Annotated in this window: 92 protein-coding genes (1 of these 92 only partly in view); 18 read left to right on the top strand and 74 right to left on the bottom strand. The window is 70.8% G+C overall.

Annotated elements, in window-relative coordinates; all coding sequences use genetic code 11:
- Window positions 1–1,660 (top strand): HNH endonuclease (locus tag AC3DEV_RS02875; RefSeq protein ID WP_488371226.1); only part of this gene is annotated, 1,660 nt, incomplete at its 5' end.
- Window positions 1,661–1,729: 69 nt separating this feature from the next.
- On the opposite strand, the gene AC3DEV_RS02870 is transcribed toward AC3DEV_RS02875, so the two are convergent.
- The 4 genes from AC3DEV_RS02870 to AC3DEV_RS02855 all read right to left on the bottom strand — a co-directional run bounded on the left by AC3DEV_RS02870 (window position 1,730) and on the right by AC3DEV_RS02855 (window position 9,130).
- Window positions 1,730–2,485 (bottom strand): SDR family oxidoreductase, encoded by a 756-nt coding sequence (locus tag AC3DEV_RS02870; RefSeq protein WP_132061553.1) that lies wholly within the window; start codon window positions 2,483–2,485, stop codon window positions 1,730–1,732.
- Window positions 2,482–3,357: a DNA-formamidopyrimidine glycosylase family protein gene (locus tag AC3DEV_RS02865; RefSeq protein ID WP_488371225.1), complete on the bottom strand. Its 876-nt coding sequence runs from the start codon at window positions 3,355–3,357 to the stop codon at window positions 2,482–2,484. The genes AC3DEV_RS02870 and AC3DEV_RS02865 overlap by 4 nt, the downstream gene beginning before the upstream one ends.
- Window positions 3,358–3,360: 3 nt before the next feature.
- The gene (locus tag AC3DEV_RS02860; RefSeq protein ID WP_325767438.1) at window positions 3,361–4,272 is read right to left on the bottom strand and encodes a cation diffusion facilitator family transporter; all 912 of its coding nucleotides are present in this window, start codon (window positions 4,270–4,272) and stop codon (window positions 3,361–3,363) included.
- A gap of 94 nt (window positions 4,273–4,366) precedes the next feature.
- A complete protein-coding gene (locus tag AC3DEV_RS02855) occupies window positions 4,367–9,130 on the bottom strand; it encodes an ATP-dependent helicase (protein WP_488371224.1) in 4,764 nt (1,587 codons plus the stop codon).
- A 66-nt stretch (window positions 9,131–9,196) separates the two neighbouring features.
- On the opposite strand from AC3DEV_RS02855, the gene AC3DEV_RS02850 reads away from it, so the two are divergent.
- Genes AC3DEV_RS02850 through AC3DEV_RS02840 form a run of 3 tightly spaced genes read left to right on the top strand, consistent with a single transcriptional unit; the run spans window position 9,197 to window position 11,305 of the window.
- Complete coding sequence (locus AC3DEV_RS02850) at window positions 9,197–9,946, top strand: 3'(2'),5'-bisphosphate nucleotidase CysQ (RefSeq protein WP_488371223.1); 750 nt, start codon at window positions 9,197–9,199, stop codon at window positions 9,944–9,946.
- Between the two features lie 28 nt (window positions 9,947–9,974).
- Entirely contained in the window at window positions 9,975–10,775 is an 801-nt protein-coding gene (locus AC3DEV_RS02845; protein ID WP_488371222.1) for a thymidylate synthase, read from the top strand.
- A gap of 17 nt (window positions 10,776–10,792) precedes the next feature.
- Window positions 10,793–11,305 carry a dihydrofolate reductase gene (locus AC3DEV_RS02840; protein ID WP_488371221.1) on the top strand — a complete coding sequence of 171 codons (513 nt, stop codon included), beginning with the start codon at window positions 10,793–10,795 and terminating at the stop codon, window positions 11,303–11,305.
- 20 nt (window positions 11,306–11,325) lie between these two features.
- On the opposite strand, the gene AC3DEV_RS02835 is transcribed toward AC3DEV_RS02840, so the two are convergent.
- The 14 genes from AC3DEV_RS02835 to mftA all read right to left on the bottom strand — a co-directional run bounded on the left by AC3DEV_RS02835 (window position 11,326) and on the right by mftA (window position 23,003).
- Window positions 11,326–11,964 carry a DUF1707 SHOCT-like domain-containing protein gene (locus AC3DEV_RS02835; protein ID WP_268092399.1) on the bottom strand — a complete coding sequence of 213 codons (639 nt, stop codon included), beginning with the start codon at window positions 11,962–11,964 and terminating at the stop codon, window positions 11,326–11,328.
- 13 nt (window positions 11,965–11,977) lie between these two features.
- A complete protein-coding gene (locus AC3DEV_RS02830; protein WP_007631133.1) occupies window positions 11,978–12,364 on the bottom strand; it encodes a DUF302 domain-containing protein in 387 nt (128 codons plus the stop codon).
- Between the two features lie 88 nt (window positions 12,365–12,452).
- Window positions 12,453–12,779, bottom strand: coding sequence for a metal-sensitive transcriptional regulator (locus AC3DEV_RS02825; protein WP_488371220.1), 327 nt, complete (start codon window positions 12,777–12,779; stop codon window positions 12,453–12,455).
- 143 nt (window positions 12,780–12,922) lie between these two features.
- On the bottom strand, window positions 12,923–14,044 hold the full coding sequence (locus AC3DEV_RS02820) for an NDMA-dependent alcohol dehydrogenase (protein WP_119193304.1): 1,122 nt from the start codon (window positions 14,042–14,044) through the stop codon (window positions 12,923–12,925).
- 159 nt (window positions 14,045–14,203) lie between these two features.
- A complete protein-coding gene (gene trxA / locus AC3DEV_RS02815) occupies window positions 14,204–14,587 on the bottom strand; it encodes a thioredoxin (protein WP_069388609.1) in 384 nt (127 codons plus the stop codon).
- A 181-nt stretch (window positions 14,588–14,768) separates the two neighbouring features.
- Window positions 14,769–15,686, bottom strand: coding sequence for an alpha/beta fold hydrolase (locus AC3DEV_RS02810; RefSeq protein ID WP_488371219.1), 918 nt, complete (start codon window positions 15,684–15,686; stop codon window positions 14,769–14,771).
- Window positions 15,687–15,743: 57 nt separating this feature from the next.
- Window positions 15,744–17,015, bottom strand: coding sequence for a mycofactocin system GMC family oxidoreductase MftG (gene mftG / locus AC3DEV_RS02805; RefSeq protein WP_488371218.1), 1,272 nt, complete (start codon window positions 17,013–17,015; stop codon window positions 15,744–15,746).
- Window positions 17,016–17,028: 13 nt separating this feature from the next.
- Entirely contained in the window at window positions 17,029–18,477 is a 1,449-nt protein-coding gene (mftF, locus tag AC3DEV_RS02800; protein ID WP_488371217.1) for a mycofactocin biosynthesis glycosyltransferase MftF, read from the bottom strand.
- Window positions 18,474–19,163 (bottom strand): mycofactocin biosynthesis peptidyl-dipeptidase MftE, encoded by a 690-nt coding sequence (mftE, locus tag AC3DEV_RS02795; protein WP_488371216.1) that lies wholly within the window; start codon window positions 19,161–19,163, stop codon window positions 18,474–18,476. Before mftE ends, mftF begins: the two co-directional genes overlap by 4 nt.
- Before the next feature lie 6 nt (window positions 19,164–19,169).
- Window positions 19,170–19,985 (bottom strand): mycofactocin-coupled SDR family oxidoreductase, encoded by an 816-nt coding sequence (locus tag AC3DEV_RS02790; RefSeq protein WP_488371215.1) that lies wholly within the window; start codon window positions 19,983–19,985, stop codon window positions 19,170–19,172.
- A gap of 34 nt (window positions 19,986–20,019) precedes the next feature.
- Window positions 20,020–21,243 carry a pre-mycofactocin synthase MftD gene (gene mftD, locus AC3DEV_RS02785; protein WP_472984778.1) on the bottom strand — a complete coding sequence of 408 codons (1,224 nt, stop codon included), beginning with the start codon at window positions 21,241–21,243 and terminating at the stop codon, window positions 20,020–20,022.
- Between the two features lie 82 nt (window positions 21,244–21,325).
- Window positions 21,326–22,591: a mycofactocin radical SAM maturase gene (gene mftC, locus AC3DEV_RS02780; protein WP_259821558.1), complete on the bottom strand. Its 1,266-nt coding sequence runs from the start codon at window positions 22,589–22,591 to the stop codon at window positions 21,326–21,328.
- Entirely contained in the window at window positions 22,588–22,914 is a 327-nt protein-coding gene (gene mftB / locus AC3DEV_RS02775) for a mycofactocin biosynthesis chaperone MftB (RefSeq protein WP_185950637.1), read from the bottom strand. Before mftB ends, mftC begins: the two co-directional genes overlap by 4 nt.
- Window positions 22,915–22,916: 2 nt before the next feature.
- On the bottom strand, window positions 22,917–23,003 hold the full coding sequence (gene mftA / locus AC3DEV_RS02770; RefSeq protein ID WP_067716580.1) for a mycofactocin precursor MftA: 87 nt from the start codon (window positions 23,001–23,003) through the stop codon (window positions 22,917–22,919).
- Between the two features lie 111 nt (window positions 23,004–23,114).
- On the opposite strand from mftA, the gene mftR reads away from it, so the two are divergent.
- The 4 genes from mftR to AC3DEV_RS02750 all read left to right on the top strand — a co-directional run bounded on the left by mftR (window position 23,115) and on the right by AC3DEV_RS02750 (window position 25,282).
- The gene (mftR, locus tag AC3DEV_RS02765; protein ID WP_488371214.1) at window positions 23,115–23,717 is read left to right on the top strand and encodes a mycofactocin system transcriptional regulator MftR; all 603 of its coding nucleotides are present in this window, start codon (window positions 23,115–23,117) and stop codon (window positions 23,715–23,717) included.
- A gap of 62 nt (window positions 23,718–23,779) precedes the next feature.
- Window positions 23,780–24,292 (top strand): hotdog fold domain-containing protein, encoded by a 513-nt coding sequence (locus tag AC3DEV_RS02760; protein ID WP_488371213.1) that lies wholly within the window; start codon window positions 23,780–23,782, stop codon window positions 24,290–24,292.
- Window positions 24,293–24,353: 61 nt separating this feature from the next.
- On the top strand, window positions 24,354–24,875 hold the full coding sequence (locus AC3DEV_RS02755) for a hypothetical protein (RefSeq protein WP_413956514.1): 522 nt from the start codon (window positions 24,354–24,356) through the stop codon (window positions 24,873–24,875).
- The gene (locus tag AC3DEV_RS02750) at window positions 24,872–25,282 is read left to right on the top strand and encodes a transcriptional regulator (RefSeq protein ID WP_154828424.1); all 411 of its coding nucleotides are present in this window, start codon (window positions 24,872–24,874) and stop codon (window positions 25,280–25,282) included. The genes AC3DEV_RS02755 and AC3DEV_RS02750 overlap by 4 nt, the downstream gene beginning before the upstream one ends.
- On the opposite strand, the gene AC3DEV_RS02745 is transcribed toward AC3DEV_RS02750, so the two are convergent.
- The gene (locus AC3DEV_RS02745) at window positions 25,202–26,068 is read right to left on the bottom strand and encodes an ABC transporter permease (RefSeq protein WP_206474900.1); all 867 of its coding nucleotides are present in this window, start codon (window positions 26,066–26,068) and stop codon (window positions 25,202–25,204) included. The genes AC3DEV_RS02750 and AC3DEV_RS02745 overlap by 81 nt on opposite strands.
- Window positions 26,065–27,057 (bottom strand): ATP-binding cassette domain-containing protein, encoded by a 993-nt coding sequence (locus tag AC3DEV_RS02740; protein ID WP_488371212.1) that lies wholly within the window; start codon window positions 27,055–27,057, stop codon window positions 26,065–26,067. The genes AC3DEV_RS02745 and AC3DEV_RS02740 overlap by 4 nt, the downstream gene beginning before the upstream one ends.
- 133 nt (window positions 27,058–27,190) lie before the next feature.
- On the opposite strand from AC3DEV_RS02740, the gene AC3DEV_RS02735 reads away from it, so the two are divergent.
- Window positions 27,191–27,586 carry a VOC family protein gene (locus tag AC3DEV_RS02735; protein WP_120284022.1) on the top strand — a complete coding sequence of 132 codons (396 nt, stop codon included), beginning with the start codon at window positions 27,191–27,193 and terminating at the stop codon, window positions 27,584–27,586.
- A 109-nt stretch (window positions 27,587–27,695) separates the two neighbouring features.
- Window positions 27,696–28,517 carry an HpcH/HpaI aldolase/citrate lyase family protein gene (locus tag AC3DEV_RS02730; protein WP_154828773.1) on the top strand — a complete coding sequence of 274 codons (822 nt, stop codon included), beginning with the start codon at window positions 27,696–27,698 and terminating at the stop codon, window positions 28,515–28,517.
- 71 nt (window positions 28,518–28,588) lie between these two features.
- On the opposite strand, the gene AC3DEV_RS02725 is transcribed toward AC3DEV_RS02730, so the two are convergent.
- The 6 genes from AC3DEV_RS02725 to eccCa form a co-directional block, all read right to left on the bottom strand.
- Window positions 28,589–29,461 carry a sulfurtransferase gene (locus AC3DEV_RS02725; RefSeq protein WP_488371211.1) on the bottom strand — a complete coding sequence of 291 codons (873 nt, stop codon included), beginning with the start codon at window positions 29,459–29,461 and terminating at the stop codon, window positions 28,589–28,591.
- A 46-nt stretch (window positions 29,462–29,507) separates the two neighbouring features.
- Entirely contained in the window at window positions 29,508–30,866 is a 1,359-nt protein-coding gene (locus AC3DEV_RS02720) for an NAD-dependent succinate-semialdehyde dehydrogenase (RefSeq protein ID WP_067716599.1), read from the bottom strand.
- A gap of 165 nt (window positions 30,867–31,031) precedes the next feature.
- On the bottom strand, window positions 31,032–31,325 hold the full coding sequence (locus AC3DEV_RS02715) for a WXG100 family type VII secretion target (protein ID WP_256820799.1): 294 nt from the start codon (window positions 31,323–31,325) through the stop codon (window positions 31,032–31,034).
- Window positions 31,326–31,359: 34 nt separating this feature from the next.
- Window positions 31,360–31,680, bottom strand: a complete 321-nt coding sequence (locus tag AC3DEV_RS02710; RefSeq protein ID WP_256820798.1) for a WXG100 family type VII secretion target — start codon at window positions 31,678–31,680, stop codon at window positions 31,360–31,362.
- Between the two features lie 166 nt (window positions 31,681–31,846).
- Complete coding sequence (locus tag AC3DEV_RS02705; protein WP_067716604.1) at window positions 31,847–32,668, bottom strand: hypothetical protein; 822 nt, start codon at window positions 32,666–32,668, stop codon at window positions 31,847–31,849.
- Window positions 32,665–36,744, bottom strand: a complete 4,080-nt coding sequence (eccCa, locus tag AC3DEV_RS02700) for a type VII secretion protein EccCa (protein ID WP_488371210.1) — start codon at window positions 36,742–36,744, stop codon at window positions 32,665–32,667. The genes AC3DEV_RS02705 and eccCa overlap by 4 nt, the downstream gene beginning before the upstream one ends.
- A 187-nt stretch (window positions 36,745–36,931) precedes the next feature.
- Between eccCa and eccD the strand changes: the two genes are divergently transcribed.
- Window positions 36,932–38,449 carry a type VII secretion integral membrane protein EccD gene (gene eccD / locus AC3DEV_RS02695; protein WP_488371209.1) on the top strand — a complete coding sequence of 506 codons (1,518 nt, stop codon included), beginning with the start codon at window positions 36,932–36,934 and terminating at the stop codon, window positions 38,447–38,449.
- Window positions 38,446–39,879 (top strand): type VII secretion-associated serine protease mycosin, encoded by a 1,434-nt coding sequence (gene mycP / locus AC3DEV_RS02690; protein WP_488371208.1) that lies wholly within the window; start codon window positions 38,446–38,448, stop codon window positions 39,877–39,879. The genes eccD and mycP overlap by 4 nt, the downstream gene beginning before the upstream one ends.
- A 10-nt stretch (window positions 39,880–39,889) precedes the next feature.
- Here the strand turns inward: mycP and eccB are convergent, their stop codons facing one another.
- Window positions 39,890–41,332 (bottom strand): type VII secretion protein EccB, encoded by a 1,443-nt coding sequence (gene eccB, locus AC3DEV_RS02685; RefSeq protein WP_488371207.1) that lies wholly within the window; start codon window positions 41,330–41,332, stop codon window positions 39,890–39,892.
- Between the two features lie 148 nt (window positions 41,333–41,480).
- Here eccB and AC3DEV_RS02680 point away from each other — a divergent pair, with 148 nt between their 5' ends.
- Window positions 41,481–43,136: a type VII secretion protein EccE gene (locus AC3DEV_RS02680; protein ID WP_488371206.1), complete on the top strand. Its 1,656-nt coding sequence runs from the start codon at window positions 41,481–41,483 to the stop codon at window positions 43,134–43,136.
- Here the strand turns inward: AC3DEV_RS02680 and AC3DEV_RS02675 are convergent.
- Window positions 43,090–44,211, bottom strand: coding sequence for a DUF695 domain-containing protein (locus AC3DEV_RS02675; protein WP_244200756.1), 1,122 nt, complete (start codon window positions 44,209–44,211; stop codon window positions 43,090–43,092). The genes AC3DEV_RS02680 and AC3DEV_RS02675 overlap by 47 nt on opposite strands.
- 128 nt (window positions 44,212–44,339) lie before the next feature.
- Here AC3DEV_RS02675 and AC3DEV_RS02670 point away from each other — a divergent pair, with 128 nt between their 5' ends.
- The gene (locus AC3DEV_RS02670; RefSeq protein ID WP_488371205.1) at window positions 44,340–45,500 is read left to right on the top strand and encodes an NAD(P)H-binding protein; all 1,161 of its coding nucleotides are present in this window, start codon (window positions 44,340–44,342) and stop codon (window positions 45,498–45,500) included.
- Window positions 45,497–46,216 carry a CPBP family intramembrane glutamic endopeptidase gene (locus tag AC3DEV_RS02665; protein WP_244200757.1) on the top strand — a complete coding sequence of 240 codons (720 nt, stop codon included), beginning with the start codon at window positions 45,497–45,499 and terminating at the stop codon, window positions 46,214–46,216. Before AC3DEV_RS02670 ends, AC3DEV_RS02665 begins: the two co-directional genes overlap by 4 nt.
- Here AC3DEV_RS02665 and truA read toward each other — a convergent pair.
- Window positions 46,213–47,151 (bottom strand): tRNA pseudouridine(38-40) synthase TruA, encoded by a 939-nt coding sequence (gene truA, locus AC3DEV_RS02660; RefSeq protein WP_488371204.1) that lies wholly within the window; start codon window positions 47,149–47,151, stop codon window positions 46,213–46,215. The two genes, AC3DEV_RS02665 and truA, sit on opposite strands and share 4 nt — an antisense overlap.
- Window positions 47,152–47,227: 76 nt before the next feature.
- On the opposite strand from truA, the gene AC3DEV_RS02655 reads away from it, so the two are divergent.
- Window positions 47,228–48,154 carry an SGNH/GDSL hydrolase family protein gene (locus tag AC3DEV_RS02655; protein WP_488371203.1) on the top strand — a complete coding sequence of 309 codons (927 nt, stop codon included), beginning with the start codon at window positions 47,228–47,230 and terminating at the stop codon, window positions 48,152–48,154.
- A gap of 169 nt (window positions 48,155–48,323) precedes the next feature.
- Here the strand turns inward: AC3DEV_RS02655 and rplQ are convergent, their stop codons facing one another.
- The 31 genes from rplQ to rpsJ form a co-directional block, all read right to left on the bottom strand.
- A complete protein-coding gene (rplQ, locus tag AC3DEV_RS02650; protein WP_067716624.1) occupies window positions 48,324–48,920 on the bottom strand; it encodes a 50S ribosomal protein L17 in 597 nt (198 codons plus the stop codon).
- Window positions 48,921–48,954: 34 nt separating this feature from the next.
- Entirely contained in the window at window positions 48,955–49,989 is a 1,035-nt protein-coding gene (locus tag AC3DEV_RS02645) for a DNA-directed RNA polymerase subunit alpha (protein WP_067716627.1), read from the bottom strand.
- A gap of 106 nt (window positions 49,990–50,095) precedes the next feature.
- Complete coding sequence (gene rpsD, locus AC3DEV_RS02640) at window positions 50,096–50,701, bottom strand: 30S ribosomal protein S4 (protein ID WP_067716630.1); 606 nt, start codon at window positions 50,699–50,701, stop codon at window positions 50,096–50,098.
- 22 nt (window positions 50,702–50,723) lie between these two features.
- Window positions 50,724–51,131, bottom strand: coding sequence for a 30S ribosomal protein S11 (rpsK, locus tag AC3DEV_RS02635; RefSeq protein WP_067716633.1), 408 nt, complete (start codon window positions 51,129–51,131; stop codon window positions 50,724–50,726).
- The gene (gene rpsM / locus AC3DEV_RS02630; RefSeq protein WP_067716635.1) at window positions 51,131–51,499 is read right to left on the bottom strand and encodes a 30S ribosomal protein S13; all 369 of its coding nucleotides are present in this window, start codon (window positions 51,497–51,499) and stop codon (window positions 51,131–51,133) included. Before rpsM ends, rpsK begins: the two co-directional genes overlap by 1 nt.
- A 166-nt stretch (window positions 51,500–51,665) precedes the next feature.
- Window positions 51,666–51,887, bottom strand: a complete 222-nt coding sequence (gene infA, locus AC3DEV_RS02625; protein WP_005140011.1) for a translation initiation factor IF-1 — start codon at window positions 51,885–51,887, stop codon at window positions 51,666–51,668.
- 171 nt (window positions 51,888–52,058) lie between these two features.
- Window positions 52,059–53,339 (bottom strand): lipase family protein, encoded by a 1,281-nt coding sequence (locus tag AC3DEV_RS02620; RefSeq protein WP_163375607.1) that lies wholly within the window; start codon window positions 53,337–53,339, stop codon window positions 52,059–52,061.
- A 119-nt stretch (window positions 53,340–53,458) separates the two neighbouring features.
- Entirely contained in the window at window positions 53,459–54,262 is an 804-nt protein-coding gene (gene map / locus AC3DEV_RS02615) for a type I methionyl aminopeptidase (RefSeq protein ID WP_488371202.1), read from the bottom strand.
- A gap of 8 nt (window positions 54,263–54,270) precedes the next feature.
- Entirely contained in the window at window positions 54,271–54,816 is a 546-nt protein-coding gene (locus AC3DEV_RS02610) for an adenylate kinase (protein WP_488371201.1), read from the bottom strand.
- A 48-nt stretch (window positions 54,817–54,864) separates the two neighbouring features.
- Window positions 54,865–56,187, bottom strand: coding sequence for a preprotein translocase subunit SecY (secY, locus tag AC3DEV_RS02605; RefSeq protein WP_067716644.1), 1,323 nt, complete (start codon window positions 56,185–56,187; stop codon window positions 54,865–54,867).
- A 206-nt stretch (window positions 56,188–56,393) separates the two neighbouring features.
- A complete protein-coding gene (gene rplO / locus AC3DEV_RS02600) occupies window positions 56,394–56,843 on the bottom strand; it encodes a 50S ribosomal protein L15 (protein WP_067716646.1) in 450 nt (149 codons plus the stop codon).
- Window positions 56,844–56,845: 2 nt separating this feature from the next.
- A complete protein-coding gene (gene rpmD / locus AC3DEV_RS02595) occupies window positions 56,846–57,028 on the bottom strand; it encodes a 50S ribosomal protein L30 (protein ID WP_067716649.1) in 183 nt (60 codons plus the stop codon).
- A 2-nt stretch (window positions 57,029–57,030) separates the two neighbouring features.
- Window positions 57,031–57,687 carry a 30S ribosomal protein S5 gene (rpsE, locus tag AC3DEV_RS02590; protein WP_067716652.1) on the bottom strand — a complete coding sequence of 219 codons (657 nt, stop codon included), beginning with the start codon at window positions 57,685–57,687 and terminating at the stop codon, window positions 57,031–57,033.
- 43 nt (window positions 57,688–57,730) lie between these two features.
- Window positions 57,731–58,126 carry a 50S ribosomal protein L18 gene (gene rplR, locus AC3DEV_RS02585; protein ID WP_067716997.1) on the bottom strand — a complete coding sequence of 132 codons (396 nt, stop codon included), beginning with the start codon at window positions 58,124–58,126 and terminating at the stop codon, window positions 57,731–57,733.
- A 2-nt stretch (window positions 58,127–58,128) separates the two neighbouring features.
- Window positions 58,129–58,665, bottom strand: a complete 537-nt coding sequence (gene rplF / locus AC3DEV_RS02580; protein ID WP_067716654.1) for a 50S ribosomal protein L6 — start codon at window positions 58,663–58,665, stop codon at window positions 58,129–58,131.
- Window positions 58,666–58,677: 12 nt separating this feature from the next.
- The gene (gene rpsH, locus AC3DEV_RS02575) at window positions 58,678–59,076 is read right to left on the bottom strand and encodes a 30S ribosomal protein S8 (RefSeq protein WP_067716657.1); all 399 of its coding nucleotides are present in this window, start codon (window positions 59,074–59,076) and stop codon (window positions 58,678–58,680) included.
- 273 nt (window positions 59,077–59,349) lie between these two features.
- Entirely contained in the window at window positions 59,350–59,922 is a 573-nt protein-coding gene (gene rplE, locus AC3DEV_RS02570) for a 50S ribosomal protein L5 (protein WP_067716660.1), read from the bottom strand.
- Window positions 59,923–59,924: 2 nt separating this feature from the next.
- Complete coding sequence (rplX, locus tag AC3DEV_RS02565) at window positions 59,925–60,239, bottom strand: 50S ribosomal protein L24 (RefSeq protein WP_488371200.1); 315 nt, start codon at window positions 60,237–60,239, stop codon at window positions 59,925–59,927.
- Between the two features lies 1 nt (window position 60,240).
- Window positions 60,241–60,609 carry a 50S ribosomal protein L14 gene (rplN, locus tag AC3DEV_RS02560; protein WP_007628112.1) on the bottom strand — a complete coding sequence of 123 codons (369 nt, stop codon included), beginning with the start codon at window positions 60,607–60,609 and terminating at the stop codon, window positions 60,241–60,243.
- A gap of 143 nt (window positions 60,610–60,752) precedes the next feature.
- The gene (locus AC3DEV_RS02555) at window positions 60,753–61,808 is read right to left on the bottom strand and encodes an alpha/beta hydrolase (RefSeq protein WP_240341252.1); all 1,056 of its coding nucleotides are present in this window, start codon (window positions 61,806–61,808) and stop codon (window positions 60,753–60,755) included.
- Between the two features lie 526 nt (window positions 61,809–62,334).
- Complete coding sequence (gene rpsQ, locus AC3DEV_RS02550; RefSeq protein ID WP_172812145.1) at window positions 62,335–62,631, bottom strand: 30S ribosomal protein S17; 297 nt, start codon at window positions 62,629–62,631, stop codon at window positions 62,335–62,337.
- Complete coding sequence (gene rpmC, locus AC3DEV_RS02545) at window positions 62,628–62,858, bottom strand: 50S ribosomal protein L29 (RefSeq protein ID WP_017838199.1); 231 nt, start codon at window positions 62,856–62,858, stop codon at window positions 62,628–62,630. The genes rpsQ and rpmC overlap by 4 nt, the downstream gene beginning before the upstream one ends.
- The gene (gene rplP, locus AC3DEV_RS02540) at window positions 62,858–63,274 is read right to left on the bottom strand and encodes a 50S ribosomal protein L16 (protein WP_010541175.1); all 417 of its coding nucleotides are present in this window, start codon (window positions 63,272–63,274) and stop codon (window positions 62,858–62,860) included. Before rplP ends, rpmC begins: the two co-directional genes overlap by 1 nt.
- Window positions 63,275–63,276: 2 nt before the next feature.
- Entirely contained in the window at window positions 63,277–64,110 is an 834-nt protein-coding gene (gene rpsC, locus AC3DEV_RS02535; protein ID WP_067716670.1) for a 30S ribosomal protein S3, read from the bottom strand.
- Complete coding sequence (gene rplV, locus AC3DEV_RS02530) at window positions 64,111–64,548, bottom strand: 50S ribosomal protein L22 (protein ID WP_120284053.1); 438 nt, start codon at window positions 64,546–64,548, stop codon at window positions 64,111–64,113.
- A complete protein-coding gene (gene rpsS / locus AC3DEV_RS02525; RefSeq protein WP_007628126.1) occupies window positions 64,545–64,826 on the bottom strand; it encodes a 30S ribosomal protein S19 in 282 nt (93 codons plus the stop codon). Before rpsS ends, rplV begins: the two co-directional genes overlap by 4 nt.
- A 14-nt stretch (window positions 64,827–64,840) precedes the next feature.
- Entirely contained in the window at window positions 64,841–65,677 is an 837-nt protein-coding gene (rplB, locus tag AC3DEV_RS02520) for a 50S ribosomal protein L2 (protein WP_067716676.1), read from the bottom strand.
- A gap of 31 nt (window positions 65,678–65,708) precedes the next feature.
- The gene (gene rplW, locus AC3DEV_RS02515; RefSeq protein ID WP_067716678.1) at window positions 65,709–66,011 is read right to left on the bottom strand and encodes a 50S ribosomal protein L23; all 303 of its coding nucleotides are present in this window, start codon (window positions 66,009–66,011) and stop codon (window positions 65,709–65,711) included.
- Window positions 66,008–66,697, bottom strand: coding sequence for a 50S ribosomal protein L4 (gene rplD, locus AC3DEV_RS02510; protein ID WP_067716681.1), 690 nt, complete (start codon window positions 66,695–66,697; stop codon window positions 66,008–66,010). The genes rplW and rplD overlap by 4 nt, the downstream gene beginning before the upstream one ends.
- Entirely contained in the window at window positions 66,694–67,359 is a 666-nt protein-coding gene (gene rplC, locus AC3DEV_RS02505; RefSeq protein ID WP_096907062.1) for a 50S ribosomal protein L3, read from the bottom strand. Before rplC ends, rplD begins: the two co-directional genes overlap by 4 nt.
- 52 nt (window positions 67,360–67,411) lie before the next feature.
- Window positions 67,412–67,717 carry a 30S ribosomal protein S10 gene (gene rpsJ / locus AC3DEV_RS02500; RefSeq protein ID WP_003938093.1) on the bottom strand — a complete coding sequence of 102 codons (306 nt, stop codon included), beginning with the start codon at window positions 67,715–67,717 and terminating at the stop codon, window positions 67,412–67,414.
- 552 nt (window positions 67,718–68,269) lie between these two features.
- Between rpsJ and AC3DEV_RS02495 the strand changes: the two genes are divergently transcribed.
- Window positions 68,270–68,542: a hypothetical protein gene (locus AC3DEV_RS02495; RefSeq protein ID WP_206474885.1), complete on the top strand. Its 273-nt coding sequence runs from the start codon at window positions 68,270–68,272 to the stop codon at window positions 68,540–68,542.
- 126 nt (window positions 68,543–68,668) lie between these two features.
- Here the strand turns inward: AC3DEV_RS02495 and tuf are convergent, their stop codons facing one another.
- The 13 genes from tuf to AC3DEV_RS02430 form a co-directional block, all read right to left on the bottom strand.
- Window positions 68,669–69,859, bottom strand: coding sequence for an elongation factor Tu (gene tuf / locus AC3DEV_RS02490; RefSeq protein WP_488371199.1), 1,191 nt, complete (start codon window positions 69,857–69,859; stop codon window positions 68,669–68,671).
- Window positions 69,860–70,034: 175 nt separating this feature from the next.
- The gene (gene fusA / locus AC3DEV_RS02485) at window positions 70,035–72,146 is read right to left on the bottom strand and encodes an elongation factor G (protein ID WP_488371198.1); all 2,112 of its coding nucleotides are present in this window, start codon (window positions 72,144–72,146) and stop codon (window positions 70,035–70,037) included.
- 195 nt (window positions 72,147–72,341) lie between these two features.
- On the bottom strand, window positions 72,342–72,812 hold the full coding sequence (rpsG, locus tag AC3DEV_RS02480; RefSeq protein WP_067716696.1) for a 30S ribosomal protein S7: 471 nt from the start codon (window positions 72,810–72,812) through the stop codon (window positions 72,342–72,344).
- On the bottom strand, window positions 72,812–73,183 hold the full coding sequence (rpsL, locus tag AC3DEV_RS02475; protein WP_010541164.1) for a 30S ribosomal protein S12: 372 nt from the start codon (window positions 73,181–73,183) through the stop codon (window positions 72,812–72,814). Before rpsL ends, rpsG begins: the two co-directional genes overlap by 1 nt.
- Before the next feature lie 200 nt (window positions 73,184–73,383).
- Window positions 73,384–74,034 carry a TetR family transcriptional regulator gene (locus AC3DEV_RS02470; protein ID WP_488371197.1) on the bottom strand — a complete coding sequence of 217 codons (651 nt, stop codon included), beginning with the start codon at window positions 74,032–74,034 and terminating at the stop codon, window positions 73,384–73,386.
- Window positions 74,035–74,045: 11 nt separating this feature from the next.
- The gene (locus tag AC3DEV_RS02465; RefSeq protein WP_488371196.1) at window positions 74,046–75,179 is read right to left on the bottom strand and encodes an NDMA-dependent alcohol dehydrogenase; all 1,134 of its coding nucleotides are present in this window, start codon (window positions 75,177–75,179) and stop codon (window positions 74,046–74,048) included.
- Window positions 75,180–75,244: 65 nt separating this feature from the next.
- Entirely contained in the window at window positions 75,245–76,048 is an 804-nt protein-coding gene (locus tag AC3DEV_RS02460) for an enoyl-CoA hydratase family protein (protein ID WP_488371195.1), read from the bottom strand.
- Window positions 76,049–76,058: 10 nt separating this feature from the next.
- Window positions 76,059–77,240 (bottom strand): acyl-CoA dehydrogenase family protein, encoded by a 1,182-nt coding sequence (locus AC3DEV_RS02455; RefSeq protein ID WP_206474881.1) that lies wholly within the window; start codon window positions 77,238–77,240, stop codon window positions 76,059–76,061.
- 5 nt (window positions 77,241–77,245) lie between these two features.
- Window positions 77,246–79,303: an ATP-binding protein gene (locus AC3DEV_RS02450; RefSeq protein ID WP_488371194.1), complete on the bottom strand. Its 2,058-nt coding sequence runs from the start codon at window positions 79,301–79,303 to the stop codon at window positions 77,246–77,248.
- A gap of 11 nt (window positions 79,304–79,314) precedes the next feature.
- A complete protein-coding gene (locus AC3DEV_RS02445; protein ID WP_488371193.1) occupies window positions 79,315–80,913 on the bottom strand; it encodes an acyl-CoA carboxylase subunit beta in 1,599 nt (532 codons plus the stop codon).
- Entirely contained in the window at window positions 80,910–82,088 is a 1,179-nt protein-coding gene (locus AC3DEV_RS02440; protein WP_488371192.1) for an acyl-CoA dehydrogenase family protein, read from the bottom strand. The genes AC3DEV_RS02445 and AC3DEV_RS02440 overlap by 4 nt, the downstream gene beginning before the upstream one ends.
- Entirely contained in the window at window positions 82,085–83,875 is a 1,791-nt protein-coding gene (locus tag AC3DEV_RS02435) for an acyclic terpene utilization AtuA family protein (RefSeq protein ID WP_488371191.1), read from the bottom strand. The genes AC3DEV_RS02440 and AC3DEV_RS02435 overlap by 4 nt, the downstream gene beginning before the upstream one ends.
- A complete protein-coding gene (locus AC3DEV_RS02430) occupies window positions 83,872–84,690 on the bottom strand; it encodes a TIGR03084 family metal-binding protein (protein ID WP_488371190.1) in 819 nt (272 codons plus the stop codon). The genes AC3DEV_RS02435 and AC3DEV_RS02430 overlap by 4 nt, the downstream gene beginning before the upstream one ends.
- A gap of 136 nt (window positions 84,691–84,826) precedes the next feature.
- Here AC3DEV_RS02430 and AC3DEV_RS02425 point away from each other — a divergent pair, with 136 nt between their 5' ends.
- The gene (locus AC3DEV_RS02425) at window positions 84,827–86,434 is read left to right on the top strand and encodes a class I adenylate-forming enzyme family protein (protein WP_488371189.1); all 1,608 of its coding nucleotides are present in this window, start codon (window positions 84,827–84,829) and stop codon (window positions 86,432–86,434) included.
- A 10-nt stretch (window positions 86,435–86,444) separates the two neighbouring features.
- On the opposite strand, the gene AC3DEV_RS02420 is transcribed toward AC3DEV_RS02425, so the two are convergent.
- A protein-coding gene (locus tag AC3DEV_RS02420) for an acyclic terpene utilization AtuA family protein (RefSeq protein ID WP_488371188.1) crosses the window boundary here: on the bottom strand, window positions 86,445–87,001 show its end. Its footprint extends 853 nt past the window's final position; the window shows 557 of its 1,410 coding nt (coding positions 854–1,410); its start codon lies off the right edge, out of view; the stop codon is at window positions 86,445–86,447.

Here is an 87,001-nt window from a genome sequence, read left to right as displayed (position 1 = left end):
GGAAGAGTCCGGGGCGGGCAGCGGTGAGTGTCGGCCCGGTCATGCGGTGCTCGATCCGATCGATGTCGCGGCCGGGTACGTGGTGTCGGCGATGGCGATCTCAGCCAGGCGGGCCGAGCGGATGATCACTTTCGCGTTCGATCTGCACACCCGGTATCCGGCGATCCTGTCCGCGATGACGCAGGGGCGGCTGGATCTGCAGGCCGCGAAGATCCTGGCCTCGCAGATGGCCACCGTCCACGTCGATGTGCTCGAGGCGGTGCAGCGGCAGGTCGTCGAGGAGTATCTCGCCGCGATCGAGGGCGGGGTGCGGTTGGGCGAGAAAGCCATCCGCGGCAACGTCGATGCGATCATCGCCCGCTACGACGCCAACGGGATCCGCCTGCGCCGTCAGGAAGCGGCCCGCACCCGCGGGGTGCGGTTCCATAAGGGCGTCGATGGCATGTCGAGTGTGTCGGCGATCCTGGCCACCGAGGAAGCGGCCGTCCTGGCCGAGGCCCTCGACCAACGCGTGAAAGACCACAAGTACGCCGACGCCCAAGCCGCCGCCAACGCCCAAGTCGACACCGCCGACCCCGGCGCCGGCGGCGCGGGCGATCGCGCGGCCGCTGGCGAGGTCGAGGATTACTCGATCGCCGAACGGCGCGCCGACGCCCTGATGTCCCTGGTGTGCGGCGATGCCGGCCTTGCTGGCACCTCTGCCCGCTCCGGCCGGTCGGGCGCGCCTGGTGCCGGGGTGGCGTTGCGGCCGAAGGTCACCGTCATCGCCACCGGCAACACCGCCCGCGACGCCGGCGGCGCCCGGGTGGAGTTCACCCGCACCGGCCAGGCCGCCCTGCAGGCCCTGCTGGACATGCTCGCCACCAGCGACGGGGCCACCTTCGAGCCCATCGACCCGCGCATCGGGGCCGCCGACGACTCCCGGGCCGCCCTGAAATACCGGCCCAGCGCCCAGTTGGCCCGCCGGATCCGGCTGCGGGACGGCACCTGCCGCCACCCCGGCTGCGCGATCCCCGCCGAGGCCTGTGATCTGGATCATGTGGTGCCGTTTGATCACGCCGACCCCCGTCGGGGCGGGCACACCATCGAGGCCAACCTGGCGGCGATGTGCCGCCGCCATCACCGGTTCAAGACCTTCTCCGACTGGATCTACGAACTGCAGCCCGACGGCACCCTGACCGTGCGCACCCCGGACGGTTCGACCATGCTCACCCGACCCTCCGGCCCGCTGGCCGAGTACCGGCGTGAACAGGCCCGCGCCGAAACCGAGGCGTGGACCCGGCAGCAACGCCGCAGCCCCGACCCCACCGGCGACGAGCAGGCCGACGCCGAGCCGACGTTCTGGTCCCGCCGCGCCTCCCGCCACCGCACCGAACGCCGCAACGCCGAACGCACCCGCGCCTACGACCCCACCCCGCCCGCTCCTGGGACCGGCACGGCCGCCGGGAACGGCACAGGCACGGACGCCACCAGCGCCAGCGCCACGACCGGCGCGGCCACCGACACCACGCCCGAGAAAGCCACCCCCGCCAGCGCCACCCCAGAGAGCGCCAGCCGCTGGTGGGCCCGCAACAAACCCCACCACAGCGACATCGAAAAAGGCATCCGCGCCCTACTCCACGAACGCCTCGACGAACTCATCGACCCGCCACCCTTCTGACACCACGAGGGCCGCGCCGGGCATGACCGGCGCGGCCCTCGTCGGGGCCCGGGTGGGGCCACCAGTGGGTCAGACGAAGCGGCGGCTGACCTTCTCGGGCAGGAGCGTCAGCAGCGGGCCGATCGCCTTCCACGGCTTGGCGGGAACCAGCGCGCGGGTGGGCTCGGCGTCGATCGTCTTGACCAGCGCGTCGACGCCCTCGTCGAACTCGGTCATCAACGCGGTCTTCACCGACCGGTTGATGTCCGTGCGGATATACCCCGGGAGAATGTCCGTCACCTTGATCCGGCTACCGGCACTGTCGAGCTCGGCGTACAGGCCCTGCGCCAGGGCCGAGACGAACGCCTTGGTCGCGCCGTAGGTGTTCTGCGCCTTCGGCATGCCGCGCAACGAGCTCACGGACGAGATGAACACCAGGTGCCCCTCACCTCGAGTGAAGAGCCGCTCCATCGCCGCCTCTGCCTGGTTCAGCGTGCCCACCACGTTCACCATCGCGGTCTCCCGGTTGGCGTGCGCCTTCCCCGTGCCGATCGAGGCGCCCTTGCCCAACCCGGCGTTGAGTACGAACCGGTCGATGCCGCCGAGCTCGGCGTCCAGCTCGCCGAACACCCGCTCCACGGCGTCGCCGTCAGCCACGTCGAGCTCGCGAACCGCCACCGTGATCGAGGGATTCGCCGCCAGCAGTTCGGCACGGAGCTCCTCCAGGCGGTCCAGGCGCCGCGCGCACAGCGCGAGATTCTTCCCCTGCGCGGCCCAGCGGCGGGCCATTCCCTCCCCGAGGCCAGAGCTGGCACCGGTGATCAGAATCGTCTTGCGGTCGGTCACGAGTTCTCCTCCGTTGGCGATGCGCCCAGTGTGGCACGACGCGGCTGGCAGGACGGGCAACGGTAGGCGATGCGATCCAGGGAGTCGCTCGGTTCGTCCGGGTCCGCGAGCCCTCCGAGACGGAACGTCTCCACCTCGGTCCCGCACCGGCGGCACGGCTTGCCGTCGCGGCCGTACACCCACAGCTCGCGCCCGCGCCGTGTGTCGCCGGTCGTCACCCGGACTGTGCGGTCGGCGTTGGCCACCAGCATCCGCCGCGCCAGTGTGACCATCGCACGGAGGTCCGGCACGACCTCGACGGGATCCCGCGGGTCCACCCCGCGTAGGAAACACAGTTCCGCCCGGTAGACGGTCCCTATCCCGGCCAGATTGCGCTGGTCGAGCAACGCCTCGCCGATCGTACGGGCGGGCCGCTCGCCGATCCGCCGCACGACCTCGTCAGTGCTCGTCACCGGGTCCCAGTCCGCGCCGAGGAGATCGGGCCCGAGGTGGCTGACGGCGCGGTCGGCCTCGGCGGGGGTCAGTGCGCGGAGCAGTCCGAGTTCCGTGCCCACCACCTCGACGTCGCCGGCACGCAGGAGCAGCCGGACGGTGTGCGCGGGGAACCGCCACCGGTCCCCCGCACGCAGGACGTGGATGCGGCCCTCCATCTTGAGGTGGATGTGGAGGGTGACGGGGTCACGGCCCTGAGCGTCGGGGCCGACGACGACGAAGAGGTGCTTCCCCCGGGACCGGGCCGTCACCACCGACCTGCCCGTGAGATCGACGGCAGCGAACCTCGGCACACGGAGCTCACTCCTGTCCAGGGTCCGCCCGACGAGGGCCTCGCGGACCCGCGCCGCAGCCCGGTGCACCGAATCACCCTCGGGCACGGTTCACCACCCCAGTTCGCGGCAACCGACGACCCCGGCGGTCTCGATCTGCACCGTCACGTGCTCGATCCCGTGCTCCTCCAGGAGGACGCGCCGAGCCTCGCCGAGCACCTCTGAGTGATCTGCGACCGGGTCGACCACCAGGTGCACGGTACCCACGTCCATTCCCGAGGTCAGTGTCCACAGGTGCAGGTCATGGACCTCCTCGACGTCACGCAGGGCTCCGAGCTGGGCCTCCACCTCCACCGGATCGACGCCGACGGGTGCGTGCTGGGCGAGGACCGCGACCACCTGCCGTCCGAGCACCACCGCGCGGACCACGATGAACACGGCGATCGCCACCGCGACCATCAGGTCCCACACCGTCGACCCGGTCGCCCGCATGAGCAGCGCCGCCACGATCACACCGACGGACCCTGCCGCATCGGCGAGCACCTCGAGGTACGCGCCACGCACTGCCAGACTCTCGTCGGACCCGCTGCGCAACAACAGCAGGGAGATGACGTTGATGACGAGTCCCAGCGCGCCGACGACGAGCATCGTCCCGGTGGCGACGGAGGCGTCGGAGCCGAGCCGACCGACGGCCTCGATCAGGACGTACACGCCCATGCCGAGCATGATGAGCACCGCCAGGCCGGAGGCGAAGATCTCCACGCGGTAGTGGCCGAACGTCCGGCGGCCTGATGCGTCGGGCCTGGTGGCGACCACCGTGGCCAGGAGGGCCGCGCCAAGTGCCACCACGTCCGCGCCCATGTGGCCGGCGTCGGAGAGGAGGGCGAGGGAGCCGGAGACCAGGCCGGCGACCAGTTCGACCCCGAAGAACGCCGCCGTCAGGGCGAACGCACCCCCGAGGCGCGCCCGGTATCGCCCACCGGCGTGGCCGGAGGGACGACCATGGGAATGGCCCGCACCCATTCGACAACACCCCTTCCAACACATGCACTAATGCGCATATTCTAACTATTCGCCGTGGCCGACTCAAGATGTGGCCGACTCAAGATGCGGACGTTCAGCGGCGGATCCGCAGCCCCTTGGGAGTGATGCCGAAGCCGGCGGCTTCGAACGCCGCGGCATGGGACGAGGTGTGGACGGGCTCGCCACCGAGGGTGGTGACGGTGAGCGCGCCGACCGCGCCGGACTTCACGGTTCCGGCGAGCGCCGTCGCAGCGGCCGGGACGGCACCGGCGCGGTCGTCGAGGACCAGCACGGTTCGCCCGCCGCGTTCGACGAACAGCACACACACGCCGTCGACCAGCACCACCAGAGCTCCCGCCTTGCGACCGGGGCGGTGTCCGGACCCGTTCCCCGTGCCCTCGCCACCCGCGGCCCCGTCACCGGTCGTGCGTGCGGAGGGCCAGGGCAGAGCCGCCCCGTAGGGGTTGGCGGGGTCGGTCGCGGCGAGGACCCGAACGGCGGGCTCGTCCGCACCGGATGGCCAGTGGGCGTCGTCCGCGGTGTCGTCGAACGTCCGCAGCCGATCGGTGGTGTTGCCGGCGGCGAACTGGGCGGCACCGAGGCCGTCGACGAAATACCCGCGCCGACAGCGGCCCGAGTCCTCCATCTGCGCCAGTACCTTGTACACGGCCGCGAACCCGCCGGGGATCTCCTCGGCCTCCACCGCGCCCCGCGTGACCACACCATGACGCAGTAGCAATGTCTCGGCCCAGGCGTGAGCACGCAGCGTCGCGTCGGTGACCGGCTCCGGCACCAGCGACCAGCGGCCGGCGAGCACGGGGGGCGTCCTCGTCCCCGCGGCGACGGCGCCGTTCAGTTGGGCCATGGTCGTCCTGCCCAGCCGGGCACGGCGGGGCCGGGCGGAGGTCCGGGACGAACGGTGCGCGGTCCCCGACCCCGACGAACCACCGCCGGCCAACACCGCGCGCAGCGGCGCGAGGGTGTCATTGGTGACCACCCCGTCCCACACGAGGTCCCACAGTGCGTCGCGGACCGCGGCCTCGGTGATGGGTGGCACGGGGTCGGTGGGCACGGGGTCTGTAGGCGCGGTGTCGGTGGGCACGGTGTCGGCCGCGTCTTTCACCTTGGCGACGATGTCGCGGAAGAACAGGGCGCCGCCGCGCAGGGAATCGACGACGGCGAGGTGGACCGGCCCCTCCGGCTGCGGTCGATCGAGGGGCAGGGTCGCACCGGCCGAATCGGCCGGGTGCAGGGAGACCCAGCCGTCGCGTGAGCCCGCCCGACCGCGCCCGCTCCAGATGACCTCTCCCCCGGCCAGGAGTTCGTCGAGCATCGTCGGTGAGTAGTCCCGCACCCGGGGTGCCAGGATCAGCGGTTCGAGAGCGGAGGCGGGCACCGCGAGTCCGTCGAGCTGCTCGACCACGGCGAGCACCCCGTCCACGCCGGACTCGGCGCCCGACTCGGCGCCGGCCGCTGTGCCCGCACCTGCTCCGCTGCCGAGGCTCTGCCAGCCGGGCAGGAAGCGGCCCAGCGCGGAGTGCGAGACCGGCTCGATCTGCGATCGCAATGCGGCGAGCGAGCGGCGACGGATGTGCCGCAGGACCTCGGCGTCGCACCACTCGGGGCCCGTCGCGCCCGGACGGAACTCACCGGCCAACAGCACCCCGGAGGAGGTGAGCCGATCGAGAACGCCGCGGGCGACGGCCACCCCGAGCCCGAAACGCTCGGCGACCGCGTCGACGGTGAACGGGCCGTGGGTACGCGCGTAGCGCCGGACGAGCTCGCCGAGGGGGTCGGTGACATCGCCGAGGAACGCCGACGGCACCCCGGGCGGCGGCGGGACACCCAGCCCGTCGCGGAGTCTGGACACGTCTTCGACGCCGGCCCACCACGTCCGGCCGGAGTGCTCGACGGTGACCACGCGCCACGCCTCGGCCAGGGAGGCGAGCCAGGCGGGGGCGGCGTCGGGGTCGGCGGACCGGGCCGCGACCTCCTCCACCGTGAGCGGGCCCAGCAGGCGCAGGAGATCGACCACGGCCTCGGCGTCGCGGGCGGCGCGATCGGGCTCGAGGTGCTGCAGCCGCCGTTCGATCGAGTCCAGGACCTCGATGTCGAGCAGCTCACGCAACTCGACGCGACCGAGGAGCTGACCGAGCAGCGACGGGTCGATCGCGAGCGCCGCCGCCCGCTTCTCCGCCAACGGGGAGTCGCCCTCGTAGAGGAACGCCCCGACGTAGTCGAACAGCAGCGACTGCGCGAACGGCGAGGCACCGGGTGTGTCCACCTCGACGATCCGCACGGTGCGCGACTCGATCTCGGTCAGGATCCGCTCGAGCGCGGGGACGTCGTAGACGTCCTGCAGACACTCGCGCACCGCCTCGAGGATCATCGGGAAGTCCGGGTAGCGGCGCGCGACGTCGAGCAGCTGCGCCGACTTCTGCCGCTGCTGCCACAACGGCGCCCGCCGGCCGGGGTCGAGCCGGGGGAACAGCAGGGCGCGCGCGGAACACTCACGGAAGCGGGAGGCGAACAGTGCGGACCCGCCCACGTGCCGGGTGACCAGGTCCACCGCCTCCTCGGCCCCGATGGCGAACGTCTCGGCTCCCGGGCGTGCGCTCACCTCGCCGTCGTCGCCCATGTCCGGTACCCGGAGGATGATGCCGTCGTCGGACACCACCGGCACCGCGTCGAATCCGTGCGCGGCGGCGAGCCGGGCGCGCACGGCCTCCGCCCACGGCCAGTGCACCCGCGCCCCGAACGGCGAGTGGAGCACCACCCGCCAGTCGCCGACCTCGTCGCGGAAACGCTCCACGACGAGCGTGGTGTCGCTGGGTACATGACCGGTGGCCTCGCGCTGTTCGGACAGGAAGCGCCGGAGATTGGTCGCGGCGTTGGCGTCCAGGCCGGCGGCGTCCAGCCGGGCGGTGGCCTCCGCGTCCGTGCCGCCCGCGACCTCCCGCAGGAAACCGCCCAGCGCGCGGCCGAGCTCGGCGGGCCGACCCTGGTCGTCACCGAGCCAGAACGGCAGCCGACCGGTGCCGCCGGGCGCGGGGGTGACCAGCACCCGGTCATGGGTGATCTCCTCGACGCGCCAGCTCGAGGCCCCGAGCGCGAACACGTCACCGACGCGGGACTCGTAGACCATCTCCTCGTCCAGCTCCCCGACGCGGGTGGCCTTCTCCCCCACCATGAACACGCCGAACAGTCCGCGGTCCGGGATCGTACCGCCCGAGGTGACGGCCAGCCGCTGGGCGCCGGGGCGGCCGGTGAGCGTCCCCGCGTCGCGGTCCCAGACCAGGCGCGGCCGCAATTCCGCGAAGTCCGCCGACGGGTACTTGCCGGCGAGCATGTCGAGCGTGGCCTCGAACGCCGACCGCGGCAGCCCCTGGTACGGGGCCGTGCGCCGGACGGCCGAGAACCACTCCTCCACGTCGATCGGCTCCAGCGCACACGCCGCCACCGTCTGCTGGGCCAGGACGTCGAGGGGGTTGGCGACGACCGACAACTCCTCGATCGCACCGGCGAGCATCCGCTCCACGGTCACCGCGCTGTGGACCAGGTCCGCACGGTGCTTGGGGAACACCACCGCCCGGGAGACCTCACCGACCTGGTGACCGGCACGGCCGACGCGCTGCAGCCCCGACGCCACCGACGGCGGTGACTCGACCTGCACCACCAGGTCCACCGACCCCATGTCGATCCCCAACTCGAGGGACGACGTGGCCACCACCGCCCGGAGCCGGCCCGACTTCAACGCGTCCTCGATGAGCGCCCGGCGCTCCTTGGACACCGACCCGTGGTGCGCCATCGCCAACTCCGGCGGTGCGCCCCGCGTGACCTCCGAGGGCACCATCACCTGCGCTGGCGGTCGGGCCGGGGGCTCGGGCAGGGACCCGGGGTCGGTGTCCTCGGCGTAGATCTCGTTGAGGCGGGCGGTGAGCCGTTCGGCCAGGCGACGGGAGTTGACGAAGACGATCGTCGAGCGGTGCGCGGTGACCAGGTCCACCACCTGCCGCTCGACGTGCGGCCAGATCGACCCCTGCCCCGGCGTGCCCGCTGGTGCGGACACATCCGGGGCGGCCGAGGACAGGTCGGTCATGTCCTCCACCGGGACCCGCACGGACAGCTCGAAGCTCTTGTCCGACCGCGGCGCCACCACGGTGACCGGGCGCTCACCCGCCAGGAAGCGGGCCACCTCGGAGTGCGGCCGGACCGTCGCCGACAACCCCACCCGCTGCGCGGGCGCGTCGAGCAGCTCGTCCAGACGCTCGAGGCTCAGCGCGAGGTGCGCCCCGCGTTTGCTGCCGGCGACCGCGTGGATCTCGTCGATGATGACCGTGTCCACGTCCGTCAGGGTCTCGCGGGCGGCCGAGGTCAGGAGCAGGAACAGCGACTCGGGCGTGGTGACCAGGATGTGCGGAGGCCTGGCCCGCTGGCGGCGTCGCTCGTCCGGCGGGGTGTCACCGGTCCGGATCCCCACGGTCACCTCCGGCGTCTCCGTGCCCAGCGCCGCGGCCTCCCGGGCGATCCCCGCCAGCGGCGCCCGGAGGTTGCGCTCGACGTCCACGGCCAGCGCCTTGAGGGGGGAGATGTAGAGGACACGGGTGCCGGGCCCGGACGCGCGGGCACTCCCGGCCGCACTGCCCGGGTCGGGTTCGGCCGGGCCCAGGAGCAGTCCGTCGAGCGCGGCGAGGAACGCCGACAGCGTCTTGCCCGAGCCCGTCGGTGCGACGACCAGGGTGTGGGCACCGCCCGCGAGGGCCGCCCACGCGCCGGACTGCGCGGCGGTGGGCGCGCCGAACGCACCACGGAACCAGGAGGCGGTGGCCGGGTGGAACCGGTCCAGGGCGACGGACATGAACACATGATGTCGTACGGCTACGACACACGCCGTGACACGGACGGGGCTCCGTAGAGTGTGCTCATGCGCGATCTCGACGACCACGACCTGGCTTCCCACCTCGCCACCGGCATCGGGGACATCGTCCGGGGCACCCGCGCGGGCGGCCTGCTGCACGGACGTTCGCTCGCGCGTGTGGCGAACGACGTCGCCGAGGACTGGACCGGCGAGGTACTCGCCGTGCACCGAGCGGACGACGGGATCCTCTCGGAGGGGGTCGCCGACGATCGCAGCCGCCTCGCCAAGTCACGGGTGTGGATCATCGACGTGATCGACGGCACCAAGGAGTTCTCCACCGGCCGGTCGGACTGGTCGGTCCACGTCGCGCTCGTCGTCGACGGCCGGCCCACCGTCGCCGCCGTCGGACTCCCCGACGCCGGCCGGGTGTTCCGGTCGGACCAGGTCGACCACGTCGACGGCCCGAGCTCGGGGACCATGGTCATCAGTCGCAACAACCCGCCCGCCGGGATCCACGAGGTCGCCGACGAGCTCGGGCTGCACGTGCGGCCGATGGGGTCGGCCGGCGCCAAGATGCTCTCCGTCCTGCTCGGCGACGCCGATGTCTATCTCCATGCCGGCGGCCAGAACGAGTGGGACCAGGCGGCGCCCGTCGGCGTGGCGCTCGCCGCCGGCCTGCACGCCTCCCGGATCGACGGGTCGCCCCTCGAGTTCAACAAGTCCGACACCTACTCCCCCGACATCCTGGTGTGCCGCCCCGATCTCACCGAGAAGGTGCTCGCCGTGACGGCGGGGCACCCGGTCTGGACGGCGTGAACAGAAAGCTTGAGTAGACTTGAGCGCCATGACCGTCCCCACCCCGTACGAGGACCTGCTCCGGTTGGTCCTGGAGCAGGGCACCCCCAAGGCGGACCGCACCGGCACGGGCACACGCAGCCTGTTCGGCCACCAGCTGCGCTACGACCTCGCGCAGGGGTTTCCGCTGATCACCACCAAGCGCGTCCACTTCAAGTCGGTGGCATACGAGCTGCTGTGGTTCCTGCGCGGCGACTCGAACGTCGGGTGGTTGCGCGAGAACGGCGTGACGATCTGGGACGAGTGGGCGGACGCCGACGGTGAACTGGGGCCCGTGTACGGGGTGCAGTGGCGCTCGTGGCCGACCCCCGACGGCGCCCACATCGACCAGATCGCCGCGGCCGTCGAGTTGCTGAGGGCCGACCCGGACTCGCGGCGCAACGTCGTGTCCGCGTGGAACGTCAGCGAGTTGTCGGAGATGGCCCTGCCGCCCTGCCACCTGCTGTTCCAGTTCTACGTGGCCGACGGCAAGCTCAGCTGTCAGCTGTACCAGCGCAGCGCCGACCTCTTCCTGGGCGTGCCGTTCAACATCGCCTCCTACTCCCTGCTCACCCACATGGTGGCGCAGCAGGTGGGACTCGAGGTGGGCGAGTTCATCTGGACCGGCGGCGACTGCCACATCTACGACAACCACGTCGAGCAGGTCCGCACACAGCTCTCGCGGGAGCCGTACCCCTACCCCGAGCTGCGGCTGAACCGCGCCCCGTCGATCTTCGACTACACCTTCGAGGACTTCGAGGTCATCGGCTACGAGCACCACCCGGGCATCAAGGCCCCGGTCGCGGTCTGATCCGGCGGACGGCTGCGGTGACCGTGCGGATGGTGTGGGCGCAGGCCCGCGGCGGGGTGATCGGTGACGGCCGCGACATGCCGTGGCACATCCCCGAGGACCTCGCGTTCTTCAAACAGGCCACCGTCGGGCGTCCCGTGGTGATGGGCCGTGCGACGTGGGAGTCGATCCCGGAGCGGTTCCGCCCCCTGCCCGGCCGTCGCAACGTCGTGTGCACGCGGGACGCCGACTGGTCGGCCGACGGCGCCGAGCGCGCCGGGTCCATGGAGCGCGCCCTGGAGCTCGCGGGCCCGGAGGCCGCGGTGATGGGCGGCGGCCAGATCTACGCCGCGGCGCTGTCCGCCGCGGACGAGTGTCTGGTCACCGAGATCGACGCCGACGCGCCGGGCACCGTGCTGGCGCCCGAACTGGACGACGCCTGGGAGCTGGTCGAGGTCGGTGAGTGGATCACCGATCCGCGGAGTCGGGTGGAGGGGTACGACGACGAGGTACGGCACCGGCACACGGTGTGGCGCCGCCGGCAGCGCTGAACCGGTCGGGACCGCGCCGACTAGAACCACTTCCAGGTCTTGGGGATCTTCTCCCCCGCGGCGAGGATCTTGATCTTCGTGCCCGCCATGAACCCGTTGATCTCGATGTCCAGGTGGGGACCGCCGTGGACGTCGTAGCGCCCCTCGTCGATCTTCAGCTCGCTCATGGTCCGGTTGCCGGTGATCGACACCGAGACCCCGGGCGGGAGCAGGATCTTGGCGTTGGCGCCCCACAGATCCAGCTGGAGGTGGGTGCGCGGGCGGTCGACGACGGCCTCTCGGGCGTCGAGGTAGATCTCACCCAGCCACGACGTCAGTCGGTAGTCGTCCGGCAGCATCCAGCGGCCCTCGCGCTTGAGGGTGTCGAAGACGGAGGTCCTCTTCTGGCTCTCGTCCACGGTGATCGCACTGCCGGGACGGGTGGCCGGCGGCGCGGAATGCACCGGGCCGACCGGCGCCGGTCGGGCGTGCTGTGCCGGGCCGGGCCGGTCGGCGGGGAGACCGCTCAGCGCCACCTCGAGTTCCGCGGGGCAGGTCGCGGCCCAGATCTTGGCCGCTCGGTCCGAGAACTCGGCGAGCGACAACTCACCTCGCCCCACCATCGCCTCGAGGCGCCGCTGGGCCAGGGTCCGTGGGTCGTTGTCCTGCTCCGGGTTCATGCCCCCAGGTTACTCAGCGCGTGAGGTCCTTCATCATCGAGCGCATGTCGGTGGTCAGTTCGTCGGCGAGGTCCTGCAGGCCACCGGAGATGACCTGCGAGAGGAGATCCGGGTTCTGGGCCTCGATCACGCAACCGCCGCCGGACTCGCGGATCACCACATTGCACGGGATCATCAGGGCGACGTCCTTGCTCACGTCGAACGCTTTACCCGCGAACCCGGGATTGCAGGCGCCGAGGATGAGGACACGCTCGATGTCCTTGTCGATCTTGTTCTTCAGGGTGGCCGTGAGGTCGATCTCGTGGAGGATCCCGAACCCGCGGTCGGCGAGCGCGGCCCGGGTCGCCTCCACCGCCTCGTCGAACTCCATCTCGGTGAACGTGCCGATTCCGATGTCCATGTCGACTACCTCCGGTGTTGTCGGTTCTGGTGTTGTCGGTTCTGGTCTCCGGTGTCGTCACCCAGCCTGCCACGGGGCCGGCCGGTGGTCAGGCGAGCGAGAGGAACAGCTTCTCGAGCTCGGGCAGGTCGACCCCGTCCGCGCCGGGTTCGCCGTCGCGGGTGATGCACTCCTGGATGTTCTCGCTGATGATCTTGAACCCCGCACGGTCCAGTGCCTTGGACACCGCCGCGAGTTGGGTGACGATCTCCTTGCACGAGCGTTCCTGCTCGACCATGTCGATCACCGCGTTGAGCTGGCCGCGCGCGCGGCGCAGCCTGTTGAGGACCTGCTGCCTGGGCTCGGACACGGCTTTTGCGGACACGGCTTTGTCGGACACTGCTTTGTCGGACAAAGCCCGCTCGGTTGCTGACATCGTCGTCCCTCTCGTGGGTCACTGATGGTCTCGGATGGTGAAGGCGGACTGACGCGAGACCCCCGTGGGTCCACCGGATGTCTCCAGCGTACCCGCGGGGGTATATTTTCGCGAGTGCCGGTTTCTGCCGGCCCAGCTGACGGTCAGTCGTCGTGGACGATAATGCCGCGGACCATGCCCTCGCCGCCGCGCTCCATGATCTCGTAGCCCTCGTTCACCTGGTCGAGGGTGAACCGGTGGGTGATGAGCTCGTCCAGCTTGAGCTGCTTCTCGTCCCACAGGCGCAGGATGTTGGGGATGTCGTGGAAGGCGTTGGCGGAGCCGAAGAGCGAGCCCTTGATGACCTTCTCGTACTGCGAGACGAACAGGCCGGGCAGGGAGATCGACTGGTTGTCGAGGCCGCCCATCGAGGTGAGCACGACGACGCCGCGCTTGCCGACCATGTCGGTCGCGTCGGCGGTGACCTTCGCGTCGGCCACGCCGATGGTGATGATGGCCTTCTCCGCCATCGTGCCCCAGGTCAGGCCCGGCAGCTCGGCCTTGGCCTCGTCGACATCCGTGTAGACGTGGGTGGCGCCGAACTCCTTGGCCTTGGCCAGCTTCGACTCGTCGGTGTCGATGGCGAGGATGAACCGGGCGCCCGCGTGCTTGGCGCCCTGGATGGCGTTGATGCCGATGCCACCGATGCCGAAGACGACGACGGTGTCGCCGGCCCGGACGTCGGCGGAGTAGACGGCGGAACCCCAGCCGGTGGTGACTCCGCAGCCCACCAGGGCCGCGACCTCGAAGGGGATCCAGTCCTGGACCTTGACCACCGAGTTCATGTTGGCCACGGTGTACTGCGAGAACGTACCCAGGGTGCACATGGCGCCGGCGGTCTCGCCGTTGTCCAGCTTGAACGGGTAGCGGCCGTCGGCCATCTCACCGATGGTGCCGTTGAGGCCGCCGTCGCAGAGGTTGGTCATCCCGCGCGCGCAGGCCGAACACTTGCCACAGGCGGGGATGAACGACCCCACCACGTGGTCGCCGGGCTGGACGTGGGTGACGCCGTCACCGACCGCCTCGACGACGCCCGCACCCTCGTGGCCACCGACGATCGGCAGGCGACCCGGCAGGTCACCGCTGGTGATGTGCAGGTCCGAGTGGCAGAGGCCGGCGACCTTCCACTTGACGAGCACCTCGCCGAAGTTGGGTCCGTCGAGCTCGGCCTCGACGATCTCGAACGGCTTGCCGAGCTCTCGGGCGATGGCGGCCTTGGTCTTCATTGAACTCCCTCCGGGCGCGACGGGGTGAAGCCCGCCACTGGAACGTGTTCTAGCAACGTTAGCCCCATGGGTGAACCCTGTGGGGTGGTTACCCGAACGTGTTCCGGTGGGACCTCGCCGCCGCCGTCGTCCCGTCAGTTCAGTGGGCCGGCCCGCCGATCAGGGCTGCGCGTCGCCCTGCTGCGCCTGCGCGTCCTCGACGGCCTTGCGGACCTCGTCCATGTCGAGCCCCTTGATCTGCTCGACCAGGTCGTCCAGCGCCTGCTCCGGGATGGCGCCCGAGTGGCGGAACACCGCGATTCCCTCGCGGAACGCCATGAGCGTCGGGATGGACTGGATCTGCAGCATCGCTCCGAGCTGCTGCTCTGCGTCGGTGTCCACCTTGGCGAAGGTCAGCTCGGGGTTCTTGCCCGAGACCTTCTCGTAGACCGGACCGAACGCCTTGCACGGGCCACACCACTCGGCCCAGAAGTCCACCAGGACGATGTCGTTCTCGGTGACGGTCTTCTCGAACTCGGCGGTCGTGATGTCGACGGTGCTCATACGAATGCCCTCCTAGCGCGGACGGGGCGACTCTCGTCCCGTCTCGTTACGCCGCCAGCCTACGGACAGCCCGCGCCGGCGACGACCTTCCGCGACAATCCATACCTATGGGGGTATGGATGCCGCGCGTAGTCAGTGACAACGTCGCCTGACTCGAGTTATTCCCCGCTCCCCCCGGACCTCACGCCTCCCGGCGGGGCGGCGAGTCGAGGACCTCGGCGAGGAACTTCTCGAGCTGGTCGAGGAAGACCGCGTTGTCGTCGCCCGCGACCATGTGCCCGGCGTCGGGCACCTCCATCGTGTACGCGTGCGGGAGCAGCCCCCGCAGGTGCCGCACCGACTCGTCACTGACGATGTCCGACGCCGAGCCCCGGATGAGCAGGGTCGGTTGCGCGATGTGCGGGACGAGCTCCTCGAAGAAGGCGTTGCCGAGTTCCGCGTTGTCGGCCGAGGCGCCACCGGCGAAGCGGGGGTCCCAGTGCCAGTGCCACCGTCCGTCCTCGCGCAGCCGGAGGTTCTTGCGCAGGCCCTCGGGATTAGGCGGTCGCTTGCGCTGCGGCTGGTAGGCGGCGATCGCGTCGGCGGCCTCCTCGAGACTGGCGAACCCTTCGAACCCGGAGCGCATGAACTCCCCGACCCGCTCGACCCCCTTGGCCTCGAGCTTCGGGGTGACGTCCACCAGGACGAGCGCACGGGCGACGTCCTTGCCGGTGCCCAGCGAGAGCATCGCGGTCATCCCGCCGAGGGACGCGCCGACAATCACCGGGCGCCGGGAGGGGAACCGCTCGGCGACGATCGCCTCGAGGTCCGCGGCCAGCCGGTGGATGTCGTAGTCACCCTCCGGATCCCAGTCGCTGTCCCCGTGACCGCGGGCGTCCATCGCGGTGACCCTGTACCCCTCCCCCGACAGCCGGCGGGCGGCGCGGCTCCACGCGTGGCGGGTCTGGGCACCCCCGTGCAGCATGAGGATCTCCTCGACCGGGTCGAGCGAGTCGCCCGCCGGATCCACCGGATCCCACACCTCGCCGACCAGCGTGACACCGCCGTCGCGTTCCACCGTGAACTGCCGCGGTTCGCAGATCGTCTCGGTACTCGACATGTACGGGCCTCCCGGGATGGCGCCCACCCCATCGGTGGAACGTGTTCTCGTGCCGTTCTACCACGCCCGCTCGGCGATCACCCGCGTAGCGAGGTCCTCGGCCACCGCCAGGACCGTGTAGTACGGGCCGCACCGCGGCAGCGAGGGCAGCGCCGACGCATCGGCCACCCGCAGCCCCTGCACCCCCAGGACTCCTCCGGAGTCGTCGAGCACCTCCCCGACCCGCGCGGTGCCGGACAGGTGCTGCGAGGTCGAGACCGTGACGTCCCCGTCCAGGCCCATCCGCTCCGCCACCATCGCGGCGGCCCCGGCGAGGACGGCCGCGTCGTGCGGGTCCTCGGACAGGTGCACGGTCCCGTCGTCGCCGATCCGTCCACGACCGACCGGGTTCATCAGTGCCACCCCGATCCGGTGCGGCGCCGGCTCGAGGCCCGGGATGACGTGGTGCAGGGGGACGGCGTAGGGACGGATCTCGACCTCGGCCTCCGCGGCAAGCTGCAGCCGGACGACGTGGGAGAGCAGGGGCGGCAGCCCCGCCGGTGCGGCCGGGCCGCCACCCGGGTACCGGTCCCGCTCCGACAGGACGTCCGCGGGCAGGTCCAGCAGCAGCTCCGGATGCTCCTGCACCCCGTGGCCGACCGGGTGTCCGGTGGACGGTCCGATCCCGGACCCCGTCAGCAGGGCGGCCGTCCCGATCGCCCCCGCACACAGCACCACCTGTCGGGCACCGATCTCCTCGTCGTCGTCGAGCACCACGCCGTCACACCGTCCGGCGACGCGCCCGCCCTCCCACCGGAGCCGGCGGACGGTCGCCCCGGTGCGCACCCGGGCCCCCGCGCCGGACGGGTCCCAGGCGTCGAACGCGGTGACGCGCCGCGGGCCCCGGCGCGCCTGACCGATCGCGGACACGCGGCCGGGGAACGCGGCGGCCACCCGCGCGGCGACCGACCCCATCGGCGCCAGGCCGGGTCGGAGGCGCTCGGCGGCGCGGGCCAGTCCCGCCGCGTACCGCCGCGGCCAGTCCGGACCCCACTCCGCGAGGTCCGCCGGTCGCGCCGGGGTGCAGTACCCGCCGTTGACCGCTCCGGACCCGCCGAGGGTGCGGCCGCGGGGCAGGTCGAGTCTCGCCTCGCCGAGTGTGGCGCGATAACGGGCGACGACCTGCGACCCCGGTCCCACGTCGAGCAGGCCCGCGCGCGGCGAGGCGCTCGCGGTGCCGGACTCCACCAGGAGGACGTCGGCACCGGCCTCGGCGAGGCGACGGGCCATCACGCAGCCGGCCGGGCCCGCACCGACCACCACCACGTCGGCCCGCGCGCCGCCGCTCACCGCGTGACGCCGTTCACCGCGTGACGTCCGGTCGCAGTGCGTCGAGCGAGCGCGCGGCCCACGCCGAGCGCCACACGCCGAGGCCGTAGGCCAGGTCGTCGAGACGATGGAGCAGGACGTGCCCGAGGGGCTCGTCGATCGGCAGCCGTCCGGGTTCCCGGGCGGTCCACCAGTGCCACAGGCCCTCGGCCACCGCCGCGGCGAGGAGACGGTGGCGCAGGCCGCGGGACGCGCGGGAACGGGACCCGGCGGTGGCCGCGAGCACCACCGCCGTGACCGGCCAATACGGGCGTAGTAGTGCCTGCGGGAGCTGACGGACCGACGCCCCGGCTCCCCGGGCGACCAACCCGGCGGCCGCGCGACCGTCCCCGGTGAGGCCGCGGGTCCGCCACCACGAACTCCCGATCGCACCGGCCGCGACCAGCGACCCCACCGGCGTGGCGCTCCACACCCCGATCGCCACGGCGAGGGACCACGGTGCGGCCACCGCGGGCGCCACGGCGGCCCCGTGGCGGTCGGCGAGCGGCGCCGCTCCACGCCCGTAGAAGGCGCGCCGGGCCACCACCGCGCCGAGCGAGGTGCGATGCCGGTGCGCCACCCGGGCGGCCGGCTCGTAGCGCAGTTGACCCCCCGCGGCATCCGTGCGCCAGCACAGGTCCACGTCCTCGGCGACGTGCATGCGTTCGTCGAACGGGCCGATTCCCCCGCCCTCGGGAGGGGGCGGCAACCGGTCGGGTCGTACCGCGAGCGCCGCGCTGGGGACGTACGCCACCCGTGTGCGGGGTCTGACCCTCGCCGGCTCGGGGCCCATGTCCAACGCGGAGCGGGCCGTCTCGTACCCGCGTACCCAGAACCGCCCCGGTTCGGCGGCCACGATGCGGGGCGCGACCGCGGCGACCCGCGGGTCGTCGAGGCGGGCGAGCAGGACGTCGAGCCACCCGGGCAGCGGGAGGACATCGGCGTCGAGGTAGACCACCACCTGCGCCCCGGCAGCGACGGCCGCGGCGGTGCCCGCGTTGCGGGCGGCGGCGGGCCCCCTCGACTCATCGTGGCGGAGGATTGTGGTGGGAGCCGGGGTGGCGGAGGTGGTCAGGGGCGGCGTGGAGCCGTCGTCGACGACGACGAGGCGCAGTCCGCGGGCGAGTTCCGGCTCGAGCGCCTTCGAGAGCGCGGCGACCCCGGCGGCGTCGTCACGGACGGGGACCACCACCGCGACGGCCGCCAGCGGGCGGGTGCCCGTCGCGGTGCCGGCGGGGTGGGCCATCCCCCGGTCGGTGAGGGCGCGCGCGAGGGCCGCACCCGCGGGAGTGTCGGTGGCGATCGTCTCGCCGTCCATGAGAGCCGACACGGCGGGTGACGGCGTGATCAGGGTGACCGGGTCGCCACCCAGCACCCGCACGACGCCGCCTCTGCGCAACACCCGGGTACGACGATCGAGCAGAACGTGGGGGGCCTCGCTCATCGCAGCATCCCGTCCTCCCCCGGCCGCCACCGTCCGAGCCGGGCACGGGCGTCGGCGAGCAGCGCGTCCCACAGGCGCCGGCCCTCGTCGGCGGAGGCGGTGGTGGGGTCGCCCAGCACCCCGTTCGGGCTCACCGCCGCGACCCCGCCCGCGCGGAGCGCCGGCAGGATCCGCGGCAACGGTTCGACACATCCGGGCGCGGCCAGGTCGACCCGAACGAGGTCGGGGTACAGATGCAGCAGGAGCGAGGTCTCGGCGTGACCGGCGTGGGTGTCCGTGGGGTCCTCGCTCGTTCGGCAGGGCAGCCAGGCGGCGTCGCGGCCCTCGTAGCGGAGCCGGGGTACCGCGCGGCGCAGTGCGTCGACGTTGCCGCCGTGCCCGTTGACCACGACGAGCCGGTCCGCCCAGGCGCTCACCGACCGGCCGAGCTCGATGATCGTCCCGGCGAGGGCCTCGGTGCCGATCGACACGGTCCCGTCGAACGACTGGTGCTCCCCGCTCGCACCGTAGGCGAGGGCGGGGAGCACACGGACGTCACCGGGGGCGACCGCGCGGGCCGTCGCGGTGGCCAGGAGGGTGTCCGTCTCCGGCGGCAGGTGCGGGCCGTGCTGCTCGGTCGCCCCGAGGGGCAGCACCGCGAGCACTCCCGTACCGGCCCGGCCGGTCGCGCCGATCGCGCCCGTCACGTCGGGTCAGACCTTGATCGCGCCCATGTCGACGGTGAAGGTCGAGGCGGTGATGGTCCGCGAGGCGTCCGAGGCGAGGAACATCACCGAGTCCGAGATGTCGTCGGTGGTGGCCATGCCCATCCCCAGGATCGGCGTGAAGTGCGGCAGGAACTGCGGCATGGTGTTGAACACCTCGAGCGCGTCGGGATCGTCCGCGCCCATCGGCGTCTGGACACCGTAGGGGTGGATCGTGTTGACCCGGATACCGTGCTCGCCGAGCTCCTTCGCCGCGGTCTGGGCCAGGCCCACCACGCCGTACTTGGACGCCGAGTAGGGAGACTGCACCGGCATGGCCTTGAGACCGGCCACCGAGCTCACCAGGATGATCGACCCGCCGTTGCCGGCGGAGAGCATGTGTGGGATCGCCGCACGCAGCGTCTTCCAGTACCCCGTGAGGTTGATGTCGATGGTGTCCTGCCACTGCTGCTCGTCGAGCTCCCAGACCTTGCCCCAGTTGCAGATGCCCGCGTTGGCGATCACCACGTCGAGGCGGCCGCCGAAGCGCTCCACGCCGCGGGCCACGAGGGCCTGCTGGAACGCCAGGTCGCGGACGTCACCGACCTCGGCGAGGATCTCCCCTCCCTCGGCTTCGACGCGCTCGATCGTGGTGGCCAGGTCGTCCTCGGTGGCGGCCCGGTACTTCACGTACTCGGACGGAGAGTCACACAGGTCCAAGCCGATGATCCTGGCGCCCTCGCGCGCGAAGCGGATCGCGTGCTTGCGGCCCTGGCCGCGGGCCACGCCGGTGATGTAGACGACCTTGCCGTCGAAATCTCCCATTACAGGGGGTGTCCTTCTCTTCCGTGGTGGTGGGTCAGACGCCGAGACGGCGCATGAAGTCGTCGGGGATGACGTAGTCGTCGCGGTTCAGCTCGGAGATCGAGGACTTGCTCAGCCCGATGAGGCTCGAGTCGAGTCCGGAACGCATGATGTCGAGGACGTTCTCCACTCCCGCCTGGCCGTTGGCCCCGAGCCCCCACAGGTAGGCGCGACCGATCATCACGGCCCGGGCACCGAGCGCGAGCGCCTTGGCCACGTCCGAACCGCGACGGATGCCGCCGTCGAGCAGGACCTCCACCTGATCGCCCACCTCGTCGGCGATCGGCGCGAGGCACCGGATGGACGCCGGGGTGGCGTCGAGGTTGTTGCCGCCGTGGTTGGAGACGGAGATCGCGGTGACCCCGGCGTCGACGGCCCGCTTGGCGTCGTCGACCCGGGTGATGCCCTTGAGCATGACCGGCCCGTCGTAGTTCTCCACGACCCAGGCGATGTCCTCCCACGTGGCCGGCGGGGTGCCCATCCACTCGCCGTAGGCACCGAAGAACGTCGGGCCCATCTCGCCCTGGTTCACCAGGTTGGGGGTCGTCAGATCGGGGAACCGCTTGTTGACCACCACGTCGCGGGCCCATTCGGCGGCCCAGCGGGGACGCACGGCGATCTGCGGGGCGAGGGTGATCATGGCCCTGGCGTCGAGCTTCTCCGGGATGGCCGGGCTGCCCCAGTCACGGCCCATCGAGAACGACCAGTCGGTGGTGAGGATGACCCCCGCCGCCCCGGCGGCCTTGGCGCGCTCCAGCCGCTCCAGCACCTTCTCCTTGCCGCCGAGCCAGTACACCTGGAAGAAGGTCTGCGGGTTGGCCGCGATGACCTCCTCGATCGGCTTGGACGCGAACGAGCTCAGTCCCATCGCCGTGCCGCGGGCGGCTGCGGCGCGGGCCACGTCGACCTCGCCGTCCGGCGTGACGGCCTGGACGCCGGTCGGCGAGATCATCACCGGCAGGCTGATGGGCTGGCCCATCACCGTGGTGGCCATGTCACGGTCCTGCTTGGCGCCGATCACGTGGGGCTTGGGCTCGAGCTCGGTGAAGGCGTCCATGTTGTCGCGGATGGTCACCCCCGCCTCGCTGCCGCCGACGAGCGCCATGTACACGCTCTTGGGCAGCTTCTTCTTCGCGCGGCGCTGGGCCTCCGCGACCGACTCGAACCACGGGTTCTGGCGCCAGGGGTTGGCCTCGGCGATCTTCGACAGGCGGGACACGGTGGTGGGTGCTCCTTCTTGGGGGTTCGTCCGGTCTTGCGGGGTTCGTCCGGTCTTGCGTGGTCCGTCCGGGCGGCCGGTTTCAGATCGGGGACTCGTCGCACAGGCTGGTGGGCCTGCGCGGCGGTGTCGTGACGAGGGTCAGCGGCACGGGGCCGGTGGGCTGCTTACGCGCCGCGAGCCCCATGGGCCGGGTGTGGTCCTGCGACGGGTCGGGGATGCTGCGCTCAGCCGCGAGCAGTCCCTCGCCGTACCCCTGGACGCACTCGGGGTCCGGGCCGTCCATCGGCAACCCGGTGAAGAACTTGGCCGCCATGCAGCCACCCCGGCAACTGTCGTAGAAGTCGCAGGACGCACACGCCCCGGCCGACTGCGGCTCGCGCAGCTCTCGGAACAACTCCGAGGTCTGCCACACCGTCTCGAAGCCGCCGTCGGCGACGACATTGCCGGCGAGGAACTCCTCGTGGATGGCGAACGGACAGGCGTAGACGTCGCCGATCGGGTCGATCAGGCACACCACACGCCCGGCACCGCACAGGTTGAGCCCGGGAAGCGAGCCCTGCCCCTGCCCCTCGCCGAAGGGGGTCAGGTGGAAGAAGCTGTCGCCGGTGAGCACGTCGGAGCCGTTCGCGACCAGCCAGTCGTACAGGTCCTTCTGCTGCTCGGGCAGCGGGTGCAGGTCGTCCCACACGTCGGCGCCGCGGCCCGACGGACGCAGGCGCGTGATGCGCAGGGTCGCGTCGTACTTGTCGGCCAGCGCCTTGAACTCGTCCAGCTGGGTGACGTTCTCGCGCGTCACCACCACCGAGATCTTGGCGTCGGTGAAGCCGGCGTCCTTGAGGTTCTGTAGTGCACGGCAGGCCATGTCGAAGGACCCCGGGCCGCGGACCGCGTCGTTGACCTCCGCGGTCGCACCGTCGATGGAGATCTGGACGTCCACGTAGTCGCTCGCGGCCAGGCGCCTGGCGACCTTCTCGTCGATACGAACACCGTTGGTGGAGAACTTCACGCCCACCTGATGGCTGGTCGCGTAGTCGACCAGCTCCCAGAAATCGGAGCGGACCGTCGGCTCGCCGCCGCCGATGTTGACGTAGAAGACCTGCATCTTCTGCAGCTCGTCGATGATCGCCTTGCACTGCTCGGTGCTGAGCTCGCGCGGGTCACGGCGACCGGAGGAGCTCAGGCAGTGCACGCAGGCGAGGTTGCAGGCGTAGGTGAGTTCCCAGGTCAGGCAGATCGGCGCGTCGAGCCCCCGCTCGAACTGGTCGACGAGGCGGCCGACGGGCGCCGGGGCCGTGGTGGTGGTCGCGGTGGACGCCGTTGCGGGACGGTCGAGCATGCTGGTCATGAGGTCTCCTCGATCATGCGCGAGGCGGCGAGCTGGCCGAGCGCGTGCAGGTACAGCCGCGCTGTCGCCGGATCATCGATCGACACACCGGCGGCGGCACAGGCGGCGCGCGCGGTGGGGTGGTCGGCGAGGGTGCGGACCACCTCGACGATGGTCGGCGACTTGAGGAAGCTGAGCTTGCGGGTGTGGAAGTGGTAGAGCAGTGCCCCGAACGGCTCGGGCCGGAGCGCCACGCCGGGGTGCAGGCGCCAGCCGGCGTCGAGGTCGAACTCCGCCGGGGCGGCTGACTGCTCGGCGTCGGCCGGCGCTGCTGCGGGAGTCATGGTCAGTAGACCCCACACATGCCGTCGATGGAGACCTCCTCGATGAGGGCCTCCTCCAGCACGACCTCGGTGTTCTGCGTGTTCTCCATGACGTGTCCTCTCGTCCGGCGCGGGCGCTGTCCCACCGGTTTCCGGTGAGATCCGCATCATATTGGCACTTAGTGCCAGTGGCAAGGGTCACTCATCTAGGCTCTCGTGTCATGGGAATGCCGGAAATGCCCGGAACCGAGACACGGCCCCCGGGGCGTCGGCCGTCGACCACGCGCGCCTCCATCGTCGACGTGGCCCTCGACCTGTTCGCACGCCAGGGTTACGACGCGACCAGCGTCGACCAGATCGCCGAGGCCGCGCACATCTCCCGTCGCACCCTGTTCCGCTACTTCCCCGGCAAGGCCGCCATCGCGTGGGGCGAGTTCGACGAGCAGATCGACCTCATGCTGGAGTACCTCGCCGACGTGTCCGAGCAGACGCCGCTGCGCGACGCCCTCGCCGACGCACTCATCGCGTTCAACACGTTCCCGCGCGAGCAGACGGAGGCGCACCGACTACGGATGCGCCTCCTGCTCGGCGTGGACGAACTGCAGGCGCACTCGACCCTCGTGTACGCCGACTGGCGCCGGGCCGTGGCCGGGTTCGTCGCCGCCAGGCTCGGCCAGGCGGTGGACGATCTCGTGCCCGCCGCGACCGCGCACGCGGCGCTGGGGATCGCCCTGGCCGCCTACCGCCTGTGGGTGGCCGAGCCCGGAGCCGACCAGGATCGCCTCCACGAGCTCCTGCGTCACGGGACGCAGATCCTCGCCTGAGCGGACGCGTTCGAGCCCGGTGGGCGACCGCTCTGAACTTACCGGCGGGTAACCTCGTCGTCGTGACCGACTCCGACACCTCCCCCACCCACCACGCCGACACCTCCACCTACCGGCTGTGGAAGACCGCCACCCGGCTCCCGTTCGGCTCCCGCCTGTTCAGCGCGGCGGTGAGCCTCAAGGCCCCGTACTTCCGCACCGCGTACCCGCACGTCGTCGAACTCCGACCGGGCCGCTGCGTCGTCCGCGGACCCGGCTGGTGGGGCAACCGCAACCACATCGGCACCTTCCACGTGATCGCGGCGTGCAACCTCGCCGAGATGGCGATGGGCATGCTCGCCGAGGCCTCCGTTCCCGCCACCCACCGATGGATCCCCGTAGGGATGAACCTGCGGTACCCGGCCATGTCGACCGGCGGCATGACCGTCACGGCCGAGTGGACGGACATGCCGGACTTCTCGACCTTCACCAGCGGACAGGACGTCGAGGTCCCGCTGACATTCGTCGACGACGCCGGGGTCGAGCCCATCACCGGCTCGATCACCATCCGCGTCTCGCCCAGGAAAACGAGCTGAACACAAAGCCGGCTCTGATTTTCCGTTGCGGAAACGGAAAATAACTCCTAGTGTTTCCGTCATGGAAAACACCGGCTCCGCCCCGCGTCACGACTCGCACGACGCCGGCCCGTACGACCCCGCCGCCGCGCTCGCGGACGTCGACGCGGCCCGCCGGTCGGTGGCGGACAGGCTCATCACCCCGTGGTGGTACCACCCTGCCCTCGGCGTGATCCTCGCGGCGATCATGCTCGTGGCCGCGCTCGACCTCCACAACCTCGTACGACTTCCGGTGGCGCTCGCCGGCGCCGTGGGCATCGGACTGCTGATCGGCGCGTACCAACGCACGACCGGCCTGTGGGTGGACCTGCGCAACCTCGGCCCCACGTCGCGCAGATGGTGGCTGGCCTACGCGGTGGTCATCGCGGTGGCCACCGGCGCCTCACTCATCCCCACCGCCACCGACCGCGCGCTACCGGCCTGGCTGGCCGTCCTGCTGGCCGCCGTGGCCGTGATCGCGACGATCGTCCTGGGCCGCCGAGTAGACGACGCCATGCGCGCGGAGATCCGTTCCGGCGCCGCCGCGATCCCTTCTCGCCGATGAGGGGCGGACGCCCCGCAGCGCGGTTCGACGAGATCATCCACGCCCCACACCGCCTGCGGATCTGCGCCCTGCTCTCCCCCGTGGAGTCGATGGAGTTCGGTACCGTCCGCGACGAACTCGGGGTGGCGGACTCGGTGCTGTCCAAGCAGTTCAAGGTCCTCGCGGACGCCGGATACGCCACCACGTCCAAGGCCGCCGGCGCCACCGGGCGCGCCCGGACCTGGCTGGCCCTCACCCGGGCCGGCCGCAACGCGTTCGGCGGTCACCTCGAGGCGCTGCGCGACCTGGCCGCCGCTGCGGAGGGCGAACCGCTCGCCCCGAGCGGGTCAGTCGCGGGTGCGGGCGTCGAAGGCCTTGATCGCGATCGGGGCGATCACCACCGTCAGCCCGACGATCCACAGCAGTGACGCCAGCACCGGGTGCTGCAGCGGGAGGGCGGCGTCCGGACCGACGGCCGGGGCGTTGCCCCAGAGTTCCCGCATCGCCTGCACGACCGAGGAGAGCGGGTTCCACTCCGCGATCGCCCGCAACCACACGGGCATCGACTCCGGCGGGGCGAAGGTGTTGGCGACGAACGTGATGGGGAACGTCGTGGTGAACATGACGCCGTTCACCGCCTCGATCGTCTTGAGCCTCGAACCGACGACGATGCCGATCCAGATCATGACGAAGCCGAAGCCCAGCAGGATGAGGTATCCGAGCAGCGCGTCGATGATCCCGCTGCGGATCCGCCACCCCACGATCAGGCCGGTCAACGACATGACCACCACGCCGATCGAGGAGTGGATGAGACTGGACGCGCTGCGCGCGATGAGGATCGACGACCGCCTGATGGGCAGCGTCCGGAAGCGGTCGATGATCCCTTTGTTGAGGTCGTTGCACAGTCCGGAGGCCACGACGAACGACGAGAACGCCATGGTCTGCGCCATGATCCCCGGCAGCAGCCACTCGCGGTAGTTCCCGCTCCCCGCCACGGCGATCGCACCGCCGAAGACGAACGCGAACAGCAGGACGAACATCACCGGTTGGATGGTGACGTCGGCGAGGTTCTCCGGCTGGCGCCGGATGTGGAAGAGGTTGCGGCGCACCAACGCGGAGATCTGCCGGCCGAACGAGGGCCCGTCGGGACGGACCGGCACGGAGAAGCGTTCCCGCTCCGGGGACGTGGTGGCGGGGTCGGCGACAGTGCTCATACCCGGGACTCCTGATCGGTCGTGTCGGTCTGCGGGTCCTCCGCCTTGCGGCCCGTGAGGGAGAGGAAGACGTCGTCGAGACTCGGCCGTTGCAGGCCGATGTCGTCGAGTTCGATACCCGCCTCGGTGAAGTCCGCCGCGATCGCGGCCAGGGCCGAGACCCCCTCCGACGGCGCGGTGAGACGGCGCGCGTCCCGGTCGACGTGCAGATCCTCGATGCGCCCCGCCAGGACGCGGGCGGCCTCGTCCACGTCGTCCGGGCGGGACACCGTGACCACCAGGCTCGCCGCGCCCGAACGATCCTTGAGTTGCAGCGGCGTCCCGTCGGCGATGACGCTGCCGTGGTCGATGACGATGACCCGGTCGGCCAGCTGGTCGGCCTCGTCGAGGTACTGGGTGGTCAGCAGCAACGTCGTGCCGTCCCGCACCAGACCCCGCAGGACATCCCACAGTTCGTTGCGCGACCGCGGGTCGAGCCCCGTGGTCGGCTCGTCCAGGAACAACACGGGCGGGGCGGCGACGAGGCTCGCCGCGAGGTCGAGCCGACGCCGCATCCCGCCGGAGTAGCTCTTCGCGACCCTAGTGGCGGCGTCGGTCAGGGAGAACTTCTCGAGCAGTTCGTCCGCGCGCGCCTTGACCGCCCTCTTGGGCAGTCCGTAGAGGTCGCCGATGAGGCGGAGGTTCTCGCGCCCGGTGAGCAACTCGTCCACCGTCGCCGACTGGGCCGTCAGGCCCATGGCGTTGCGGACCTGTGCCGGCTCACGCAGCACATCGTGCCCGGCGACCCGGGCGGTTCCCGAGGTCGGCGGGCTCAGCGTGGTCATCATCCGGATGGTGGTCGTCTTGCCGGAGCCGTTGGGGCCGAGCAGCCCGAGGACGGTTCCGGTGGGGACCGCGAACGAGATGTCGTCCACGGCGGTGAAATCACCGAAGCGCTTCACGAGGTGCTCTGCTTCTATCGCCGGCGCGGAGGAGGATCGGGTGCTCACCTAGAAAGGGTGTCCCCCGCCCGCGTCCCAGTCAACACTCACCGCTCGCTTTGCGGACAGTTCCTGTCAGCAATGGGCTCCGGCGGCCCCGGAGCGGATGCCGACGGACGCCCACCGACCTATCGTGGGGAGTATGCCGCGCATCACAGTGACCTCCGTCCACGTCGACGACCAGACCCGCGCACTGGCCTTCTACACCGAGGTCCTGGGCTTCGTGATCAAGCACGATCTCCCGGCCGGGGACTTCCGCTGGCTCACGGTGGTGGACCCGGGCGACCCGGGTGGCACGCAGCTGCTGCTCGAGCCCGACCAGCACCCCGCGGCACGCGCGTACGCCACCGCCCTGCACGCCGACGGCATCCCGGCCGCGCAGTTCGAGGTGGACGACATCCACCGGGTGCACGACGAACTGAAGGAGCGGGGCGCCCGGATCGTGCAGCCCCCGACCGAGATGGGCCCGGTGTGGGCACTGGTCCTCGACGACACCTGCGGCAACCTGATCCAGCTGGTCACCGCCCCCGAGATGTGAGAGTCGTTCCCGTATGGGCCCGCCGGGGGCGCCCGGCGTATCGTGGGGAGGTTGCCAGCGCGATCGTCGCCGCCTCACGACCAAAGGATGACCGGTACCCATGAGCCCCATGTCGACCATCCCACCGACCATCGCCCGTTCGTGGCTACTGTTGCCCGCGGACAAGTCCGAGCGCTTCGACGCCGCCGTCAACTCGGAGATGGACGTGGTGGTCCTCGACGTGGAGGACGGGTGTCGGCAGTCCGAGAAGGAACGGGCCCGTCGCGAGGTCCGTCAGTGGCTCGAGGCCGGGAACCACGCGTGGATCCGCATCAATGACGTCCGGTCCCCCGAGTGGGAGAAGGACCTCATGGCGCTCGGGCACTGCCCCGGACTGGACGGCGTGATGCTGGCCAAGACCGAGAACGCCGAGCACGTCTCCCTCACGGCCGCGCGTCTGGCCGAGAACACCCCGATCGTCGCGCTGGTGGAGTCGGCCGACGGCCTCGCCCAGGCCGCCGAGATCGCCAAGTCCGATCAGGTGGTCCGGCTGGCCTTCGGCGTCGGCGACTTCCGTCGCGACACGGGCATCGGGTCGTCGCAGATCGCCCTGGCGTACACGCGCTCACAGTTCGTGGTGGCCAGCCGGATCGCGCGCGTGGCCCCGCCCATCGACGGGCCGACCATCTCCAACGACACGCAGGTCCTCAAGGACGCCGCCGAGCACGCCGTCGAGATGGGCATGACCGGCAAGCTGTGCCTGCGCGTCGATCAGGCGCCCTACATCAACGAGGTCCTATCCCCCTCCGCGGCCGACGTCTCGTGGGCCGAATCCGTGATCGACGAGCTCGGTCCCGGCGGCGAACGTGCCCGCGACGGCGCCGACCTGCCGCGGTTGGCCCGGGCCCAGAAGATCGCGCGCCTCGCGCAGGCGTACGCCGGGGCTCGCTGACGCGGCCTCGAGCGCGAACAGGGCCCCGGCTGCGTGGTGCAACCGGGGCCCTGTCGTCGTTCGCGGGTCCGTCAGCGAGGTGAGTCGCCGGTGACCAGCGGAAGGTCGGGATCACCGGCCCATGCGGTCATGGATCCGTCGTAGACCGCCACGTCCGCACGACCGGCCAGCGCCAGCGCGTGGGCGACCCCGGTGGCGGCGATCCCGCCGCCGCAGTAGGTGACGACCTTCCGGTCCTCGTCCAGCAGCCCGGCCGCCTCGAATTCGGCGCGCAGTTCCCCGATCGGCCGGAGGGTCCCGGTCTCGGGATCGCGCAGGGTGTACACCGGCAGGTTGATGCTGCCGGGAATGTGGCCCGGCCGACCGTACGAGTCGACGTCGCCGCGGTAGGTGGCCTCGTCGAGGACGTTGACGAGGATCGTGTTCTCGTCGTCGAGGGTCGCGGCCACGTCCTCGGTGGACCGGATCATCTCCGGTCGGCGGACACCGCTGAAGGTGCGGGGCGTCGGCACGGCGATCTCATCGGTGACCTCGTAGCCGGCGGCCTTCCACGCCGGCAGGCCGCCGTCGAGGACGGTGACGTCGTCGAAGCCCTCGAAGCGCAGGTGCCACCACAGGCGGGTGGCCCAGAACCCCTCGTGCTGGTCGTAGACCACGACGGTCGCACCGTCCCCGATGCCCAGCGCGCCCGCGGCCGCGGCGAAGCGCTCGTGGTCCGGCGCGGTGGCGGGCAGGGGGCTGCCCGGGTCGGCGAAGTCGCCGAGCAGGTCGGCGAACAGGGCGCCGGGGATGTGCTCGGGTCGGTATGTCGCGAGGCCCGAGACGGGGCGTGGGGTGCCGTCCGGGTCGGTGCCCAGGTGGGTGGTGGCGTCGAGGACGACGAGGTCGGCGTCACCCAGGTGCTCGCGCAGCCACTCGGGGCTCACGGTGAGGGGGGTCGTCATGTCTGCTCCTTTCGATGACTACCCCTCCCAGGATAGACAGATCTGTTCAGTGGACGCGCTGGAGCCGAACGTTGGCGAACTCGGTCAGTCCCCAGCGGCCGAGCTCGCGGCCGTAGCCCGAACGCTTGACGCCGCCGAACGGCAGGCCGGGCATGGTCGTGCCGTGTTCGTTGACGTAGGCCATCCCCACCTCGAGCCGCTCGGCCACCTCGGAGGCACGGTCGACGTCGGTCCCCCACACCGAGCCGGACAGGCCGAACGGGGTGTCGTTGGCGATCCGCACGGCCTCGTCGACGGAGTCGTATCCGTAGACCATGGCGACGGGACCGAAGATCTCCTCGCGGTAGGCGTCCATCTCCGGGGTGATGTCGGTGAGGACGGCGGGCTGCATGAACGCGCCGGGCCGGTCGATCGCCGCGCCGCCCGTGACGAGCGTCGCGCCCTGCTCCGCGGCGCGCTGGACCTGCTCGACCACGCCGTCGCGCGCGTCCTCGGAGGACAGCGGGCCCAGCTCGGTGCCCTCGTCGGCGGCGGGCCCGACGGCCAGTTCCTCGTAGAGGTTCTTCAGCCGCCCGACGAAGTCGTCCTTCATCTGCGCGGGCACGAAGATCCGCTTGGGCGAGTTGCAGGCCTGCCCGCAGTTCGACAGCCGCGCCCGGCCCACGGTCTCGACCAGTTCGTCGAGGTCGTCGGCGTCCAGGACTACGAGCGGGTCCGAGCCGCCGAGCTCCAGGACGCTGGGCTTGAGGTTCTTCGCGGCGACGGTGGCCACCGCGGCGCCGGCGCCCTCGCTGCCGGTGAGGGAGACGCCCTTGATCCTGGGGTCGGCGATCATCTCGGCCACCGTGTCACTGGAGGCGTACACGTTGACATAGGCGTCCTCGGGGAGGCCGGCTCCGCGCTGGACCTTCTCGATCGCCGCCGACGAGCGGGCGCAGATGCTCGCGTGCTTGAGCACGATGGTGTTGCCCAGCAGCAGGTTGGGCGCCGCGAACCGGGCCACCTGGTAGTAGGGGTAGTTCCACGGCATGATGCCGACCAGCGGGCCGACCGGCTCGTAGGTCACTCGGTTGAGGCGGGCGTCCGGCACATCGAGGGTGTCGGACTCGAGCAGCGCGGGACCGTGCTCGCCGTACCAGCGGTAGATCGACGCCGCGAGGGCCACCTCGCCGCGGGCCTGCGCGGGGAGCTTGCCCATCTCGGTGGTGATCGCCTTGCCGAGCTCCTCTTGGTGCTCCTCGAAGGCGTCGGCGATCGCCAACAGGATCCGTGCCCGCTCGGACACCTCCGTGGCGCGCCAGGCTGTGAACCCCTCGGTGACGGTGCTGAGGATGGCGTCGACGTCCTCGGTCTGCTCGTACTCGCGGTCGGTCCGGCCGGTCGACGGATCGTGCGTGACGTACATGCGGTCCCCCTTCGTGTGGCGTTCTCCACGTGGCGTTCACCGGGATCGTTCCCGGGTCGTGCCGCGACGGTAGGACGCCCGCGGGCCGTACGCATCCGGTCCACACGTCACGACCCCGCCGTCGTCGCGGGACGTCGGCGGGGTCGGGGTGCCCGTCGAGCCGGTTCAGCCCCAGCCCTGGGCAGCGCGACGATCGGCGTCGGCCATGCCCTGGTTGCCCTGGCTCGCGGCGCGGGAGATCTCGGCGAGCATCGCCTGGAGCGCGGCCGCGGCCTGATCCCAGTCGTTCTGGTGCGCCTGGTAGGCGACGGCGGCGTCGCCCTCCCACTCGGCGACCAGCGGCGCGAGGTACGCCCTGAGATCGTCGAGAGTGGTGCGCAGGTTGACCGAGGCCTGCGTGACCTGGCCGACGAGTGCCTCGATCGGGCCGTGGTTGTAGGTGATCTGTCCTGAGGTCATCGGAGTTCCCTTCCGGTGGTGGCGGTGGCGGTGGTCAGAGGTTGAGAGGCCCGGCGGCGCCGGCGCGGTTGATGAGCGCGGCCGAATCCTGGTCCGCTGCGTCGAACGATGTGCTGTTGGTCCGCATCGTCTCCGAGATCCCCGCCAGCGCGGTGTTGAGCTTGGTGCTCTGCTGCTGCCATTCGGCCATGATCTGGGTGAAGCGTGCCTGCGCTGCGCCCCTCCACACCGAGCCGCCGAGTTGGGACACCGAGTCCCGCACGGTGCCGAGCAGGCGGTCGATCTCCAGGTTCACGTCATCGACCCTCCTGGCCGCGGTGTCCATGGTCCCGATGTGGGTGTTGAACCCGGTCATCTCGTCCTCCACTGTGGTCGGTGCGGAATCCCCTTCTGGGTCCGTCACAGTGTTCGACGCGCCCGCGGGGCGGTTCGGTTCCGCAGGATCGGGAAAATCTCGTCCGCCTCGCTCGTGTCCGGGCCGCCCGCGCGGACCGATCACGCGGTCCGATCACGCGACCCGGTCACGCGGTCGCGTACAGGCGCCACGCCGCCTCGACCGGTGAGATCGCGGGGACCACGAAGGACAGCAGTCGGGCCCGGTCGCAGGCGTCCACGACGCGCTCGGCGAGGCGACCGCGCACCAGCACCTCGGTCGACCCGGTGCCCGCCTCACGCCGGCGACGGCGCACCTCGGCGACGGCGTCGAGGACCCGCGGCACCTCATCGTCGACCGCGGTGTCGCGACAGGGGTCCCGCCGGTGCACCACGGCCCGGTCGACGAGTACGAGTCCGCCACGGGTCCGCTCGACGAGTCCCACGGTGGTCCGCGTGTGGCAGGACTCCACACAGAGCGCCCACCGTGCGGAGGACGACGGCAGGGCCTCGGCGGTGACCAGCGCGGACCTGACCACGTGGGCGGTGACCCCCGCGCCGTGGGCGGCGCCGACGAGCCGCGTGGTGCGGCTGGTCCCCCAGTCGGTGGGTACGACCAGCACCACGGCGTCGCCCTCGCGGGCCCCTCCCCACCGCAGTGCCCGGGTCACGGGGGCACCGAGGAGTTCTGAGACCGGGACCGACAGGCCCGCGACCTCGACGCGGTCACGGTGGGCGTGCGCGACCGGATCGGCCAGGCAGCGGTCCGGGAAGCGGCCGGCGGCGACCTCCACGCGGGCGGAGCACTCGAGGCGATCGCCCCCCGGCGGGAGCGCCGAGCCGTCCAACCCGGCGAGCACCGATGCCGGAGCGACCACCGGGGACAGCACCGCGGAGGCGGACGCCGCCGCCACCGTCAGCCCCGAGCAGGACAGGTCGACGGCCAGGGTCGCCGCCCGCGTGTCGGTCACACCACGCCGCCCTGTCCCGGCTCGGACAGGGCGGTCTGCACCAGCCGGACGCCGCCGTCGCGGGTGATGAGTCGGCCCCGGCCCGCCGGCAGCGGCCCCGGCCGGACACCGCCGAGCAGTGGGCCCTCCTCCCGACTGCCGGACATGAGGAACCCGGCCCCGCCGAGATCCCGGATGCGGGCGACGAACGGGTCGAACATCGCCCGCGACGCCCCCGCGCTGCGCCGTGCCAGGACCACCGTCAGACCGATGTCGCGGGCGTGGGGCAGGAACCGGGTGAGCGGTTGCAGCGGGTTGCCCCCGCCGGTGATGACCAGATCGAGGTCGTCGACGAGCAGGTGGATCCGCGGGCCGCTCCACCACGACCGCGCCCGCAGTTCCTCCGGGGTGACGTCGGCGCCCGGCATGCGCTCGTCGAGGACGCGGACGAGGTGCTCGACCATCGGGGCCAGGGCGGTCTCGGTGGGCGCGTACCCCGCGAGGTGGTCTCCCTTGATCTCGCCGAGCATGGTGCGTCGGTAGTCGACCACGATGAGTCTGGCGTGCTCGGGGCCGTTTCCGGCTACCAGTCCGCGAGCCAGCGAGCGCAGCAGCGAGGTCTTGCCGCATTCGGAGTCACCGAGTACCAGCATCAGCGGGTCGCCCTCGAGGTCGGCGTAGACCGCCGTGAGGTCGGCCTCGTCCACCCCGAGCGGGACCCGGGTGCGGCGTCCGTCCGGGCCGGGGCGCGACAGACTCGCCAGCTGCGAGTACGGGAGCACCTCCGGCAGCATCCGGACCGGCGCCGCGGCGACGTCGCCCACCCGCGCCCGCCACCTGCGCGCGAGATGGCGGGACGCCTCGGCGGTCGCGTCGGCCATGCCGTCCGCGTCGACCCGCCCGTCGAGGCGGGGCTGGTGGACGAGCATGTGGTGACGGTCCGGCGTGAGCCCGCGGCCCGGGGCGGCGGGCACGGTCATCGCGGCCCGCCGATCGATCATCGAGTCGGTGGGATCCCCCAGTCGCAGTTCGACCCGGGTGCCGAGGGCGTCACGCAACGCCGGTCGGAGGTCCGCCCACCTGGACGCGGACAGCACCACGTGGATCCCGTAGGACAGCCCGTCCGCGGCCAGCCCCAGCACGGTCTGCTCGAGATCCTCGAACTCGGTGCGCAGGGCCTGCCAGCCGTCGATCACCAGGAGCACGTCGGGGTACTCCGCCACAGGGCGGCCGTCCCGGTCGACCACCCGGCGCCGCGCCTGGTCGACGGAGGCCACGCCGTCCTCGCGGAACGCGGTCTCGCGGCGACGGCGCTCGGCGTCCACCTCGGCGATCGTGCGGCGGATCTTCTCGTCCTCACCACGACGGGCGACCCCGCCGACGTGGGGCAGGTCCGCGACCGACTGCAGCGCCCCGCCACCCAGGTCCACGACGTACACCGACAGGCGGCCGGGATCGTTCGTGGCCGCCGCGGACAGCACGAGCGTGCACAGCGTGGTCGACTTGCCGGATCGCGTCCCGCCCACCACGGCGACGTTGCCGTCCGCCCCGGACAGGTCCGCGTGCCAGATGGCGCGGCGCTGTTCGAACGGCAGGTCCACCTCGGCCAGCGGGAACCTCAGGCGGGCCGGCCGACCGGCCGTCGGGGTCGCTCCGGAGCCCTCGGGTCCGGCCCCGGCGCGCTCGTCCGTCGGTTCGGTACCTACCGCGGCGTCGAGCGGCGCCCCCTCCCCGAGCGGCGCCAGCCACACCTCGTGCGCGGGCCTGCCGTGCCCGGCGAGTCGCCCCACCAGGACCTCGAGGAGGCTCGCGGACCCGTCGGCGGGCCCCTCGTCCGCGGCGCCGGAGGACGGGCGCACCTCGTCGTCGTCGACCCCGGACGTCACCGGAGGCGGGGCGGGCACGGGCATGTACCAGGACGTGAACGGGCGGACCGCCGCGCGGGCGACCGGTGCGGCCACCGACGACCCGTCGAGTCGACGGTCCTTCCGGTACGGCCCGGAGACGTAGGCGGCGTCGAAGCGCACCGGGTCGCCGGCGTCCACTTTGAGGTACCCGGCGCCCGGGGTGGCGGGGAGGTGGTAGGCATCGGTGACCCCGAGAACCGTGCGCGACTCGGTGGCGGAGAACGTCTTGAGCGCGATCCGGTAGGACAAGTGGCTGTCCAACCCGCGCAGCCGCCCCTCCTCGAGCCGCTGCGACGCGAGCAGCAGGTGGATGTGCAGGCTGCGGCCCAGGCGACCGATGGTGAGGAACAACTCCGCGAACTCGGGCTTGGACGACAGGAGTTCCGAGAACTCATCGACCACGATCACCAACGCCGGGAGCGGTTCGAGCGGGGCACCCTTGGCACGGGCGGCCTCGTACTGGCCGACGCCGCCGTAGTTGCCCGCGGCACGCAGCACCTCCTGGCGGCGGGTGAGCTCGCCCTCGAGCGCGTCGCGCATCCGGTCGACCATGGTGATCTCGGCCTGGAGGTTGGTGATGACGGCGGCGACGTGCGCCAGCGACTCCAGCCCGAGGAACGTGGCACCGCCCTTGAAGTCCACCAGGACGAGGTTGAGCGAGTCCGGGTCGTGGGTGGCGACCAGGCCCAGCACGAGGGTGCGCAGGAACTCGGACTTCCCCGAACCCGTCGCGCCGATGCACAGACCGTGCGGGCCCATTCCGCCGTGCGCGGCCTCCTTGAGGTCCAGCTCGACGGGGGCACCGTCCGGGCTGACCCCCACAGGCACGCGCAGCCGGTCGCGCTCGCCGCGCCGCCGCCACGCCACCGCGGGATCGACCTGGGTGGCCACGCCGATGCCCAGCAGGTCCGGAAGCCCGGGCGCGCGGCGGGTCGTGGTGGAGCCGTCGGCGTGGGTCACCGTGTCGGCGGGTCGGTACCGGGACAGGGCCATGGCCAACCGCTCGGCCTCCGGCGGGCTCATCGCGTCGACCCGGGCGATGTCCTCGTCCCCGGCCTCGGTGCGCACGCGGGCCACTCGGTCGTCGTCGACCCGGACGCACAGGCCGCGGCGCAGCGCGAGGTCGCGCAGTTGCCCCGCGCGGCTGCCGGAGACCTCCAGCACCGTGACCCCGTCCAGGCCGTCCTCCGCCAGGAGACGTTCCGCGCCGGTGACGCCCACACCGTCGACGACGACGACGAGGTGCGCCCGTCCCGGCACGACCGGGGCAGTCGGTGAGAACGCCGAACGGTCGGAGATGCCCGTTCCCAGCATCGACTCCACCCCGGCGAGAGAGAACTCGGTGAGCCGGACCCGACCGCCGCCGTCGGTGTAGTCGGGGTGTTCGTGGTGCGGGAGCCATTTGAGCCACTCCCAGGCCTGACGGGCGTCGCCCTCGCTCGCGGCCACCGCGACCCGGACCCTGTCGGGCCCGTGGGCAACGACGAGCCCGGCGATCATCGCGCGTACCGCGGAACGCACCACCTCCACCTCACCATCGAGCGACAGCGCGGCGAACGCGCGCAGCTCCAGCGCCACGGGCAGGTCGTCGACCACCGAGTGCACGCGGACGAAGCGGCGCATGCTCACCACCGAGACCGGCTCCAGGTCGTCGACCGGTCCGGTGTCGGGTGCGTCCAGCCGGGTCGCCAGTGCCTGACGGCCCGGGCCCACCCGGATCGTGAGGTCCTCGGGATCCGACTCGTCGCGTTCCCACATCCGGGGCGTGCCCACCAATGCGGGCAGCTCCACCGGATCCGGGTGACGCCACAGGGCGGCGGCGCGCTGGGCGGACGCGGTCGCGCGCACGGTGTCGCGGGTCTGGCCGAGATAGCGCAGGTAGTCCTTGCGCAGTTCGTCGGTTTCGGCGGTCTTGTTACCGCCGCTCAGCGTCCCCGCGAGCATGCCGACGGCGGAGACCGCCATCATCACCGGGAAGAGCATGAACATGGGATTGCGCATCATGCCGGTGCGCATCATCACCACGACCATGCCTCCCACGGCCACCACCAGCACGATCGGCAGGATGATCTGGACGAGGGGCCGGGGCGTGGGCCGGGGCAGCGCGGGCGGCGCCTGGAGCGACAGCTCCCCGCCGGGCATCGGCGGAGCGTCGAGCTTCTCCGCGCGGGCGAACACGACATCACCCATGAACGTCACCCGTGCACGTCACCAGTGATCGATCCCTTCGCTCCCGCCGGGTGTGACCCCGCCGCCGGGAGATGGCGTCCCCACGAGCGCCCGTCCGACCCGACAATATCGGCGTATCGGATGGCGATGTTAGGGCAGTACACGTCCTGACGGGGGCACCATCCGGGCGGGATCGGGAGGATCTGGAGTGTCGCAACGCAGTGGGATCCGGGAGGTCGCGGCGGGCGTCGAACCCCTGGACCAGCGTCGGGTGTCGATCGTGTGCCGTTCCACCCGGGTGGACCTGAGTCTGCCCGCCCACCTCGAGTTGGTCGCGGTGATCCCGGAGGTCGTGGACCTGATCCGGGAGCACATCCGCGCGATCGCCGGTCCGGCCTCCGGCGTCGATGTCGACGCCCGGATGGGCGGCGACACCGGCGGGTCCTGGCAGCTCTCCCGACTCGCCGGCGGGCCCCTCGCGGTCTCGGAGACGCTCGCGCAGCAGCGGGTGCACGACGGGGAGATCCTCGTCCTCGACCACCGCCCCGTCCCGACGCCGGCGCCGCTCTTCGACGACGTCCTGCAGGGTCTCACCGAACCGGACGTGGCTCGCTCCCCCACCTGGGACCGGCGCGACGCGGTCACCACCGCGACCGCGACTGCGGCGGTGGCGGCCGCTGCGGCCACGGTGGCGCTGGTGCGCCAATGGGCGACCGGAGGCGGGCCCGCGGTCCCCCTCGTCGCGCTCATCCTCGCCCTGATCGGCCTGGCGGCCGTGCTGGCTCTGCGCCGCACCCCGGCGCCCGGCGCGGCCCACGCCGTCGCCGGCGCGTGCGCGGTCGGGTTCACCGTGCTGGCCGGCGCCACCGTGGGCGGGCCGCCCGTCGGCGCCGGCCACCTCGTGGGCGGACTGACCGCCGGGGCGGTGCTCGCGGGCGTCCTCCGGTGGACTGTGTACCGCCCGGGGCCGCACGCGTACGCCACGGCCGCCGGCTACCTGGCCGCGGCCGTCTCACTGGCGTCCGGGGCGGTCGGCGCGATGGTGGTCGCCACGACCCGCGTCCCGGCCGCGGCGGCGGGAGCCGGGGCCGTCCTCGTCGCGCTCGTGTTGCTCACCGCCGCGCCGCGGATCGCGGTCTGGGCCGCCCGGATCCCCATCCCGCCCGTGCCCGCCCCCGGCGAGGACGTCGAGGCCGGGGACCTCGAGGAGATCGACCACGACGTGCGGGGCCGGGCCGGCGGGCCCCTGCCGACCCCGGACGTGCTGCGGCACCGGTTCCACACCTCGCGGTCGTGGCTCACCGGCCTGCTGGCGGCGGCGGGGGCGGTCAGCACCATCGGGTCGCTCACGTCCCTGACCGGGGACGCCGGTGCGACCCGCTGGGCGGCACCGCTCGCATTGGTCCTCATCGTCGTCCTGGTGCTGCGGGGCCTCGGCTACGCGGACCGCGTACACACCGCCGTGCTGCTCGCGTCCGCGCTCGTCCTCACCGCGGGGGTACTGGTGGGCGCGGGGATCACCGTCGCGTCCCCGGTGGGCGTGGTGGTGCCGGCGGCCGTCGCGGTGTCGGCGGCCGTCGTGGTGGCCGCCTCGGTGGTGCCCCACGTCGACCTCTCGCCCGCCGCCCTGCGGGCCGTGGGCGTGGTCGAGGCGATCGGGATCTGCGTGGTCGTCCCCCTCGCCGTGGGCGCGATGGAGGTCTACTCGCTCGTCCGGCAGCGATGAGGATCCGACGCACCTCCGACACGAGCGGGGGCGGGCCCGGGTCCCGCGCCGCGCACAGTGCAGCCGCGCCCGGGGCCGCCGCCGTACTGCTGGTCGCCGTCCTCTCCGGGCAGCTCTCCGGGGCGCCCGTCGCGGCCGCACTGGAGCGCCCGGCGATCGATGGGCCGGTCCCGGCGGCCACCGGGCTCGACGCCGGCCCCCTGCGCCTGGACGGCCCCTGCCGGACCACCGCGGCCGTCCTCGATCCCGGGGTGTCGCCCCCGTCCGCCACGGCGGCCGAGCTGGGCGGGGCCTGGATCCACGGCCGCGGCGAGGGTCAGGTCGTGGCCGTGATCGACACCGGCGTCAACCCCGGTCCACGCCTGCCCCGGGTACGGGGCGCCGGTGACGTGGTCCCCGGTCGCGACGGCACCGAGGACTGCGACGCACACGGCACCCTGGTGGCGGGAGTGCTCGCCGCCACCGAGGACGAGACCGGACACTCCGGGGTCGCGCCCGGGGTCGAGATCGTCTCCATCCGCCAGTCCAGCAGCGTTCTGCGCCCCCAGGCCCGTGACCGGAGCCGCGGACCGGACGGCCCGACCGTCGGTGCCGGGGTCGGCACGTTGTCCTCCCTGGCACGCGCGATCCGGGCCGCCGTCGACGCGGGGGCGGACGTCATCAACATCTCCGAGGTGGCGTGCGTACCGGCCGGCACGGTGCTCGCCGACGCGACCCTCGGCGGCGCGATCCGCTATGCCGCCGTGGACCACGACGTGGTGCTGGTCGCCGCCGCCGGCAACGTCGGTGACGCGTGCGGGGACCAGAACCCCGGTGCCGCCGACCCCTCGGTTCCGGGCGACGACGGCTGGGACGACGTGCTCACCGTCGCCTCCCCCGCCTGGTACGACGAGCACGTCCTCACCGTCGCCGGCGTCGACGCCGACGGCGCCCCCGCCGACTTCTCCCTGCGCGGCCCGTGGGTGGACGTCGCCGCGCCGGCGGTGGGCCTGCGGTCCGTCGGCGCGGACGGGGCCGGGGTGTCCGACGTCGTGGTGGCCGGGGACGGTTCGCGCACGCCCGTCACCGGCACCAGCTTCGCCGCGCCGTTCGTCGCCGGCACCGCCGCGCTGGTCCGGCAGGCCCACCCCGGGCTCACGGCACGCCAGGTGATCGCGCGGATCGAGAACACCGCGATCCCCGCCGCCGGCGGCCACGATTTCGCGGTGGGGCACGGAGTGGTCGACCCCGTGGCGGCGGTGACGGGGGTCCGCAGGATCGGACGCCCCGCGCCCGCGACCACCGCGATCGCCGCACCCCCGGCCGAGCCGGGCCCACCGGGTGCCGGCGTCGGCGCGGCCGTGGCGGCGGGCTCTCTCGCTCTGGGAACGATCGCCCTCGTCGTCGTCGTGCTCCTCCGGCCCCGCGGCGACCGGGACACCCGGGCCTGACCACCGCGGGTCACCCGGTCGCGGTGGCCTGTCCCACGATCTCAGCGTCGGCACCGTCGCGGGCGACCAGCGCCGACCCGCGATCCAGGCGCGGCCCGGCCGGGAGCCGGTCGAGGACACCCCCGTCCACCGGTACCGGTGTCCCGCCCAGTCCCAGCATCGCGGCGGTCGGGGCATCGGGCACGTCGAACCTCACGCCGGTATCGGAGACGATGGTCGTCACGGCACTGCGCGTGGTCGTGCCGCGACCCGTCGCCGCCACCAGCAGCCCACCCCCCGGGATTCCCACCGCGTCCACCGCGGGCCCGCCCCCGTCGGCCCCGGCCACCTCCCGCACCTCGCCCGGGCCCGGAGCGGGCGCCCCCACCACGAGCGTGACGAGACGCGTGGCCGAGTCCCTCCTGCCCGCATCGCGGACGCACAGCACCGGCGAGCCGGCGGTGTCCAGCACCGACGGTCGCCGGCCCGGGAACGCCTCGGTGTCCAGTGCGACCGACCTCGGCACGCACATCCGGTCCGGCGGCACCCGGACGACCGACCCGACCGTCGACGTCGACCGGATGACGTCCGCCAGCACGGGCCCCACCTCCTGCACCCCGTCCGCCAGTGCCACGTGGGTGCGCGTGCCAGTGGCCGTGTCGACGGTGAACACCTGCCCGATCCGGAGCCCGTCCAGCCCGTAGTCCACCGGCTCACCGGCCATGTCGATCACCGGTCGGCGCACCGGGTCGACCTCGGGTAGTGGATCCACCAGCGCCGCCGTGACCGGGCGCGGGTCGACCCCGGCCAGGCCGAGGATCGACAGCAGGTCGCCGTCCTCCAGATCGATCCGCGCGCGGGTGCCGTCGCGCAACAGCCACCCCGTCCCGTCCTGCTCGGCCAACACGACCTCGTCGGCGCCCGTGTCCCGGCCCGGCCCAGCCTCCTCGCGGGCGACGATGCTCGTGGCCGTGACGCGCGGGCGTCCGCGCTCGGCGTCGGCCACCTCGTCACACACCGTCCACGACACGGCGGCCGCGGCACCGGCGTCGCGGTGGGCGGGCAACGCGGACGGTGCCCCGGGGATGCCGAGCAGCCCGCCCCGCGGCGTGCCCGCGACGTCGGCGTCGCGCACGGTGCGGGGCTCGGCGGGCTCACCCAGAACGAGCCGCGCCGACGCGAGGTTGTGGACGGGGTGGACGGTCTCGCCGGCGCGGACGTACATCTGCCCGGAGTCCCGCCCCACCATGATCGTCGTGGCGTCGACGTCCGGGGCGGGGTCGAGCAGCGCCAGCACCGCGGCCCCGGCGACCCCGATGACGGCGCCGACCACACCCACCGTCAGTCCGGTGGTCTGGCGTTTGAGGGGGTCGTGCAGCATCCGGACATCGCGGGCGACCACGGCGTGCCGGGCCCGGCGGGTGAGGAAACGGTGTCCGTCCACCTGCGCCCTGGTCGTCGGCTTGAGCGGCACGGCCCCGGCTCCCTCCCCCGATGTGACACCACCGCGACCGGGGGCACCGGGGGTAGGGTACGCCACGATCCGGCCCCCGTGGCCGGTCTTCCGAGGCCGCAGACCGGGCGCGGCCGGGGTGTCGCGGGCGTCGCGGAGGGGTGGGGATATGACGGCGGTTCCGACCCTCGCGGGACTGTCGGCCGTCCTCCTCGCGACACTCGTGCTCACCGCGGTGTGTCCGCCGACCTGGCAGCCGTGGATGCAGCTCCTCGTGGCCGCGACGGGGGCCGCCGTGATCACCGCGCGGCGCGGTGGGCGACCACTGCTGTCGCGGGACCGGGCCCCCCGGCGGCGGCCCGTGGACGTGGTGGACCTCGTCGCCCCCGACCGGTCGGCCGTCGGGTGCGTCGAGGGTGACCTGGTCGTCACCACGGCCGTCGAGGTCTCGGCCGGCGCGCTCGTGGCCACCGAGGTGGGGCGCGACGACCCGGCCGACCACCGCGGCGTCTGCCTGCCCCTCGCCGTCGTGGCGCGTCAACTCGACCAGGGCGGGGTGGTCCTGGAGGGAATCGACGTGGTGGTCGACGGTCGTCGCGCGGCCGACGGCGACGACGGCGAGGTGTACGACTCCCTGGTCGGACCGCTGGCTCTGATCTCGCACCGGCGCGTGCACCTCCTGGTGCGGTTCGACCTCGCCCGGCTGGCGATGGGGACGGGGTCGGGGACAGGAGCGGCCGGCTCGCTGGAGCAGGTGGTCGCGGTGGCCACGGAGAGGCTACGGCGCGCGCTGGTCCATCACGGGGTGCCGTGCCGCGTTCTCGACGCCGCCGAGCTCGCCGAGGTCTATCTCGACGCCGAGGCCGACCCCGGGCCCGGGACGGGGCTGGTGGTCCGGCCGTCGGCGGACCCGAGGGCCGTGATCGACGGGCTCACCGCGGTCCGGGCGGACCGCCTCACCGAGGTCATCCGGCTGCGACGGGTGGAGGGGCGCGACGACGTGGTGGACATGGTCACCACGGTGGGCCTGGCCGGGGTGTCGGAGCGGGAGGTGGCAGGTGCGATCCCGCCGACCGCCACCGCCGCCTGCCACCCGCTTGCGTCGGGGCGGGTGTCGCCCGTACCCGGCGAGGCCCTGCCCGACGCGATCGCCGGATCTCTCGCCCGGCGGTCGGTCGACGACCTCGCCGACCTCGCCCCGCCCGCCCACGGCTGCGGCCAGATCCTCGGCGCGACCCGCACCGGCGCCGCAGCCGCCATCCAGCTCGCCGGCCCCCACCTGCGGTCGGTCCTGCTCGCCGCCCGGCCCGCCGTCTGCCGGCAGGTCGCGTTCCGCGCGGTCGCGGCCGGATACCGGGTGGCCGTGGTGACCGATGTCCCCGACCGGTGGAGCCCGCTGACCGCGATCGGTGACGAGACCCGCTACCGGATCGTCGACCCCGATTCCTCCGACGTGGGTGCCCCTGTCGACGCCGTGATGTGGGACGTCGACGGCCCGCTGACGGAGGGCAGGATCGACGCGCTCGCCGGGCCGGGCGGCCCGGACGTCACCCCACCCACCGTCATCCGGGTGGACGCCGACTGGGAGCTGCGCGGCACCAGCCGCCTGGCCTCGGCCGCCGCGCCACCCGACCTCGTCCTGGACGGCCGGATCGACGGGTGGATCTCCGTGGAACCACGGGCCGGCGAACCCCGCCGCGTCTCGGTCGTGGCGGGGCCGGGCGAGGACCCGTTCGTCGGGCCGCTTGCGTCACCGGACGGTCTCGCGACGGACGGTCTCACACCCTCAGGTGCTGCACCTTCCGCCACCCCGGATCATCGGTGACGGTGACGGTCACCTCGCCCTGATCCCACCCGGACGCGGCCACCCGCAGCTGCTCGTGCGCGGGGGTCGTGGAGTCCACGTAGAAGTGCAGGAGGCGACGGCCGTCGCAGCTCTCCGCTCCGACGCATTCCCCGTTGCCCTCGAGGCGCTCGACCAGGTGGTCCTCCAGGTCCCGTAGGCCCGGCAGGGACAGGGACCCGGGCAACCCGCCGTCCTCTACATCCGTATACGGGACGTGGACCGCGACGTGGCGGTCGAACTCCGGCGCCGACAGCGCGACCAGCGGGACCCGGACCACGGCCACGAGCGGTCCGCGGCCCGTCTCCCCGTGGAGGATCTGCCACGCCGGGTCGCCCAGCTCATCGGTGTTGTCCGCCGCTAGCTCGCAGAGGATCTCCGGCAGTTCCCAGAGCGGGACCGCCTCGATACCGGGCGCGGTGGCGTTGGCGCGGATCAGGCCGACCCAGGTCTCCACCTGCTCCTCACCGCACAGGGCGTCCAGCAGCAGGTATGCGGCGATCCCCAGGTCCGCGCCGGACAGCCCGGTGAACGCCGGGTGGTGCACGGTGACGTCGGCGCGGGACAGGCCCAAGTCCACCACGACCTCCGCCTGGTCGAAATCCAGCCGGCGGTCCCGGAAGTACATCGCGCAGCCCCGGACCGGCTCGCGCAGGTCGGCGAAGGACCACGACTCATCGGCGTCCGGCGCCGCCGCCAGCCACCGGCGCGCGGCACCACGCAGCTCGGGCACCCCCGCGGCGGTGACGGTGAGGCGGTGCGGCCCGCCCTCGCGTGCCGGGACGAACTCCCACGACAGGCCGGGGTCGATGGCCTCGATGAGCGAGGTGATCTCCGGGACCACCCGGCGGGCGTCGCCCGAGTCGAGCGCTGCCGTCGCGCGGCGCCTGCCGCCCTCCGCCCACCATCGCCAGAAGGTGGTCACGGCCCTGTCCGACCGCAGTCGGGCCGTCTCCACGCGGACGCCGGAGAAGTCCAGCGATCGCGAGAGCTGCCGGGGTCGCACCGCACGGATCGCCATCTGTTCTCCTCCCGTCACCGCGGTCCTCGTGAACATGTCTCCACCCCAGTATCCGGATAACCCGACGATCGTGCCCGCGCCGACACACCCGCCAGGTCCCGAGCGGGCACTCCCGGGGCCTGAAGCGGGTGCGCCCGCGCGCCCACGCTGGCAGTGTCGTGGGTATGACCACGCCACATGATCTGGCCCGACTCTCCTCCGGTACGCCCGAGGACCCGGAGCCGACGCGGCGGCCCGGCCCGCAGCCCCGCCCCGGCCACGACGGCCGGAGCGGCCCGCGGGTGCTCGTGATCGGCGCGACCGGCTACATCGGGTCGCGGCTCGTCCCCCGACTACTGGCCGACGGCGCCGAGGTGTCCGTGCTGGCCCGGACGCCAAAGCGCCTCGACGACGTGCCGTGGCGCGACGAGGTGACCATCCACTCCGGCGGCCTCGGGGACGCCGACGCGCTGCGCTCCGCCCTGCGCGACGTCGACGTCGCCTGTCACCTCGTGCACTCGATGGGTGACTCCAAGGACTTCGAGCGGGAGGAGCGCGAGACCACCGAGGCGTTCGTCCGGGCCGCCGAGGAGGCGGGCATCGAGCGCATCGTCCACCTGTCCGGCCTCCACCCCGAGGACGAGACGGACCTCTCCCCGCACCTGCGCTCCCGAGCCGACGTCGCCCGGATCATGCTGGAGTCCACCGTTCCCGCGCTCGTGATCCAGGCCGGGGTGGTGATCGGATCGGGCTCCGCCTCGTTCGAGATGATCCGCCACCTCACCACCCGCCTGCCGGGGATGGTCACGCCCAAGTGGGTCAGCAACCGGATCCAACCCATCGCCGTGCGCGACGTGGTGCACTACCTCGCCGCGGCCACCACGTGCCCCCTCGAGGGCGACCTCGCCCACGGACGGGCCATCGACGTGGGCGGCCCGGACGTGCTGACGTACGGCCAGATGATGCAGATCTACGCCGAGGAGGCCGGCCTGCGTCGCCGCCTCATGGTCCCGGTCCCCGTCCTCACGCCCAAGCTGTCCTCCCTGTGGATGGGACTGGTCACCCCGCTCGAACCCGGCCTGGCCAAGCCCCTGGTGGAATCACTGCGCTGCGAGGCCGTGGTACTGGTCGACGACGCCGACGAGGTGCTCGGCCCCCCGCCCGGCGGACGGACCAGCTACCGGGATGCGCTGCGCGAGGCCCTGCGGGTCCCCCACGGCCCGGCTCGACCGCCACTGTGGGACGGGGCCGACCCGCTGGACGATCCCGCGCGCCTGCTGCCCTCGGACGCCGACTGGGCCGGGGTCCGCCCGCCCACCATCGGGCGTGTGCGCGGCGGGCGATGAGCGACCAGCGAGAGGCGCCCGCCTCGCCCACCCACCGGTACCTGCGGGCGCTGCGATCGGGCGAGATGGACACCGCGCCCTCGCGGCCGGGCCGGAGGCGTGTCCTCGTCGTCGTCGTCACCCTCGTCGTCGGCGCGGCGGTGAACGCGTGGGCGCTACGGATACCCGCCGGCGACGCCATGTTCTACCCCGCCACCGCACTGCTGGCCGCGGTGTGGCTCGGCGGGGCGTTCGCCTCCGGGCCGATCCGGGTGGGCTGCGAGCCGTACCGGCCCCGCCGGCCCGTCCTGTCGTCGGTGCTCACCGCCGCCGCGCTCGCCGTGGTGTTCTGCCTCGGCGGGCTCGTGGTGGCGAGGATCGAGCCGCTGCGCGACCCCGTCGACGCCCTGCTCGACCACGCCACCGTGGGCAACCTCGTCCTGGTGGCGCTCCTCACCGCGGTCAACGGCATCGCCGAGGAGTGCTTCCACCGCGGCGCCGTGTACTCGGCCGTCGCCAACCTGCGGCCGATCCTCACGACGACGGTGATCTACGCGACCGTCACGGCCACCGCGGGGATCCCACTTCTCGTCCTCGCGGCCGTCATCCTGGGACTGGTCACCGCCGTCCAGCGGCGGGCCACCGGCGGAGTGCTGGGCCCGGCGATCACCCACGTGGCGTGGTCGATGGTCATGCTGTTCGCCCTGGGCCCGATCCTTGACGCGGCGCCGGTCTAGTCCCCACAGCAGCCCGCGCCGGACCCCGTCCCGGACGCCGCGCCCGGCCCGGCTCCGTCATCGGTGCCCGCCGCCCCGCCCGGCCCCGGCCGCACCTCGCGGGTGACGAGGTTGCGCGCCGCCAGGTCGGAGTCGGCCGGGTAGTCCACCCCCACCAGGGCCAGTCCGCACGCCGGCGCGACCGGAACCGCGGACGACCGCTCGGTCTCGGTGAGCAGCCCGCTGATCCAGTCGGGGCTGCGCCGGCCCTCCCCCACCGCCATCACGGCGCCCACGAGGCTGCGCACCATCGACCAGCAGAACGCGTCCGCGCTCACCGACGCCGTCCACACCTCGGCGGCCCCCGGCGCGTGCTCGCCGCGCGGGTCCGGCTCGGCACGCCAGTCGAAGCGTTGCAGCTCACGGATGGTGGTGGCGCCCTCCCGGCGACGGCAGAACGCGGCGAAGTCGTGTAGCCCCAGCAGCCGTTCGGACGCGTCGCGGATCGCGTCGAGGTCGGCGCCGCGCTGCCAGGCGGCGGTGTCGCGGGCGCGGGTCGGCTCGGGTCCCCACGGTGCCGTGGTGAGGCGGTACTCGTAGTGCCGGCGCAGCGCGGAGAACCGGGCGTCGAACTCCTCCGGGACCCACCGGGCGGCCATCACCGCGATGTCCGCCGGCAGCAGCCGCGCGAGCCGACGCACGAGCGCCTCCGGGCGTCCCTCCAGCGAGCGCTGGTCCAACCACTGCGGGTCCACGTCGAGATGACACACCTGCGCTCGCGCGTGCACCCCGGCGTCGGTGCGACCGGCGACCGTGAGGACGACGGGATTGCGCAGGATCTTCGCGAGTTCGGCCTCGAGCACCCCGCACACGGTCCTCAGTCCGGGCTGGCGAGCCCAGCCGGAGAAGTCGGTGCCGTCGTAGGCGACGTCCAGGCGGATCCGGCGGGTGCTCACGGCCTACAGACGCTAGACCACCGCCGCGCGTGCCCGCCACACCGCCCGCCGCGGGCCGTTCCGGCACCATGGGACCATGTCCCCGTCCCCCCACCGCGCCGCGCTCCTCGCCGTCGGTGCGGCCGTCGCCCTCGCCCTGGCCTCGTGTGCCCCCGGCGACGACGACGAGGCCCCGCCCGCCGCGGCCGGTGCCGCCGCCACCGGCACCACCACCGACACCACCAGTACCGACACCACCAGCGAGGCCGGGCCGGCGATAGGGCGATACGTGGCGCTGGGCGACTCGTTCGCCGCCCTGGGCCCGACCGGCGCCCCCACGAGCGGGCCGGCGGGGTGCCTGCGATCGTCGCTCAACTACCCGTCGGTGCTCGCCGAGCAGCTGGACGTCGACGAGTTCGTGGACGTCACGTGTGGCGGCGCGAGGACCGTGGACATGACGGCGCCCCAGATCGCGCAGACACCACCGCAGTTCGACGCCCTCACCGCCGACACCGACCTCGTGACGCTCTCCATCGGCGGCAACGACATCGGGTTCGGCGCGATCGCCGGGTGCGTGATGCAGACGCCCAGGGCTACAGACGGGGCCCCCTGCCGCGAACGGTTGTCCGCGGGGGTCTCGTCGTCACTCGAGGGGCTCGGGGCACGTCTCGACGCGGTCCACGCCGGGATCCGGGAGCGGTCCCCCGCGGCCCGCGTCGTGGTGACCGCGTACATGCCACTCGTGCCGCCGGACGGCGGCTGCGACTTCACCGAACGCGTCAGCCCCGGCGACGTCACCTGGACGCGGGACGTCACCGACCGGGTCAACAGCGCGGTGACCGACGCGGCCGTCCGGGCCGGCGCCGAGATCGTCGTCCCCGACGACGCCGGGGAACGCCACGCCTGCGCCCCGGCGGACGAGCGGTACACCGACTTCACCGGTGCGGAGACCGGCTCGCATCCGATGCACCCGACCGCGGCCGGCCAGCGCGCGATGGCCGCGGCGGTGGCCGACAGACTCTGACCCCACCGCACCTGGCGCGCCCGCGCCGGGCGCGCCCGCGCCTGCACTCCCGCTCCCACGCGCCGATCCCGTGCGCCGCTCCCACGCGGCCACCCCGGATCGACGACGAGGGCCCCGCCACCGCGTGATGCGGTGGCGGGGCCCTGACGGCGTGATCCGATGCTGGCGATCAGGCCTTGTCGGCGTCCTCGCCCTCGGCGTGCGTGGTGTCCTCGGACACGGCCTCGGCGGTCTCCTCCGCGGCGTCGACCTGTGCGTCGTCGGCGGCCTCGACCTGATCGGCGATCGGGCTGTTGGCCTCGGCCTCGGCCGTGACGTCGTCGGTGGACTCCGCGGGGGCCGCGGCCGGCGCGGTGGCCGCCTTGGACGCCGCGGCACGGGTGGCGCGCGAGGCCTCGGCGGAGGCGAGCTCCTCGGTGACGAGCGCGATCATCGCCATGGGCGCGTTGTCGCCCTTGCGGTTCTCGAGCTTGACGATCCGGGTGTAGCCACCATCGCGGTTCGCGACCCGGGGGCCGATCTCGGCGAACAGCTTGTGCAGGACGTCCTTGTCGCGGATGACCTTGGCGGCCTCACGACGGTCGGCCAGCGTGCCACGACGCGCCTTGGTGATGAGCTTCTCCGCGTAGGGGCGCAGCAGCTTCGCCTTGGTCTCCGTGGTGCGGATCGCGTCGTGCTCGAACAGCTGGGTGGCCAGGTTCGAGAGGATGAGCCGCTGGTGGGCGGCGGATCCGCCGAGGCGGGCGCCCTTCTTGGGCTTGGGCATCAGATTCTCCTAGGAATGGTGTTCCGGGCGCTCGTCAGAGCTGCTCGGTCTCGGCGTAATCCTCGCCGCCCTCGTCGGTCCACGTGCCGGTCTCGGCGTCGTAGCCGGCGACCGAGGCGGGATCGAATCCGGGGGGCGCGTCCTTGAGGGACAGGCCCAGCTCCACGAGCTTGACCTTGACCTCGTCGATCGACTTCTGTCCGAAGTTCCGGATGTCGAGCAAGTCCGACTCACTGCGGGCCACGAGCTCGCCCACGGTGTGGACGCCCTCGCGCTTGAGGCAGTTGTAGGACCGGACCGACAGGTCCAGGTCGTCGATCGGCATACCGTAGGCGGCGATGTGGTCGGCCTCGGCCGGGCTCGGCCCGATCTCGATGCCCTCCGCCTCGTCGTTGAGCTCACGGGCGAGGCCGAAGAGCTCGACGAGGGTCTTGCCGGCGGACGCCAGGGCGTCCCGGGCGGTCATCGAGTTCTTGGTCTCGACGTCCAGGACCAGACGGTCGAAGTCGGTGCGCTGGTGCACACGGGTGGCCTCGACCTTGTAGGTCACCTTGAGCACGGGCGAGTAGATCGAGTCGACCGGGATCCGGCCGATCTCGTGGCCCGCGTCCTTGTTGAGCCCGGCGGGAACGTAGCCGCGGCCACGCTCGACGACCAGCTCGATCTCCAGCCGACCCTTCTCGTTGAGGGTGGCAATGTGCAGGTCCGGGTTGTGCACCTCGACGCCGGAGGGCGGGACGATGTCACCGGCGGTGACGGCTCCCGGACCCTGCTTCTTGAGGTACATGGTGACCGGCTCGTCCTCGACGGACGAGACGACCAGGCCCTTGAGGTTGAGGATGATGTCGGTGACATCCTCCTTCACGCCAGGCACGGTAGTGAACTCGTGCAGGACGCCCTCGATGCGGATGCTGGTCACGGCCGCGCCCGGGATGGACGACAGCAGCGTGCGCCGCAGCGAGTTGCCGATGGTGTAGCCGAAACCGGGCTCGAGGGGCTCGAGCACGAACCGCGAGCGGTTCTCGGAGACGACCTCCTCGGTGAGGGTGGGCCGCTGGGAGATGAGCATGTGCTACCTCTTTCGATTCTCGACGCCCGCTATTTGACGCCGTGGGAACCCACCGTCGCCGGGCGGGCCGCGGTGTGCGGCCCGCCCGGCGACGAGGGGGGACAGATCACTTCGAGTAGAGCTCGACGATCAACTGCTCCTGCAGCGGCACATCGATCTGCGCGCGCTCGGGGAGCTGGTGGACGAGGACCCGCAGGGTCGTCGGGACGACCTGCAGCCACGCCGGGACGGGACGCTCGCCGAGGGTCTCCTGGGCGATCTCGAACCAGTCCATCTTGGTGGACTTGGGACGGACGTCGACGATGTCGTACTGCGAGACCCGGTAGCTCGGGATGGTGACCTTCTGGTCGTTGACCAGGAAGTGACCGTGGGCCACGAGCTGACGGGCCTGGCGACGCGTCCGCGCGAGACCCGCGCGGTACACGACGTTGTCCAGTCGCGACTCGAGGATCTGCAGGAGGTTCTCACCGGTCTTGCCGGCGCGGCGGTTCGCCTCCTCGTAGTAACGACGGAACTGCTTCTCCATCACGCCGTAGGTGAAGCGGGCCTTCTGCTTCTCCTGCAGCTGGGTGCGGTACTCGGACTCCTTGATCCGCGCACGGCCGTGGTGACCGGGCGGGAAGGGCCGACGCTCGAATGCGGTGTCTCCACCCACGAGGTCCACGCCCAGACGGCGGGACTTGCGGGTGACGGGGCCGGTGTAACGTGCCATGATTTAGTGCGTTCCTTCCGGCTCAGACTCGACGCCGCTTGGGCGGACGACAGCCGTTGTGGGGCTGGGGGGTGACATCGGAGATCGTGCCCACCTCGAGGCCGGCGGCCTGGAGCGAGCGGATCGCGGTCTCACGTCCCGAGCCGGGGCCCTTGACGAACACGTCGACCTTCTTGACGCCGTGCTCCTGCGCCTTGCGGGCCGCGTTCTCGGCGGCGAGCTGGGCGGCGAAGGGCGTCGACTTGCGCGAGCCCTTGAAGCCGACGTGGCCGGAGGACGCCCATGCGAGGACGCCACCGGACGGGTCGGTGATCGAGACGATCGTGTTGTTGAACGTGCTCTTGATGTGGGCCTGGCCCAGGGGCACGTTCTTCTTTTCCTTGCGACGGCCCGTCTTCTTGGGGCCCGCAGCGCGTGACTTGGGGGGCATTACTTCTTCTTTCCGGCGACGGTCTTCTTCGGACCCTTACGGGTACGGGCGTTGGTCTTGGTGCGCTGTCCACGGACCGGCAGGCCACGGCGGTGGCGCAGGCCCTGGTAGCTACCGATCTCGATCTTCCGGCGGATGTCGCCCTGGACCTCGCGGCGGAGGTCACCCTCCACCTTGTAGTTGCCCTCGATGTCGTCACGAAGGACGGTCAACTGCTCGTCGGTGAGGTCCTTGGTGCGCAGATCCGGGCTGATGCCCGTACGCCCCAGGATCTCCAGCGACCGGGTGCGACCGATGCCGAAAATGTAGGTGAGCGCGATCTCCATGCGCTTGTCGCGCGGGAGATCAACGCCGGCTAGACGTGCCATGTGGCGTTTCTCTTTCGTCGTGCGGTAGGTCTGCTCCCCGACCGTCCCCGTTGTCGGATGGTCATCTCACGATGAGCAACCGTCCGGGGCCCCGGCCTCCGCTTCCGAGGGTGTGATCCCGCCGGCCCCTGTGGGGCTCGGCGGCTGGTGCGGGGAGTTGAGCGTCTTACTTGTACCGGTAGACGATCCGGCCGCGGGTCAGGTCGTAGGGCGAGAGCTCCACGACCACGCGGTCCTCGGGGAGGATGCGGATGTAGTGCTGCCGCATCTTCCCACTGATGTGTGCGAGGACCTTGTGCCCGTTCTCGAGTTCGATGCGGAACATTGCGTTCGGCAACGGCTCAACGACACGGCCCTCGACCTCGATGGCTCCGTCTTTCTTTGCCATGCTGGTTACGGTCCTCCACGATTCCCCGGGTGACGTCTACCGGATTGTCGGTGCACTGGTGGGCACACCGACGTATAAGCCTACGTCAGGTGATGGATCTGCGCCAATCGGGCACCGACAGGGCCCTCGCCGCCCGCTCGACGTCCCCTCGGCGGTCCCGGTGACCGACGGTCAGACGTAGCAGGCCCGCCCCGCGGGCACCCCGTCGAAGCGCTGCTGGAGCCAGTTCATCGCCGCGGGCAGTTTCTCCACCGCGCCCATGAGGTGCTCCGGCGCGAGTCCCGGCTCCCACGTCAGCGGCGCGCCCTCTCGGCAGTACCGCTTGGCGGTCTCCTCCGCGTCCCAGAACGGCACGAGCGGGTCGGTCCCGGAATGCCACATGAACACCGGGACCCGGGGCACGTCCGGGCTCTGACGGATGCTGTTCTCCGCGAACGCCCGCATCAGCCCCTCCTCTGCCAGGAGGTCGCCTCCCCGGAGGACCATCGGGACGGACCGGAAAGCCCCGACCGTCAACAGGGTCGCGGTGCAGCGCCCCTTCAGCTGGCTGTAGAGCGCCCACCCGTCCGGCGTGAGCTTCTCCTCGAGCCGAATCGCCTCCGGGTACTCCCGTGCCATGCCGACAGCCGCGGCGAACGCCAGGCCGAACGCCGGGTGCGGCCAGTTGCCGACCATCCGCGCCATCGTGGTCATGTCGGTCGGGACACCGCCCTGCGCCACCCCGACGAGATTCACGTCCGGGGCGTAGTCGTCGTGCAGGAGCGACACCCACGCGCTCGCGATGCCGCCCCCGGAGTAGCCGAGGGCGCCGAACCGGCTGTGCCTGGAATCGAAGCGGGGGTCGTCCCGCACCGCACGCATCCCGTCCAACACGATCCGGCCCGACAACTGACCGCCGGGATAGGCGACCTTCGGACCGAGGTGGTCCGGGATGATGACCGTCCATCCCTGGTCCAGACGCGTCCGTAGGAACACCATCGCGTTGTCCTGCACGGTCTCCAGCGTCGGGTGGACGAGGGTCTCGGTGGGCGCGCATCGCTGTCCGAGCGCATTGAGGTAGTGCTGGTAGCTCAACACCGGACCGTCGGGGCGGGCGTGGTGCGGCCGGACGACCGTCGCGGTGGCCAGTAGCGGCCGATCGCGGGAGTCGGTCGACCGGTAGGCGATCTCGGTGACCCGGTATCCGAGGAACGCCGGCATGGTCACGTCCCGGGAGTTGATCACCTCACCGAGAGGGGCGTCCGCGAGGTGTTGCGGATCGGCGTGGTAGAACGGCCCCGGCTGGGGATCCGCCTCGATCGACCCCGCGCCCCCCTCCATCACCGACTGGGCGGTGGAGGGGGCGACGCCCGGGCCCGAGATGTGGACGAGGGCGACAGCGAGCGTCACGACCAGCGCGACGGCTCCCCGTACGACTGATCGACGCGCGACGGACTCCTGCTCAGCGAGCATGCCGGGACCTTTCGAAGCATATGTTCACTACCGGCACACACTGTAACCCGGTGTGGGCGACCGTCAGCGGTCGACCCTCTCCGATCCCCCGGAGTGGCGACCCCGGTCGCGGTGCGTCCTCAGCTGCGCGGGCGGGGCGTGAGGATCCGGGGGCCGTCCGCCGTCACGGCGACCGTGTGTTCCCAGTGCGCCGCCGGCGCCCCGTCGACGGTGACGACCGTCCAGTCATCGGACAGGGTCCGGGTGTCGGTCTCACCGCCCAGCACGAGCATCGGCTCGACCGCCAGGACCGAACCCTCCTGCAGCCGGGGGCCGCGTCCGGGCTTGCCCTCGTTGGCGAGGAACGGCCATTCGTGCATCTCGCGGCCGATCCCGTGGCCCCCGAAACCGTCGACGATGCCCAGGCTGACGCCGTGACGCTCCTCCGCCCTACGCGTCGCCACCTCGAGAGCGTGCGAGACGTCGGTGAGCTTGTTCCCGGGCAGCATCGCCAGGATGCCCTCCTCGAGGACCTCCCGCGTGGCGTCGTTGAGGGTCGCGACCTCCGGGGCGAGAGTCCCCACCCCGAATGACCACGCGGAGTCCCCGTGCCACCCGTCGAGGATGGCGCCGCAGTCGACGGAGACGAGGTCCCCGTCCCCCAGGACGGTGTCGGGCCCGGGGATCCCGTGCACCACGACGTCGTTGACCGAGGAGCAGATCGATCCCGGGAACCCCTCGTACCCCTTGAAGGACGGCACGGCCCCGGCGTCCCGGATCAGTTGCTCGACGACCTCGTCGAGGTCACCGGTGGTGGCACCCGGGACAGCGGCCTCACGGGCGGCGATCAACGCCCGTCCGACGATACGACCGGCCGCCTCCATGGCGTCCAACTCACCCGGGGTACGCGCGGGGACCACGCCCTTGCGGGACCGTCCGAACACGGCGGGCGTCAGCGACCCAGCGCGGCGAGCGCGCGTGCGTTGATCTCGTCGACCTCACCGACGGCGTCGATGCTCTTGACCTCGCCGGCGTAGTACTCAAGCAGCGGGGCCGTCTCCGACCGGTACACCGACATGCGGTTCCGGATGACGTCCTCGGTGTCGTCCTCGCGCCCCCGGGCGAGCATGCGCGCGACCACGGTGTCGTCGTCGACCTTGAACTCGAGGACCGCGTCGAGGGAGTGGCCGGCCTCGCCGAGCATCTCCTTGAGCGCGTCCGCCTGCGCTGCACTGCGGGGGTACCCGTCCAGGAGGAAGCCCTCGGTGGCGTCGGGCTCGGCGATGCGCGCGGCGACCATGCGGTTCGTCACCTCGGCGGGGACGAGGTTGCCGGCGTCGATGTAGCTCTTGGCCTCCTTCCCGAGGTCGGTGCCCTGGGAGATGTTGGCGCGGAACAGATCACCCGTCGAGATGTGTGGGACGCCGAGCTTCTCCGAGAGCAGAGCAGCCTGGGTGCCCTTGCCGGCTCCGGGAGGGCCGAGGAGGACGAGACGCATGGTGGGGACCAGCCTTTCTACAGTTGGTGTGCTCGGACGAGGCCGCGCCTACTTGAGGAAGCCCTCGTAGTTGCGCTGCATCAGCTGCGCCTCGACCTGCTTCACGGTATCGAGGCCCACGGAGACCATGATGAGCACAGCGGTGCCGCCGAACGGCATGTTCTGCAGATCTCCACCCCCGCTGCCCATGTCGAGGAAGACGTTGGGGAGTACCGCGATCAGACCGAGGTACAGCGAACCGAACAGCAGGATCCGGTTGAGGACATAGCCCAGGTATTCGGCCGTCGGGCGGCCCGGGCGGATGCCCGGGATGAACCCGCCGTACTTCTTCATGTTCTCGGCCTGCTCCATCGGGTCGAACTGGATGGCCACGTAGAAGTACGCGAAGAAGATGATGAGGGCGAAGTACAGGAGGATGTAGCCCCAGCTGGAGGGGTTCTGCAGGTACTGCATGACGTACCGCTGCCAGAACCCGTCGCTCGACGGCTCGGGCCCCTGGATCAGCTGGGTGATGAGGATCGGCACGTACATCAGCGACGACGCGAAGATCACCGGGATGACGCCGGCCTGGTTGACCTTGAGCGGCAGGTACGTGGAGGTGCCGCCGTACTGGCGACGGCCGACCATGCGCTTGGCGTACTGGACGGGGATCCGGCGCTGACCCTGCTCGACGAAAACGACGGCGACGACGATGAGGACGACCGCGAACATGACGGCCGCGAACTTCATGGTCGACGAGTTCTGGTAGATGTTCACGCCCTCGGCCGGGATGCGGGACGCGATGCCGGCGAAGATGAGCAGCGACATCCCGTTACCGACGCCACGGTCGGTGATGAGTTCACCGAACCACATGACGAGTGCGGCGCCCGCGGTCATGACGATGACGATGGTGAGCAGCGTGAGGATGTTGTCGTCCATCAGGACGGACTGGCCGTTGCCGAGGAGCTGCCCCCGGTCGGCCAGCGCGACGATGCCGGCGGACTGCAGGACGGCGAGCGCGATGGTGAGATAACGCGTGTACTGCGTCATCTTCGCCTGGCCGGACTGCCCCTCCTTCTTCAACTGCTCGAAGTACGGGATCACCACCGTGAGCAGCTGGACAATGATGCTCGCGGTGATGAAGGGCATGATGCCGATCGCGAAGACCGACAACTGCAGCAGGGCGCCACCGGAGAAGAGGTTCACCAGGGAGAACAACTGTGCGTTGTCCCCGGTCATCGCCGTGTCGAGCAGACCCCGGAGCTTGGGGTAGTCGACGCCGGGCGACGGGATCTGCGCGCCGATCCGGTAGAGGATGATGATCCCCAGGGTGAAGAAGATCTTCTTCCTCAGGTCCCGGTCCTTGATCGCGGACGCGAGTGCGGAGAGCACATGTCCTCCTGGTCGTGGTCGGCCGTCGGGCCGCCGGTCGTCGAAAGCAGATGCGCCGGGGGAAGTCGGGCCGACCTTCCGGCGGGCGCCGACCCCGAAACGCACAACGGGAAAACTCTATCAAGACGAGCGCAGGGGCCGGATCCGAGACTCTCGGACCCGACCCCTGCACCCGTCATCGACCCGTGAACGGGCCGGGCGGGGTATCAGGCCCCGGCCTCCGACACGCTTCCGCCGGCGGCCTCGATCTTGCTCTTGGCCGAGGCGGAGACCTTGTCGGCGGTCACGGTGACGGCCACGGAGATGTCCCCGTCGCCCAGCACCTTGACCGGCTGGTTCTTCCGGACCGCGCCCGCGGCCACGAGCTCGGACACGCCGACCTCGCCGCCCTGCGGGAACAGCCGCTGGATGTCGGACACGTTGACGACCTGGAAGACGACCTTGTTGCGGTTCTTGAAGCCCTTGAGCTTCGGGAGCCGCATGTGGATCGGCATCTGGCCGCCCTCGAACGCCGCGGGGACGTTCTTACGCGCCTTGGTGCCCTTGGTACCGCGGCCGGCGGTCTTGCCGCGCTTGCCGCCCTCGCCGCGACCCACACGGATCTTCTCGGCGTGCGACCCGGGAGCCGGGCGCAGGTGATGCAACTTGATAGTCATTCTCACTCCGTCTCTTCGACCACGACGAGGTGGTTCACGACGTTGATGAGACCCCGGGTCTGCGCGTTGTCCTCACGCACGACCGTCTTCCGGATGCCCTTGAGGCCGAGCGTACGCAGGGAGTCCCGCTGGTTCTTCTTGGTCCCCACGGTCCCGCGGACCTGGGTGATCTTGAGGCTAGCCATGATCAGGCCCCCTGTCCGGCACGCGCACGGAGCATACCCGCGGGCGCGACGTCCTCGATCGGCAGGCCGCGACGAGCCGCGACCTCCTCGGGACGATGCAGACCCTTGAGCGCCGCCACGGTCGCGTGGACCACGTTGATGGCGTTGTCCGACCCCAGAGACTTGCACAGGATGTCGTTGACTCCGGCACACTCGAGCACCGCGCGAGCGGCGCCACCGGCGATGACACCGGTACCCGGCGAGGCGGGGCGGAGCATGACGACGCCGGCAGCAGCCTCACCCTGGATCGGGTGGGGGATGGTGGAGGCGATGAGCGGAACGCGGAAGAAGTTCTTCCGTGCCTCCTCCGATCCCTTCTGGATCGCCGCCGGCACCTCCTTGGCCTTGCCGTACCCGACGCCGACCATGCCGTTGCCGTCACCCAGGATCACCAGGGCGGTGAAGCTGAAGCGCCGACCACCCTTGACGACCTTGGAGACACGGTTGATGGTGACGACGCGCTCGATGTACTGCGACTTCTCCTCGTCGCGGCCGCGACGATCGTCGCGACCCCGGCCACGACCGCGGTCTCCGCCGCGGCCCTGGGCGTTGTCGGTGGTGGTCTTGTTGTCTGCGGCGGGGCCGTTGCTTCCGCCGTCACGACGCTGACGTCCCGGCATCAGACGGTCCTTCCGTTAGCGAACAGTGCAGTGGTGTTGGTCATCAGAACTCCAGCCCACCCTCGCGGGCGGCGTCGGCGAGGGACGCGATCCGGCCGTGGTACTTGTTGCCACCACGGTCGAACACGACGGCGTCGATGCCGGCAGCCTTGGCGCGCTCGGCCAGGAGCTGGCCGACCTTCGCGCTGCGGGCCTTCTTGTCGCCCTCGAGGGAGCGCACATCCGCCTCGATGGTGGAGGCTGCGGCCAGCGTGTGGCCGGCCAGATCGTCGATGATCTGGGCGTGGATGTGACGCGAGGACCGGTTGACGACCAACCGCGGACGCTCCGGCGTACCGGAGACCTTCTTGCGGAGTCGGTAATGGCGCCGGGCGCGACCCTCGCGACGTGCGGTGGAGACATCGGTGCCCAGCGGTGAACGCTTCTTGGTGCTGCTCATGATCACTTACCCGTCTTTCCGACCTTGCGACGGACCTGTTCGCCGGCGTAGCGGATGCCCTTGCCCTTGTACGGGTCGTGCTTCCGCAGTCGCTTGATGTTGGCGGCGATCTGGCCCACCTGCTGCTTGTCGATCCCGGAGATCGAGAACTTGGTCGCACCGTCGACGGCGAACGTGATGCCGTCGGGAGCGGTGACCGGAACCGGATGCGAGTAGCCCAGGGCGAATTCGAGATCCTGGCCCTTGGCCACGACGCGGTAACCGACGCCGAAGATCTCCATGTCCTGCTTGTAGCCCTCCGTGACGCCGACGATCATGTTGTTGACCAGCGAGCGGGACAGGCCGTGCAGTGACCGGTTGTCGCGGTGGTCGTCGGGACGGTTTACCGTGACGGTGCCGTCCTCGATCGAGACCGAGATCGCCCCGGGCAGAACCTGCGAGAGCTCGCCCTTGGGACCCTTGACGGTGACGGTCTGGCCGTCGACCCTGATGTCGACACCGGACGGGACGGTGATCGGAGCCTTGCCGATACGTGACATTTCTCGCCCCCCTTACCAGACGTGGGCGAGGACTTCCCCGCCCACCTTCTTGTTGTTCGCCTGGCGGTCCGTGAGCAGACCCTGGGACGTCGAGATGATCGCGACGCCCAGGCCACCGAGGACCTTGGGCAGTTCGGTGGACTTGGCGTACACGCGCAGACCCGGCTTCGAGATGCGCTTGATGCCCTGGATGCTGCGCTGGCGCGAGGGGCCGTACTTGAGGTCGATGGTGAGCTTCTTGCCCACCTCTGCGTCCTCGACGTTGTAGCCCGCGATGTAACCCTCCTGCTGGAGGATGGCAGCGATGTTGCCCTTGAGCTTCGAATGCGGCATCGACACGGTGTCGTGGTACGCCGAATTGGCGTTACGCACACGCGTCAGCATGTCCGCGATGGGATCGGTCATCGACATGGATGGACCATGTTCCTTTCTCGTAACGGTTCCCATGCAACACGTCCCGTACGGCGACCTGTGGGCCGCCCACGTGACGTCGTGGGCCTATCACGAAGAGTGCGAATGTTCTCTTGTATGGGATCCGGCGCCCCTCGGGGCATCCCGGTGTTCCCGCCGCGGCCGGTGCTCTTCTCACCGGGGCGCGACCAGACGACTGGGCCGTCTGCCCGCCGCCGGGGAACCGCGATGCGGTGCCCCGGCGGGGACGGCCGGTCCGGCCGGTGGAGGAGGTCAGTCCTCCTTGAAGGGGAATCCGAGCTGCTTGAGCAGTGCCCGGCCCTCTTCGTCGTTCGTTGCGGTCGTGACGACCGTGATGTCCATGCCCCGGGGGCGGTCGACCTTGTCGACATCGATCTCGTAGAACATCGTCTGCTCGTTGAGGCCGAACGTGTAGTTGCCGTGGCCGTCGAACTGCTTGCCCGAGAGTCCGCGGAAGTCACGGATACGCGGGAGCGCGACGGTCGTCAGGCGATCGAGGAACTCCCACATGCGGTCGCCGCGCAGGGTGACGCGCGCGCCGATCGGCATGCCCTCGCGCAGCTTGAACTGTGCGATGGACTTGCGGGCCCGACGGACCTCCGGCTTCTGGCCGGTGATCAGCGTGAGGTCGTTGATGGCGCCGTTGATGAGCTTGGCGTCGCGGGCGGCGTCACCGACACCCATGTTGACGACGACCTTCGCGACGCCCGGGATCTGCATGACGTTGGCGTACTCGAACGTCTCGTTGAGTGCCGGCCGGATCTCGCTGCGGTACTTGTCCTTGAGGCGAGGGGTGTACCCGGAGGGAAGAGCGGTCTCAGTCATGGTCACAGGTCCTTCCCGGTCTTGCGCGAGACACGGACGCGCTTGCCGTTCTCGTCGGTGCGGATTCCGACCCGGGTCGGGGTGTCGTCGGCGTCCACGACCATCACGTTGGACACGTGGATCGGGGCCTCCTGGGTGACGATGCCGCCCGAGGAGGCGCCGCGCTCGGCAGCCGAGTTGGAGGTGTGCTTCTTGATGCGGTTGACGCCCTCGACGAGGACCTTCTCCTGAGCCGGGAAAGCCTGGATGACCTTGCCCTTGGCGCCCTTGTCCTTACCGGAGATGACCAGCACCGTGTCGCCCTTGTGAACCTTCATGTCAGAGCACCTCCGGAGCCAGCGAGACGATCCGCATGAACTTCTTGTCGCGCAGTTCGCGGCCGACGGGCCCGAAGATGCGCGTTCCGCGCGGATCGTTGTCGTTCTTGATGATGACGGCGGCGTTCTCGTCGAACTTGATGTACGAGCCGTCCGGGCGACGGCGCTCCTTGGCGGTGCGCACGATGACGGCCTTGACGACCTCACCCTTCTTGACGTTGCCACCGGGGATGGCGTCCTTGACGGTGGCGACGATGATGTCGCCCACGCCTGCGTAGCGGCGCTTGGAACCGCCGAGAACGCGGATGCAGAGAATCTCCTTGGCACCCGTGTTGTCGGCGACCTTCAGCCGCGACTCCTGCTGGATCATGGTTCTCCTGACCAGGTCTGTTCAATGTGTGCCGGATACCGACCCGACACACGCGGTCATGCCACCCGTCGACACGTCGAGACGTGCCAGGTCGGGCAACTGGTCCAGTGTAGGGTGCGCATGCACCGGGACCCAAATCCCGGTCAGCTACCGCTCGAGCCGGCCGATCCGGATCCACGCAGGGAACCCGTCGAACCGCTCGATCCCGATGAGCCGGCAGCGCTAGCCCCGGAGTCCGCCACTCCCCCCGTCGTCCTCCGCCCGTTGGGCGCGGCGTCGGGCAGTCCGGAGAGGACGTGATCCATCCCCGGCCGCATCTCGGTGACGAAGACCGGCCAGTTGTGGATCCCGGAGGGCATGTAGTTCATCCTCAGGTCGACCCCGGGAACCGAGGCGAGCGCGGCCTCGAGTGCACGGGTGCTCTCGTAGGAGCCCTTCTCGAGGACATGTCCGTCGATGAGCACGAGTTCGTTGCTGCCGAAGCGGCCGAGCTCGCTGGAACCCACCAGCCCGGTCGCGGCGCTGAGGTAGACCGCCTTGCCCTCGAGCCCGGAGGGGTCCGCCACGGTGTCGTGCTCCACCCACTCCCGGGACCCGCGCGGCCCCCACATGTTGGTGACGTCCCCGTGGCGAGCGGCCACGGTGAGTCGCGCGTACTGGTAGCCGAGCTCGTCGGTGGTCGAATAGGCGCCGCTGATACCGGCGGCGCCTCCGAACATCTCGTTCCTGTTGGCCAGATGAAGCGCCGCGGACGCCCCCATCGACACGCCCATGACCCCCCAGCTCCCGTTGTGGGCGAGCGGCCCCGCGGCCCCGGGTAAACCGGCCTCGAGCAGCGGCGGCAACTCCTCGGTGAGGAACGTCTCCCAGTTGTTGGGGCCCAGGACGGGATCGTCCGCCTGCCAGTCGGACCACATCGACGCCGGGCCGCCCGTCGGAACGATCACGTTCACCGCGCGGTCGCGCAGCGCGGGATCGCCCCAGCCCATACCCGTGCTCCACCCGGACGGGACCTCGGAACCGACGCCGTCGAGGAAGTACACGTTGGGCGCGTCGACGCCCGCCGGGGCGCGGTAGACCTCGACGCGGACCGTCCGTTGCATGGATTCAGACGTCACGGTCCACACCTCGGCGCGACGATCGACCGCCTCCGTCGACGCCGGGAAGAGAGGCTCGATCCGCTGCACGGTGGAGGACACGATGGACCCGTCCCGTGTCGCGCGGGGCCCGGCCGGGGGTTGGGAGCTTCCCGGACGGGGGAAATCGCTGGAACCGATGGCGCCGACGGATCCGAGGACGGACGTGACCGGGATCGGGGCACCGAGCTGGGTCGACGCGGCGATACTGAGCGATGGTGCGCCCAACAGGCTCCCGGGCGCCACGCTGGGAACGAGGGATCCCGGATCGACTGACCCCGGGCCCGTGCTCTGGGCGCCGGCGACGGGAAGCCCCGTGGCCGGCGTCGTGATCACGACCGCGCCGATCGCGAGCGCACTCAGACCACGACGGCGATCGCCCCGCCCACTCCCCCGTCGGCCGAAATGTGGTTCGTTCCCCATATGACGATCCTGTCCTCTCGGCCAGCGTCGGACGCTGACACACTACTCAAAATTCGTTACACCACGGTGATCCGTTACATTCGGCCGTCCCGTGCGCCCCCGCAACGCGAGACGACCCGGCCCCGGAGTCCCGGGGCCGGGCCGTTCGCATATGTCGAGTGGGGGCTTACTTGGCCCGCTCGAGCACCTCGACGAGGCGATACCGCTTGGAGGCGGACAGCGGGCGGGTCTCCATGATCCGCACGCGGTCGCCGACTCCGGCGGTGTTGGTCTCGTCGTGGGCCTTGACCCGCTCGGTACGGCGCATGATCTTGCCGTACAGCGGGTGCTTCACGCGGTCCTCGAGCTCGACGATGATGGTCTTCTCCATCTTGTCGGACACGACGTACCCGATGCGCACCTTGCGGCTGTTGCGCTCGGTGTTCTCGTTGGACTCAGTCACAACTGCTTCCTTGTCACTCACTTGGCATCACCCGGCGCCGCCGACAGACCGAGCTCGCGCTCGCGAATGACGGTGTAGATGCGAGCGATGTCGTGGCGGACGACACGCAGGCGACGGTTGTTGGTCAGCTGACCGGTGGCCATCTGGAAGCGCAGGTTGAACAGCTCTTCCTTGGCCTCACGCAGACGCGCGGTCAGCGCATCCGCATCGAGCTCACGCAGCTCGGGGGCGGTGGTTCCACTAGCCATCAGAACTGCTCCTCCCGGGTCACGATGCGGGTCTTGCACGGGAGCTTGTGCTGCGCGCGGCGAAGGGCCTCGCGAGCGGTCTCCTCGTTCGGGTACGACATCTCGAACAGGATGCGGCCCGGCTTGACATTGGCCACCCACCACTCGACCGAGCCCTTACCGGAACCCATCCGCACCTCGGCGGGCTTCTTGGTCAGGGGACGATCCGGATAGATGTTGATCCACACCTTGCCACCACGCTTGATGTGGCGGTTGATGGCGATACGTGCGGACTCGATCTGACGGTTGGTGACGTAGGCCGGCTCGAGAGCCTGGATGCCGTAGTCACCGAAGGTCACCTTGGTGCCACCCTTTGCCCCGCCCTTACGGCCGGGGTGGTGCTGCTTGCGGTGCTTGACGCGCTTGGGGATAAGCACTGTCACGCCTCCCTGGTCTGGTTCTGCGGTGCCTCGGCAGGAGCCTCGGCGGCCGAGCCGGAACCGGCGCGGCCGGTCTCGGTGCTGGTCGCAGTGGTGCCCTGGGCCCCGGAGCGACGCGGACGACCGGCGCCACGCTCGCGGCGGGGACCGCGGTCGGCACCGCCACGGTTGCTGGACTGGGCGTACTGGTCGGACTCGCGACGGCCGCCGACCACGTCACCCTTGTAGATCCACACCTTGACACCGATACGACCGAAGGTCGTCTTGGCCTCGTAGGTGCCGTAGTCGATCTCGGCACGCAGGGTGTGCAGGGGGACGCGCCCCTCGTGGTAGCGCTCCGAACGGGACATCTCGGCACCGCCGAGACGACCCGAACAGACCACCTTGATGCCCTTGACCTGGGGCTGACGCATGGCCGACTGGATGCCCTTGCGCATCGCGCGACGGAACGCCACACGATTCGAGAGCTGCTCGGCGATCCCCTGGGCGACGAGCTGGGCGTCGGCCTCGGTGTTCTTGATCTCGAGGATGTTGAGGTGGACCTGCTTGGCGGTGAGCTTCTCGAGCTCCCCGCGAAGACGGTCCGCCTCGGCGCCCCGACGGCCGATCACGATGCCCGGGCGGGCCGTGTGAATGTCCACGTGGACCCGGTCACGGGTCCGCGAGATGTCGACCCCGGAGATACCGGCCCGCTCCATGCCCTTGGACAGGAGCTGACGGATCTTGATGTCCTCGGCGACGTAGTCGGCGTACTGCTTGTCGGCGAACCACTTGGACGTCCAGTCCGAGGTGATGCCGAGACGGAAGCCGTGCGGCTGGATCTTCTGTCCCATTTAGCGGGCACCTCCCTGGTTGCGACGTGCCCGACCGGAGCCGGTCTTCTCGGGCACGCTGGTCACCTCGATGGTGATGTGGCTCGTACGCTTACGCACGCGGAACGCACGACCCTGGGCACGCGGGCGGAAACGCTTGAGGGTCGGCCCCTCGTCGGCGTAGGCCGCCGTGACCACGAGGGTCCGGGGGTCCAGGTCGAGGTTGTTCTCGGCGTTGGCCATCGCGGAGGCGAGGACCTTGGCGACCGGCTCGCTGGCGGCCTGCGGGGCGAACCGCAGCGTGTTCAGCGCGTCGGCGGCGTCCTTGCCGCGGATGAGGTCGATCACACGACGCGCCTTCATGGGCGTGACGCGGACGAACTTGGCGGTGGCACGCGCGGAGAGCTTCTGCTCGGCCGTCGCCGTGCCGTCGTCGGTCTTCTTCGTATCAGTGCTCATCGACGCTTACTCTTCCGATCGTCCTTGATGTGCCCCTTGAACGTGCGCGTCGGCGCGAACTCGCCGAGCTTGTGACCCACCATCGAGTCGGACACGAACACGGGCACATGCTTGCGGCCGTCATGGACGGCGAACGTGTGGCCGATGAAATCGGGCAGGATCGTCGAGCGCCGCGACCAGGTCTTGATGACCTGATGCGTGCCCTTGTCGTTCTGCACGTCCACCTTCGCGAGGAGGTGTTCGTCGACGAACGGACCCTTCTTGAGACTACGAGGCATCCTAGTTTCCCTCCTTAACGCTTCTTACCGGTGCGACGGCGACGGACGATCATGCTGTCACTCGCCTTGTTGGGCTTGCGGGTCCGGCCCTCGGGCTGGCCCCACGGGCTGACGGGGTGACGTCCACCGGACGTCTTACCCTCGCCACCACCATGCGGGTGGTCGACGGGGTTCATGACCACGCCACGGACGGTCGGGCGAACGCCCTTCCACCGCATGCGGCCGGCCTTACCCCAGTTGATGTTGGCCTGCTCGGCGTTGCCGACCTCGCCGATCGTGGCGCGGCACCGCACGTCGACCCGGCGGATCTCACCGGAGGGCATGCGGAGGGAGGCGTAGGTCCCCTCCTTACCGAGCAGCTGGATGCCGGCGCCGGCGGCGCGGGCCATCTTGGCGCCGCCGCCCGGACGGAGCTCCACCGCGTGCACCACGGTGCCTGCGGGGATGTTCCGGAGCGGGAGGTTGTTGCCGGTCTTGATGTCGGCGCCTGCACCCGACTCGACCTTCATGCCCTGCTTCAGGTTGCGCGGGGCGAGGATGTACCGCTTCTCGCCGTCCGCGTAGTGCAGGAGGGCGATGTTGGCGGTGCGGTTCGGGTCGTACTCGATGTGCGCGACGGTGGCGAGCACGCCGTCCTTGTCATTACGACGGAAGTCGATGACGCGGTACTGGCGCTTGTGGCCACCGCCCTTGTGGCGGCTGGTGATACGGCCGTGACCGTTGCGGCCGCCGGTCTTGCTCAGCGGGCGCAGCAGCGACTTCTCGGGCGTCGAGCGGGTGATCTCGGCGAAGTCCGAGACGCTCGAGCCGCGACGACCGGGGGTCGTGGGCTTGTACTTGCGGATAGCCATGAGGTTCTCTCGTCCTTAACTCTTCCCGCCGTCAGGCGGTCAGACCCGGGATCTCGATGGGCTTGCTGTCGGCCGCGAGGGTCACGATGGCGCGCTTGGTGCTCTTGCGCTGTCCGTACCCGGTGCGGGTGCGCTTGCGCTTGCCCTGACGGTTGGCGGTATTCACGGACTCAACGGTGACGCCGAAGATCTCCTGGATGGCGATCTTGATCTGCGTCTTGTTGGCGCCCGGGGCGACCTGGAACGTGTACACGCCCTGCTCGAGCAGGCCGTAGGCCTTCTCGGAGACGACCGGGGCGAGGATCACGTCCCGGGGATCGGCGACGGTGCTCACTTGTCGGCCTCCTTCGCTGCCTTGCCGGCGAACGCACGGCTCGCCTGCGTGACGAACGCGTCCAGAGCCTCGACCGAGAACACGACGTCGTCAGCGTGGAGCACGTCGTAGGTGTTGAGCTGATCCGGAGCGATCGGATGGACGTGATCGAGGTTGGCCACGGAACGCCATGCGGCGACGTCCTCACGACCGACGACGATCAGGATCTTCTTGCGGTCGGACAGGGTGCCCAGGAAGTCGCGGACACCGGCCGTCGACGGCTTCTGTCCCTCGACGAACTCGGTCACCACGTGGAGGCGATCGGCCGAGACCCGGTCGGAGAGGGCACCGCGGAGCGCGGCGGCCTTCATCTTCTTGGGGGTGCGCTGCGAGTAGTCACGCGGCTTCGGGCCGTGGACGGTGCCGCCGCCGGTGTAGGCGGGGGCGCGGGTCGAACCCTGACGGGCGCGGCCGGTGCCCTTCTGGCGGAACGGCTTGCGGCCGCCGCCGCGGACCTCGCCACGGGTCTTGGTCGAGTGCGTGCCCTGACGCGCCGCGGCGAGCTGAGCCACCACGACCTGGTGCATCAGGGGCAGGTTGGGCTCGACGCCGAAGATCTCGGCGGGGAGCTCGACCGAACCGTCGGTCTTGCCCGCCGGGGTACGGACGTCCAGCTTGAGGTTCACGGTGTTCTCCGTGGTGGTCATGCGCGCGCACCGCCCTTCACTGCGGAACGGACCATCACGAGGCCGCCGTTACGACCCGGGATGGCTCCCTTGATGAGGAGGACGCCGGCCTCGGCGTCCACCTTGTGGACCTTGAGGTTCATGGTGGTCACGCGATCGTTGCCCATGCGGCCGGCCATCGACTTGCCCTTGAAGACGCGGCCCGGGGTCGATGCCCCGCCGATGGAACCCGGCTTGCGGTGCACGGCCTGCGTACCGTGCGAGGCACCCTGGCCGGCGAAGCCGTGGCGCTTCATGGTACCGGCGAAGCCCTTGCCCTTGGAGGTGCCGGTGACGTCGACGAACGCGCCGTCCTCGAACACGTCGGCGCCGATCTCCTGGCCGATCTCGAACCCGGCGGCCTGCTCGGCGTTGTCGAGTCGGATCTCGGCGAGGTGACGACGGGGGGTGACCCCGGCCTTATCGAACTGGCCGGCCACCGGCTTGGTGACCTTGCGGGGGTCGATCGCGCCGAACGCGATCTGGACGGCGTCGTAGCCGTCGGTCTCTTGGGTACGGATCCCGGTCACGACGCACGGCCCGGCCTTGACGACGGTAACCGGAACCACCCGGTTGTTCTCGTCGAAGACCTGGGTCATGCCGAGCTTGGCGCCCAGGATTCCCTTGATCTCGGTGTTAGTCATCTGTTCACTGTCTCCGCTGCACGTTGCTTGCTGACCGCTACGCGGTCGGAGGTCACTGGATGTTGACGTCGACGCTGGCAGGCAGGTCGATACGCATGAGAGCGTCCACGGTCTTCGGCGTGGGGTCGAGAATGTCGATCAACCGCTTGTGGGTACGCATCTCGAAGTGCTCACGCGAATCCTTGTACTTGTGCGGCGAGCGGATGACGCAGTAGACGTTCTTCTCGGTGGGCAGCGGCACGGGACCGACGACACGAGCACCCGTACGGGTCACCGTCTCGACGATCTTGCGGGCCGAGGCGTCGATAGCTTCATGGTCGTAGGCCTTGAGCCGGATGCGGATCTTTTGTCCCGCCACTTCGTCCTCTTCTCCTCCCGCCCGTGAGGGCGGCTGTCGTAAGCGCCCTCGCTGCGCGGGGACACTGTGTGTTCGCTTGTCATGTGTGACACCGTCAGACCGTCTACCACCCGGTCCCGTGCATCGGTGCTCCATCGTGGAGGACCCCGCCGCGCGCCCACGGGCATGACACGACTACGAGACCTCCAGAGGACGGAGTGCCACATCGCTCGCGCGAGGCGAGGATGACGGCGGACCGATCCGCTGCCGCTGTTGACGTGTCACGACGCGTCCACGCGATCGGGCGTGTCGCCCTCCCGCTTTTCCGGCGGGTGATCACTCACCCGCCCCGGTCGTGCTCGCCCGACCAACCCGACTCTCCCCGGGGCCCATCGGGCCCATACGGGATCGCCGCCTTGTCCGGGCAACTTGACCAGTATGCAGTACATCGGCCGGAAGGGCAAAATCCCGGACGTCCCGGCGTCCTCGGGTGCGTCACGGACCCCGGCACGACGACCGGGTACTTCGGTAGCGTCGGGAAGACCAGAGTCCACACTCGGAGGAGACCACATCGTGAACAGCAGACGCGAGCCGCGGGACCCCGCCGCCTACAAACGGGACAGGCGGCAGGCGGTCCTGCGCCACCATCCGGACGCGGGCGGCGATCCCGATGAACTCTTCCGGGCACTCGCGGAAGTCGACCGCCGGCACGGGGTATCCGGTCCCGGGTACGACGCGCACGGCGCGAGTGCCGAACAGGTCGCCGCCGTCGCCGCGGCCGCGCTCGCCGGGGTCGCCGCGGTGGGGTTGTCGGTCGCGATGACCATCCTCGGTCGTCGCAGGTAGCTCGATCGTCCACTCCCCCGGGACCCGGTGGACCATCTCGAAAATACGGGAAGGGCGCCCCACCTGACGGTGGGGCGCCCTTCCTCGATCGACCCGGGGATTCACCCGGACCGAGCGGTCAGTGGATCACTTGATGATCTTGGTGACCTGTCCGGCGCCGACGGTGCGGCCACCCTCGCGGATCGCGAAGCGCAGGCCCTCATCCATGGCGACCGGCTGGATGAGCTCGACGCTCATCTCGGTGTTGTCGCCCGGCATGACCATCTCGGTGCCCTCGGGGAGGGTCACGACGCCGGTCACGTCCGTGGTACGGAAGTAGAACTGCGGGCGGTAGTTGTTGAAGAACGGCGTGTGACGGCCGCCCTCGTCCTTGGACAGGATGTACGCCTGGCCCTCGAACGTGGTGTGCGGGGTGTAGGCGCCCGGCTTGATGACGACCTGGCCACGCTCGACGTCCTCGCGCTTGAGACCACGGACGAGCAGACCGACGTTGTCGCCGGCCTCGCCGTAGTCGAGCAGCTTACGGAACATCTCGATGCCCGTGATGGTGGTCTTGGTGGCCTTCTCCTTGATGCCGATGAGCTCGACATCCTCGTTCACGTTGATCTGACCACGCTCGATACGACCGGTGACGACGGTGCCACGACCGGTGATCGTGAAGACGTCCTCGACGGGCATGAGGAACGGCTTGTCGGTCTCACGCTCGGGATCCGGGATGGAGTCGTCGCAGGCCTTCATGAGGTCGACGACGGCCTGGACCCACTTCTCGTCACCCTCGAGCGCCTTGAGCGCGGAGATGTGGACGACCGGGGCGTCCTCGTCGAAGTCCTGCGAGGCCAGCAGCTCGCGGACCTCCATCTCGACGAGCTCGAGGATCTCCTCGTCGTCGACCATGTCGCACTTGTTCAGGGCGACGAGGATGTAGGGCACACCCACCTGACGGGCGAGCAGCACGTGCTCACGGGTCTGCGGCATGGGGCCGTCGGTGGCCGCCACAACCAGGATCGCGCCGTCCATCTGGGCGGCACCGGTGATCATGTTCTTGATGTAGTCGGCGTGACCGGGGGCGTCGACGTGCGCGTAGTGGCGCTTCTCGGTCTGGTACTCGACGTGGGAGATGTTGATCGTGATACCACGGGCCTTCTCCTCCGGCGCCTTGTCGATCTCGTCGAACGCGAACGCGTCGTTGAGGTCGGGGTAGGTGTCCGCCAGAACCTTGGTGATGGCCGCGGTGGTGGTGGTCTTGCCGTGGTCGACGTGACCGATGGTGCCGATGTTTACGTGCGGTTTGGTCCGCTCGAACTTCGCCTTCGCCACTTGGTGTCCTCCTGGACTGGTCTGTCCCCACCTGGAGGTGGGCACTGCTTTGTGTGGGATCTGATCTTACTCATCGTGCCGTGTTGAGCACGAACCGGCGGCCACCCGGAGGTTCGACCGTGCGCCGCCGGCATCGGCCCCACCCCGCCTGACGGCGGGGCGGGACCAGTACCGGTTACTCGCCGGTCGCCTTGGCGATGATCTCCTTGGCCACGCCCGCCGGAACCTCGGCGTAGTGGGAAAAGACCATCGAGTAGTTGGCCCGGCCCTGCGTCTTCGACCGGAGGTCGCCGACGTAGCCGAACATCTCGGAAAGAGGCACATTGGCCTTCACGACGCGGGCGCCGGAGCGCTCCTCCATCGCCTGGATCTGGCCGCGGCGGGAGTTGATGTCGCCGATGACGTCACCCATGTAGTCCTCGGGCGTGACGACCTCCACGGCCATCAGCGGCTCCAGGATCACGGGCTGGCACTTACGGGCGGCCTCCTTGAAGGCCATGGAGCCCGCGACCTTGAACGCCATCTCGGACGAGTCGACCTCGTGGTACGCGCCGTCGACGAGCGTCGCCTTGACGTTGACCATCGGGTAGCCGGCGAGGATGCCGTACTGCATGGCGTCCTTGATGCCGGCGTCCACGGAGGGGATGTACTCCTTGGGCACGCGGCCACCGGTGACCTTGTCGCTGAACTCGTAGGTCTCGCCGGCTTCGACGGCCTCCTGGTCCAGCGGGCCGAGCGCGATCTGCACCTTCGCGAACTGACCGGAACCACCGGTCTGCTTCTTGTGGGTGTAGTCGAACTTGTCGATCGAGCCCTTGATGGTCTCGCGGTACGCGACCTGCGGCTTGCCGACATTGGCCTCGACCTTGAACTCGCGCTTCATCCGGTCGACGAGCACGTCCAGGTGGAGCTCGCCCATTCCGCCGATGACGGTCTGTCCGGTCTCCTCGTCCAGGCGCACCGAGAACGTCGGATCCTCACGGGCCAGCTTCTGGATGGCCGTGCCGAGCTTCTCCTGGTCGGCCTTGGTCTTGGGCTCGATCGAGACGTCGATGACCGGGTCCGGGAACGTCATCGACTCGAGGATGACCTGGTTGTTCAGGTCGCACAGGGTGTCACCCGTGGTGGTGTCCTTGAGCCCGATGAACGCGTAGATGTGGCCGGCGACGGCCTCATCCACGGGCATCTCCTTGTTGGCGTGCATCTGGAAGAGCTTGCCGACGCGCTCCTTCTTGCCCTTGGTCGCGTTCTGCACCTGGGTGCTCGGGTCAATCCGGCCCGAGTAGACGCGCACGAAGGTCAGCTCGCCGAAGAACGGGTGCACCGCGATCTTGAACGCGAGCGCCGCGAACGGCTCGTCCTTGGACGGCTTGCGGAGGATCTCCGTCTCCTCGTCCCCGACCTTGTGGCCGTGGACCTCGCCGACGTCCAGCGGGTTGGGGAGGTAGGCGATGACGGCGTCGAGCAGGGGCTGGATGCCCTTGTTCTTGTACGCCGAACCACACAGCACCGGGTAGATCTCGGCGTTGACGACCATCTTGCGGATCGCCGCCTGGATCTCGTCCTTCGTCAGCTCCTCGCCACCGAAGTACTTCTCCATCAGCGCCTCGTCGCTCTCGGCGACGGTCTCGAGGAGCTTCTCGCGGTACTCCTCGGCCTTCTCCTGCAGGTCGGCCGGGATGTCCTGCACCTGCGCCTCGGTGCCGATGTCGGTCTTGCCGGGCCAGACGAGCGCCTTCATCTCGACGAGGTCGACGACACCTTCGAACTCGTCCTCGGCGCCGATCGGGAGCTGCAGGACCAGCGGCTTCGCGCCGAGACGGTCGACGATGGTCTGGACCGTGTAGAAGAAGTCCGCGCCCATCTTGTCCATCTTGTTGACGAAGCAGATGCGGGGCACGTCGTACTTCTCGGCCTGACGCCAGACCTGCTCGGACTGGGGCTCGACGCCCTCCTTGCCGTCGAAGACGGCGACGGCGCCGTCCAGGACGCGCAGGGACCGCTCCACCTCGACGGTGAAGTCGACGTGGCCCGGGGTGTCGATGATGTTGATCTGGTTGTTGGACCAGAAACAGGTGACGGCGGCGGACGTGATCGTGATGCCGCGCTCTTTCTCCTGCTCCATCCAGTCGGTGGTCGACGCACCGTCGTGCGTCTCGCCTGCCTTGCGGTTGACACCCGTGTAGAACAGGATGCGCTCGGTGACGGTGGTCTTACCGGCGTCGATGTGCGCCATGATGCCGATGTTGCGGACCTTGTTGAGGTCGGTCAGCACGTCCTGTGCCACGGATTCTCCCGAATGTGAGTCGTCGGTGGCCCGTGCGGTCGCTGTCGACCGTCCGAACCGGGTCGGTAGTGCTGCCGGTACCTGCACGCGGGGCGTGAGGTACGGGCCTTGATCAATGATGCCACCCGGCGGGTGACAACGGGACCCTGGCCGGGGGGACGTGGATACCCACGCCCCGGCCCGGGTCCCGACGCGTCACCAGCGGTAGTGAGCGAACGCCCGGTTTGCCTCGGCCATCTTGTGGGTGTCCTCGCGGCGCTTGACCGCGGCACCCAGACCGTTGGAGGCGTCCAGGATCTCGTTGGCCAGACGCTCGACCATCGTGTTCTCACGACGCTGCCGGGAGAACGTCACCAGCCAGCGCATCGCCAGGGTCGTCGAACGACCGGGGCGGACCTCGACGGGCACCTGGTAGGTGGCGCCGCCGACACGACGGGAGCGGACCTCGAGAGCCGGCTTGACGTTGTCGAGCGCCTTCTTGAGGGTGATGACCGGATCGGTTCCGGTCTTCTCGCGGCAGATCTCCAGCGCGGAGTAGACGATGCGCTCGGCGGTCGTCTTCTTGCCGTCGAGGAGGATCTTGTTCACGAGCTGGGTGACCAGCGGCGACCCGTAGACCGGGTCGTTGATCAGCTGGCGCTTGGGGGCGGGACCCTTACGAGGCATTACTTCTCCTTCTTGGCGCCGTAGCGGGAGCGGGCCTGCTTGCGGTCCTTCACACCCTGGGTGTCGAGCGAGCCGCGGATGATCTTGTAGCGCACACCCGGGAGGTCCTTCACACGACCGCCACGCACGAGCACCATGGAGTGCTCCTGCAGGTTGTGACCCTCACCGGGGATGTAGGCGGAGACCTCGATACCGGTGGTCAGGCGCACACGGGCGACCTTACGGAGCGCGGAGTTCGGCTTCTTGGGGGTCGTGGTGTACACGCGGGTGCACACGCCGCGACGCTGAGGCGAACCCTTGAGGGCAGCCGTCGACGTCGCCGACTTCTTGTCCTGGCGGCCCTTGCGGACCAGCTGGTTGATGGTTGGCATGAACCGACTTTCTCTAGCTGGCGGCCTCCACTGGGGGCGACCACCGGTCACTGGGACGTTGCTCGTATCCGGACTCTCGCGCGCCTGTCGCCGCGCACAGCCGACCACGTCAGCCGCTCTCGCTGGCCTACCGGGCACGATCCTCCAGCTCGCGTACTGCGAGCACGATGGTCAAGCCTAACCGCCGGGGGATGCAGTGGTCAAAATGGGTCGTTCGCGGCGTCGCGCGCGGGCGGCGCGCCGGCCTCGTCGAGGACCATGTCCAACGTGTGGGCCCAGAATCGCACGATCTTGTCACGCCGCGCCGAGTCGTCGGACAGGACGTCCGCGAGCCCCAGGCCCCGGGCGAGGTCCAGGGTGGTCTGGAGTGCGCGCCGGATCCGGACGTCACCCGGGTCGCGCCCCAGGGCGGCGGCGGCGATGGACAGGACCTCACGCGACATGTGGTTCTCGAGCGGGAGCACGCGGTCCCTGAGGGCGGGATCGGAGGCCGCCGCGGTCCAGACGTGGAGCGCGGCCTTGAACAGGTCGGACGTGTAGTGCCCGACTATGAGCCGGACCACGGCGACCGTCCGCTCGGGTCCGGGCTCGGGCAGGTCGAGACCCACGCTCCGGACGTCCTCGAGTCGCTGTTCGATCATGTGCCCGAGCGCGGCGGTGATGAGGTCCTCGCGCGTCGGGAAGTGGTGCTGGGCGGCGCCCCGTGAGACGCCGGCGGCGGCGGCCACCGCACCCACGGTGGTCGCCGCCCAGCCCTGCGTCGCGAGGAGGTCGATCGAGGCACCGAGCAGACGCTCCCGCGTGATACGGCTTCTGTCCTGCTTGGGGGCGCGCTGCTCGGGTGCCGTCATGTGTCCTCCTGTTACCAGTCCTGCTCGTCGTAGATGATCACTCCGCGGATGTTGTTGCCGTCGCGCATGTCCTGGTACCCCTGGTTGATCTCCTCCAGGCGGTAGGTCTTGGTGACGAGCTCGTCGAGCTTGAGGTTCCCGGCGCGGTACTGGTGGAGCAGGTGCGGGATCTGCTTGCGCGGGCCGGTGCCCCCGAAGATGGCGCCCTGGAGGGTCTTCTGCTGCATCGCCAGGTCGAGGATGGAGATCTGGGCGTCGACGGCCATCATGTCCCCGAGCCCCACGACCACACACCGTCGCCCCTTGCCCGTCAAGGTGAGACCGGGCAGGAGATCGTTGCCGTTGACGACGCCCATGGTGAGGATGACCAGATCCGCCATCCGGCCCCAGCTGATCTCCCCGACCAGCGCCATCGCCTCGTCCATGGAGTCACACGTGTGGGTGGCCCCGAACTCCATGGCCTTCTCGCGCTTGAACTCGACCGGGTCGACGGCGACGATCGCGCGCGCTCCTGCGGCTGCGGCGCCCTGGACCGAGTTGATACCGATTCCGCCGATGCCCACGACGACGACGACGTCGCCCTCCTTGGCGCCGCCGATCTCGGTCGCCGATCCCCAGCCCGTGGCGACGCCGCAGCCCAGCAGGGCCGCCTTGTCGAGCGGGATGTCCTTCTCGATCTTGACGACGGAGGACTGGTGGACGGTCACGTACGGCGAGAACGTCCCGAGTACACACATCGAGGCGACCGGCTCACCCGCGGCGGTGTGGACCCGGTAGGTGTCGTCGCTGATCGCGCGGCCGGTCAGCAGGCCGGCACCGTTGTCGCAGAGGTTCTGGAGCCCCTCCGCGCAGGGCGGGCAGGTGCCACAGGCGGGGATGAACGCCAGGACGACGTGGTCGCCCTCCTCGATCCCGGTGACGCCCTCCCCGACCTTGGTGACGACACCGGCACCCTCGTGCCCGCCGATGATGGGGTAGGTCTCGAACTGCAGGTCACCGGTGAGCAGGTGCTCGTCCGAGTGGCAGAGGCCGGACGCGGCCAGCTTGACCTGGACCTCACCGACCCGGGGATCGCCCAGATCGACCTCGACGACCTCCCAGCCGTCCTGCTTGGGCTCCCTGATGATGGCGGCCTTGGTGCGCATGCGTGTGCTCCTCGTGCGAAGGGGGTGATGTGACACTGGTCACGTGACCAGTGCCACATCACACGCTACTCGGTGGCGGTCGCCCAGGAGGGCTGTCTGCGTTCCAGGAACGCGGCCATCCCCTCGGCGACCTCGGGGGTGGTGAACAGGCGGGCGGTGACCCCCGCCAGCTCCTCTCCGCGCGCGTCGAGTTCGGCGAGCACAGGCGCTGCGAGCAGCGCCTTGTTCTCCCTGAGCCCCTGGGGTGAGCAGGGCCGGAACGCGGCCACGAGCTCGTCGACCGCGCCCCGGACGTCCTCGACCGCCTCGGAGAGCAGCCCGATCCGCAGCGCGTGCGCGGAGTCGAACTTCTCCCCCGTCAGCAGGGCTCGCGCGAGGTCCCTCGAACCCACGCGCGCGGCCAGCGGCACGGAGATCATCGCCGCCGCCAGCCCGAGGCGCACCTCGGTCAGCGCGAAGGACGAGGCCGGGCCGGCGATCGCGAAATCGCACGCCGACACCAGGCCCATTCCGCCCGCGCGCACGTGGCCGTCGACCGCGGCGATCACCGGCTTGGGATGGGAGAGGATCGCTCGCAGCAGGCCCAGGAAGATCCGGGTCCGCTCGGCGGCCTGTTCCTCGGGGCTCCCCTGGCTGGCGGAGGCCTCCGACAGATCCGCCCCGGCGCAGAACGTGCCACCGGCGTGTCCGAGGACGACGACGCGGGCGGCGTCGTCCCCGGCGGCCCGGTCGAGCGCCGCATGGAGCTGCTCGACCAGGGCGGTCGAGATGGCGTTGCGGTTGTGCTGCGAGTCCAGGGTGACGTGGGCTGCGCCTCCACGGACCTCGCAGTGCACCAGGGTCTGGTCGCCAGCCGTCTGATCACTCACCGCGGCCACCTCAGTAGCTCTTCGGCAGCCCGAGCGAGTGCTGGGCCACGTAGTTGAGGATCATCTCCCGGCTGACCGGGGCGATGCGGGGCAGACGCGACGCGGCGAGCATTCCGGCCAGTCCGTACTCGACCGACAGCCCGTTGCCACCGAGGGTCTGGATGGCCTGGTCCACTGTGCGGGCCGAGACCTCACCGGAGGCGTACTTCGCCATGTTGGCGGCCTCGCCGGCGAGGTCGTCACGGCCGGCGTCCACCAGGGCCGCGGCCTTGCGCATCATCAGTCGCGCCAGCTCGAGCTCGATCTTGCACTGCGCCAGCGGGTGCGACACGCCCTGGTGCGCGCCGATGGGGGTCTTCCACACGGTGCGCTCGTTGGCGTACTTGGTGGCCCGGTCCATGGCGAAGCGCGCGGTGCCCACGGCCATGCCCGAGGCCATGATGCGCTCGGGGTTGAGGCCGGCGAACAGCATGAGCAGCGCGGTGTCGCCGTCGCCGATGAGTGCCTCGGCGGGCAGCCGGACGTCGTCGAAGTACAGCTGGAACTGCCGCTCGGGGGTCCGCACCTCGGTGGGGATGTGTGTCTTGGCGAGGCCCGGGGCGTCGGTGGGGACCATGAACAGGGCCGGCTGGAGCTTGCCGCTGGTGGCGCCCTCGAGGCGGGCGACGACGAGGATGGCGTCGGCCTGGTCGACACCGGAGATGTACGTCTTCTGCCCACTGAGCAGGAAGTCGGAGCCGTCGCGGCGGGCCGTGGTGGTGATGGCGTGCGAGTTGGACCCGGCGTCGGGCTCGGTGATCGCGAAGGAGGTGATGGTCTCACCGGAGGCGATGCCCGGCAGCCAGCGCTTCTTCTGCTCCTCGGTGCCGAAGCGCGAGATGATCGTGCCGTTGATGGCCGGCGAGACGACCATCATGAGCAGGCCGGCGCCCGCGGCGGAGAGCTCCTCCTCCACGATCGCGAGCTCGGTCATCCCGGCTCCACCGCCGCCGTACTCCTCGGGCAGGTTCACGCCGAGCAGTCCGAGCTTGCCGGCTTCGGTCCACAGCTCGTCGGTGGTCTCCCCGGCGTCGGACTTCTCCCGCATGTACTCGATGCCGTAGCGCGAGCCCAGCTCGAAGGCCACCTGGCGGAGCTGCATCTGCTCCTCCGTGTCGATGACGGGGTTGGGGATCTGTGAGATGTCGGTCATCGTGGTCACTCCTGGACGCTGGTGGTGTCGGTGCTGTCGGTGTCGGTGTCGGGATCGGAGACGACGGCGAGGATCGTCCCCGACTCGACCTGTGTGCCGACCTCCACGGGGAGCTCGGTGACGATGCCGTCGACGGCGGCCGAGATGGTGTGTTCCATCTTCATGGCCTCCATCCACAGCAGCGGCTGGCCGGCGGTGACGGTGTCACCGACGGAGACCGCGACGCGGATGACCGCACCGGGCATGGGCGCGAGCAGCGATCCGGCGGCGACCTCCGCGGCGGGGTCCGTGTAGCGGGGCGGCTCGATGAGCGAGACGGGGCCGAGCGGCGAGTCGACCTCGACCACGGTGTCCGTGCCCGGGGTCTCGTAGCGGGCCACGGTGAAGACGCGGCGCACTCCCCTGACCTCGAGCACGGCGGAGTCGGGGCCCACCTCCTCGACGGTGACGACGTCGGCCAGGTCGCCGTCGGGGCGGGCGCCGGAGCGCTCGCGGATGTAGGCCACCTCGAGCTCGTCCTCGCCGTGACGGAACGTCCGCTTCTGCAGTGTGCGTCCGACGTTGCGGAACCCGGCCTGGGCCAGTGCCACCGGTCCGGCGAGGTGGTCGGCGGTGCCGGAGACCACTGCCGCGGCCAGCGCCGAGATGGCGACGGTCTCGTCGTCCGCGAGCGGCGCGGCGAGCGACTCGGCACCGTGGTCGTCGAGGAACGCCGTCGACAGGTTCCCGGCGATGAACTCCGGGTGCCGCAGCACGCGGACGAGCTGGGCCCGGTTGGTGGTCAGCCCGTGGACCTGTGCCCGGGCCAGGGCGCCGGCGAGGGAGGCACACGCCTCCGCTCGGGTACGGCCGTACGAGATGACCTTGGCGAGCATCGGGTCGTAGTGGACGCCGATGAGGGCGCCGTCGGGGCCCGGCTCGACACCGCTGTCCACCCGGATGCCCGGGCGGTGGGGCCCTTCGAAGCTCGAGGAGACCCCGGGGACGTCGAGCGCCCAGAGGGTTCCCGACCCCGGCGTGTAGTCGTTCGCCGGGTCCTCGGCGTACAGGCGGGCCTCCAGCGACCAACCGTGGGCGGCCGGCGGCTCGGCGGACGGCAGCGGCAGTCCGGCGGCCACGTCGAGCTGCAGGGCGACCAGGTCGAGACCGGTGGTGGCCTCGGTGACCGGGTGCTCCACCTGGAGGCGGGTGTTCATCTCGAGGAAGAAGAACTCGCCGTCGTCGGTGGCGAGGAACTCGACCGTTCCGGCGCCGGTGTACCCGATCGCGGACGCGGCGTCGCGGGCCGCCTTGTAGAGCGCCTCCCGCATCCCCGGGGTCCGCTCGACGAGGGGACTGGGGGCCTCCTCGATGACCTTCTGGTGGCGGCGCTGGATGGAGCACTCGCGCTCCCCCACCGCCCAGACGGTGCCGTGCGAGTCGGCCATGATCTGGACCTCGATGTGGCGGCCACGCTCGAGGAAACGCTCGCAGAAGACGGCGTCGTCGCCGAAGGCGGACTGTGCCTCGCGCTGCGCATTGGCGATCTCGTCGTGCAGCGAGTCGAGGGTGCGGACGATCCGCATGCCGCGTCCGCCGCCACCGGCGGAGGCCTTGACCAGCACCGGGAGCATGTCCTCGGTGACGTCGGCGGGCTCGAGATCGCTGAGCATCGGCACGCCGGCCTCGCCCATCATCTTCTTCGCCTCGATCTTGGAGCCCATGGCCTCGATGGCGGCGACCGGCGGGCCGACCCAGGTCAGGCCGGCATCGATCACGTCGCGGGCGAACCCGGCGTTCTCGGACAGGAAGCCGTATCCCGGGTGGATCGCGTCGGCGCCGGCCGCCTTGGCCGCGGCGATGACGAGGTCACCGCGCAGGTAGGTCTCGGCCGGCGTGTTGCCGGGGAGGCGGACGGAGGCGTCGGCCTCGCGGGTGTGGGGCGCATCGGCATCGGCGTCGGAGAACACGGCGACCGTGGTCATGCCGAGTGCGCGGGCGGTGCGGTGGACGCGTCGGGCGATCTCGCCGCGGTTGGCCACCAGGACTGAAGTGATTGGAGACGGGGTTGATGAATTCTGCATGGTTTCGTTCCTCACATCCGGAAGACGCCGAAGCGGTCGGTTCCGGCGACTTCTCCGGAGTGGATCGCGGACAGGCTGAGGCCCAGCACCGTCCGGGTGTCGCGGGGGTCGATGACGCCGTCGTCGTAGAGCATCCCGGACAGGAACGCCGGCAGAGACTCCTTCTCGATCTGGTCGGCGATCGCGGTCTTGAGACCGTCGATGGTCTCCTGGTCCATCTCCTGACCACGGGCGGCGGACGCGGCCGCGGCGACGGAGGTGACCACGTCGGCGAGCTGCTGTCCGCCCATGACCGCGGACTTGGCGCTGGGCCAGGTGTAGAGGAACCGCGGGTCGAACGCGCGGCCGCACATGCCGTAGTGGCCGGCGCCGTACGAGGCGGCCGTGATGAGTGACAGGTGCGGCACCTCGGAGTTGGAGACCGCGTTGATCATCATCGCGCCGTGCTTGATGATGCCGCCTCGCTCGTACTCGGAGCCGACCATGTACCCGGTGGTGTTGTGCATGAACAGCAGCGGGGTGTCGTAGCGGTTGGCCAGCTCGATGAACTGGGTGGCCTTCTGGGCCTCCTCGCTGAACAGGACGCCGCGGGCGTTGGCGATGATGCCCACGGGGTAGCCGTGGATCTCCGCCCAGCCGGTCACGAGGCTCGCGCCGTACATCGGCTTGAACTCGTCGAAGTCACTGCCGTCCACGACCCGGGCGATGATCTCACGCGGGTCGAACGGGATCTTGAGGTCCTCGGGGACGATCCCGAGCAGGTCCTCGCCGCTGTAGAGCGGCTCGATGACCTCCGCGCGCGGGGTGCGTCCCTGCTTGGACCAGTTGAGCCGGCGCACGATGCCCCGCGTGATGCGGGCGGCGTCGGCCTCGTCGTGGGCGAAGTGGTCCGCGAGACCGGAGACGCGGGCGTGCATCTCTGCGCCACCGAGGGTCTCCTCGTCGGCGATCTCACCGGTCGCGGCTTTGACCAGCGGCGGGCCGGCGAGGAAGACCTTGGAGCGCTCCTCGATCATCACGACGTGGTCGCTCATGCCCGGCACGTACGCGCCGCCGGCGGTGGAGTTGCCGTAGACCACGGCGATGGTGGGGATGCCGGCCTTGGACAGTCGTGTGAGGTCGCGGAAGAGGGCGCCACCGGGGACGAACACCTCTTTCTGCGTGGGCAGGTCGGCGCCGCCGGACTCTACGAGGCTGATGACCGGGAGTCGGTTCTTCTGTGCGACGTCGTTGAGGCGGAGGATCTTGCGCAGCGTCCAGGGGTTGGACGTGCCGCCCTTGACCGTGGGGTCGTTGGCGATGAGGAGGCACTCCACGCCCTCGACCACGCCGATCCCGGCCACCACGGAGGCGCCGGTCTGGAAGTCGGACCCCCACGCGGCGAGTGCGCACAGCTCGAGGAACGGGGACTCCCGGTCGAGGATCATGTCGATCCGCTCGCGGGCGGTGAACTTGCCGCGCTCGCGGTGGCGGGCGACCTTGCGCTCGCCGCCGCCGGCCAGCGCCGGCTCGAGGTCCGTGGCGAGCTGGTCGAGCTTGCCCTCCATGGCCTCTCTCGCGGCGCCGAACTCGGCGCTGGTGGTGTCCAGTGTGGAACGGAGGATTGTCATGCCGTGTACCCCAAACGTCGTCCGGCGAGGGTGGTCAGGATTTCGGTCGTGCCGCCACCGATGCCCAGGAGTCGGACATCGCGGTACTGGCGGCTGACCTCGGACTCGGACATGAAGCCGAGCCCTCCGAAGAGCTGCACCGCCTGGTTGGCGACCCATTCGGCGCACTCGACGGCGGTGTTCTTGGCGAAGCAGACCTCCGCGATGGCGTCGTGTCCCGACACCGCCAGGTTCACGCAGTGGTGCGTGTAGGTACGGGCGAGGTCGATACGACGGGCCATCTCGGTGACGGTGTTCTGCACGGCCTGCCGGGACAGCAGCGGGCGCCCGAAGGTCTCCCGCTCGCGGACCCAGTCCAGCGTGAGGTCCAGGCAGCGCTGGGCGTGCGAGTACCCCTGGCAGGCCAGGGCCGCGCGCTCGCCGACGAAGCCGATGGCGATCTGGGCGAACCCGTCGTTCTCGTTGCCCACGAGATTCTCCACCGGCACCCGGCAGTCGGTGAACGTCAGCTCGGCGGTGTCCGAGGCGCGCCAGCCGAGCTTGTCGAGCGGGGCCGAGATGTGGAATCCCGGGGTGTCGGTGGGGATGACCAGCAGACTCACGCCCGCGGCGCCCTTGAGCTCCTCGCCCCCGGTGCGGACCGCGGTGACGACGAAGTCGGCGCGCGTGGCGGAGGTGATGTAGGTCTTGGCCCCGTTGACGACGTAGTGGTCGCCGTCCCGGCGGGCCGTGGTGGTGAGGTGACCGACGTCCGACCCGCCACCGGGCTCGGTGATGGCCAGGGAGCCGATCATCTCGCCGGCGAGGGTCGGCTTGACCCAGCGCTCGATCTGCTCCGGGGTGCCCGACTGGGCCAGGTGCGGGGTCGCGATGCCACAGGTGAACAGCGACGCGAACACGCCGCCGGACACGCCGGCCTCGTGCAGCGCCTCGCACACCACGAGCGAGTCGATCGCGTCACCGCCACCGCCACCGACCTCCTCGGGGAACGGGACCCCGAGCAGGCCCAGCTCGCCGGCCTTGCGGTGCAGCTCGCGCGGGATGGCACCCGCGGCCTCCCACTCGTCCAGGTGGGGCAGGATCTCCCGCTCGGCGAAGCGGGTCGTGGTCTCGCGCAGGGCGAGACGCTCTTCTGAGTACCAGGGGTCACCGGGTACGTGCGGTGGGATGGTCACTCGTTCTCCTTCGCGTGGGCCGGTGCGGCGGTCACGGGGGCGTTGATGTGGTCCGGGATGTCGACGACCCGGGAGCGGAGCCACTCGGCCAGGCCCTTGGCCTGCGGATCCCAGCGGTAGCCGTGGGCCACGCCCTTGCCGAGCAGCCCGTCGATGACGAAGTTGACCGCGCCCAGCTTGGGCAGCTCGTAGCGCTCGATCGGCAGGTCGGCGGCCTCGGGCAGGAGGCGGCGCACCTCGTCGACGGTGAGGGTGTCGCGCATCCAGGCGTAGGCCTCGGCGTCGCCGGCCCACAGCCCGATGTTGGCCGTGCCGCCCTTGTCGCCGGAGCGGGCCCCGAGGACGTCGCCCAGCGGGCGCCGGGTGGTCGGACCCGTCACCGGGCCGGCCGAACCGAGCGGGTTGCCCTCGGCATCCAGGCCGTCGGAGGCGTGGCCGTCGCCCATCTCCTCCATCACGGCGGGCGGGTCGATGTCGACCCGGGTCCCGTCGGGCAGGACCGCGATGTGCGGCACCTCGTTCTGGTCGAGGTAGGCGGGGATGTACACGCCGTATGGTCCCCCGCGTCCGGGAGGGGCGCTCGGGGTGGCGCCCGGGTAGCTGGACAGGGTCATGGCTACGGCGGCGTCGGAGAACGCACGCCCGACGACGTCTTTGTCGGGGTCCCACGCGACGATGGTCATCATCGCGGTCGCGGCGGCCTGGGTGTCGGCGTCGGGGTGGTCGGTGCGCTGCAGCCGGAAGTCCAGCTGCGCGGGCTCGCGCTCGAGCCCGGCGCGGAACTGTCGCTCGACCAGGGCCGCCTTGTCCTCGATGTCCAGGCCCGTGAGCAGGAACGTGATCTCGTTGCGGAAGCCACCGAGGCAGGTGACGGACACCTTGGTGGTGAGCGGGGCCGTCTCGCCCACGACTCCGGAGATGCGGACGCGGTCCGGCCCCTCCTGCTCCACCACGGCGGTGTCGAGGCGGGTGACGACGTCGGGGCCGCCGTAGCGCGCGCCGGTGACCTCGTATAGCAGCTGCGACGTCACGGTGCCGACGGTGACGGCTCCCCCGGTCCCCGCGTGCTTGGTGATGACGGAGGTGCCGTCGGCGGCGATCTCGGCGATCGGGAAGCCGGGCTTCACCGGATCGGCGATCTCGCCTCGGTTGAAGAAGGCGTAGTTCCCGCCGGTGGCCTGCGTGCCGCATTCGATGACGTGGCCCGCCGCGGTGGCGCCGGCGAGCGCGTCGAGATCGTCGCGACCCCAGCCGAAGTGGCTGATGGCCGGGCCGACGATCACGGAGGCGTCCGTGACGCGGCCGGTGACCACGATGTCGGCGCCGGCGTCGAGACACCGGGCGATACCGAAGGCACCCAGATAAGCGTTGGCCGTGACCGGGAACCCGGCGTCGGAGGGGACGTCGAGCTCACCTATCCGGGCGATGAGGTCGTCGCCCTCGACGTGGGCGACCTTCGCCGGCAATCCCTGTCGGCTCGCGAGTTCGCGGATGGCGTCGGCCAGGGCGGCCGGGTTGACGCCGCCCGCGTTGGCCACGATCGTGACGTTCTTCTCCAGGGCCAGTGCGAGGCAGTCCTCGAGCTGGCGCAGGAAGGTCTTGGCGTAACCGAGCTCGGCGCTCTTCATCCGGTCGCGACCGAGGATGAGCATGGTGAGCTCGGCCAGGTAGTCGCCGGTCAGGACGTCGAGTTCGCCGCCCTCGAGCATCTCGCGCATCGCGGAGATGCGGTCGCCGTAGAACCCGGACATGTTTCCGACCCGCAGTGGGGTGCTGTTCACGGTCATGCTCGTGCTCCCTTCTCACGGCCGCCGCCGGGGAGGCCGGCGAAGGCCTGGGCGATGTGGAGCCAGCCCAGCGCGTCCTCGCCGTCCGCCTCGAGAGCGGTGTCGTCGAGGTGCACACGCTGGGTGACCAGCAGACAGAAGTCGAGGATCGGGCCAGTGACGCGCTGCTCGGCGTCGGCGGGACCGAACTCCAGAACGGTGCCGTCGGCCTGCGTGAGGGCGACGTGGACCTCGGAGGCGGGGGCCTCGAGACCGTTCATCATGTAGGCGAAGGCGCGGGTCTTGTAGCCCAGGCGGGCGACGTGCGGAAGGGCGCCGAGGAAGGCCGGGTCGGCGTCGACGGCCACGCCGAGCGCGTCCGCGACGTCCACGCCGTGTGCCCATGTCTCCATGATGCGAGCGGTGGTCATGGACTTGGACCGCATGGGCGGGCCGAACCACGGGATCTTCTCCCCCGGGTCCGCGGCCTTGAGGGCGTCGGCGAGTTCGCCCCGGGCGAGGCGCCAGCGCGCGAGGACCTCGTCGCGGCCGGTGGCGGCGATCTCGGCCGCGCCGGCGTCGACGAAGCCGGTGGGGTCGGTCATGGCCTTGTCCACCACGGCCTGGAAGGCCTCCGCGTCGCGGATGGCGGTGACGGAGACCTCGTCGGTCCAGGCCAGGTGGGCGATCTGCATGGCGACGTCCCAGCCCTCGGCCGGGGTGTCGGTGTTCCAGCGATCGGCCCCGGCGGTCTCGACGAGCTCGTCCACCCGGGCGTTGAGTGCGGCGAGGGCCGCGTGCGGATCCTCCGTCTCGGAGGGCTGGGGGTTGGTCATGGCGAGAACGATCCCACCTCCCCCGGAATAAAGCAAGCGCGCTTGCTTGCTTTTGTTCACGACCCCTGGAAGTCTCTGCCGTGGTGATCCCCGTCACTCCCGACGCGGGACGCCCCGACCCCCTTACGGAGACACCGTGCGACTAGATCTCACCGGGATCGACCCCGTCGACCACGCCCTGGCCCGCCGCTGCTCGGTGGGTGACCTCCCCACCCGGGCAGCGGCCACCTTCGCGGGCCGGACCGCCCTCACGGACGACGCAGGATCGTGGACGTATCTCGAGCTCGAGGCCGTGTCCAACCGGTTCGCCCACGGGTTGACCGCGCACGGGATCGAGGCGGAGGAGCCGGTCGCGATCCTGTCGACGAACTGCCGCGAGTTCGTCGCCACCTACTTCGGGACGGCCAAGGCGGGGATGGTCTCGCTGCCCATCAACCTCCTGTCCGGGCTCGACAACATCGCGCACGCCCTGACCGACTCGGGCACCCGCATCCTCGTCGTCCACGGCTCACTCGCGGAATTGGTGATGGGAGCAGTCGCCGCCATTCCCGCGATCCGCACCGTCGTCGTCGTCGGAGGGGTCCCCGACGGCCTGGAGGCCACCGCCGACGGTCCCGCGCTGATCGGGTGGGACGACCTCCTGGCCGACGACGACACCAGTCCCGACACGGTGATCGGCGACCGTCAGGTCGTGCAGTGCCTCTACTCCTCCGGGACGACCTCACGCCCCAAGGGCGTCCTCACCTCGCACCTCGCGGTGACCATGGCCGCGCTCGGCAACGGGGCCATCTTCGGCCTCAACTGGGGAGCCGAGGCCTCGGTCACGGTCTGCCCGCTCCCCCTCTTCCACACCGCCGGCCTCAACGGGGTCCTGCTGTCCGCCGTCACCATGGGCGCGACCGTCCACCTCCTGCCGGGCTTCGACCCGGTCCAGTACGCCGACACCGTCGCCCGGGTCCGCGCCACCCACCTGGTCGGCCTGCCCCTCATGCTCGAGGCACTGGCCGACGGCACGGACCGCGGACTGGACCTCTCCTCGATCCAGTTCCTCCTCTACGCCATGGCCCCCATGTCTGCGGACATGCGCACGCGCCTGGAGGCTGCGCTCCCCGACGCCAAGATGGTCCTGGCCTCTGGCATGAGCGAGTGCACCCCGGCCACCGTCATGCAGTGGCCCGAGCTGAACCCGGACAAGTCCGACTCCTGGGGTTACCCCACCCCGATCGCCGAGAACCGGATCAGCGAACCGGGCGCCGGCACGCTGGTGCCCACCGGCGAGGACGGCGAGATCGTCTACCGCGGCCCGACGGTCATGGAGGGCTACTGGAACAACCCCGAGGCCAACGCCGCGGCGTTCGTGGGCGGCCGCCTGCACTCCGGTGACCTCGGGCGCATCGACGCCGAGGGCGTCGTGTGGTTCGCCGACCGCGTCAAGGACATCGTCAAGTCCGGCGGCGAGAACGTCTCCTCGCTGCACGTCGAGCGGGTCCTCATGGACCACCCGCACGTCGCGGAGGTCGCCTGCGTCGGCCGCCCGGACCCGAAGTGGGGCGAGCTCGTGATCGCGGTCGTGGTGCCCGCCGCGGGCGCTCCGGCAGAGGACGAGCTCAAGGGCTCGGTCATGGAGTTCGGCGCGGAGCGTCTCTCCTCCTCGCACCGGCCACGCGACGTCGTCGTGGTCGACGCCATCCCCCGCACGGCGACCGGGAAGATCCGGAAGGTCGAGCTGCGCGCAGCGCGCTGACAGGTCCGGGTCAGGGGCCTACCTCGAGGAGCTCGCCGGGGATCTCCAGGCGAACGGTCGCGAGGTCGGCTCCGAGCCCCGGCCGCAGCACCTCGCCCCGTGGCGGGCGGGCGACGAGATTGACCGCCCGGAGATTGGGCAGCAGGTAGCGCCGGATGTCCATACCGTCGAGAGCCGGGATGAGCTCACGGATCCGCTCGACGGTGAGTTCCCCGGCCAGCCAGGCGAACGCCGAGTCGTCCCATGTCCACACCGCGATGTTGACCCCGCGGCCGACCACGCCGCGGCGCACACTCGCGACCGAGCCCAGGACGGCGACGACCGGCTCCCCGCCCGGGACGGCGCCCGGGGCCCACGGGGTCGGCAACTCCCCCGGCCCGATGGGCGCGGTCTCGACCGGCACCGGGACCGCGACGCGGGCGCCGTCGGGCAGGACGACCGAGTGCCCCGACTCCCCCTGCGCCAGTGGGCGGGCGAGCCGCACGGGCCGCCGGTCCTCCCGGGCCCCGCGGGTCATGGCGACCACCGCCACGACCTCCGGGGCCGGCTCCCCGCGCGCCCCGCTGA

Source organism: Dietzia sp. IBK-p2-15D, assembly GCF_057773105.1.
The sequence above is the reverse complement of the archived record's forward strand: the minus strand, read 5'-3'. Positions and strand labels throughout refer to the sequence as shown.

Coding starts and splice junctions, on each gene's coding strand:
- AC3DEV_RS02860 (WP_325767438.1), bottom strand. CDS start 4,272: ATGGGTGCGGGCCATTCCCATGGTCGTCCCTCCGGCCACGCCGGTGGG.
- AC3DEV_RS02855 (WP_488371224.1), bottom strand. CDS start 9,130: ATGTCCGTCGCCCTGGACCGGTTCCACCCGGCCACCGCCTCCTGGTTC.
- AC3DEV_RS02850 (WP_488371223.1), top strand. CDS start 9,197: ATGCGCGATCTCGACGACCACGACCTGGCTTCCCACCTCGCCACCGGC.
- AC3DEV_RS02845 (WP_488371222.1), top strand. CDS start 9,975: ATGACCGTCCCCACCCCGTACGAGGACCTGCTCCGGTTGGTCCTGGAG.
- AC3DEV_RS02835 (WP_268092399.1), bottom strand. CDS start 11,964: ATGAACCCGGAGCAGGACAACGACCCACGGACCCTGGCCCAGCGGCGC.
- AC3DEV_RS02830 (WP_007631133.1), bottom strand. CDS start 12,364: ATGGACATCGGAATCGGCACGTTCACCGAGATGGAGTTCGACGAGGCG.
- AC3DEV_RS02825 (WP_488371220.1), bottom strand. CDS start 12,779: ATGTCAGCAACCGAGCGGGCTTTGTCCGACAAAGCAGTGTCCGACAAA.
- AC3DEV_RS02820 (WP_119193304.1), bottom strand. CDS start 14,044: ATGAAGACCAAGGCCGCCATCGCCCGAGAGCTCGGCAAGCCGTTCGAG.
- trxA (WP_069388609.1), bottom strand. CDS start 14,587: ATGAGCACCGTCGACATCACGACCGCCGAGTTCGAGAAGACCGTCACC.
- AC3DEV_RS02810 (WP_488371219.1), bottom strand. CDS start 15,686: ATGTCGAGTACCGAGACGATCTGCGAACCGCGGCAGTTCACGGTGGAA.
- mftF (WP_488371217.1), bottom strand. CDS start 18,477: ATGAGCGAGGCCCCCCACGTTCTGCTCGATCGTCGTACCCGGGTGTTG.
- AC3DEV_RS02790 (WP_488371215.1), bottom strand. CDS start 19,985: ATGGGAGATTTCGACGGCAAGGTCGTCTACATCACCGGCGTGGCCCGC.
- mftC (WP_259821558.1), bottom strand. CDS start 22,591: ATGACCAGCATGCTCGACCGTCCCGCAACGGCGTCCACCGCGACCACC.
- mftB (WP_185950637.1), bottom strand. CDS start 22,914: ATGACTCCCGCAGCAGCGCCGGCCGACGCCGAGCAGTCAGCCGCCCCG.
- mftA (WP_067716580.1), bottom strand. CDS start 23,003: ATGGAGAACACGCAGAACACCGAGGTCGTGCTGGAGGAGGCCCTCATC.
- mftR (WP_488371214.1), top strand. CDS start 23,115: ATGGGAATGCCGGAAATGCCCGGAACCGAGACACGGCCCCCGGGGCGT.
- AC3DEV_RS02755 (WP_413956514.1), top strand. CDS start 24,354: ATGGAAAACACCGGCTCCGCCCCGCGTCACGACTCGCACGACGCCGGC.
- AC3DEV_RS02750 (WP_154828424.1), top strand. CDS start 24,872: ATGAGGGGCGGACGCCCCGCAGCGCGGTTCGACGAGATCATCCACGCC.
- AC3DEV_RS02745 (WP_206474900.1), bottom strand. CDS start 26,068: ATGAGCACTGTCGCCGACCCCGCCACCACGTCCCCGGAGCGGGAACGC.
- AC3DEV_RS02735 (WP_120284022.1), top strand. CDS start 27,191: ATGCCGCGCATCACAGTGACCTCCGTCCACGTCGACGACCAGACCCGC.
- AC3DEV_RS02730 (WP_154828773.1), top strand. CDS start 27,696: ATGTCGACCATCCCACCGACCATCGCCCGTTCGTGGCTACTGTTGCCC.
- AC3DEV_RS02725 (WP_488371211.1), bottom strand. CDS start 29,461: ATGACGACCCCCCTCACCGTGAGCCCCGAGTGGCTGCGCGAGCACCTG.
- AC3DEV_RS02720 (WP_067716599.1), bottom strand. CDS start 30,866: ATGTACGTCACGCACGATCCGTCGACCGGCCGGACCGACCGCGAGTAC.
- AC3DEV_RS02715 (WP_256820799.1), bottom strand. CDS start 31,325: ATGACCTCAGGACAGATCACCTACAACCACGGCCCGATCGAGGCACTC.
- AC3DEV_RS02710 (WP_256820798.1), bottom strand. CDS start 31,680: ATGACCGGGTTCAACACCCACATCGGGACCATGGACACCGCGGCCAGG.
- eccCa (WP_488371210.1), bottom strand. CDS start 36,744: ATGGGTGATGTCGTGTTCGCCCGCGCGGAGAAGCTCGACGCTCCGCCG.
- mycP (WP_488371208.1), top strand. CDS start 38,446: ATGAGGATCCGACGCACCTCCGACACGAGCGGGGGCGGGCCCGGGTCC.
- AC3DEV_RS02680 (WP_488371206.1), top strand. CDS start 41,481: ATGACGGCGGTTCCGACCCTCGCGGGACTGTCGGCCGTCCTCCTCGCG.
- AC3DEV_RS02675 (WP_244200756.1), bottom strand. CDS start 44,211: ATGTTCACGAGGACCGCGGTGACGGGAGGAGAACAGATGGCGATCCGT.
- AC3DEV_RS02670 (WP_488371205.1), top strand. CDS start 44,340: ATGACCACGCCACATGATCTGGCCCGACTCTCCTCCGGTACGCCCGAG.
- AC3DEV_RS02665 (WP_244200757.1), top strand. CDS start 45,497: ATGAGCGACCAGCGAGAGGCGCCCGCCTCGCCCACCCACCGGTACCTG.
- AC3DEV_RS02655 (WP_488371203.1), top strand. CDS start 47,228: ATGTCCCCGTCCCCCCACCGCGCCGCGCTCCTCGCCGTCGGTGCGGCC.
- rplQ (WP_067716624.1), bottom strand. CDS start 48,920: ATGCCCAAGCCCAAGAAGGGCGCCCGCCTCGGCGGATCCGCCGCCCAC.
- AC3DEV_RS02645 (WP_067716627.1), bottom strand. CDS start 49,989: ATGCTCATCTCCCAGCGGCCCACCCTCACCGAGGAGGTCGTCTCCGAG.
- rpsD (WP_067716630.1), bottom strand. CDS start 50,701: ATGGCACGTTACACCGGCCCCGTCACCCGCAAGTCCCGCCGTCTGGGC.
- rpsK (WP_067716633.1), bottom strand. CDS start 51,131: ATGCCCCCCAAGTCACGCGCTGCGGGCCCCAAGAAGACGGGCCGTCGC.
- rpsM (WP_067716635.1), bottom strand. CDS start 51,499: ATGGCACGTCTAGCCGGCGTTGATCTCCCGCGCGACAAGCGCATGGAG.
- infA (WP_005140011.1), bottom strand. CDS start 51,887: ATGGCAAAGAAAGACGGAGCCATCGAGGTCGAGGGCCGTGTCGTTGAG.
- AC3DEV_RS02620 (WP_163375607.1), bottom strand. CDS start 53,339: ATGCTCGCTGAGCAGGAGTCCGTCGCGCGTCGATCAGTCGTACGGGGA.
- AC3DEV_RS02610 (WP_488371201.1), bottom strand. CDS start 54,816: ATGCGTCTCGTCCTCCTCGGCCCTCCCGGAGCCGGCAAGGGCACCCAG.
- rplO (WP_067716646.1), bottom strand. CDS start 56,843: ATGACTATCAAGTTGCATCACCTGCGCCCGGCTCCCGGGTCGCACGCC.
- rpmD (WP_067716649.1), bottom strand. CDS start 57,028: ATGGCTAGCCTCAAGATCACCCAGGTCCGCGGGACCGTGGGGACCAAG.
- rpsE (WP_067716652.1), bottom strand. CDS start 57,687: ATGCCGGGACGTCAGCGTCGTGACGGCGGAAGCAACGGCCCCGCCGCA.
- rplR (WP_067716997.1), bottom strand. CDS start 58,126: ATGAGCAGCACCAAGAAGCGTTCACCGCTGGGCACCGATGTCTCCACC.
- rplF (WP_067716654.1), bottom strand. CDS start 58,665: ATGTCACGTATCGGCAAGGCTCCGATCACCGTCCCGTCCGGTGTCGAC.
- rpsH (WP_067716657.1), bottom strand. CDS start 59,076: ATGTCGATGACCGATCCCATCGCGGACATGCTGACGCGTGTGCGTAAC.
- rplE (WP_067716660.1), bottom strand. CDS start 59,922: ATGACTGAGACCGCTCTTCCCTCCGGGTACACCCCTCGCCTCAAGGAC.
- rplX (WP_488371200.1), bottom strand. CDS start 60,239: ATGAAGGTTCACAAGGGCGACACGGTGCTGGTCATCTCCGGTAAGGAC.
- rplN (WP_007628112.1), bottom strand. CDS start 60,609: ATGATCCAGCAGGAGTCGCGGCTGAAGGTCGCCGACAACACGGGTGCC.
- rpmC (WP_017838199.1), bottom strand. CDS start 62,858: ATGGCTAGTGGAACCACCGCCCCCGAGCTGCGTGAGCTCGATGCGGAT.
- rpsC (WP_067716670.1), bottom strand. CDS start 64,110: ATGGGACAGAAGATCCAGCCGCACGGCTTCCGTCTCGGCATCACCTCG.
- rplV (WP_120284053.1), bottom strand. CDS start 64,548: ATGAGCACTGATACGAAGAAGACCGACGACGGCACGGCGACGGCCGAG.
- rpsS (WP_007628126.1), bottom strand. CDS start 64,826: ATGCCTCGTAGTCTCAAGAAGGGTCCGTTCGTCGACGAACACCTCCTC.
- rplB (WP_067716676.1), bottom strand. CDS start 65,677: ATGGCTATCCGCAAGTACAAGCCCACGACCCCCGGTCGTCGCGGCTCG.
- rplD (WP_067716681.1), bottom strand. CDS start 66,697: ATGACCACCACGGAGAACACCGTGAACCTCAAGCTGGACGTCCGTACC.
- rplC (WP_096907062.1), bottom strand. CDS start 67,359: ATGACTAACACCGAGATCAAGGGAATCCTGGGCGCCAAGCTCGGCATG.
- rpsG (WP_067716696.1), bottom strand. CDS start 72,812: ATGCCTCGTAAGGGTCCCGCCCCCAAGCGCCAGCTGATCAACGACCCG.
- rpsL (WP_010541164.1), bottom strand. CDS start 73,183: ATGCCAACCATCAACCAGCTGGTCCGCAAGGGCCGCCAGGACAAGAAG.
- AC3DEV_RS02470 (WP_488371197.1), bottom strand. CDS start 74,034: ATGACGGCACCCGAGCAGCGCGCCCCCAAGCAGGACAGAAGCCGTATC.
- AC3DEV_RS02465 (WP_488371196.1), bottom strand. CDS start 75,179: ATGCGCACCAAGGCCGCCATCATCAGGGAGCCCAAGCAGGACGGCTGG.
- AC3DEV_RS02455 (WP_206474881.1), bottom strand. CDS start 77,240: ATGACCGACATCTCACAGATCCCCAACCCCGTCATCGACACGGAGGAG.
- AC3DEV_RS02450 (WP_488371194.1), bottom strand. CDS start 79,303: ATGCAGAATTCATCAACCCCGTCTCCAATCACTTCAGTCCTGGTGGCC.
- AC3DEV_RS02445 (WP_488371193.1), bottom strand. CDS start 80,913: ATGACAATCCTCCGTTCCACACTGGACACCACCAGCGCCGAGTTCGGC.
- AC3DEV_RS02435 (WP_488371191.1), bottom strand. CDS start 83,875: ATGACCGTGAACAGCACCCCACTGCGGGTCGGAAACATGTCCGGGTTC.
- AC3DEV_RS02430 (WP_488371190.1), bottom strand. CDS start 84,690: ATGACCAACCCCCAGCCCTCCGAGACGGAGGATCCGCACGCGGCCCTC.